The organism is Paraburkholderia adhaesiva, from assembly GCF_021390575.1.
Taxonomy (GTDB): Bacteria; Pseudomonadota; Gammaproteobacteria; order Burkholderiales; family Burkholderiaceae; genus Paraburkholderia; species Paraburkholderia adhaesiva.
The window spans coordinates 2,463,611-2,578,023 of record NZ_JAJEJQ010000001.1; the positions used below are offsets into that span (position 1 = coordinate 2,463,611).

The 114,413-nt window shown below is 64.2% G+C and carries 106 protein-coding genes and 2 tRNA genes (2 of these 108 running past the window's edge); 58 read left to right on the forward strand and 50 right to left on the reverse strand.

Annotation, left to right across the window (positions count from 1 at the left end):
* Positions 1-910, forward strand: partial view of an AI-2E family transporter gene (locus L0U80_RS11170; RefSeq protein ID WP_233864092.1) — the 3' portion only. The gene continues 122 nt to the left of window position 1, outside the view; the window shows 910 of its 1,032 coding nt (coding positions 123-1,032); its start codon lies beyond the left edge, outside the window; it ends in the stop codon at positions 908-910.
* A 108-nt stretch (positions 911-1,018) separates the two neighbouring features.
* Here the strand turns inward: L0U80_RS11170 and L0U80_RS11175 are convergent, their stop codons facing one another.
* The 9 genes from L0U80_RS11175 to L0U80_RS11215 form a co-directional block, all read right to left on the reverse strand.
* Complete coding sequence (locus tag L0U80_RS11175) at positions 1,019-1,759, reverse strand: amino acid ABC transporter ATP-binding protein (protein WP_233864093.1); 741 nt, start codon at positions 1,757-1,759, stop codon at positions 1,019-1,021.
* Complete coding sequence (locus L0U80_RS11180) at positions 1,756-2,472, reverse strand: amino acid ABC transporter permease (protein WP_233864095.1); 717 nt, start codon at positions 2,470-2,472, stop codon at positions 1,756-1,758. Before L0U80_RS11180 ends, L0U80_RS11175 begins: the two co-directional genes overlap by 4 nt.
* Positions 2,473-2,482: 10 nt before the next feature.
* Complete coding sequence (locus L0U80_RS11185; protein WP_233864096.1) at positions 2,483-3,178, reverse strand: amino acid ABC transporter permease; 696 nt, start codon at positions 3,176-3,178, stop codon at positions 2,483-2,485.
* A gap of 87 nt (positions 3,179-3,265) precedes the next feature.
* Entirely contained in the window at positions 3,266-4,114 is an 849-nt protein-coding gene (locus tag L0U80_RS11190; RefSeq protein ID WP_233864097.1) for an ABC transporter substrate-binding protein, read from the reverse strand.
* Between the two features lie 297 nt (positions 4,115-4,411).
* Complete coding sequence (pbpC, locus tag L0U80_RS11195; protein ID WP_233864098.1) at positions 4,412-6,820, reverse strand: penicillin-binding protein 1C; 2,409 nt, start codon at positions 6,818-6,820, stop codon at positions 4,412-4,414.
* A 16-nt stretch (positions 6,821-6,836) separates the two neighbouring features.
* Complete coding sequence (locus tag L0U80_RS11200) at positions 6,837-11,981, reverse strand: alpha-2-macroglobulin family protein (protein WP_267954684.1); 5,145 nt, start codon at positions 11,979-11,981, stop codon at positions 6,837-6,839.
* Positions 11,982-12,594: 613 nt separating this feature from the next.
* Positions 12,595-13,794, reverse strand: coding sequence for a GGDEF domain-containing protein (locus L0U80_RS31660; protein ID WP_233864099.1), 1,200 nt, complete (start codon positions 13,792-13,794; stop codon positions 12,595-12,597).
* A 595-nt stretch (positions 13,795-14,389) separates the two neighbouring features.
* The gene (locus L0U80_RS11210; protein ID WP_233864100.1) at positions 14,390-14,695 is read right to left on the reverse strand and encodes a HigA family addiction module antitoxin; all 306 of its coding nucleotides are present in this window, start codon (positions 14,693-14,695) and stop codon (positions 14,390-14,392) included.
* Positions 14,696-14,706: 11 nt separating this feature from the next.
* Entirely contained in the window at positions 14,707-14,985 is a 279-nt protein-coding gene (locus L0U80_RS11215) for a type II toxin-antitoxin system RelE/ParE family toxin (RefSeq protein ID WP_233864101.1), read from the reverse strand.
* Positions 14,986-15,256: 271 nt separating this feature from the next.
* Here L0U80_RS11215 and ribBA point away from each other — a divergent pair, with 271 nt between their 5' ends.
* The 4 genes from ribBA to L0U80_RS11235 all read left to right on the forward strand — a co-directional run bounded on the left by ribBA (position 15,257) and on the right by L0U80_RS11235 (position 18,752).
* Entirely contained in the window at positions 15,257-16,423 is a 1,167-nt protein-coding gene (gene ribBA, locus L0U80_RS11220) for a bifunctional 3,4-dihydroxy-2-butanone-4-phosphate synthase/GTP cyclohydrolase II (protein WP_233864103.1), read from the forward strand.
* A 70-nt stretch (positions 16,424-16,493) separates the two neighbouring features.
* On the forward strand, positions 16,494-17,012 hold the full coding sequence (gene ribH, locus L0U80_RS11225; protein ID WP_233864105.1) for a 6,7-dimethyl-8-ribityllumazine synthase: 519 nt from the start codon (positions 16,494-16,496) through the stop codon (positions 17,010-17,012).
* Positions 17,009-17,443 (forward strand): transcription antitermination factor NusB, encoded by a 435-nt coding sequence (gene nusB / locus L0U80_RS11230; protein WP_124149240.1) that lies wholly within the window; start codon positions 17,009-17,011, stop codon positions 17,441-17,443. Before ribH ends, nusB begins: the two co-directional genes overlap by 4 nt.
* Positions 17,444-17,558: 115 nt before the next feature.
* A complete protein-coding gene (locus L0U80_RS11235; RefSeq protein ID WP_233864106.1) occupies positions 17,559-18,752 on the forward strand; it encodes a pyridoxal phosphate-dependent aminotransferase in 1,194 nt (397 codons plus the stop codon).
* Between the two features lie 106 nt (positions 18,753-18,858).
* Here L0U80_RS11235 and L0U80_RS11240 read toward each other — a convergent pair whose 3' ends face one another.
* The gene (locus tag L0U80_RS11240) at positions 18,859-19,995 is read right to left on the reverse strand and encodes a transglycosylase SLT domain-containing protein (protein ID WP_233864108.1); all 1,137 of its coding nucleotides are present in this window, start codon (positions 19,993-19,995) and stop codon (positions 18,859-18,861) included.
* Positions 19,996-20,580: 585 nt separating this feature from the next.
* Here L0U80_RS11240 and L0U80_RS11245 point away from each other — a divergent pair.
* The 3 genes from L0U80_RS11245 (at position 20,581) to L0U80_RS11255 (ending at position 24,530) form a co-directional block, all read left to right on the forward strand.
* Positions 20,581-22,149 (forward strand): UbiD family decarboxylase, encoded by a 1,569-nt coding sequence (locus L0U80_RS11245; RefSeq protein ID WP_233864110.1) that lies wholly within the window; start codon positions 20,581-20,583, stop codon positions 22,147-22,149.
* Between the two features lie 111 nt (positions 22,150-22,260).
* Positions 22,261-23,733, forward strand: a complete 1,473-nt coding sequence (locus L0U80_RS11250; RefSeq protein WP_233864111.1) for an NAD-dependent succinate-semialdehyde dehydrogenase — start codon at positions 22,261-22,263, stop codon at positions 23,731-23,733.
* A 122-nt stretch (positions 23,734-23,855) separates the two neighbouring features.
* The gene (locus tag L0U80_RS11255; RefSeq protein WP_233864112.1) at positions 23,856-24,530 is read left to right on the forward strand and encodes a LysE family translocator; all 675 of its coding nucleotides are present in this window, start codon (positions 23,856-23,858) and stop codon (positions 24,528-24,530) included.
* Between the two features lie 114 nt (positions 24,531-24,644).
* Here L0U80_RS11255 and L0U80_RS11260 read toward each other — a convergent pair whose 3' ends face one another.
* Positions 24,645-24,926, reverse strand: a complete 282-nt coding sequence (locus L0U80_RS11260) for a hypothetical protein (protein ID WP_233864114.1) — start codon at positions 24,924-24,926, stop codon at positions 24,645-24,647.
* A gap of 1,321 nt (positions 24,927-26,247) precedes the next feature.
* On the opposite strand from L0U80_RS11260, the gene L0U80_RS11265 reads away from it, so the two are divergent.
* From L0U80_RS11265 to trmB, 5 genes are all read left to right on the forward strand, one after another.
* Entirely contained in the window at positions 26,248-26,568 is a 321-nt protein-coding gene (locus L0U80_RS11265) for an EthD family reductase (protein WP_233864119.1), read from the forward strand.
* Positions 26,569-26,616: 48 nt separating this feature from the next.
* Positions 26,617-27,180 carry a YggT family protein gene (locus tag L0U80_RS11270; protein WP_233864120.1) on the forward strand — a complete coding sequence of 188 codons (564 nt, stop codon included), beginning with the start codon at positions 26,617-26,619 and terminating at the stop codon, positions 27,178-27,180.
* Between the two features lie 119 nt (positions 27,181-27,299).
* Positions 27,300-27,374 (forward strand) — tRNA-Gly (locus L0U80_RS11275).
* Between the two features lie 175 nt (positions 27,375-27,549).
* Positions 27,550-27,759, forward strand: coding sequence for a hypothetical protein (locus L0U80_RS11280; protein WP_233864121.1), 210 nt, complete (start codon positions 27,550-27,552; stop codon positions 27,757-27,759).
* A 271-nt stretch (positions 27,760-28,030) separates the two neighbouring features.
* Positions 28,031-28,807 (forward strand): tRNA (guanosine(46)-N7)-methyltransferase TrmB, encoded by a 777-nt coding sequence (trmB, locus tag L0U80_RS11285; RefSeq protein ID WP_233864122.1) that lies wholly within the window; start codon positions 28,031-28,033, stop codon positions 28,805-28,807.
* A 50-nt stretch (positions 28,808-28,857) separates the two neighbouring features.
* Here the strand turns inward: trmB and L0U80_RS11290 are convergent, their stop codons facing one another.
* The 3 genes from L0U80_RS11290 to L0U80_RS11300 form a co-directional block, all read right to left on the reverse strand.
* Positions 28,858-29,706 (reverse strand): undecaprenyl-diphosphate phosphatase, encoded by an 849-nt coding sequence (locus L0U80_RS11290; protein WP_233864123.1) that lies wholly within the window; start codon positions 29,704-29,706, stop codon positions 28,858-28,860.
* Between the two features lie 90 nt (positions 29,707-29,796).
* The gene (locus tag L0U80_RS11295) at positions 29,797-30,384 is read right to left on the reverse strand and encodes a DUF1439 domain-containing protein (RefSeq protein WP_233864125.1); all 588 of its coding nucleotides are present in this window, start codon (positions 30,382-30,384) and stop codon (positions 29,797-29,799) included.
* Between the two features lie 55 nt (positions 30,385-30,439).
* Positions 30,440-30,742: a YkgJ family cysteine cluster protein gene (locus L0U80_RS11300; protein WP_233864127.1), complete on the reverse strand. Its 303-nt coding sequence runs from the start codon at positions 30,740-30,742 to the stop codon at positions 30,440-30,442.
* Between the two features lie 208 nt (positions 30,743-30,950).
* On the opposite strand from L0U80_RS11300, the gene hemN reads away from it, so the two are divergent.
* The 4 genes from hemN (at position 30,951) to L0U80_RS11320 (ending at position 33,920) form a co-directional block, all read left to right on the forward strand.
* A complete protein-coding gene (hemN, locus tag L0U80_RS11305) occupies positions 30,951-32,336 on the forward strand; it encodes an oxygen-independent coproporphyrinogen III oxidase (protein ID WP_233864129.1) in 1,386 nt (461 codons plus the stop codon).
* Positions 32,337-32,455: 119 nt separating this feature from the next.
* Positions 32,456-32,540 (forward strand) — tRNA-Leu (locus L0U80_RS11310).
* Positions 32,541-32,870: 330 nt separating this feature from the next.
* Positions 32,871-33,575: a pseudouridine synthase gene (locus L0U80_RS11315; protein ID WP_233864131.1), complete on the forward strand. Its 705-nt coding sequence runs from the start codon at positions 32,871-32,873 to the stop codon at positions 33,573-33,575.
* Positions 33,576-33,734: 159 nt separating this feature from the next.
* Positions 33,735-33,920 (forward strand): hypothetical protein, encoded by a 186-nt coding sequence (locus tag L0U80_RS11320; protein ID WP_233864133.1) that lies wholly within the window; start codon positions 33,735-33,737, stop codon positions 33,918-33,920.
* A 34-nt stretch (positions 33,921-33,954) separates the two neighbouring features.
* Here L0U80_RS11320 and L0U80_RS11325 read toward each other — a convergent pair whose 3' ends face one another.
* Positions 33,955-35,076 carry an NAD-dependent epimerase/dehydratase family protein gene (locus tag L0U80_RS11325; RefSeq protein ID WP_233864134.1) on the reverse strand — a complete coding sequence of 374 codons (1,122 nt, stop codon included), beginning with the start codon at positions 35,074-35,076 and terminating at the stop codon, positions 33,955-33,957.
* An 81-nt stretch (positions 35,077-35,157) separates the two neighbouring features.
* On the opposite strand from L0U80_RS11325, the gene L0U80_RS11330 reads away from it, so the two are divergent.
* The 3 genes from L0U80_RS11330 (at position 35,158) to L0U80_RS11340 (ending at position 38,184) form a co-directional block, all read left to right on the forward strand.
* Complete coding sequence (locus tag L0U80_RS11330; RefSeq protein ID WP_233864135.1) at positions 35,158-36,189, forward strand: CDP-6-deoxy-delta-3,4-glucoseen reductase; 1,032 nt, start codon at positions 35,158-35,160, stop codon at positions 36,187-36,189.
* Between the two features lie 314 nt (positions 36,190-36,503).
* Positions 36,504-37,688, forward strand: coding sequence for an acetylornithine transaminase (locus L0U80_RS11335; protein WP_233864136.1), 1,185 nt, complete (start codon positions 36,504-36,506; stop codon positions 37,686-37,688).
* A 19-nt stretch (positions 37,689-37,707) separates the two neighbouring features.
* Positions 37,708-38,184: a GNAT family acetyltransferase gene (locus L0U80_RS11340; RefSeq protein WP_233864141.1), complete on the forward strand. Its 477-nt coding sequence runs from the start codon at positions 37,708-37,710 to the stop codon at positions 38,182-38,184.
* A gap of 79 nt (positions 38,185-38,263) precedes the next feature.
* Here the strand turns inward: L0U80_RS11340 and L0U80_RS11345 are convergent, their stop codons facing one another.
* The 7 genes from L0U80_RS11345 to L0U80_RS11375 all read right to left on the reverse strand — a co-directional run bounded on the left by L0U80_RS11345 (position 38,264) and on the right by L0U80_RS11375 (position 44,594).
* A complete protein-coding gene (locus L0U80_RS11345; RefSeq protein ID WP_233864143.1) occupies positions 38,264-38,980 on the reverse strand; it encodes an ABC transporter ATP-binding protein in 717 nt (238 codons plus the stop codon).
* Complete coding sequence (locus tag L0U80_RS11350; protein ID WP_233864145.1) at positions 38,980-39,756, reverse strand: ABC transporter ATP-binding protein; 777 nt, start codon at positions 39,754-39,756, stop codon at positions 38,980-38,982. Before L0U80_RS11350 ends, L0U80_RS11345 begins: the two co-directional genes overlap by 1 nt.
* A 19-nt stretch (positions 39,757-39,775) precedes the next feature.
* Positions 39,776-40,945 (reverse strand): ABC transporter permease subunit, encoded by a 1,170-nt coding sequence (locus tag L0U80_RS11355; RefSeq protein WP_233864146.1) that lies wholly within the window; start codon positions 40,943-40,945, stop codon positions 39,776-39,778.
* A gap of 16 nt (positions 40,946-40,961) precedes the next feature.
* Positions 40,962-41,912 (reverse strand): branched-chain amino acid ABC transporter permease, encoded by a 951-nt coding sequence (locus L0U80_RS11360; protein ID WP_233864148.1) that lies wholly within the window; start codon positions 41,910-41,912, stop codon positions 40,962-40,964.
* A 212-nt stretch (positions 41,913-42,124) separates the two neighbouring features.
* A complete protein-coding gene (locus L0U80_RS11365; protein ID WP_233864150.1) occupies positions 42,125-42,424 on the reverse strand; it encodes a hypothetical protein in 300 nt (99 codons plus the stop codon).
* A 747-nt stretch (positions 42,425-43,171) separates the two neighbouring features.
* A complete protein-coding gene (gene ispH / locus L0U80_RS11370) occupies positions 43,172-44,134 on the reverse strand; it encodes a 4-hydroxy-3-methylbut-2-enyl diphosphate reductase (protein ID WP_233864152.1) in 963 nt (320 codons plus the stop codon).
* A gap of 4 nt (positions 44,135-44,138) precedes the next feature.
* Positions 44,139-44,594, reverse strand: a complete 456-nt coding sequence (locus L0U80_RS11375; protein ID WP_233864154.1) for an FKBP-type peptidyl-prolyl cis-trans isomerase — start codon at positions 44,592-44,594, stop codon at positions 44,139-44,141.
* A 174-nt stretch (positions 44,595-44,768) separates the two neighbouring features.
* Here L0U80_RS11375 and radC point away from each other — a divergent pair, with 174 nt between their 5' ends.
* The 4 genes from radC (at position 44,769) to nadB (ending at position 48,029) form a co-directional block, all read left to right on the forward strand.
* Positions 44,769-45,554: a RadC family protein gene (radC, locus tag L0U80_RS11380; RefSeq protein ID WP_373322143.1), complete on the forward strand. Its 786-nt coding sequence runs from the start codon at positions 44,769-44,771 to the stop codon at positions 45,552-45,554.
* A gap of 263 nt (positions 45,555-45,817) precedes the next feature.
* Positions 45,818-46,051, forward strand: a complete 234-nt coding sequence (gene rpmB / locus L0U80_RS11385; RefSeq protein ID WP_027817503.1) for a 50S ribosomal protein L28 — start codon at positions 45,818-45,820, stop codon at positions 46,049-46,051.
* 10 nt (positions 46,052-46,061) lie between these two features.
* Positions 46,062-46,229: a 50S ribosomal protein L33 gene (rpmG, locus tag L0U80_RS11390; protein ID WP_027794136.1), complete on the forward strand. Its 168-nt coding sequence runs from the start codon at positions 46,062-46,064 to the stop codon at positions 46,227-46,229.
* A gap of 198 nt (positions 46,230-46,427) precedes the next feature.
* A complete protein-coding gene (gene nadB / locus L0U80_RS11395; protein ID WP_233864158.1) occupies positions 46,428-48,029 on the forward strand; it encodes an L-aspartate oxidase in 1,602 nt (533 codons plus the stop codon).
* Positions 48,030-48,101: 72 nt separating this feature from the next.
* Here the strand turns inward: nadB and nadC are convergent, their stop codons facing one another.
* From nadC to purN, 6 genes are all read right to left on the reverse strand, one after another.
* Positions 48,102-49,001, reverse strand: coding sequence for a carboxylating nicotinate-nucleotide diphosphorylase (nadC, locus tag L0U80_RS11400; RefSeq protein WP_233864159.1), 900 nt, complete (start codon positions 48,999-49,001; stop codon positions 48,102-48,104).
* Complete coding sequence (gene nadA / locus L0U80_RS11405) at positions 49,002-50,132, reverse strand: quinolinate synthase NadA (RefSeq protein WP_233864160.1); 1,131 nt, start codon at positions 50,130-50,132, stop codon at positions 49,002-49,004.
* A gap of 236 nt (positions 50,133-50,368) precedes the next feature.
* Positions 50,369-51,565, reverse strand: a complete 1,197-nt coding sequence (locus L0U80_RS11410) for a DesA family fatty acid desaturase (protein ID WP_233864161.1) — start codon at positions 51,563-51,565, stop codon at positions 50,369-50,371.
* 186 nt (positions 51,566-51,751) lie between these two features.
* Positions 51,752-53,125 carry a mechanosensitive ion channel family protein gene (locus L0U80_RS11415; RefSeq protein ID WP_233864164.1) on the reverse strand — a complete coding sequence of 458 codons (1,374 nt, stop codon included), beginning with the start codon at positions 53,123-53,125 and terminating at the stop codon, positions 51,752-51,754.
* 69 nt (positions 53,126-53,194) lie between these two features.
* On the reverse strand, positions 53,195-54,583 hold the full coding sequence (locus tag L0U80_RS11420) for an RsmB/NOP family class I SAM-dependent RNA methyltransferase (RefSeq protein ID WP_233864166.1): 1,389 nt from the start codon (positions 54,581-54,583) through the stop codon (positions 53,195-53,197).
* Positions 54,580-55,251 (reverse strand): phosphoribosylglycinamide formyltransferase, encoded by a 672-nt coding sequence (purN, locus tag L0U80_RS11425; RefSeq protein WP_233864168.1) that lies wholly within the window; start codon positions 55,249-55,251, stop codon positions 54,580-54,582. Before purN ends, L0U80_RS11420 begins: the two co-directional genes overlap by 4 nt.
* Before the next feature lie 147 nt (positions 55,252-55,398).
* Between purN and L0U80_RS11430 the strand changes: the two genes are divergently transcribed.
* From L0U80_RS11430 to dut, 6 genes are all read left to right on the forward strand, one after another.
* Positions 55,399-56,394, forward strand: a complete 996-nt coding sequence (locus tag L0U80_RS11430) for a bifunctional riboflavin kinase/FAD synthetase (RefSeq protein ID WP_233864170.1) — start codon at positions 55,399-55,401, stop codon at positions 56,392-56,394.
* 162 nt (positions 56,395-56,556) lie between these two features.
* Positions 56,557-59,409, forward strand: a complete 2,853-nt coding sequence (gene ileS / locus L0U80_RS11435) for an isoleucine--tRNA ligase (protein WP_233864172.1) — start codon at positions 56,557-56,559, stop codon at positions 59,407-59,409.
* Positions 59,409-59,915 carry a signal peptidase II gene (gene lspA, locus L0U80_RS11440; protein WP_233864173.1) on the forward strand — a complete coding sequence of 169 codons (507 nt, stop codon included), beginning with the start codon at positions 59,409-59,411 and terminating at the stop codon, positions 59,913-59,915. Before ileS ends, lspA begins: the two co-directional genes overlap by 1 nt.
* 76 nt (positions 59,916-59,991) lie before the next feature.
* Positions 59,992-61,221, forward strand: coding sequence for a bifunctional phosphopantothenoylcysteine decarboxylase/phosphopantothenate--cysteine ligase CoaBC (gene coaBC, locus L0U80_RS11445; protein WP_267954686.1), 1,230 nt, complete (start codon positions 59,992-59,994; stop codon positions 61,219-61,221).
* Between the two features lie 67 nt (positions 61,222-61,288).
* The gene (locus tag L0U80_RS11450; RefSeq protein ID WP_233864174.1) at positions 61,289-62,293 is read left to right on the forward strand and encodes an LLM class flavin-dependent oxidoreductase; all 1,005 of its coding nucleotides are present in this window, start codon (positions 61,289-61,291) and stop codon (positions 62,291-62,293) included.
* A 35-nt stretch (positions 62,294-62,328) separates the two neighbouring features.
* A complete protein-coding gene (gene dut / locus L0U80_RS11455; protein ID WP_233864175.1) occupies positions 62,329-62,775 on the forward strand; it encodes a dUTP diphosphatase in 447 nt (148 codons plus the stop codon).
* 147 nt (positions 62,776-62,922) lie between these two features.
* Here the strand turns inward: dut and clpA are convergent, their stop codons facing one another.
* Positions 62,923-65,220, reverse strand: a complete 2,298-nt coding sequence (gene clpA, locus L0U80_RS11460; RefSeq protein WP_233864176.1) for an ATP-dependent Clp protease ATP-binding subunit ClpA — start codon at positions 65,218-65,220, stop codon at positions 62,923-62,925.
* Positions 65,217-65,531 carry an ATP-dependent Clp protease adapter ClpS gene (clpS, locus tag L0U80_RS11465; RefSeq protein WP_124149280.1) on the reverse strand — a complete coding sequence of 105 codons (315 nt, stop codon included), beginning with the start codon at positions 65,529-65,531 and terminating at the stop codon, positions 65,217-65,219. The genes clpA and clpS overlap by 4 nt, the downstream gene beginning before the upstream one ends.
* 606 nt (positions 65,532-66,137) lie before the next feature.
* On the opposite strand from clpS, the gene cspD reads away from it, so the two are divergent.
* Positions 66,138-66,344, forward strand: coding sequence for a cold shock domain-containing protein CspD (gene cspD / locus L0U80_RS11470; RefSeq protein WP_017776809.1), 207 nt, complete (start codon positions 66,138-66,140; stop codon positions 66,342-66,344).
* An 87-nt stretch (positions 66,345-66,431) separates the two neighbouring features.
* Here cspD and L0U80_RS11475 read toward each other — a convergent pair whose 3' ends face one another.
* Together L0U80_RS11475 and icd are read right to left on the reverse strand one after the other, a co-directional pair.
* Positions 66,432-68,024: a multicopper oxidase family protein gene (locus tag L0U80_RS11475; RefSeq protein ID WP_233864177.1), complete on the reverse strand. Its 1,593-nt coding sequence runs from the start codon at positions 68,022-68,024 to the stop codon at positions 66,432-66,434.
* 213 nt (positions 68,025-68,237) lie between these two features.
* Positions 68,238-69,494 carry an NADP-dependent isocitrate dehydrogenase gene (gene icd, locus L0U80_RS11480; RefSeq protein ID WP_233864178.1) on the reverse strand — a complete coding sequence of 419 codons (1,257 nt, stop codon included), beginning with the start codon at positions 69,492-69,494 and terminating at the stop codon, positions 68,238-68,240.
* Positions 69,495-69,930: 436 nt separating this feature from the next.
* Between icd and L0U80_RS11485 the strand changes: the two genes are divergently transcribed.
* The 9 genes from L0U80_RS11485 (at position 69,931) to L0U80_RS11525 (ending at position 80,948) form a co-directional block, all read left to right on the forward strand.
* Positions 69,931-70,518: a pseudouridine synthase gene (locus L0U80_RS11485; protein ID WP_233864179.1), complete on the forward strand. Its 588-nt coding sequence runs from the start codon at positions 69,931-69,933 to the stop codon at positions 70,516-70,518.
* 331 nt (positions 70,519-70,849) lie between these two features.
* On the forward strand, positions 70,850-71,044 hold the full coding sequence (locus tag L0U80_RS11490; protein WP_233864181.1) for a hypothetical protein: 195 nt from the start codon (positions 70,850-70,852) through the stop codon (positions 71,042-71,044).
* A gap of 249 nt (positions 71,045-71,293) precedes the next feature.
* Positions 71,294-71,812, forward strand: a complete 519-nt coding sequence (locus L0U80_RS11495) for a DUF192 domain-containing protein (protein WP_233864182.1) — start codon at positions 71,294-71,296, stop codon at positions 71,810-71,812.
* A gap of 378 nt (positions 71,813-72,190) precedes the next feature.
* Positions 72,191-74,296, forward strand: coding sequence for an elongation factor G (gene fusA / locus L0U80_RS11500; protein ID WP_233864185.1), 2,106 nt, complete (start codon positions 72,191-72,193; stop codon positions 74,294-74,296).
* Positions 74,297-74,457: 161 nt separating this feature from the next.
* Complete coding sequence (locus L0U80_RS11505; RefSeq protein ID WP_233864186.1) at positions 74,458-74,964, forward strand: cupin domain-containing protein; 507 nt, start codon at positions 74,458-74,460, stop codon at positions 74,962-74,964.
* 332 nt (positions 74,965-75,296) lie between these two features.
* Positions 75,297-76,949: an ABC transporter substrate-binding protein gene (locus L0U80_RS11510; RefSeq protein ID WP_233864187.1), complete on the forward strand. Its 1,653-nt coding sequence runs from the start codon at positions 75,297-75,299 to the stop codon at positions 76,947-76,949.
* A 35-nt stretch (positions 76,950-76,984) separates the two neighbouring features.
* A complete protein-coding gene (locus L0U80_RS11515) occupies positions 76,985-77,995 on the forward strand; it encodes an ABC transporter permease (protein ID WP_233864188.1) in 1,011 nt (336 codons plus the stop codon).
* Complete coding sequence (locus L0U80_RS11520) at positions 77,992-78,861, forward strand: ABC transporter permease (protein ID WP_233864189.1); 870 nt, start codon at positions 77,992-77,994, stop codon at positions 78,859-78,861. Before L0U80_RS11515 ends, L0U80_RS11520 begins: the two co-directional genes overlap by 4 nt.
* Positions 78,858-80,948: a dipeptide ABC transporter ATP-binding protein gene (locus L0U80_RS11525; protein ID WP_233864190.1), complete on the forward strand. Its 2,091-nt coding sequence runs from the start codon at positions 78,858-78,860 to the stop codon at positions 80,946-80,948. The genes L0U80_RS11520 and L0U80_RS11525 overlap by 4 nt, the downstream gene beginning before the upstream one ends.
* Before the next feature lie 123 nt (positions 80,949-81,071).
* Here the strand turns inward: L0U80_RS11525 and L0U80_RS11530 are convergent, their stop codons facing one another.
* The 3 genes from L0U80_RS11530 to L0U80_RS11540 all read right to left on the reverse strand — a co-directional run bounded on the left by L0U80_RS11530 (position 81,072) and on the right by L0U80_RS11540 (position 83,234).
* On the reverse strand, positions 81,072-81,323 hold the full coding sequence (locus L0U80_RS11530; protein ID WP_233864192.1) for a hypothetical protein: 252 nt from the start codon (positions 81,321-81,323) through the stop codon (positions 81,072-81,074).
* 337 nt (positions 81,324-81,660) lie between these two features.
* Entirely contained in the window at positions 81,661-81,930 is a 270-nt protein-coding gene (locus tag L0U80_RS11535; RefSeq protein ID WP_233864193.1) for a hypothetical protein, read from the reverse strand.
* 458 nt (positions 81,931-82,388) lie between these two features.
* Positions 82,389-83,234: an aldo/keto reductase gene (locus L0U80_RS11540; protein ID WP_233864194.1), complete on the reverse strand. Its 846-nt coding sequence runs from the start codon at positions 83,232-83,234 to the stop codon at positions 82,389-82,391.
* A 224-nt stretch (positions 83,235-83,458) separates the two neighbouring features.
* On the opposite strand from L0U80_RS11540, the gene L0U80_RS11545 reads away from it, so the two are divergent.
* The gene (locus tag L0U80_RS11545; RefSeq protein ID WP_233864195.1) at positions 83,459-84,205 is read left to right on the forward strand and encodes a GntR family transcriptional regulator; all 747 of its coding nucleotides are present in this window, start codon (positions 83,459-83,461) and stop codon (positions 84,203-84,205) included.
* Positions 84,206-84,235: 30 nt separating this feature from the next.
* Here L0U80_RS11545 and L0U80_RS11550 read toward each other — a convergent pair whose 3' ends face one another.
* Positions 84,236-85,660, reverse strand: a complete 1,425-nt coding sequence (locus L0U80_RS11550; RefSeq protein ID WP_233864196.1) for a CoA transferase — start codon at positions 85,658-85,660, stop codon at positions 84,236-84,238.
* 123 nt (positions 85,661-85,783) lie between these two features.
* Here L0U80_RS11550 and L0U80_RS11555 point away from each other — a divergent pair, with 123 nt between their 5' ends.
* Positions 85,784-87,010, forward strand: coding sequence for a citrate synthase family protein (locus L0U80_RS11555; protein WP_233864197.1), 1,227 nt, complete (start codon positions 85,784-85,786; stop codon positions 87,008-87,010).
* Between the two features lie 40 nt (positions 87,011-87,050).
* On the opposite strand, the gene L0U80_RS11560 is transcribed toward L0U80_RS11555, so the two are convergent.
* Positions 87,051-87,392 carry a DUF2917 domain-containing protein gene (locus L0U80_RS11560; RefSeq protein ID WP_233864198.1) on the reverse strand — a complete coding sequence of 114 codons (342 nt, stop codon included), beginning with the start codon at positions 87,390-87,392 and terminating at the stop codon, positions 87,051-87,053.
* A 148-nt stretch (positions 87,393-87,540) separates the two neighbouring features.
* On the opposite strand from L0U80_RS11560, the gene L0U80_RS11565 reads away from it, so the two are divergent.
* The 3 genes from L0U80_RS11565 (at position 87,541) to L0U80_RS11575 (ending at position 92,231) form a co-directional block, all read left to right on the forward strand.
* Positions 87,541-88,947, forward strand: a complete 1,407-nt coding sequence (locus tag L0U80_RS11565) for an aminotransferase-like domain-containing protein (protein WP_233864200.1) — start codon at positions 87,541-87,543, stop codon at positions 88,945-88,947.
* A gap of 208 nt (positions 88,948-89,155) precedes the next feature.
* Entirely contained in the window at positions 89,156-90,601 is a 1,446-nt protein-coding gene (mdtD, locus tag L0U80_RS11570; protein WP_233864202.1) for a multidrug transporter subunit MdtD, read from the forward strand.
* Positions 90,602-90,965: 364 nt separating this feature from the next.
* Positions 90,966-92,231 (forward strand): EAL domain-containing protein, encoded by a 1,266-nt coding sequence (locus L0U80_RS11575; protein ID WP_233864204.1) that lies wholly within the window; start codon positions 90,966-90,968, stop codon positions 92,229-92,231.
* Positions 92,232-92,271: 40 nt separating this feature from the next.
* Here the strand turns inward: L0U80_RS11575 and L0U80_RS11580 are convergent, their stop codons facing one another.
* Positions 92,272-92,883, reverse strand: coding sequence for a TetR/AcrR family transcriptional regulator (locus L0U80_RS11580; RefSeq protein WP_233864206.1), 612 nt, complete (start codon positions 92,881-92,883; stop codon positions 92,272-92,274).
* Positions 92,884-92,988: 105 nt separating this feature from the next.
* On the opposite strand from L0U80_RS11580, the gene L0U80_RS11585 reads away from it, so the two are divergent.
* Positions 92,989-93,564, forward strand: a complete 576-nt coding sequence (locus L0U80_RS11585) for an isochorismatase family protein (protein WP_233864210.1) — start codon at positions 92,989-92,991, stop codon at positions 93,562-93,564.
* A 108-nt stretch (positions 93,565-93,672) separates the two neighbouring features.
* Here the strand turns inward: L0U80_RS11585 and sodB are convergent, their stop codons facing one another.
* Both sodB and xseA read right to left on the reverse strand, forming a co-directional pair.
* Complete coding sequence (gene sodB / locus L0U80_RS11590) at positions 93,673-94,251, reverse strand: superoxide dismutase (RefSeq protein WP_233864211.1); 579 nt, start codon at positions 94,249-94,251, stop codon at positions 93,673-93,675.
* A 406-nt stretch (positions 94,252-94,657) separates the two neighbouring features.
* Positions 94,658-96,037: an exodeoxyribonuclease VII large subunit gene (xseA, locus tag L0U80_RS11595; protein ID WP_233864213.1), complete on the reverse strand. Its 1,380-nt coding sequence runs from the start codon at positions 96,035-96,037 to the stop codon at positions 94,658-94,660.
* 568 nt (positions 96,038-96,605) lie between these two features.
* Here xseA and lpxK point away from each other — a divergent pair.
* The 5 genes from lpxK (at position 96,606) to L0U80_RS11620 (ending at position 100,644) form a co-directional block, all read left to right on the forward strand.
* Positions 96,606-97,640: a tetraacyldisaccharide 4'-kinase gene (lpxK, locus tag L0U80_RS11600; protein ID WP_233864215.1), complete on the forward strand. Its 1,035-nt coding sequence runs from the start codon at positions 96,606-96,608 to the stop codon at positions 97,638-97,640.
* Positions 97,621-97,824, forward strand: a complete 204-nt coding sequence (locus tag L0U80_RS11605; RefSeq protein WP_124149327.1) for a Trm112 family protein — start codon at positions 97,621-97,623, stop codon at positions 97,822-97,824. Before lpxK ends, L0U80_RS11605 begins: the two co-directional genes overlap by 20 nt.
* A 114-nt stretch (positions 97,825-97,938) precedes the next feature.
* On the forward strand, positions 97,939-98,742 hold the full coding sequence (gene kdsB / locus L0U80_RS11610; RefSeq protein ID WP_233864217.1) for a 3-deoxy-manno-octulosonate cytidylyltransferase: 804 nt from the start codon (positions 97,939-97,941) through the stop codon (positions 98,740-98,742).
* A gap of 284 nt (positions 98,743-99,026) precedes the next feature.
* On the forward strand, positions 99,027-99,689 hold the full coding sequence (gene adk, locus L0U80_RS11615) for an adenylate kinase (protein WP_233864219.1): 663 nt from the start codon (positions 99,027-99,029) through the stop codon (positions 99,687-99,689).
* A 196-nt stretch (positions 99,690-99,885) separates the two neighbouring features.
* Positions 99,886-100,644 carry a 3-hydroxyacyl-CoA dehydrogenase gene (locus L0U80_RS11620; protein ID WP_233864220.1) on the forward strand — a complete coding sequence of 253 codons (759 nt, stop codon included), beginning with the start codon at positions 99,886-99,888 and terminating at the stop codon, positions 100,642-100,644.
* A 102-nt stretch (positions 100,645-100,746) separates the two neighbouring features.
* Here the strand turns inward: L0U80_RS11620 and L0U80_RS11625 are convergent, their stop codons facing one another.
* Entirely contained in the window at positions 100,747-101,601 is an 855-nt protein-coding gene (locus L0U80_RS11625) for a SirB1 family protein (RefSeq protein WP_233864221.1), read from the reverse strand.
* Positions 101,598-103,148 carry a murein biosynthesis integral membrane protein MurJ gene (murJ, locus tag L0U80_RS11630; RefSeq protein ID WP_233864223.1) on the reverse strand — a complete coding sequence of 517 codons (1,551 nt, stop codon included), beginning with the start codon at positions 103,146-103,148 and terminating at the stop codon, positions 101,598-101,600. The genes L0U80_RS11625 and murJ overlap by 4 nt, the downstream gene beginning before the upstream one ends.
* A 634-nt stretch (positions 103,149-103,782) precedes the next feature.
* Here murJ and rpsT point away from each other — a divergent pair.
* Positions 103,783-104,055: a 30S ribosomal protein S20 gene (gene rpsT / locus L0U80_RS11635; RefSeq protein WP_233864225.1), complete on the forward strand. Its 273-nt coding sequence runs from the start codon at positions 103,783-103,785 to the stop codon at positions 104,053-104,055.
* Positions 104,056-104,266: 211 nt separating this feature from the next.
* Here the strand turns inward: rpsT and L0U80_RS11640 are convergent, their stop codons facing one another.
* Positions 104,267-104,614 (reverse strand): DUF3579 domain-containing protein, encoded by a 348-nt coding sequence (locus L0U80_RS11640; protein WP_233864227.1) that lies wholly within the window; start codon positions 104,612-104,614, stop codon positions 104,267-104,269.
* A 573-nt stretch (positions 104,615-105,187) separates the two neighbouring features.
* On the opposite strand from L0U80_RS11640, the gene argF reads away from it, so the two are divergent.
* Positions 105,188-106,117: an ornithine carbamoyltransferase gene (gene argF, locus L0U80_RS11645; protein ID WP_233864229.1), complete on the forward strand. Its 930-nt coding sequence runs from the start codon at positions 105,188-105,190 to the stop codon at positions 106,115-106,117.
* 118 nt (positions 106,118-106,235) lie between these two features.
* Positions 106,236-107,465 carry an argininosuccinate synthase gene (locus L0U80_RS11650; protein WP_233864230.1) on the forward strand — a complete coding sequence of 410 codons (1,230 nt, stop codon included), beginning with the start codon at positions 106,236-106,238 and terminating at the stop codon, positions 107,463-107,465.
* A gap of 104 nt (positions 107,466-107,569) precedes the next feature.
* Here the strand turns inward: L0U80_RS11650 and L0U80_RS11655 are convergent, their stop codons facing one another.
* A complete protein-coding gene (locus L0U80_RS11655; RefSeq protein ID WP_233864232.1) occupies positions 107,570-108,373 on the reverse strand; it encodes an IclR family transcriptional regulator in 804 nt (267 codons plus the stop codon).
* Positions 108,374-108,471: 98 nt separating this feature from the next.
* Between L0U80_RS11655 and L0U80_RS11660 the strand changes: the two genes are divergently transcribed.
* Complete coding sequence (locus L0U80_RS11660; protein WP_233864234.1) at positions 108,472-109,662, forward strand: acyl-CoA dehydrogenase; 1,191 nt, start codon at positions 108,472-108,474, stop codon at positions 109,660-109,662.
* Between the two features lie 87 nt (positions 109,663-109,749).
* Here the strand turns inward: L0U80_RS11660 and L0U80_RS11665 are convergent, their stop codons facing one another.
* Positions 109,750-110,388, reverse strand: coding sequence for a peroxiredoxin (locus L0U80_RS11665; protein ID WP_233864236.1), 639 nt, complete (start codon positions 110,386-110,388; stop codon positions 109,750-109,752).
* A gap of 355 nt (positions 110,389-110,743) precedes the next feature.
* Between L0U80_RS11665 and L0U80_RS11670 the strand changes: the two genes are divergently transcribed.
* From L0U80_RS11670 to L0U80_RS11680, 3 genes are all read left to right on the forward strand, one after another.
* Entirely contained in the window at positions 110,744-111,046 is a 303-nt protein-coding gene (locus L0U80_RS11670; protein WP_124149339.1) for an ElaB/YgaM/YqjD family protein, read from the forward strand.
* Between the two features lie 169 nt (positions 111,047-111,215).
* On the forward strand, positions 111,216-111,602 hold the full coding sequence (locus tag L0U80_RS11675; RefSeq protein WP_233864238.1) for a phage holin family protein: 387 nt from the start codon (positions 111,216-111,218) through the stop codon (positions 111,600-111,602).
* Between the two features lie 31 nt (positions 111,603-111,633).
* Entirely contained in the window at positions 111,634-112,098 is a 465-nt protein-coding gene (locus L0U80_RS11680; RefSeq protein WP_233864240.1) for a DUF3318 domain-containing protein, read from the forward strand.
* 20 nt (positions 112,099-112,118) lie between these two features.
* Here the strand turns inward: L0U80_RS11680 and L0U80_RS11685 are convergent, their stop codons facing one another.
* From L0U80_RS11685 to L0U80_RS11705, 5 genes are all read right to left on the reverse strand, one after another.
* Entirely contained in the window at positions 112,119-112,541 is a 423-nt protein-coding gene (locus L0U80_RS11685; RefSeq protein ID WP_233864242.1) for a type IV pilin protein, read from the reverse strand.
* Positions 112,542-112,566: 25 nt separating this feature from the next.
* Positions 112,567-113,025 carry a pilus assembly PilX family protein gene (locus L0U80_RS11690; RefSeq protein WP_233865885.1) on the reverse strand — a complete coding sequence of 153 codons (459 nt, stop codon included), beginning with the start codon at positions 113,023-113,025 and terminating at the stop codon, positions 112,567-112,569.
* Between the two features lie 68 nt (positions 113,026-113,093).
* Positions 113,094-113,894, reverse strand: a complete 801-nt coding sequence (locus tag L0U80_RS11695) for a PilW family protein (protein ID WP_233864244.1) — start codon at positions 113,892-113,894, stop codon at positions 113,094-113,096.
* Positions 113,891-114,244 (reverse strand): hypothetical protein, encoded by a 354-nt coding sequence (locus L0U80_RS11700; protein WP_233864246.1) that lies wholly within the window; start codon positions 114,242-114,244, stop codon positions 113,891-113,893. The genes L0U80_RS11695 and L0U80_RS11700 overlap by 4 nt, the downstream gene beginning before the upstream one ends.
* Positions 114,245-114,300: 56 nt before the next feature.
* Positions 114,301-114,413, reverse strand: the final stretch of a protein-coding gene (locus L0U80_RS11705) for a GspH/FimT family pseudopilin (protein ID WP_233864247.1). The gene runs 424 nt beyond the window's last position; 113 of the gene's 537 nt are visible here — the last part of the coding sequence; its start codon lies beyond the right edge, outside the window — the gene reads right to left on this strand; the stop codon is at positions 114,301-114,303.

Here is a 114,413-nt window from a genome sequence, read left to right on the forward strand (position 1 = left end):
GGTCTTCGGTCTCGCCAACCTGCTGTGCCGCATTCCGTACCTCGGCAAACGTCTGCGAGCCGGTCCGCGCTACGCGATCGCGGCAACGCTGATGCTCTTCACCGTCTACCTGTCGGTCGACCTGCTGCTTTCCGACAAGGACCGGCTGATGGCGGTTGCGCCGAAGTACGAGGCGACGCTGCTCGTGCTGCTCACGAAATTCGCCGCGCTGCTGCACATCGAAACCGAAGCGAGCTGGACTGCGATCCGCCGCGATCTGCTGGGGAGTGTCGACGTGCAGGCGATTCTTACCACGATGCTGTCGTCGGTATCGTCACTGCTCGCGGCGATCATCGTCGTGCTGCTTTACACGACGTTCTTTCTCATCGAGCACGCGAAATACCGCCGCAAGCTCGTGAACTTCGCGGGAGGCTCGACGCGCATCGTCTCCGTCATCGACGAGATCAACTCGAAGATCGGCGTCTATCTCGCGATGAAGGCTCTGCTCGGCGCGATCCTCGGCATCGTGAGCTGGATCTGCATGCGCTTCATCGGACTTGAATTTGCGGAGCTGTGGGCCGTGCTGATCGGCCTGCTGAACTTCATCCCGTATGCGGGCTCGTGGATCTCGGTCGCCGTGCCGACGCTGCTCGCCGCGCTGCAGTTCGGCCAGTGGAGCGAGGCAATCGTACTGTTCATGTTGCTCACGATCGCGAATTTTGTGGTCGGCCACCTCCTCGACCCGTGGCTGATGGGCGGCTCACTGAACCTGAGCCCCGCGGTGATCCTGATCAGTCTGGCGGTGTGGTCGTCGATCTGGGGCATCGCGGGCGCCTTCCTCGCCGTGCCGATCACCGTCGGTCTGATCATTGCGTTTTCTGCGTTTGAATCCACGCGACGTTTTGCTGTGCTCCTTACCAATGACGGATGACGTCGTTCGCCCGGCTGCGGCGAGCGTCGGCTTTGGCGATACGTCACGCGCACGGCCTGCGCATCACCGTTCGTACACGAGGATGCAGCACCAGCAAAGCAGCGTGACTTAAAGCGACGCGGACGCCATACGGATATCCGAAATGAACCGCCTCGCACGTGGATGCTCAGGCCGGGCGAAAAACCGCTCCGGTGCGGCGCGCTCCAGTATTTCGCCGTGATCCATGAACAGCACCCGGTCGGTCACTTCCCGCGCGAAACCCATCTCGTGCGTCACGACCACCATCGTCATGCCGTCGCGCGCAAGACTCTTCATGACCTGCAGAACCTCGCCCACCATTTCCGGATCAAGCGCAGATGTGGGTTCGTCGAACAGCATCACGGGCGGCTGCATCGTCAGTGCACGCGCGATCGCCACGCGCTGCTGCTGGCCGCCTGACAGCTCCGACGGGAACGCGTTCGCTTTGTGTGCAAGTCCCACGCGATCGAGCAGCGCCAGCGCACGCTCGCGTGCCTCCTGCCTCGTGGCGCGTTTCAGGTGCACCGGCGCGATCGTGCAGTTTTCGAGCGCGCTCAGATGCGGGAACAGATTGAACTGCTGGAACACGAAACCGATGTGCGAGCGGAACGCGTCGATATCGAGCCCGCGGCGATGAATATCGTCGCCGTCGAGCAGGATGCGTCCCGAGTCGATCGGCTCCAGCCGGTTGAGGGTGCGGATCAGCGTCGATTTGCCCGAACCCGACGGTCCGCAGATCACCACGACCTCGCCCCTGGCGAAGGTTTCGCTGATATTGACCAGCGCGTGGTATCGACCGTACCACTTGTTGACGTTGTCGAACTGGATCATGAAGTGGCCATTGCTGTTGCGTTGTACTCGGTCTGGCGCGCAGACCGGTGCTCCAGCCAGAACGCAAACCGCGAAAGGGAAAAACACAGTACGAAGTAAGTCAAGCCGAGGATCAGATAGATGGACGTGGGATAGATGAATACCTGCGTATTGATCTGCGTGGCCACGAAGGACACTTCCGCGAGGCCAATGATGTAGCCCAGTGACGTCTCCTTGATGGTCGAGATGAACTGGTTGACCAGCGAAGGCAGCATGTGACGCAGCGCCTGCGGCAGGATCGCGAGCTGCATGGCCGCGATCCACGGCAAACCGAGCGAGCGCGCACTCTCCATCTGGCCGCGCGGCAGACCCATAATGCCGGCGCGCACGATTTCGGCCAGGTAACAGCTATCGAACAACACCAGCGCCATCAGCATCGTGGCGAACTGCCCCGTCTGGATACCCGTGACGCTCGGCAGGAAGAAGTACGCCCAGAACACCACCATGAGCAGCGGAGTACCGCGAACGACGAACACCAGCGTCGTCACTGGCCAGCGCAGCCAACGCCACGGGCTTACGCGGGCGAGTCCGAGCAGCAGGCCGAGCGGCATCGCGAGCAACAAGCCGAGCGTTGCCAGCACAAGGGTCAGTGCAAGCCCGCCCAGCGGGCCTTGCGGAAATCGGCCGACCAGAAAATAGAGCCCGTATGTCCGGATCACGTCGATGAACGTCATGTCGGAATACTTATGATGTTCGCGATGGGAAGCGGTGGTGATAACCGCTCGCGAGCGCGGAGATCAGCAGCGACACCGCCAGATAGCTCACAGTCGCAAACGTGAATGCCTCGAAGCTGCGAAACGTGGCACTTTCCACCTTGGCTGCCTGATACATGAGTTCCGCCGTACCGATGACGGTGGCGATGCTGGTGTCCTTCCAGATGTTGAGCGTCTGCGAGAGCAACGGCGGCACGGCGACACGCAGCGCCTGCGGCAGCACGACGAGACGCATCGATGCGAGCCACGGCAGGCCGAGCGCGCGCGCCGCTTCGAACTGAACGGTCGGGACAGCGCGAATGCCGCTGCGCACGTCTTCGGCGATGAATGCGGCGTAATACAGCGTGATTGCGACCACCGCTGCGATCGTCTCGACGTCGTGTGCGTAGAGCCATTGCCTCGCCGCGTCGGGAAGCAGTTCGGGGGCGCCGAAGTACCAGAACAACAGATGCGCGAGCAGTGGCACATTGCGCTGCGACTCGACGAACACGCTACCGAGGCCACGCATCGGCGCGAAAGGCGACAGACGCGCGAGTGCGATCAACGTGCCAAGCGAAAGGGCGAGGACAAACGTCGCCCCCAGCAAGGTCAGCGACAGCCGTAGACCGGCCAGCAACATCGCCTGGTAAGGGCCCGAGAGCAGGATCGACAGATCGAATGGCGGCATGGGAGAACGCAAAGCGGTAGAACGGCGGCAGCCCACCATCGAAGCGCCTGGTGGGCTGCCGCAGACGAGACAGTGCCGGTGTGCCTGTTAGCCGGTGACCTTGTCGTCGTCGATCTTGTCGGTTTCGATCCTGAAGTTGCGCGGACCGAATTTCAGCTTGCTGTCCTTGCCATACCACTTGTCGTAGAGACGATTGGCCTCGCCCGACGCTTCCAGTTCGCGGAGTTCGCCGTCGATGGCGGTCTTGAGCGCCGGCTCGCCCTTTCGGACACCCAGTGCGAGCGGCTCGACGTTCAAGTTCTGCGGCAGGATTTCATACTCGGAAGCGCGCGGGCCGAGCTTGTGGATGTCGTCGTACAGTGACGATTCGTCGTTCACGTAGGCCACGCCCTTGCCTTGCTGCAACGCCTGGAATGCCTGCTGGGTGGTTTCGAATGTGACGACCTGCGCCGTCGGCACCACGCGCAGCAGGTTAGGCACCTGCGTGCCGCCCTTGACCGTCAACACGCGCTTGCCGGCCAGATCAGGGATGCTGTGGATGCCGCTGGACTTCACAACCAGCACTTTGGATCCAGTGATGAAGTGCGTCAGCCCGAAATCGATCTGCGACTCGCGTTCCTTGTTGTGCGTGAGCGAGGCCGCCAGCACATCGACATGGCCCTGTTGCAGTTCGGGAATACGCGCGGCCACCGAGAGTTGCTTGAATACCGGCTTCACGCCGAGCTTCTTCGCCACATCTTTGGCAAGATCGATTTCGTAGCCGATATAGTCGCGCGTCTGCGGATCGATGAAGCTGTTCGGCTCATCGGTGCCGAGTACGCCGAAGACAATTTCACCCTTCTGCTTGATGTCTGCGAGCTGGTCGGCATGAGCGGCCGCGGTACCGAAAGCGACGACACCGGCGACAAGAACCTTAAGCAACGGCGGAATACGCATGTGATCTCCATTTCTCGTTAGGTGGACGGAGCCACTCTATGGTGCGGGGCACCAGAAGGGAACGAAGAAATTGGGATAAACAAATGACGCAACCTCACGCGCGAAGGCATCTGCTGAGCGGAGAGAGGATGCGATGGTATTTCCGACGGTATGCGCGCGGACCGGGGACGCCCTCGCATTGCAGCACAAGCGCTTGCAATACGACTCAACGTGTGTGCGAAAGGGCCGTTATCAGCGGCGGCGCACAGAAAACGCGTATGGGCCGCGCGAGAGCGAACTGAGCGCCCTGTCGCCCCGCTACCGAGCCTCGATCGTCACGCGATCGTATCGCCCGCTTTCATCGAACGCGGTGATCGCATATTCACCGGGCTTGGGGAACTGCACGGTCCATCCGCTCGCCGCCGCGGCACGCCCTGCAAGCGTCCCGTTCACCAGCCAGCCGACGACACCCCGCGCACCGATCACACCCATATGTACCTGTGGCGCAGCGGCGCCATACGCACTCCGCACGACCTCACCTGAACTCGCGCCAGTAATGGCGAGGCGCCCTGCGCCGCCAGCCGGCGGCGCACAGCCAGGTGCCCAGCGCGGCGGATCAAGCCGACGGCTCTGTTCATCGAGCCATGGCTCGAGCGCCACAGGCCACAATGGGCTTTCTACTTGCCGCAACGGATGATCCGTACAGTCCGACGTTGCGCGCAGTCCAGTCACGGTGTCGATGGCGTAACGCAGGATCGGCTCGCCGCCGCGAACCGGATCGGGGAAAGTGGGCGGAGCCACGCCGGCGAGCAACCATGCCCGGCGCTGCACGGCGCACAGCGCGTCGGGCTGCGCGCCAACGACATTGCCAAGCGGCCAGCAGATCTGCGCCTGAGTCACATCCGGCGGCGGTTCGCGGTGCGAGGTCACGACGGCGTCGGGCAGCGCCGAGAAGACGCTCATCATCAATGGCGTCGCGGCGTTCGCACCGAAGTAGCCGGGGTTCGGCGTCCCGTCCGGCCGCCCGATCCATACGCCCACCGTATAGCGATCCGTCACGCCTATCGACCACGCATCGCGAAAGCCAAAGCTCGTCCCCGTCTTCCACGCGATGCCACGCGACGTGCCGCGCTCTCCGATCGCGCGCCCAAGCGGGCCACCGGTCTCCAGAATATCGCGCACGATGTACGCGGCACCGGCGCTCATGATGCGGTGCTCGTCGAGCGGAGCATCAGGCGTGAGGCGCGGCGAGCCCGCCATGCCGCCACGCGCAAGCGATGCATAGGCACCCACGAGATTTTCGAGCGTCGTATCGGCGCCGCCGAGAATCACCGCGAGATTCGGCGTTGCCCCGCGCGGAAAGCGCAGTTTCAGGCCACCCTGCCTCAGCTTGCCGACGAAGCGGTCCGGGCCGTATTGATCGAGCACCTGCACCGCCGGTACGTTCAGTGAACGCGTCAGCGCTTCAGACACGCTCACTGCGCCGCTGAACGACTGCTGAAAGTTGCCTGGCTGATAGCCGCCAAACGACTGCGGCACATCATTTAGTAGCGACTCCGAATCGATTATCCCGGCGTCGAGCGCAAAGCCATAGAGAAAGGGCTTGAGCGTCGAACCCGGCGAGCGCCATGCGCGCACCATGTCGACGTGGCTCGCTCGCTCGAGATCGCTGAAGTCGGCCGAGCCGGCGTAGGCGCGAACTTCGAGCGTCGCGTTGTCGATGACGAGCGCCGCGCTCGAAGCATGACGCGGCAGCGTGCGCACACGCTCGAGTAATAGCGCTTCGACCGTCGTTTGCAGATCCGCGTCGATCGTGCTCGTCACACGCAGCTTGCCACGCGCGCCGCGTCTCAGCCGCTCCGCCAGCAGCGGTGCGAGCATGGGCTCCCGGATCGTCTGCGCATAAACTGGCTCCGTAAGGGCATCGGCAATGTCTGGCGCCGCCCAACGATCCGCCATCCGGTGCAGCACTTTGTCTCGTGCCTGTCGAGCCCGTTCTGGATAGCGGTCGGGACGCAGCAACGATGGCGCTTGCGGCAGCACCGCGAGCATCGCGGCCTCGGCGTGGCTCATATTCAAAGGCGGCTTGCCGATATAGGCACGGCTCGCCGCATCGACACCTTCGAGCACACCGCCCATCGGTGCGTAATTCAAATAGAGCGAGAGAATTTCCCGCTTCGAGAGGTGTGCCTCGAGTTGAAGCGCGCGAAGGATCTGGTTCAGCTTGCCGGCCATCGTGTGTGGCGTCGGGTCGATCATGCGTGCAACCTGCATCGTGATCGTCGAGCCGCCCGACACAATGTGACCGTGCCATATCCACTGCGCGCCAGCCCGCACCAGCGCGAACGGGTTAATACCCGGGTGCCACCAGAACGCCCGGTCCTCGTAACCGATGACCGCCTCGACGTACAGAGGTGAAACCTGGTTAAGCGCGACGGGATTGCGCCAGATATACAGCTTGTCCGGAAACGCGCGCAGCGGTGTGCCATCGCGCGCCGTGACGATCAGCGAGAACGGCGCGGAGCGCCCCGGCGTCGGCAGCGGATAGAGACGGTCGGCGGCGACCGCGACGAGGCCGACCGCCACGACAACTGATGCGCCGATCCGCAACGCGCGCGACGCACGTGCGCGGACCAGCAGACGTTGCATGCTGCGACGCAGACAGGCGCAGCGGCCCGCCCAGCGCGAGCGCACGGACGCTGCCGTGCGATCCCCATCGTTGGACACGATCCTCTGCTGACTGTCAGTTGGCCGTCGCCGACGCAGCGTGGGCTTGCTCGGCCGCCCCGGAAGATCCGACCTCATTCGCAGCGCCAGCGGTCGCAGCCGGCGCAGCAGTGTCGACGATTGTCATTTTCGTCTGCGGATCCAGCACGCCGAAGACATCCGGTCGGTACATGTCCTGCGCAAAGACCGGCGGCACCGTGTACTGCCCAGGCGTCACGACGCGCGCCCGGTAAAACAGTTCTTGATCGCCCCAGCCGAGCTTCATCGCAGCAACGAAGCGATCATCGCGGAACTCGACGTGCTGGATGCGGTTGCTCTGCATCGCCTCGTTCACGTCGGTGCCGCCCACCTTGAGACTATCGCCGTTTTCGCCCTGAACCAGATTTGCGTTCTCGATTTCGAGGCCGGCCGGTATCCGGTCGACGACGAGCGCCGAGGCCGTCACGTAGTCGTTTGCACGCACATGCAGATGGACGAGCACCGTATCGCCGACCTTTAGCGGCGCGTTGCCGAGCGGGGCGCCGTTAGCCTTCAGATACTCCCGTGACAGCGTGATTTGCGCGCTGCCACTAGCGGGCGGCTTCGGCGCTTGCACCGGGTTGCCGCTCAACGAGAGTTCCACGAACAGGTGCTGATCCGACGGATTCGTCACGGTCAGCCCCTGAGCGAACTCCGTAGCGCTGACGTCCGCGAACTGTGTCTTCGCGCTGTCGACGGTACGCGTATTACCCGCGCTGGTGATCGTCATGCTCCACGGCTTCGGCTCTTGCGCTCCCAGCGCCTGCCCAAGGCGAAACAGCGCGAGACGCTCCTGCGTGCTGAAATAGTCGCCCCCTCTCACAGCGATCGCACTCTGCACGCGACCCAGCAACATCGCCGCGTCCGGCACCTTGATGTGGTCGCGATCGAGCAGAACATACTGCATCGCCAGATCACGCACATCGCTGCCGTAGTCCCACCACCAGTAACCCGTCCGGCGCTCCATCTTGAGCCCCTGCGTGATCGCCTGCTGGCTGCGCGCAGTGTCGCCCATCAGGTTCAACGCGATGCCAAGCTCGACGAGCGAAAGTCCCGAATTCGCCTGCGCGCGCTGATCGAACAGCAAGCGCAGTGTCGCTATCGGTGCACGGCGCTCTCGGGCGAGCACATACCCGGCCTGGACGAGCCCCTCATAGGTGCGATTGTTTCGCGAGACGTCGTCGATCAGGCGGCGCAGATCGTCAGGCGTCAGGACGCGCGCGGGCAACGGTGTAATCTGCGCGCTGCCCTCCTGCAAACTGCGCAGCAGATAGTCCATCGCCTTGTTGTAGAGCGCGTCGGGCACGGTGAAGCCTTGTGCGCGCGCGTCCTGGAGAAAGCCGGTCACATAGGTGGACAGCCAGAAGTCGTCCTGCGCGCCGCCCCACAGGCTGAAACCGCCGCGAGCCGACTGATAGCCGCCCAGCTTGCCGAGCGCGAAATCGATCCGCTGTGCGCGCTCGTCGCGCGTGTAGACCTTGAGGCCGTAGCGCCGCGCCGCCGCCTCGTCGACGAAAAGCCAGGGATAGGCGCTGCTCGTTGTCTGCTCGGCACAGCCGTACGGATATTCGAGCAGCCACTTGACGGCCGCCTTTACATCGATCGGAGGCACGTTCGACCCGAACAGATGAGCCGACAGCGAGCCCGGATAGAAGCCCATGACGGCGGGATCGCGAATCGTAATCGTCGCGCCTGGATCGACCGTGTAGCGCAGTGTCTTCTGTGTCGACGGCGTAGGCGCTTCCACTTCGAGCGCGTAGTGGCGAGTGAGCGCGACGCCCGCGCCCTGCACCGACACGTCGATCGCATGCAAACCGATCTGCTCGCCGGCGTCGACGCTATAGCGCAACGTCGTTTTCTGCTGGGCGCTCAATGTCACTTCGCGCGAGCCGTTCTGCACGCTAAGGCCGCCCTTCGCCTTCACATCGACCTTGAACGTTCCGGCGCTGCCCGTGAGGTTCTGCAGGTCAAGCGCGAACGTCGAGCGGTCGTCGAAGTTCAGATAGCGCGGCATCGACAACTCGGCGATCACCGGCGCCGCCACGACCATGTCCTGACTCTGGCTGCCGAAACGGTCGGCAGTCGCAACAACAGCCGAAAGCCGCAGCGTGCCGTTGAAATCGGGCAGCGTGAGCGGAATCTCTGCTTCACCGTTCGCATCGAGCGTGACGGGACCGGTGAACAGGTCGACGAGCTTCACCTTCTTCGGCAGATCCTGGGTCGTTTTCGGCGCGGTGTCGCCACCCCACTTCAGCTTGCCCTTCTTGCCGGCCATTTTCTCGATCAGGCGACCGTAGATGTCGTGCAGGTCGGCGCCATAGGCGAGCTTGCCGAAGAACGCCTCGAACGGATCGGGAACCGGAAACTTCGTGATATTGAGAATCCCGACGTCGACGGCCGCCAGCGTCACCATCGCGTTCTGTCCTTTCGCCGCCGGCACCTTCACCTTGACCTTCACGACGGACTCGGACTTCACCTTCGCCGGCGCTTCGATCGTCATATCGAGCTTACGGTCCTGGCGCGCGAGCGGTAGCTGAATCAGGCCGAGCGCGCGCGTCGGCGTGACGAGGTCGCCTTCGTTGCCGGGACGCAGCACCATCACGTTCACGTACAGATCGTGCCGCTGCCACGCCCGGTCGACCGGAATGTCGACTGTACTGCTCGCGCCGTCGATCTTCACGCGCTTCGTCCACAGCGTGTGATCGCCGTCGACCGTAATCAGCGCCGCGCCGGCGTGCGGCGGCGTGATCGTAAGGTGCGCCGTGTCGCCGCTCTGGTACGCATCGCGGTCGAGCTTCAGCGCCACGCGGTCGGGACGCTGGCCCGCCTGTTCGTCGCTCTGGGCATCCCATCCCGCGTAGAAGCGATAGCGCTGCGTCAGACCAGTGGCCGCGTCGAACAGTTCGAGGCGGTAACGGCCATATTTGACAGGCACACGCACCTTCGCGCGGCCGCTCGCGGGCATGTCCACCACACCCGTATAGGTCAACTCGTCCGTTTCCGTAAAGCCGGAATTCCAGCCGCGCTGGTCGTCGAATCGCCAGTAGTAGTCGCGGTTCTCGCGGAACATCCTCACCTGCAAGCCTTTTGCGGCCTTCAGGTTGCCAGCCTGGTCGACACGGATCACCTCGAAATCAGCCGGCGAGTTTTCAGGCGCATAGTCGCCGGCGAAAAGGGGACGCACGCCCGTCATAACCTGTGCCGGCCAGATCGTGCGCTCGATATTGCGCACGACGGGGCGACCACCTGTTTCGAGCAAGCTCAGTGTCGCGCGCACGGTAACCGGCGAATGCGCGTTTGCGGCTGGGTCGGCGGCAATGTCGAATGAGCTCTTGCCGTCATCGTCGAGCGCCTGCTCGTCGAGTTGCTGGCGTACCTTCAGCGTGTCGTCGTTCGCGTCGCCGAACTCGAAGCCCGGATAACGCGTCTGGAGCGGATTCCGGTCGCGCGAGAATTCCGCGACGCCAAGCAGACGGTTGCCCGCAGCAGGTGCACCGTACAGGTACGTGCCGGTCACGTCGACATGGAATGCCTGTCCTGGCGCGAGCACGGCCGACGGACTCGCCAGATCGAGCTTCATTCGCTCCGGCAGAAATTCTTCCACCTTGAAGGCGACCGTCGCACCCGGCTCCTTCTCGGCCGGATCGTTGCGCAGCTCGAGCGACCAGTTACCCGTGGGCGCATCGACCGGCAGCGTGATCTTCTGCTGGTAATAGCCAGGACGTCCCGCCACCGGCTGCCAGGTAGAAACGAACTGGGTCTTGCCATCGGCGCGACGCAACGTCGCCTGCAGCGGTTGTGGCGGCACAGGTTTGCCATCGGCATCGCGTGCGAGCACCGACATCGTGAAGGTCTCGCCCGGACGGTAGAGGTCTCGGCCGCTCCACGCAAAAAGCCGCACGGGTTTGAAATCGGAACCCGTGATCTCGAACTCGCCGAGATCGAGCGCCGCTTCACGAACCGACAGCACCGACATCTGTCCGTCCTTCTGCGCGAGCACGAGCGCCGCGCCATCCGGCTGCTTCGCAAACGACGCATGGCCGTCACCATCCGTCTGGCCGCGCGCGAGAACTTTGCCCTGGTGGTCGAGCCACGTGATGTCGACGCCCGACACAGCGCCGCCATCGATCAGCGAGCTAACGAAGGCTTCGGCCGCATGGTCGAAGAGCCGCAGGTGCAGGCCGAGGTCGCTGACGTAGTAATAGGTGGTCTGGTATTCGTAGCGGAAGCGCCCTGGCTGGGACATCACGGCGACATAGATGCCCGGCTCCTTCAGCGCCTTGATCGTTTCGACGGGAAGGTACGTGACGCTGCGCTTGTCGGTCTTTTGCTCCGTCAGGAAGCGTCCCTGATAGACGCTATCGGCCATCTTGTGCAGGTGATCGAGCGACCAGAGCGACACTGCGCCGTGCAGATCCGTCTGCAGGTCCGGGTCGCCACGACGGCTGCTGTCATCGCTTTCGTCGCCGTTATCGCTGCTGTCGTCCGAGACGCCCGACGACTGATTGCGTGCGAGCATTGCGTCGACGAAGCGCGGCAACTGGTCCGGCCGCACACGCATGAACTCCACATCGACTTCCGGCACATTCACGGTGATCACCGGCAGACCGCCGCTCTCCTTCGCCGGCAGCACCATGCCGCGGCTCGCGAAGTAGAACGCCGGCGAAACGGCGGGCGTGGTGATCGAATAGCGCACTTCGCGGCCGAGCTTGCGGCCGTCCTTGCCCGTCAGCGTGTCCTGGATCTGCACGACGTACCGGGTCAGCGGCTCGACGTGCGGGAAATAGAGCATGCGTGGATTGTCACCGACAACCCACGCGCCGGACACGGGAACGCCGCCCGCAAGATCCGTCTGTTCCGCCGATGTGCTAACCTCGCTCGCCGCTGAGGCGCCCTGCGCGCTTCCGGCGTCGCTGTCGTATTCATCGCTATCGTCCGGCCGAGCCGTTATCGGTATGCCCTTCGGCGGCATCTTCATGACGCGCACGACCTTGTCATAGTCCGTGCGGGCGTCGAGCGGCTGGGAAAACGTCAGGGCAAGCGCGGGGTGTCCGTCGAGTTCGCGGTTCGCGGCATCGATCACAGTGAACGGCGTGTTGGGGTCCGGTTCTGCATCGGCTTCTTGCGAGGAACTCCCGTGCAAGTGACGCACCACTCCCCAAGTGGCCAACGTGCACGCGATCAACAGAAGAGCGACGACAAACCCACGCTTATAGCGCTTGTACATAGGACCCCGCAGCGAATTCATCGACAACGCTAACGCGCTGGCAATTTATTTAGGTGCGCGATACTAGCATTCGCAGTTATCTTGATAACTCTGACTTATACGAAATACCGCGATTCGCTGTCAGGTATAGCGATTGACTTTAGCGAGACAACCCGCCGGACATTCCATCACGTACGCACTCTTTATATTTTTATTAGGAGATGAAAATCTGTAGTCTCGAACAACCGGAACGGACGTGCCGCCGTCGGGCACATGCGTTGTGCGTCAGGCGTACGATCGCCGTATCTCTACAGGACGCACGCCTCAGTACGGCTATCAATCGTTAAGTGATCTACTCTTCTCTTGGCGGATGGACCACCTGCCGCCGTTTCACGACGAGGCCTGACAACTCCGGCTTGCAGACAGAAATTCTGACAGAATGCGGCCGTATTTCGCGTTCACGATACCGTCATCCCTACAGGAAATAGCCGTACAGCCGAATCAATATCGGGATCGGCGTCAACGCACTTAAAGCGATTGGGTGACGCATTCAACCCGGGATATCACGCGCGCCCCACGTCAGATGCACGACACGGTTGCGTCCAAGCGCTTTGGCACGGTAGAGCTGCTCATCCGCGAAAGCAACGGCATCGGCTGAAGTGGCCAGATCCGCGCACTGTACCGTCACAGCACCCAAACTAGCGGTGATGTGGCGCGCAGTCTGGGACGCCTCGTGAGGTATCTCGAGATGGGCAATACGTGTACGGATTCTCTCGGCAACGGCACACGCGCCTTCAGCCTGAATCTCAGGCAACAGGACAATAAATTCCTCGCCTCCATAACGCGCTACAAAGTCGCTCGTCGAGCGACAAGCTTCCTTCAGAACCTGAGCGATCTGCTTAAGGCACGCATCGCCTGCAATGTGGCCATACGTGTCGTTGAAAAGCTTGAAGTGGTCGACGTCGAGCAGGATTACAGAAAGCGGGGCGCCCGATCGTTTGAGGCGCGCCCACTCCGACTCCAGTATCTGGTCAAACCACAATCGATTGGCGAGTCCGGTGAGACCGTCGGTATTCGCGCGCAACGCCAGTTCGCGGGCCTTCTCTGACAGCAAGTCGACGAGAGCCTCATTTTCGAACTTCAACCGCAAAGCGCGGTGAAGTGAGCGGTTGAAATTCCGCGCGACCAGGCTGATGAGGACGAAAAAGATGAGGCTGCACACGGCAAGCACCATCTGGGTGGCCTCGCCGCTCGACGCCAGGACACCAACCATCGGCATGATGGCTGGAATGGAAAAGGCGAAAAAAGCTGGCATGAACGCACCGAGTGTGATTGCGCCACCCATCACCATCGCCTGAATTGCCGTGATAGTCAGTACGGCGCATATCACGTCGGGCGCCTTGATTAACAACAGGGCACCCACTCCCCACGCGACCCCCGACAGCCCGACGGAAAGCGCATACCAGTTTCCAGCCCTTCGCGAAAAACCATGTACCGCAACGAAACCGCGAAACCAACGGGTTAAGCAAATGCGAATCACAATCGTTGCGTAGACAACAAGAAGCCACGTGATAGCTATCGTCTGCCTGTCGCGCAAAAAGAAAGCGCCGGCAACTAGCAGGCTGCCTGCACCACTCGCAACGAGAGGAATGGCGGCATTGCCCAAGATGTGCCTGAACATCGCCCACCCAATACGCTTTTCCATATCGAAATCGGCCGCGTTATTCGATGCGATATTTTCGGATGTCACGTGAAGATCTCGAGCACTTCTGGATTACCGATTACCGCCAGCCGATGGTTTGTTATTTCCTTTGCTCCAGAAATGCCCGGCGCGCGTCTTCGTCCAACTCTTCCAGCACGGATTTATTTTTTTCGTTAATCAATTTTTCAACGCACTCGGTAATTGAGCATTCAAAATACGAGGCGAGTCGCTCTAAATTTCTCTTGGTCGAGATCAAGATCAGACATTGCAATCGCTCACGACGCCCGCCAGCTCCGAGGTGGCGCGCTCGATATCTACGTTGCCTTTCTGAATTTGAATATGACATAACCGACGTTCGTGTGTTCGACTGCCTGGCTACCCCGACTGCAGTAACCATGCTTAGTTATCGGCTCCTTCGCTGTAAAAAATAGGGGAATATTGTGTTACGCCGTAACGTTACAGCGTAGCGGCGTATTCACTTCGAGCGCAGCAGGGGGCCACCGCCGAGGCAAACGGTGCCCTCACGCAGGCGCGTTTCCAGCCGACGCACGATCCGCGGCGTACCCGGCTTCGCGTTCCTAAACGAGTTGTTCCAGCGCGATGACGTTGCACTCCGGTCTGATACGGCACCGGCGCCGTGCGCTCAGGCGTGCTCCGCCCGGACAAGCGGTTTAATACGCGCAAGCACGTCCTGCAATAGCTCACGTGCGCGCTCCGTGTCGTAATGGGCCTGCAATTCCATCCAGCTGCGCGCGTCAGTGCCGAAATAGACGGCGAAGCGAACCGCCGTGTCGGCTGTGATCGCGCGCTTGCCGAGCACGATCTCGTTGATGCGGCGCGGTGGCACGCCGATAGCCTTTGCGAGCGCGTACTGGGTGATGCCCAAGGGCTTGAGCCAGTCTTCTGACAGAATCTCGCCCGGCGTCGCAAGTGGAACTTCCCGTACCATGGTGATGCTCCCTAGTGGTAGTCGATGATGCGAACCCCCGATGCGTCGCCGTCCGCAAAATGGAAGCAGATTCGCCATTGCACGTTGATGCGCAGGCTGTACCACCCGGCGAGGTCGCCTGACAGACGCTCCAGGTGATTGCCCGGCGGCGCCCGAAGAAAGGACAACGTAACGGCGGCATGGATCTGCTGCAGCTTGCGAATCGCCACCCGTTCGATAAGGACGAATCGGGCGACCCGGTGCCCGAAAAAAAGCGCCTCGGTGTCTCGGCATGCAAACGAAGTAATCATCGTGAATAGTAACGCCTTGCGTTAATAACGTCAACCGTTACTATTGGGCCGACCGCATTTTGCGCTGCCCAGCTAGCCTTTCGGCCAACGCTTTCGCGTGGCTTTACCATCGCAGCGTGCCGAAACACGGCAAAGGCGCGACGAAAGCGCGGCGCAAGAACATGGCCACAAGACGGCCATGCGGCGGATCAAAACGGTTCCCGCCAGCATCTCCGGCGACGCGCAAGCCCGCGTGGCGTAAAATATGCGCTTTCCAGAACAGATCCCAAGAATGAGCCTCGCCACCACCCCAGAGATCATCGCCGAGCTGAAAGCCGGCCGGATGGTGATCCTCGTCGATGAAGAAGACCGGGAAAACGAGGGCGACCTCGTCATCGCTGCGGAGTTCGTTACACCCGAAGCCATCAACTTCATGGCGAAGTACGGGCGCGGCCTGATCTGCCTCACGCTCACCCAGGAGCGCTGCAAGCTGCTCAACCTGCCGCTCATGACGTATCGCAACGGCACGCAGTACGGCACCGCGTTCACGGTCAGCATCGAGGCCGCCGAAGGCGTGACGACCGGCATCTCCGCCGCCGACCGTGCGCGCACGATCCAGACAGCCGTCGCGCACGACGCGCGCGCCGAGCACATCGTCCAGCCAGGCCACGTGTTCCCGATCATGGCGCAGCCGGGCGGCGTGCTCGTGCGTGCGGGCCATACCGAGGCGGGCTGCGACTTCACGGCGCTTGCGGGCCTCACGCCGGCTGCGGTGATCTGCGAGGTCATCAAGGACGACGGCACGATGGCGCGCCTGCCCGACCTCATCGAGTTCGCGCAGCAGCACGACCTGAAGATCGGCACGATCGCCGACCTGATCCACTATCGCAGCCGCACCGAGTCGATCGTCGAGCGCGTCGCTGAACGCATCATGCATACGGCGCACGGCGACTTCCGCGCGGTCATGTACGTCGATCACCCGACCGGCACTCCACACATCGCGCTCGTGCGCGGCAAGCCCACGCCCGGGCAGGACACGCCGGTGCGCGTGCACGAGCCGCTCTCGGTGCTGGATCTGCTGGAGACCGGCGCATCCACGCACTCGTGGACGCTCGACGCCGCCATGCGTGAAATCGCGGCACGCGATCTCGGCGTGATCGTCATGCTCAATTGCGGCGAAACCAAGGAACATCTGATCGACGTCTTCAAGGCATTCGACCAGAAGGAGCGCGCAGAGGCGCTCGCGCGCCGCCCGGTCGACTTCAAGACCTATGGGGTCGGTGCCCAGATTCTGCGCGAGCTCGGAGTGGGCCGCATGCAGGTGTTGTCGAAACCGCGCCGCCTCGGCAGCATGTCGGGTTACGGGCTCGAAGTCACCGGCTTCGTGCCGATGCCCGGCAGCAGCACCGAAGCGCCCTGTCCGCCTGAAGGCGCCGATCGCAGCGCGGCGCGCGCCTGACCGGCAACCACCGGGCAACCGCCGCGCCCTCCTACTCGTCACCACGCTTAACCGAACCTACGGACACCACATGGAAATCGGACAATACCAACCGAACCTCGATGGCGACGGACTGCGCATCGGCATCGTCCAGTCGCGCTTTAACGAACCCGTCTGCAACGGCCTCGCGGACGCGTGCATCGAAGAACTCGAACGCCTCGGCGTAACGGGCGAAGATGTGCTGCTCGTCACCGTGCCCGGCGCACTGGAAATCCCGCTCGCGCTGCAAAAGCTCGCGGAAAGCGGCCAGTTCGACGCGCTGATCGCGCTCGGCGCGGTCGTGCGCGGCGAGACCTATCACTTCGAACTCGTCTCGAACGAGAGCGGCGCGGGCATCTCGCGCATCGCGCTCGACTTCGGCGTGCCGGTCGCAAACGCCGTGCTGACGACCGAAAACGACGAGCAGGCAGTCGCGCGCATGACCGAGAAGGGTCGTGACGCGGCGCGTGTCGCGGTCGAGATGGCGAACCTCACGGTCGCGCTCGAACAACTCGACGGCGGCGACGACGACGAGGACGAAGACGAGGAAGACGAAGAGGAACGCCAATGAAGAGCGCGCGTCGCCGCTCCCGCGAACTGGCCACGCAGGGGTTGTATCAGTGGCTGCTGTCGGGCGTGCCCGCCGGTGAAATCGACGCGCAGCTGCGCGGTTCGCAGGGCTATGACAAGGCCGATCACGAGCATCTGGACGCCATCCTGCACGGCGTGATCCGCGAAGCGGACACGCTGTCGGCTGCCATCGCACCGTGCCTCGACCGCCCGATCGAGCAGCTTTCACCCGTCGAGCGTGCCGTGCTGCTCGTCGCGACTTACGAGCTGACGCATCACGTCGACATCCCGTACCGCGTCGTGATCAACGAAGCGGTCGAGCTGGCGAAGACGTTCGGCGGCTCGGACGGCTACAAGTACGTCAATGGCGTGCTCGACAAGCTGTCGGTACAGTTGCGCGCCACGGAAACCCAGGCCGCACGCAGGTCGTGAAGTTGAAGGCTGCGGACCGTGCCGAGTACGCGCCGTCCGCGCCTTACCGTTGTTTGAGGGTCCGCGCCCGCGGGCCCGCCGGCACAGCCGGTGAGCAAGAACTGGAATCCCCCGCATGAATACCGTTGCCGAACCGCTCCTGCGGCTTGCCGCGCGCGTCGACGCGATCCAGCCGTTCTACGTCATGGAACTGGCGAAAGAAGCGGCGAAACTCGAACGCGCCGGACGCGACATCATCCACATGGGCATCGGCGAGCCGGACTTCACGGCCCCCGAACCCGTCGTCGAGGCGGCCGCAGCAGCGCTGCGCCGCGGCGTCACCCAGTACACGAGCGCGCTCGGCATCCACCCGCTGCGCGAGGCAATCGCCGCGCATTATCAGCACGCATATGGACTGACGATCGATCCGGCACGCGTGGTGGTCACGGCAGGCGCATCGGCGGCGCTGCTGCTCGCGTGCACGGCGCTCGTGGATCGCGACGACGAAGTGCTCATGCCCGACCCGTGCTACCCATGCAACCGCCACTTCGTGGCCGCTGCGGAAGGCAAGCCCGTACTCGTGCCGAGCGGCCCGGAAGCGCGCTTCCAGTTGACTGCCGCCGATGTCGAGCGCCTCTGGACGCCCCAGACGCGCGGCGTGTTGCTCGCGTCGCCATCGAATCCTACGGGCACCTCGATCGAACCCGACGAACTGCGTCGCATCGTGCAAACCGTACGCGCGCGAGGCGGCTTCACGATCGTCGACGAGATCTACCAGGGACTGAGCTATGACGCCCCGCCGGTCTCGGCACTGTCGTTTGGCGACGATGTCGTGACCGTCAACAGTTTCTCGAAGTACTTCAACATGACGGGCTGGCGTCTGGGATGGCTGGTGGTGCCGCCCGCACTGGTCGGCGCGTTCGAGAAGCTGGCGCAAAACCTGTTCATCTGCGCGTCGTCGCTCGCGCAATACGCGGCGCTCGCGTGCTTCGAGAAGGACACGCTGGCAATCTACGAATCGCGCCGCCTCGAATTCAAACGGCGCCGTGACTTTATTGCCCCCGCTCTCGAATCGCTGGGCTTTACCGTGCCGGTGATGCCCGACGGCGCGTTCTATGTCTATGCCGATTGCACGCACGTGGCGCACCCGGCTGCCGGCGACAGTGACGCCCTGACCCGCGCCATGCTTCACGATGCAGGTACCGTGATGGTGCCGGGCATGGATTTCGGCGTGAGCGCTCCGCACCAGTACGTGCGGCTTTCGTACGCGACCGCGTACGAGCGGCTCGAAGAAGCTGCGGATCGGTTGCGCAAGTTGTTCAACCGCTGACAGTAGCGTCGCGCGAATCGCGCGGACAAACAAAAAAGGCACCCGAGGGTGCCTTTTTTACTGGGTCCAGCAGACTCCAGGATCAGCTACGCAATCGCACCGACTGCTACGCCCCAAAATCAGACGACGAAGCGTGCTTCTGCGTAGTCGCGCTGGCGTCGTCCTGCTCCGGATCCGCCTTGACCGGTGTAACCCCCGTCTTCCCGTCGAGCGTGACTTCCACCCGCTTGTTGCCGGCTACCTTCTGCGTCGCCGGCGCGCTGACCGTCGCCGTGCCAGGTGCCTGCGGCGTGTTGATCGGCACGTTGCGGCCACGGGAGACGTCGCGAAGACGCGAGCGCTCGGCCGTCACCTTGGCGCCATAGCCACCGTCGTCCTGCGAAGTCGAACCGACGTAGAGCCGCAAACCGCCCGGAACCGATCCGCCGCGCGCGATGCAATCCTTCAGCACGAGCGCGCCGACCTTGATGTTCGCGAGCGGATCGAGCGCCGCGCTCTGTCCGCCGAAGTACTGGAACTTGTCGGAATGGACCTTCGACATAACCTGCATGAGGCCCTGCGCGCCGACGCCGCTCTCGGCGTACGGATTGAAGCCCGACTCGATTGCCATCACCGCGAGCAGCAGGAGCGGATCGAGCCCCACTTCGCGGCCGGTATCGAACGAAGCCTTCACGAGCTCGCCGACCGGGCCCTGGGCCACGTGATAGCGACGCGCGAGATAGTTCGCGACAAGCATCTGCTCACGCAGGGAAACGAACATGCGGTCGTCGCGGGCATCGGGCGTGATGCGCTGCGAAGGAATCATGCGGGCGAGCGCACCGACGCTCGGAAGCGAGTGCGGGTCGAGGCCGTTGAGCGTGACGGTATCGAGCGCGGTCATACTGACAGACGTCGGCGCGGTGCCAGCAGTGCCACTGTCAGAACTGTACGCGACCGGCAGCGACGAATTGTCGTTGGTGTTGTCGTCCGTTACCGCACCCGGCGGCGCGAACGACGGCAGCGGATTGCCTTGAAGCAGGCGCGCGGGGCCTGCCTGCACGGCCGCCGACACGAAGGGCATCAGGCGTGCAGCGAGCGTACCGCGCAAAGTCGGCTGCATCCACAGCGCAAGCGCGAGCAGAACGGCACAGCCGCCAACGATGCTGAACAGGTGTTGACTCAGGCGGGTGCCGCGCCGTAGCAGCGCACGGAGGCCCGGAGCTAAACGCTCATCGGCACGCCACCACGATAACCAGGTATTCATCGACAGATCTCCCATGTTGCATGATCCGGCGGGGGGGCACATGGCCAGCAGCCCATTGCAGGATCAAGACACCGCGCGCCCTGGCTGGTGCGGCAGCGGCATCGGGAAACGGCGCGTGCGCCGTGAATGGAACTCCTGTACTACTCGGTGCGCGCCGGGGGCGCGCGTGGAAGTTCTCACGCGAACAGCCAGCGCGAAGGCGCGCTGACGAAGACTACATATCTAGACCGGGTAAAGCCGTGCAGGGAATCGGCTCGACGGCGACGCGTTGCGTCTGAAGGACCGGGACGGTGGCTAAAAATTGCAAGTCCTGCAACCAGTGTGGCTGGATTCTAGCAGCGTTTTATAGATCGTCAATACTATAGAACGCCGAACATATAACTAAACGTAATGATGAACGGCGTTCAGCAGGAGGAGACCCGCGTGCCGAGCGCGTTTGCGGCCCATTACGCATCGTGCCCCGCAGCGTGTGCCAGCCAACACAGGTAAAATCGACAACTGCACAGCCGCCCCTGCCTGCCCTATCGCGGGCCGCGGCCCCACCATCCGCCGCCGTGCGCGGCCCCGGCCAGTCAACCGCCCCCGATGAAATACAAAGACCTGCGCGACTTCGTCGATCGACTCGAGACGCTCGGCGAATTGCGCCGCGTGCCGCAAGCCGTCTCCCCGGTACTCGAAATGACCGAACTGTGCGACCGCGTGCTCCGCGCGGGCGGCCCTGCACTGCTGTTCGAAAACCGCGCGACCCATGCGTTCCCGGTGCTCGGCAATCTCTTCGGAACGCCACGCCGCGTCGCGCTCGGCATGGGCATCGACGCGCCCGGCAGCGAGGGCGACGGCGCCGCGCTCGAATCACTGCGCGATGTCGGGCGGCTGCTTTCCACGCTCAAGGAACCCGAACCGCCGCGCGGGCTGAAGGATGCCGGCAAGCTGTTTACGCTCGCCAAGGCCGTCTGGGATATGGCGCCGAAGACGGTCAGTTCGCCCCCGTGCCAGGAGATCGTCTGGGAAGGCCAGGACGTCGACCTCGCGAAGCTCCCGATTCAGACCTGCTGGCCCGGCGATGCCGGCCCGCTCGTCACCTGGGGCCTTACGGTCACGCGCGGACCGAACAAGACCCGTCAGAACCTCGGCATCTACCGCCAGCAACTGATTGGCCGCAACAAGCTGATCATGCGCTGGCTCGCGCACCGCGGGGGCGCGCTCGACTTCCGCGAGTTCGCGCTGAAGAACCCAGGCAAACCGTACCCCGTCGCGGTGGTCCTCGGGGCCGATCCCGCGACGATCCTCGGCGCCGTGACGCCCGTGCCCGACACGCTCTCCGAATACCAGTTCGCCGGTCTCCTGCGCGGAGGACGCACCGAACTCGCGAAGTGCCTGACACCGGGCGTCGATACGCTCCAGGTGCCCGCGCGAGCCGAAATCGTGCTCGAAGGCTTCATCTATCCGCAGACCGGCGAGCCGGAAGCGGCGCCGGCAGGCGCGCCGCCGCGCCCGTCGAAAGGCGCGAGCGCAAGTTACGAGCACGCGCTCGAAGGCCCGTACGGCGACCACACCGGCTATTACAACGAACAGGAGTGGTTCCCCGTCTTCACGGTCGAGCGCATCACAATGCGCCGCGACGCGATCTACCACTCCACCTACACCGGAAAGCCGCCCGACGAGCCCGCCGTGCTCGGAGTCGCGCTCAACGAAGTATTCGTGCCACTGCTGCAAAAGCAGTTTCCCGAGATCACCGACTTCTATCTGCCGCCCGAGGGCTGCAGCTATCGCATGGCGATCGTGCAGATGAAGAAGAGCTATCCCGGGCACGCGAAACGCGTGATGTTCGGCGTCTGGAGCTTCCTGCGGCAATTCATGTATACAAAGTTCATCGTTGTGGTCGACGATGACGTGAATATCCGCGACTGGAAGGAAGTGATCTGGGCGATCACGACGCGCATCGACCCCGCGCGCGACACGGTACTCGTCGAGAACACGCCAATCGACTATCTCGACTTCGCCTCTCCGGTGGCGGGGCTCGGCTCGAAAATGGGGCTCGACGCGACCAACAAATGGCCCGGCGAGACCACGCGCGAATGGGGCCGGGCGATCGAAATGGATGCCGGCGTGAAGGCGCGCATCGACCGGCTGTACGACGAACTCGGGCTCTGAGGCGCGGCGCGTCCCGGGGCCAGGTCGAAACGCGACGCGCATTGGGCGCGGCGCGTTTCGACAGGCGATGCGGCGGCTGCCGCGTCGCCCACGCACCCTGGAGGCACGAAGATGATTTTGTCCGCAATGGAGCGTCTCACGCAGCTGAAGGACCCCGCCCTCTTCAAGACGCGCGCCTACATCGACGGTGAATGGAGCGGCAGCCCGACGGACTTCGCCGTGCTCGACCCCGCCGACAACGCCCAGATTGCACGCGTGCCCGACTTCGGCGCGGACGAAGCGCGGCGCGCGATCGCCGCCGCGAACGCGGCCCTGCCCGCGTGGCGCGCGAAAACGGGCAAGGCGCGTGCAGCCATCCTGCGCCGCTGGTTCGACCTCGTGACCGAACACGCCGACGATCTCGCCGCGATCATGACGGCGGAGCAAGGCAAGCCGCTTGCCGAAGCGCGCGGTGAAGTCACCTACGGGGCATCGTTCCTGGAATGGTTCGCCGAGGAAGCCAAGCGCGTGAACGGCGACGTCCTCGCGAGTCCGGCCGCCGATAAAAAGTTAGTCGTCCTGAAGCAACCGATCGGCGTCTGCGCGTCGATCACACCATGGAATTTCCCGATCGCGATGATCACGCGCAAGGTCGCGCCCGCGATCGCGGCAGGCTGCACGATCGTCGTGAAGCCCGCCGAGCAGACGCCGCTTTGTGCGCTCGCGCTTGCCGAACTCGCGCAGCGTGCGGGCGTGCCGCGCGGCGTGTTCAACGTCGTGACCGCCGACGCCGCGAATTCGATCGAAATCGGCAAGGTGCTCTGTGAGAGCGATCTCGTGCGCCATCTGTCGTTCACCGGATCGACGCCGGTGGGCCGCATCCTGATGCAGCAATGCGCACCGACGGTCAAGAAGATCGCACTCGAACTCGGAGGCCACGCGCCGTTCATCGTGTTCGACGATGCCGACCTCGATGCGGCCGTCGAAGGCGCGGTGATTTCGAAGTATCGCAACGCGGGCCAGACCTGCGTCTGTACGAACCGCTTCTACGTGCAGGATTCGATCTATGAGGCGTTCGTCGAAAAGCTCGCAGCGGCGACGCGCAAGATCCGCGTCGGCAATGGCTTCGAGGCGGGCGTGACGCAGGGTCCGCTGATCGACGACGCAGCAGTCGAAAAAGTCACGCAGCACATCGGCGACGCGACCGCGAAAGGCGCGACGCTCGTCACCGGCGGCAAGGTGCGCGAGGGGCGCTACGTCGAGCCGACCGTGCTCGCGAATGTCACGCGCGAGATGCTGATCGCGCGCGAAGAGACGTTCGGCCCGGTCGCCGCCGTGTTCCGGTTTAGCGACGAAGAAGAGGCGATTCAACTCGCGAACGACACCGAATTCGGTCTCGCGTCGTACTTCTACAGCCGCGACATCGGCCGCGTGTGGCGCGTCGCCGAAGCACTGGAGTACGGCATGGTCGGCATCAACACCGGGCTCATCTCCAACGAAGTCGGACCGTTCGGCGGCGTGAAGCAATCGGGGCTCGGGCGCGAAGGCTCGAAATACGGCATCGACGAATATGTCGAGCTGAAGTATCTGTGTATGGGCGTTTAGATACTGCAAATTCGCGATGGGCGCCGCCGTGACGAGGCCGCGGCGCCTGCTTCTGGTATTGTGGCGGACGCAACAAAATCCGGGCACGCCGCGCGGGCCCAAATAAACAAGAATCCGCTTCAATGCCTCACGTTTCCCTGCTTTCCGACGGTTTTTTCCTGTCGCTCTCGCTCTGTCTCGATATTGGCCTCGTCAACGTCGCGATCATCTCGCTCACGCTCTCACACGGCTTCAAGCCCGGCTTCTGGCTCGGCCTCGGCTCGTGTTTCGGCGATCTGATCTATGCCGCCCTCGCGCTCGCGGGCATGGCGGCACTGCTGCAGTTCAACGCGGTACGCTGGATCGTGTGGATCGGTGGCGCGGCCATTCTGCTGATGCTCACCTGGAAGATGGCGCGCGAAGCGCTCAATCCGGCGTCCGCGCCGCCCGTCGAGGGCACAGAGGATCCGACCTCGCCCAATCCCGATCCGTGGCGCAGCTTCGTGCGGGGGGTGCTGCTCGCGCTCTCATCGCCGAGCGCCATTCTCTGGTTTGCGGCCGTTGGCGGCGCGCTGATCGCGAAAACGGGGGCGACCACCGCAGGCGCGGCGGCTCTGTTTCTCTCGGGATTCTTTCTCGGCGGCCTGGGTTGGACGCTCTTTCTCTGCGGCCTCGCAAGCCACGGACGCAAACGCGCCGGTGCCGGCTTGCTACGCACGTGCCACGTGCTTTCGGCACTCCTGTTCGCGTACTTCTCGTATAGCGTGATCGTCCACGGCTATCGCGATCTGATCCTCCAGGGGGCGGGCGCCACCTGAAGCGCGCGGAACAACACCGTCACGCAACCCACAAAAGCAAACGGCGCAACGCGGCATAAGCCTGCATTGCGCCGTGACACTTGAGACGAGCAGGACCTGTCGCGGCCCACTCAATCAGCGGCGATACCAGCCGCGATGGTACCCGTGGTAGTACGGATGACCCCAGTACGGATGCCCCCAGTAACCGCCCACTACGACGGCAGGCGGCGGTGCATACACGACCGCAGGCGGGGCATAGACGACGGGCGGAGGCGGCGCATAGACCGGCGCATACACCGGAACCACGGGCGCAACCGGAATGCCGATACCGATGCCCACCGAAACATGCGCCTCGGCTGCGCTGACGAGCCCCACACCCAGCACAGCGGCAACGATAAACGAAACGGTCTTCTTCACTTCTCTTCTCCTGACAGCCAACAACGGCGCCAATCTATACATGGGGCACAGCCCACGGTTCAAATGTATCGAAAACGCCGTGCACTGGCGGCACCCATTTGTTGCAAATTGCAATCCCACTTTGGGCTTTGGCGACGCACGAACAAAGCAGCGCGACGCAACGTCTTTAGTAAAAGCTGACAAACGGGCTACTTCGAGGCTTGAATCGTCGTTCGCGACGACGTGCCGTAAAACTTGCTGACGAATCGGCGCGGCAAGACAAATCGCCCGGTAAAGTTTGATTACAAATTGGTTGAGGCCGGTGGCCGGAACAGCCCGTAAACGACGATGCCCGGTCAGGGACCGGGCATCAGGTCTTGACGCGTCCAGCGGCCACGAGCCGCTTTCCCGGCGTCATCCGACTTTGACGTAAGCGAACTCGCGCGTAACGCTTGGCGGCACGTAGGCACCGCTGATCTTCACTCTCGGTTTCAGGCGTTTTCTCTGATCCCACCAGCGGCGACGCTGAACTGGCGTGAGAAATCGCAGGTGTTTTCGGTATGCGAAGATGCTCATGTTGGACTCCCGAATCGGACTACCGACAGGAAACAGCGCACGACTGCAACAGCAAAACCGAAAGCATGGAGCTTATTGTGCGCAAAATTGGGGACGCCGACCGCGGTGTTGCGAGATAGCCGCAAGCACCCCCTTATTGCCCTCAAATCGCCGATTGCGACGGGCCCTGGCCATCGCGTTGCATCGCTCCTCGCGCCAACCCTGCGACATCCGCGAGTTGTCCACGCCGCGCGGATACCCGCCACGCGACACCCTGTGTCGCGCCTGTATTCGTTTTCGCACGCAGTGCGCGGTGTCCGCGCGCTTCACCTGCCTGCCAGCCGGTATAGGCCATCATGTCTTTCTGTGCCTGGCCAACCGCCGTGTCGCACCCCCGCCTTTGCCTTTGCGGCCTGACCGCGGACCTGCCATCGCGTACGCCGCAGTCCTCGCCGTGTGTCCCGATCCGTTTTAGCCGCACCGGTTGCCGCGCTTCAGTACGGCAGCAAACACTGCGCGCGTCGTCATGCTTCCTCTGCGCCATGCGCGCGCCCTTCCTTGACCGGGGGCCCGACACAGCAACACGGCGACGCGAATCAGCAGAACCACTTTAGCGGTTTGCAGGAAAAGGCGTCACGCCGGCGCCTCCATGCGGCGCACCGGCGCGACAGCCCGCTCCGAACCGCACAGCGCCGGCAAAAGCCGTGGTAATGTGGCAACGGCGCGCGCGCCGCCGGGACCACACGACGCGCGCTTCAGGATTCACGGCGAACGTCGAGAACGCACAATGATCAAAGTCAGCATCCTGTACCCCTACCGCGAAGACGGGCATTTCGACTGCGAGTACTACAGCACGCGGCACATGCCGCTCGCTGCGCACTTGTTCGGCGATTCGCTCCGCGGTTGGTCGGTCGATGTCGGCATCAATGCCGGGCCGCCGGGCACGACCCCTCCATACGTCGCCGCGGGACATTTCCTGTTCGACACGATCGACGCGTTCTACGCCGTATTCCAGCCGCATGCAAAAACGCTTCTCGACGATATTCCCAACTACACCGACGGCGGCAATGGCACGATCCTGATCAGCGAAATCAAGGTATCGGTCTGAGTCCGACAACGCTACCGCGGTACTAACCACACGAAGGAAAAGACACCGATGTTCGGCGATATCGCCCGTTTTCTGCTCAGCACGATCTTCACGCTGTATGGCGCCGCGCTACTCCTGCGCGCGTGGCTTCAGTTCGTCCGGGTGCCGGCCTACAACGCGGTGAGCCACGCGGTGCAACAAGTCACCAACTGGCTCGTGCTGCCGTTGCGGCGCATCATTCCGGGTTTTCGTGGCATCGACTGGGCGAGTATCGTGGCGGCGCTGCTTGCGGCCATCGTCTACGTGTTGCTGGCGGTCTGGCTCGCAGGCATCGATCCGTTCGGCGCGTTGCCGACGCTCGCCCTCGTCGCCGTGCTGACAGTCGTGAAGTGGGCGCTCAACCTGCTGATCTGGCTGACGATCCTGATGGCGCTGCTGTCGTGGCTCAATCCAAACTCGCCGGCCATGCCGGTGCTGTTCCAGCTGACTGCGCCGTTCCTGAATCCGCTGAGGCGCATCCTGCCCCAACTCGGCGGACTCGATCTTTCGCCCATCCTGCTGTTTGTAATCGTGCAGGTGCTGCTGATGGTGGTCACGCGCGCGGCTGTGTCGCTTACGCTTTTCGGAATCTGAGCGCGGTAAGACGCGGTGGTCTGGGCGACGCATGACCGCCGCGGCTCAATTAAACCGGTCCGTCTGACGGCACCGCCGATTGCACAAGCCGACGAAATCCGCGTAAAATGGCGCGCTCTGCGGGCGTCGTATAATGGCTATTACCCCAGCTTCCCAAGCTGGAGACGTGGGTTCGATTCCCATCGCCCGCTCCACATCGGCTTGCCAGTCTTGTGCCTGGACGTCGCACGGTCACTCCAGGTTGTCCTGATTCCCTCCCGTCGTACGCCCCAGCTCCGGCTTCTGCCGCGCACCGGCCTGCCATCATCCGCTCTTGAACGACTCGCCTTGCGCACGCCGTAGGGACCGTCAACGATGGAACATTTCTTCATGCCTCGTCGGCGCGCACTTGCGCTGATCGTGCGCGTCCGCAACGACCTGCTGGCGAAGGCCGCGGAGCGACTACCGTCGGACGCCCAGCCGCTTTACGACGACGCCGCCAAACTGGAGCGCCTGTTGCTGGACGTCCGCGCGTGCCGCATCGACGAATTCGAACTGCATCGCCCGACGAAGATCCATGTGACGATCTCCGCGTACTGAACGCCGGGGCGTCCGGGCGCCGCCGAACGGTCCGGCCCGCGCTGCTATAATGCGCGTCGTTTTCAGCGTCCAGGCGCGCTCGCAGTACGGTAATCATGCGAGACCCGCACGGCCCGATCTGCGACACATCTGCAACACGCCAGAGCGCAAGCCAGCGTCGCCAACTGAACCCGACCCCGTTTCAGGCAGACACGAACGCTACGCTCGCCGGACCCGCAGCGCCTCGCCGTCCGGCGCAGTACGCGCTGCCCTCACCCTGCCATTCTCGACAATGATTCACGATCCAAACGACGCAGCCCCGCCCGACTGCCTGCCGCCCGCCTCATCGGACGAGCCGCACGAAGCGGCCACCGACGCACCCGGGGACGCCCTGCACCTGCGCCGTATCCGCAGCTTCGTAACGCGCGCGGGCCGCGTGTCGACAGGCCAGCGCCGCGCGCTCGACGAACTCGGTCCGCGATTCGTCGTGCCGTATGCACCCGCGCAGCCCGACTGGAACACGGTCTTCGGCCGCCAGGCGCCGCGCGTGCTGGAGATAGGCTTCGGGATGGGGGCAAGCACGGCGGAAATCGCCGCATTTCGACCGAACGACGACTTTCTTGGTGTCGAGGTTCACGAACCGGGCGTCGGCGCGCTGCTCAAGCTGATCGGGGAGCACGATCTCACGAACATCCGGATCATCCAGCACGACGCGGTCGAAGTGCTCGAACAGATGATTGCGCCCGCAAGCCTCGACGGCGTCCACATCTTCTTCCCGGACCCGTGGCACAAGGCGCGCCATCACAAGCGCCGCCTGATCCAGCCGAAGTTCGTCGAACTGCTCGTATCGCGCATGAAACCGGGCGCCTACCTGCACTGCGCGACCGATTGGCAGAACTACGCGGAACAGATGCTCGAAGTGCTGGGCGCTGAACCCGCGCTCGTCAACACGGCCACCGATTACGCGCCGCGCCCCGACTACCGTCCGGTGACGAAGTTCGAGCGCCGCGGCCTGCGCCTCGGCCACGGTGTGTGGGATCTGGTGTTCCGCCGCCGCGCGCAGGACTGATATTTCTTCGCAGAATGAAAAACGGGGCGCTGAAAGCGCCCCGTTTTCTTTCAATCGCCCCACCCGAGCCCGTAGCCGTAACCGAGCACGAGAATCACGAGACCGAACGCGATCCGGTACCAGGCGAACGCCGTGAAATCATGCGAGGCGACGAAGCGCAGCAGCCAGCGCACGCAGAGGAACGCGCTCACGAACGCAGCAACGAAGCCGATTCCGAAGAGGCCGAGCCATTCGATCGATAGCGTCTGCCAGCTCTTGTGCAGTTCATAGACGGTGGCGCCGAAAATCACCGGTATCGCGAGAAAGAATGAAAACTCGGTTGCGACGCGTCGCTCGAAGCCGAACAGCATCGCGCCGATGATCGTCGAGCCCGAGCGCGACATCCCCGGAATAAGCGCGAAACATTGCGCGCAACCGACTTTGAATGCGTCGATGGGCGAGATTTCGTCGATCGAGCGCACGCGTGGAAGCGCCTGTGCTGCCGGTGCGCCGGCCCGCCGCGGACGCCCTTCCACCCACAGAATGACAAGGCCGCCCGCGACCAGTGCGAACGCCACAGGCACCGGTGCGAACAGCACCGACTTGATTGCCCGCTCGAACAACAGTCCGAGCACGACGGCCGGCACAGTCGCGACGATCACATTCAACGCGAACCGGCGAGCGTCCGGCCGTGTAGGCAGACCGGTAATCACGCTGCCGATCTTGCGGCGAAATTCCCAACAGACCGCGAGAATCGCGCCGAACTGGATCACGACAAAGAAGGTCTTCGCGAAGTCTCCCTCGAAGTCGAGCGCGCTGCCCGTTACGATCAAATGCCCGGTGCTCGAGACAGGCAGGAACTCGGTCAGCCCTTCGACGACGCCCAGTATCAAAGCCTTGCAGGTCAGCCACCAGTCCATCCGTTCTCCTTGCCGAGATTCGCGCCGGACCGGGCACCTGCCACATGACGCACGCCGGCCGACGGCTGCGCGCGGCGGCGTCTCGTCGATTCATTTCTCGACGATCTGCACGCGTATGCCGTTTGTAAGGATCGTGATTGTACCGGGTTCGTAGCTAACGCCCGCAAATTGCAGTTGCTCGGGCTTGAAGGTGTGGATGGGATAGTTGTCGAGCAGCTGCGTCGCAGCGAGCGCCGCCACTGCGCCGACCTGCTGTCCGTAAGCCGCGGCGGCGCCCTGCATGTCGACGCGGTCGACCGAGGGCGACTTCAGCACGACGGAGCGGCTCGCGCTATCCCAGGCCAGTTCGCTTGACAGCGTGAATACACCGCTGACCGGCTGACCGATAAGTGGACTCGCAAGTTGCGCGTCGAGCCGCACCGCGATGCGGTTGCGATCGGGCTCCAGCATGACGACGGGATTCGTGAGCGAAACGTCGAAGAGCTGCTGCATCTGCCGCCGGTACGGGAACTTGCGCTGGACCGCGTCCTGCACCTGCTGCTGCGAGAACGTGTAGTGATCGGGAATGAACGGAAAGATCCCCGTCGCACACGCGCCTACCGATATGGCCGTACCTGCTGCAGCACAGGCTGCGAGCAGGAAGGCGCGCCGGGAAACGCGCTTTGCGGTGTGGGTCATGCGAAATCTCCATGATGAACGGCACGCGGCCGCTTGAACGGAACGTGGAACGATGTCATACGCGGCGCAACGGTTGCGTCTCGGCTTCAAGCCGCGTGAGCCAGCGAATCGCCTCCTCGCGCGACGCGCCGCACATGTCGGCCTGCGGCTGCAGTCCGGAACAGCACGCCGGACGCAACGGCGAGCCGAAGATCGCACATTGCAGATCGTCGCCGAGTTGCACGCAGCGTACGCCCGCGGGCTTGCCGTGCGGCATGCCAGGGATCGGACTCGAAATGGACGGCGCGATACAGCACGCGCCGCAACCGGGGCGGCACGCGTGACCGGGCACGTCGAAGGGGGAACCTGCACTCACCATCTGCTTCCTGAAACTGTCGATACATTCCGCCGCCGATCGGCGGACCGAGGCATTGTGCCATCCATCAATGCGACCTTTTTACACAATCGCGCCAGGGCACGGACTCTTAAACTAGATCAACATGGCGCCAGAAAATTCGTCGCCCGATGCGCGGCACGCTCCGGCGTCGGGAACAATCTTACGGCGCGCAAACCCAAGAGAGCCCCGCATGAGCGACGCCGATCTTCTGTTCCGCCCCGACCTCCTCGCCAAATACGGCGCGAACGGTCCACGTTATACGTCCTACCCAACCGCTCTTCAGTTCCGCGATGATTTCGACCCGGCCCTCTACCGCCGCGCCGCAGCCGATCCCGGCGCCGCAGATACCGACCTCTCGCTCTACTTCCACATCCCGTTCTGCGACACCGTCTGCTTTTATTGCGGCTGCAACAAGGTAATCACGAAGAATCGCGCCCGTGCGAAACCGTACCTGAAGCAACTGCTGCGGGAACTGGAAATGCAGGCCGCCCTTTTCGACACGAAGCGCCCCGTTTCGCAACTGCACTGGGGCGGCGGCACCCCCACCTTCCTGTCGGTCGAAGAGATGAGCACGCTCATGGCCGCCACGCGCGAGCACTTCGCGCTGCGCCCGGACAGCGAAGGCGAATATTCGATCGAAATCGATCCGCGTGAAGCGTCGCCGGCGACGATCGCCCATCTTCGCGGGCTCGGCTTCAACCGCATGAGCCTCGGCGTACAGGATTTCGATCCGGTCGTGCAACAGGCGGTCAACCGTATCCAGCCGCTCGAAATGACGGTCGACTGCATGAACGCGGCGCGCGCGAACGGTTTTGAGTCAGTCAGCGTCGATCTGATCTACGGCCTGCCGCATCAGAGCGTAAAAACGTTCCGGCGCACGCTCGAAACGATCCTCCTGCTCGCACCCGACCGGCTCTCCGTGTTCGGCTACGCGCACATGCCGCATCTGTTCAAGATGCAACGGCAGATGGACGCAAGCACGCTTCCCTCGCCGGCCGAGCGGCTAGCGCTGCTGCAGCTCGTGATCGAGCAGCTCACCGATGCGGGCTACGTCTACATCGGCATGGATCACTTCGCGCTGCCCACCGACGAACTAGCGCTGGCGCAGAAGCAACGCACGCTGCATCGTAATTTCCAGGGCTACAGCACGCGCGCGGATTGCGACCTGATCGCCTTCGGGGCCTCGGCCATCGGCAAGGTCGGCGACGTCTATGCGCAGAATGCGAAAGACCTGGTGAATTACGGCGGCGCGATCGAAGAAGGGCGTCTCGCGATTGCGCGCGGCGTACAACTTTCCGCCGACGACCGCCTGCGCCGCGACATCATCACCGAACTGATGTGCAACCTCGAATTGCGCTTCGACGAATTCGAAGCAGCGTACGGCGTGCGGTTCCTGAGTGCGTTCGCCCCCGAAATGGAGCGCTTGTACGAGTTCGAGCAGGACGGCCTCGTCGCGCGCAGCACAAACCGGCTGGAAGTCCTGCCGGCCGGACGCATGTTCGTGCGTAATATCGCGATGGTTTTCGACCGGTACCTCGGTGCACAGAACACGGAGCGGTACTCCCGCACTGTTTGACCGGTTCTGCGGTGGCGGTTGCCGGGGCGGCCGAATTGCGTCATAATTTAAGGCTACTTCACCGCTAGCCCCCGTATATGGTGGCCGATCGCGAAAAGCGATAAAGCGCGGTGAAGAATGCCTCGGTGGTGAAATTGGTAGACGCGCCGGACTCAAAATCCGGTTCCGAAAGGAGTGCCGGTTCGATTCCGGCCCGAGGCACCATCAGATATCCTGGCGACGCCAAGAAAACCCCGCAAAGGCCCGTCCTGCGGGGTTTTTTGTTGCCGGCACCGGCCAGTAACATCACTTCTCCGGTCTGGTCCATCGCATGCTGTAACCTTGCGCGCGAGCTCGGCCATCATCCGCGTTGCCGCCCGTCGATTCACCGGCGCGTTGTCTTGATCAGGCGGTTCGCGGGCACAGGTCTGCGATGCTTCGCCTCGCGCTATGCCATTGGCCCGAACGACGCCGCGCGTTCAGCGACGGCAGTGCTCAAGCGCAGCGGCCTGTGCCAGTTAGAATGCAGCCGTTCGACGCCGTCCGCCGCTCCTCATGAATCTCGAAAGCATCCTCTTTTCCCAGGGCTTCGGCTCGCGCCGCCAGTGCCGCACGCTCGTCACCGACGCGCGCGTTGTCGTCGCGGGTACGCCCTGCACCGATCCGCTCGCGTCATTCGACACAGCGGGGCTCACCTTCAGCGTCGACGGCGAAACCTGGCCGTTCCACGAACGCGCGTACCTTGCGCTGAACAAGCCTGCGGGCTACGAATGCTCGCGCGATCCGCAGCATCATCTGAGCGTGTTTCATCTCCTGCCGGCGCAGTTCGCAACGCGCGGCGTGCAATGCGTCGGACGGCTCGATCAGGACACGACCGGCCTGCTGCTGCTCTCCGACGACGGCCAGTTCGTCCACGCGTTCACGTCGCCTAAACGCAAAGTCCCCAAGGTATACGTCGCAACGACCCGCCATGCACTCGACGATGCCCAGCTCGATGCGCTGCGCGCAGGCGTCCTGCTGCACGGCGAGCGCGAGCCGATCGCTGCCGTCGCCGCCAGCGCGCGCAGCGAGCGCGAGCTGGAACTCACCGTCCTCGAAGGCAAGTACCACCAGGTCAAGCGCATGGTCGCCGCCGTCGGCAATCGTGTGGAGGCGCTTCATCGCGAGCGGATCGGGGGCCTCTCGCTGCCTGCGGAACTGGCGCCGGGCGCGTGGATTTGGCTCGATGCAGCCAGAATCAACGCGCTGCGCAACGGCTGATCGGCGTAGCGCGGCATCGCACCCTGCCGCGCCAGTGTGCGGTACCGCGCCGATGCGCCCATGTCGCCTCGTATTACGCCGCGCTGCAGCATGCCCTTCCCGACCTTGCGCCCTATACTCGTTTAAACAATGATTACAAGCAATGCAAGGAGGGACGGCATGATCATCGGCGGATTCGCAATCTCAGCCGTGTTGATGGCGTTCGTGGGTCTCGGGGCCATTCTGATTGGCACCATGCTGGTATCGATGCACTTGCGGCATCAATACCAGCCGAACCTGATCGGCGCCCTCATCGGTGCCCTGTGCTGCTTCCTCCTGCTCGAGGCGCTGCCGGCCATCACGTGAACGGCACGCTTGCGCCATGCCGCCCCGCCCGCGCTCAAGGGCGAGGCGGCAGCGTGCGCAGGAAGTCGTCGACATCCGGATAGCGCAGCCGTATCCCCAATTCCCTCTTGAGCCGGTCATTCGTGAGCCGGCGCGACTCCCGCATGAACGACAGCAGCACCGGATCGAGCTGACGCTCGGCCTCGGCGCGGCTCACGCGCGGCGCGCGCGCGACGCCGAAGGCGTCGGCGACGCGGTCGAACCAGGCCCCCATCTTGAGTTCGCTGTCGTCGGATGCGTGGATGACGCGGCCCGGACGCCCGTGTGTCGCGAGGCGCACCATGATCGCGGCAAGGTCGTCGGCGTGAATGTGGTTCGTGTAGACGTCGTCGTGCTCGACGAGCGCGGGCGTGCCCTTCGCGAGCCGCGCGAGCGGCAGGCGGTCGGCCGCGTAAATGCCCGGAATTCGCGCGATCTTTGTCACGAGCGAGCCTCGCGTGGTCGCGCGACGCAGGACCCGCTCGGCCGCCACGCGGCGCTTCGCGCGCGCGTTGGCGGGCCGCACGGGGCGCGTTTCGTCGATGAGCGCCCCTCCGCAATCGCCATAAACGCCAGTCGTGCTCGCGTAGACGACCGTCAACCGGCCAGGATACGCGCGCCGGGGCCCGGCAGTACGCTCGGGTACAATAGAAGGCGTTTTGCGGCGTGCCGGCAGGGGCGTCGCGCGCGGGCCAAAGGCCGGTCGCAGAGGGCCTGATAGGGCTTTCGGGCGCGTGTCGTGCGTGGGCGCCGACATCCGCAAGCGCGGGCTCAACGCAATATTCGCACGCAGCGCGCGCCGTCCTCCACCGGCCGGACGCGCGGCAACGCGACGGCGTGCCGTCAGCTTGGCGATCAACCTGCGCGTCCGCGTATCTTCATCGCCCGATTTCTGGGGCGGCGCGAGATGCAGGACCACCGACGCGAGTCCCGCGAGACGCGTAAGATCCGCGGGCACGTCGAGGTCGCCGATCATTGGTATCGTGCCCGCCTCGCGCAGCGTGGCGACGCGCGCCGGTTGGCTCGTTAGCGCGAATACGCGCGCGCGGGAACGCAAAAGCGCGGCACAGCGCAAGCCGATGTCGCCGCAACCGACGATCAAAACGCGCGCACGGCGCAAGGTTCGTGTCGCAATCATGGTGGACCCATTTTAAGCCGTCGGCGCTCATCACAGGCGTCGTTACGGATTACCGATTACGGACTCACACTTCACTCGAATATGGCTTTTAACGTAACGCTCAAGCAAAGCGGCCGGCAATTCCAGGTCGAGCCGGACGAACCCATCCTCAACGCCGCGCTGCGCCAGGGCATTGGCCTGCCCTACGGCTGCAAGAACGGCGCATGTGGATCGTGCAAGGGCAGCGTCGTCAGCGGCGAAGTCGAGCAGCACGCGCACGCGGCATCGGCACTCGCGAACGATGAGAAGACGCGCGGCATGGCCCTCTTCTGCTGTGCGAGCGCGCAGTCGGACCTCGAAATCGATATCCGCGAAGTGGCGGGCGTCGGCGACGTGCAGGTGCGCAAACTGCCCACGCGCGTCGCCTCGATCGCTCGCGCGGCCGACGATGTCATCGTCGTGAAGCTGCAATTGCCCGCGAACGAGCGCCTGCAATACCTCGCGGGCCAGTACCTCGAATTCATCCTCAAGGACGGCACGCGCCGCAGCTACTCGATGGCGACCGCGCCGCACGAGGAAGGTCCGCTCGAACTGCACATCCGTCACATGCCGGGCGGCAAGTTCACCGACCACGTCTTCACGCAGATGAAGGAGCGCGACATCCTGCGCTTCGAGGCGCCGCTCGGCACGTTCTTCCTGCGCGAGGATTCGGACAAGCCGATCGTGCTGCTCGCCTCGGGCACCGGCTTCGCGCCGATCAAGGCGATCGTCGAGCATGCGGTCCACAAGAAGCTGAACCGCCCGATGACGCTCTACTGGGGCGCGCGCCAGAAGAAGGACCTGTACCTGATGGATCTCGCCGAACAATGGGCTTCGGCGATCCCGAACTTCCGCTTCGTGCCCGTGCTCTCCGAACCCGCAGCCGGCGACAACTGGACTGGCCGCACGGGCTTCGTGCACCGCGCCGTGATCGAAGATCTGCCGGACCTTTCGGGTTATCAGGTGTACGCATGTGGCGCCCCGGTGATGGTGGAATCGGCGCAGCGCGACTTCTCGCAGCACCACGGCCTGCCCGAAGGCGAGTTCTACGCGGATGCGTTCACGAGCGCAGCAGACCTCGCGAATCCGGTCTGATTCGGATTTTCCGGGCATTTCCGGCACACCGCGCAAGGCGGCCGTCATGAAAAATTCTTCGGCCGTCTGCGAATTGCCGGTTTACAGCGCGGTTCGGCTTATCGTATTCTTGCGCCCATGAACCGCATCCTGTCCGCTCTCCGACGTCGCCGCTTGCCCGAATAGGGCCTGGCTTCGTTGGCGGACGCGCGTCTGACACCCACGCGCATGGAGTTCGAGTCACGAAAGCCACGGCCAGCCGTGGCTTTTTGTATTTCCGGCCGCCTCATTGCGGCACCTTTCTTTTTTCAGTCCTGAGCGCGGAGCCCGTTGCCATGAATTTTTCCGAGTACCCGACCGATTCGCTGATGTACATCACCAACCGGCCCGATGTCGTTTTCACGCATGGCAAGGGTTCGTGGATCTACGACAACGAAGGCAAGCGCTACCTCGATTTCATCCAGGGCTGGGCCGTCAACAGCCTCGGCCACTGCAACGAAGGCATGATCGAGGCGCTCGAAAAGCAGGCGCGCCTGCTGATCAATCCGTCGCCGGCGTTCTATAACGAGCCGATGGCGAAGCTCGCAGGCCTCCTCACCGAACACAGCTGCTTCGACAAGGTGTTCTTCGCCAACAGCGGCGCGGAAGCCAACGAAGGCGCGATCAAGCTCGCGCGCAAGTGGGGCAAGAAACATCGCGACGGCGCTTACGAGGTCATCACGTTCGATCACAGCTTCCACGGCCGTACGATCGCGACGATGTCGGCAAGCGGCAAACCCGGCTGGGACACGATCTACGCGCCGCAGGTGCCCGGCTTCCCGAAGGCGGATCTGAACGACATCGCATCGATCGAAAAGCTCATCTCGGGCAAGACCGTCGCCGTGATGCTCGAGCCGATCCAGGGCGAAGGCGGCGTGATTCCCGCGACGCGCGAATTCATGCAGCAGTTGCGTGCGCTCACGAAGAAGCACGGCATCCTCCTGATCGTCGACGAAGTGCAAAGCGGCTGTGGCCGTGCGGGCACCCTGTTCGCGTATGAACTCTCGGGCATCGAGCCGGACATCATGACGCTCGGCAAGGGCATCGGCGGCGGCGTGCCGCTCGCGGCGCTGCTCGCGAAGCAGGACGTCTGCGTATTCGAAGCCGGCGATCAGGGCGGCACCTACAACGGCAACCCGCTGATGACTGCCGTTGGCTATTCGGTGATCTCGCAACTGGTTGCGCCCGGCTTCCTCGAAGGCGTGCGCGCTCGCGGCGAGTATCTGCGCGAGAAACTGCTCGAGCTTTCTGCGGAACGCGGCTTCGAAGGCGAGCGTGGCGAAGGTCTCTTGCGCGCGCTGCTGCTTGGCAAGGACATCGGTCCGCAGATCGTCGAAAAAGCGCGCCTCCTGCAACCGGACGGCCTGCTGCTCAACGCCGCGCGCCCGAACCTGCTGCGCTTCATGCCCGCGCTCAACGTGACGAACAATGAGATCGACCAGATGATGGCGATGCTGCGCACGATCCTGGACTCGCTGTAACCGCACGAAGCCGCGAACGATGACCGTCACGATCCGCCCTTTCGCGCAAGCCGATACCGACGCCGTGATCGCGCTCTGGCTGCAGGCGTTTCCCGAGTATCAGGACACGAGCCGGCCGCACCGCGATCCGCGTCTGTCGATCGCGAACAAGCTTGGCACACAGCCGGAGCTGTTCTTCGTCGCCACGCGCAGCCAGCGCGACGAGGGCGACGAGGACAGCGCGCTCGTCGGCACGGTGATGGCGGGCTACGACGGTCATCGCGGCTGGCTCTACTCGCTTGCCGTCGATCCGCTTGCGCGGCGACTCGGTATCGGCACGCTGCTCGTGCGACACGCCGAAGCCGCGCTGGCCATACGCGGCTGTCCGAAGCTCAATCTGCAGGTGTTGCATGACAAGCCCGACGTGCTCGCGTTCTACGAGTCGCTTGGCTATCGCGCCGATGCTGTGGTGAGCCTCGGTAAGCGGCTCACGCCGCCGACACTCGCTAACGCGTAGCGCAAACCACGCACATATGAAAAAAGCCGCATGGGCACCTGGCCCATGCGGCTTTATGTTTGCAGCGTAGAACGATGCCTTATTCGCCGAGGTAAGCGGCACGCACCTTCGGATCGTCGAGCATCTTCTTCGCGTCGCCTTCCATCGTGACGACACCCGAGTCCATCACGTAACCGCGGTTCGCAGCCTGCAGCGCGAGACGCGCGTTCTGTTCGACGAGCAGCACCGTGATGCCCTCTTTCGAGATCTCACGCACGACTTCGAAGATCTTTTCGACCATGATCGGCGAAAGACCCATCGACGGCTCATCGAGCAGCAGAAGCTTCGGCTTGCTGATGATCGCACGCGCCATCGCCAGCATCTGCTGTTCGCCGCCCGAGAGCGTGCCCGCGAGCTGCGCCGCACGTTCCTTCAGGCGCGGGAAGAAGCCGAACATGCGATCGACGTCCTTCTTGATGCCCTCAGCGTCGTTGCGCAGGTACGCGCCCATCTGCATGTTCTCGACGATCGACATGCGCGCGAAAATGCCACGACCCTCCGGCACCATCGCGAGCCCGCGCTTGAGCAGTTCGTGCGCCGGCACGCCCTTGATCGACTTGCCGTTGTATTCGATGTCACCGGCGCTATAGGGCTTGAGGCCCGTAATCGCCTTCATCGTCGTGGTCTTGCCTGCGCCGTTCGCGCCGATCAGCGTGACGAGTTCGCCCTCCTTCACTTCGAGGTCGACACCCTTCACGGCCTGAATGCCGCCGTAATTGACCTGCAGGCCCTTGATCTTGAGAATTGCGTTCGCCATCAGTGCACTCCTGCGCCCAGATATGCCTCGATCACCTTCGGATCCTTCTGCACGTCATGCGGAAGACCTTCGGCGATCACCTTGCCATAGTCGAGCACTGTCATACGGTTGCACAGGCCCATCACCAGTTTCACGTCGTGTTCGATCAGCAGGATCGTCTTGCCGTCCGCGCGGATCTTGTCGAGCAGGCGCGTGAGTTCGACCTTCTCGGTTGCGTTCATGCCGGCCGCCGGCTCGTCGAGCGCGAGCAGCTTCGGATCCGTCGCCAGCGCGCGTGCGATCTCCAGACGGCGCTGGTGACCATACGAAAGGTTGCGCGACGTGTAGTCGGCGTACTGCGAAATGCCCACGTATTCGAGCAGTTCCAGCGCGCGCTCCTTGATCTCGCGCTCTTCCTGACGCTCCGAAGGCGTCTGGAACACGGCGCCAAGCAGCCCGTGCTTCGTGCGCACGTGGCGGCCCACCATCACGTTCTCAAGCGCGGTCATGCCGCCGAAGAGACGGATGTTCTGGAAGGTACGCGCGATACCCGCCTTCGCCACCTGATAAACAGCGGTCGGCGTGTACGACTCGCCGTCGAGCTTGAAGTCGCCCGAATCCGGCGTGTAGAGGCCGGTAATCACGTTGAAGAACGTCGTCTTGCCGGCGCCGTTCGGGCCGATCAGGCCGTAGATCGTGCCTTCCTCGATCTGCAGGCCAACGTCCGAAAGCGCCTGCAGGCCGCCGAAGCGCTTGTTCACGCCCTTCACGGACAGGCGGATGGGTTTGTTGCTCATATGGTTTTCTCCCTGTCCGTTATGCGCGCACCGGCTTCTTGCCCGCGCGCTTCGCGATCTTCGCAATGCGGTCCTCATGTTTCGGCGCAGGCCACAGGCCCTCCGAGCGATACAGCATGATGACGACCATCGCGAGGCCGTAGAGCAGCTGGCGGATCACTTCGGTATCGACGATCTCGTGGCCGAAGATCGCGTGCTGCAGCGGCCCCATCGTCGAACGCAGGAATTCCGGGAACACGGCGAGCAAAACAGCACCGAGGATCACGCCCGGAATGTGGCCCATACCGCCCAGCACGACGCACGCCAGCACCACGACCGATTCCCAGAACGTGAACGATTCCGGCGACACGAAGCCCTGGAACGCACCGAACATCGCGCCCGACAGGCCGCCGAACGACGCGCCCATCGCGAATGCCAGCAGCTTGACGTTACGCGTGTTGATGCCCATGGCCTTCGCGGCGATTTCGTCTTCACGGATCGCGGCCCATGCACGGCCGATACGCGAGTGCTGCAGCCGCGTACACACCCAGATCACGAGCAGTGCGCAGAGCACGAACACGAAGTAGTACGTATACACGGACGTGAACTGGAAACCGAACACCGATATCGGCGCCGCGAGGCTGACGCCGCCTACCTGAAGCGGTGCGACGCCGGTGATGCCCTGCGGCCCGTTCGTGATGTTCAGCGGACGGTCGAGGTTGTTCATGAAGATACGAACGATTTCCCCGAAACCGAGCGTCACGATCGCGAGATAGTCGCCGCGCAGACGCAGAGTCGGCGCACCGAGCAGCACACCCGCGCCGGCGGCAAGCGCCATCGCGACCGGAATCACGATCCAGTACGGCGTATGCATGCCGCCCGGGAACATGGCCGCGATCCACTCGAACTGGTTCGCAAGGTGCGGCGACGTCAGCAACGCGGCCGTGTAAGCGCCGACGGCGTAGAACGCGATGTAGCCGAGGTCGAGCAGACCCGCGAAGCCCACCACCACGTTCAGGCCGAGCGCAAGCATCACATAGAGCATCGCGAAGTCGAGCACGCGCACCCAGTAGTTGCCGCCTGTGGCGCCCACCACGAACGGCAAGGCGACGACGAAGATCGCGGTGACGATGCCCACCGTGAGGGTCTTCGTCATGTTCTTCTCGGGGATGAGCGTCGTCGACGGCTCGATCGGTTGAATTGAAGTCATTTTGCTCTACTCCCTCTTATGCGCGGTCGGCGACACGTTCACCCAGCAGCCCCGACGGACGGAACACGAGCACGACGATCAGAACGATGAACGCGAATACGTCCTGATAGTTACTGCCGAACACGCCACCGGTCAGACCGCCGATATAGCCTGCGCCGAGCTGCTCGATGAGACCGAGCAGCACACCGCCAACCATCGCGCCCCCGAGATTGCCGATACCGCCCAGCACCGCAGCAGTGAACGCCTTCATGCCGGGAATGAAACCCATGTAGAAGTGCGCGTTGCCATATTCCGAAGCGATCATCACGCCGGCCAGCGCGGCCAGCGCCGAGCCGATCATGAACGTGGCCGAAATCACGAAGTTCGGATTCACGCCCATCAGGCTCGCGACGTTCGGGTTCTCGGCGACGGCGCGCATCGCGCGGCCGAGCCGGGTCTTGTGAACGAGGAGAAGGAGTCCGGCCATCACGAGGAACGCGACGACGATGATGACGATCTCAGTGGGCGAGATCACGGCGCCGACACCTGTCTCACTCGGCTTGATCACGTTGATCGGATCGGTGGAGATCAGCTGCGGGAAGGCCAGCGGATTGCGGCCCCAGATGATCATGGCGAGCGTCTGCAGCAGGATCGACACACCGATCGCAGTGATCAGCGGCGCGAGACGCGGCGCGCGGCGCAACGGCCTATAGGCAACCTTCTCGATCGTGTACCCGACGACCGAACAGACCGCCGCGGCGATGACCAGCGCTATCGCCAGCGTGGGAATACTCCCGAGACCCGGGAAATGGTTCTGCAACACCGTGATGGCGGACAGCGCGACCATGGCGCCGACCATCAGGACGTCACCGTGCGCGAAGTTGATGATGCCCAGAATCCCGTACACCATGGTGTAGCCCAGTGCGATGATGGCGTAGACGCTGCCAAGCACCAGCCCATTCAGGACCTGCTGGATGAAGATATCCATTTATTGCTCCTTAGCCCGTGCGACCGGATTCGCGCTGTTCATCGGCCGGTGGGCGATGGTTCACGAAAACCGCAACGACACTCTCGGGTACTGAAGTAAAAGACCGGTTACGGTTAGTCACATCCGGCTCGCATCGCCGCTGTGTTGCAGCAGCACACTCCCCGGAAGTGGATGCAAAAACGGCACCGTCGGATGTTTCGGTGCCGTCAGGTTCAACTACCTGTCACCTTCGTGGCGACGCCATGGCGAACAGCCTGCTGGTCGCTCATGGTTGCGTCGTACGTCGTGACTCCCTTTTTCGGGCCATCTTCGCTGCCCGCGCCGTCCGAAAACGCCGCATTGCTGCGCGCGGCTTCGGCGGAACCTGCAGACGTTCCCCACGCCCGCGCCGCGCCATCATCGCCGATGGCAACGGCGCGCACTCTGCGATCCGTCACGAAAATGGCGCTCGCCGGGGTGCGTGCAGCAGCAAGTTGCATGCCATTCGTCATGTCAACTGGAACAACGATCATGCCGCCCCCGTTCGCGGCACGCGCCAGAATGTGACGCGGCCAGCCGGTTTCGCCGTCATGTCCGGAACGCGCATCGGACCCTGCCGGGCATGCTGACCTCATAGATGCAGCGTCCCTACCCGTCCTGGCACTGTCGCCGCACCGCGAATTACGCGGCGCAACCGCAGTTGCCGAAGACGCGGAATAAGCAAACTCGACTTGCATCAATCAGGTCTCCTGCGCCTTCCGAATTCCACGCCAAAAGGCTGCCAAACCTTCAGGACGCGCGCATTGTAACTCCAATTATGCGACCGGCAATATTGTTGAACCGGCAGGGTTTTCCTGCATTGCAACCGTATTTCGAGATACACGAGTGCAGCTGGTTGCACCTATGGTTGCTCCTTTTTCTGCACATCAGTTGCGCTATATCTGCTGTCGCCCACATCAAGTGTTGCAAACGGCAACCGGAGGGCCTTGTCAGAAGGTCTTCTGTGCCACAACGTGGGACACGAGTAAGCGTCCGGTTGCTACGCACCACATCGATGCAAATTGGATTTTATGCGGCGACGGGGGTGCATAAAAAATGGGGTCATATTTTAAATTTTTCCCGTCATCGCGCCTGAAAAGGAGAGAAAAGCCGACACGCCGCTGCGGTTACCCCGATTCGACACGCGATAGATCCCCATTTAATGCCGGACCCGATCCATGGATCGGGTGGCAAAAAAAAGCGCGCCGGTGGCGCGCTTTGTCCTTTCGAGTCGGGATGCCTCAGGCCGACATGCCCAGCCCTCGCGGCAACGGAAACGCGATGTTTTCCTCGATTCCGTCCAGCGCACGCACGTTGCGCACACCCAATTCGTGCAGACGCCGGATGATCTCCTGCGCAAGCGCCTCTGGCGCCGACGCACCGGCCGTCAGACCGATACGGCGCTTGCCCACCAGCCACTGCGGGTCGATCTGAGCGGGCGCATCCACCATATAGGCGGGAATACCGCGCTTCTCGGCGACTTCGCGTAGCCGGTTCGAGTTCGAGCTGTTCGGGCTGCCGACCACGATCACCACATCGCACTGGGGCGCCATGAACTTCACTGCGTCCTGGCGATTTTGCGTCGCATAGCAGATGTCCTGCTTCTTCGGCTCGCGAATTTCAGGAAAGCGCGCCTTGAGCGCTTCGATGATTTCGGCCGCGTCGTCGACCGAGAGCGTGGTCTGCGTGACGAACGCGACGCGCGCCGGGTCGCGCAACTGCAGCGCCTCGACGTCGGCGGCATCCTCGACGAGATACATGCCCTCCGCCGCCTGGCCCATCGTGCCCTCGACTTCCGGGTGTCCCTTGTGGCCGATCATCACGATGTCGAGGCCCTCGTCGCGCATCTTCGCGACCTCGACGTGCACCTTGGTCACGAGCGGGCAGGTCGCGTCATAGACGCGCAGCCCTCGCGACTCGGCATCCATGCGCACCGCTTTCGATACGCCGTGCGCACTGAAAATGACCGTGCTGCCGGACGGCACTTCATCGAGCTGCTCGATGAAGATCGCCCCTTTCTTGCGCAGATCATCGACAACGTACGCGTTGTGAACGATCTCGTGGCGCACATAGATAGGTGCGCCGTGCAACTGGATCGCACGCTCGACGATCTCGATGGCGCGGTCAACGCCGGCACAGAAACCGCGCGGCTGCGCGAGCAGGATTTCTGCGTCGGCGCTAAGGGACGTGTCCGTGTAACTCATGGGCTTACAGGATTCCGATGATTTTCACTTCGAACGCAACCGCCTGGCCTGCGAGCGGGTGGTTGAAATCGAACAGTGCAGAGGTCTCGTTGACCTCCTTGAGCACGCCGGCATAGCGGCCGCCGTCGGGTGCATTGAATTCAATCAGGTCGCCGGGGTTGAATTCGTCACCCACCATGCCGTTCTCGCGCAGCGTTGCAAGCGAGACGCGCTGGACCAGGTCTGGATTGCGTTGACCGAACGCCACGCCCTGCTCTAGCTGAAAGGTCGAGTGGTGCCCCACCTTCAGGCCCAGCAAAATATCTTCCAGCGGCGGCGAAAGCTGCCCGGCGCCGAGCATCAGCGTGGCCGGCCGCTCGGAAAACGTGTTGACGAGTTCCGTGCCATCGGCAAGCGCGAGCCGATAGTGCAACGTTACGTGGGAGTCGGGTTTCACCTCGGAGATATCGATGATGCTCATGCGGTACTCATTTTCATCTGGTCGCGCCCCAAGGCGCACGCGCCATGAGGCGCCAGCCCGGCTGCGGTGACGCAGCCGCAAAGTCACTATTGTAAGCCACATATCCGGGGCGGTTGGGACGTGTGTACGAACGGCCGCAGCACGGCCGCCGCACCGCGCGTTCCGGGCCGCTCCATGGAGGTCACGATGCTGGAAGCAGCCTGCGCGAAGCCAGACTGGCGAGGCGCGGAAATCCTGAACGGTACCGTTCCCGCCATACCCGCAGCGAGACGCCCACGAACCAGCGCCGTGGACGCTGCGGCACGTTACCGCGGTATGCCGCGGGAACGGCTGCGCGCGTTCGGACCAGGTGCACTCTCCAACATTGAGTTGCTCGCCTTGCTGCTCGGTTCCGGCTTGCCGGGTCATGATGTCTTCGACGTCGCACGCTCGCTGCTTGAGCATTTTGGTTCGTTGCGCGTGATGCTCAACGCGCAACGCGAGGAATTCGATGGGCTGCGCGGCATCGGCGACGCGAAAGGCGCCAAGCTGCTCGCGGTGTTCGAACTGGCCCGGCGCGCACTGGCCGAGCAACTGGACGACAAACCTCTCGTGGACACGCCCGGCGCCGTAGAAGACTATCTGCGCCTGCAGATCGGCGCCCGCCCCTACGAAGTGTTCGTCTGCCTCTATCTGGACATACGCCATCGCCTGATCCGCGCCGAAGAAAGCTCCCGCGGCTCGCTCACGCGCATGGTGGTGTATCCTCGCGAAATCGTGCGGCGCGCTCTGATGCTCAACGCCGCGAGCCTGATCGTCGCGCACAACCACCCTTCCGGGGCGGTGCACCCGAGCGCGAGCGACCAGCGCCTCACGCGGGTTCTGCGCGAAACGCTCACGCTCGTCGAAGTCCAGTTGATCGATCATCTCGTGATCGGCGCGCGCGATACCTACTCGTTTGCCCGCAACGGCTGGAACTGACAGGCATCCGCAGGGCGCAGTACAGCCGCAGTACCACTTCACCGATGCGCAAAATGAGTTTGATTTTCCTGCTCTTTTTCTGCTAGAATTACGGTTTGCCTATTTCCACCCCTGTTTCCGAAGCCCTTCAAGGCGTTCCAGGTGGGAAAATGTGCCGGGTTCGAGGTTGTCTCTCATCCATACGTGAGTTTCTCTTGCCCGTCATGTCTTGCCTGGGAAACTTCGATGGCCCTCGAACTCAGAATTACCGTAGGAGTGCTCTCATGGCACGAGTATGCCAAGTGACTGGGAAAGCGCCGATGAGCGGCAACAACGTTTCCCACGCTAACAACAAGACCAAGCGTCGTTTTCTCCCGAACCTGCAGAACCGCCGTTTCTGGGTTGAAAGCGAAAACCGTTGGGTGCGTCTGCGCATCTCCAACGCAGGCCTGCGCCTGATCGACAAGAACGGTATCGACTCCGTGCTCGCAGACCTGCGCGCACGCGGCGAAATCTAAGGAGTAAATCATGGCCAAGGGCGTCCGCGACAAGATCAAGCTGGAATCGACTGCAGGTACGGGTCACTTCTACACGACCACGAAGAACAAGCGCAACATGCCGGAAAAGATGTCGATCAAGAAGTTCGACCCGGTTGTGCGCAAGCACGTCGAGTACAAGGAAACCAAGATCAAGTAACTTGATCTGCTTCCGAGCCTGACGAAGACCGAAAACCCCGCATTCGTGCGGGGTTTTTCTTTTTTCGCGGCCGGCAAGACACCTTTGCCCATCTGGACTTTCATGCTGCTTTTCCTTCGGTCACCGTTCGGAGTATGCTTCCCGCTTCGTCGGCCGCACCGCGCGCCGCAGTAGAACAAGAGATGGAGAAGCAGGACCATGAATTTTGATGTTGCGATCGTCGGTAGCGGGCTCGCTGGCTTGAGCGTCGCGCTGAACCTCGCCGACACGCGGCGCGTCGTCGTGATCGCGAAGCGCGCTGCATCCGAAGGTGCGAGCGATCGCGCGCAAGGCGGCATCGCCGCTGTGCTCGATTCGGCCGACAGCGTGGAGAACCATGTCGGCGACACGCTCGTCGCTGGCGGCGGTCTGTGCGACGAAGGCGCAACGCGCTTTATCGTCGAGCATGGCCGCGCGGCCATCGAGTGGCTGATCCAGCAGGACGTGCCGTTCACGAAGGACGCCGCCGCCGAACTGGGCTTTCACCTGACGCGCGAAGGCGGCCACAGCCATCGCCGCATCATCCACGCCGCAGACGCGACGGGTCATGCCGTGTTGCAGACGCTCATCGAGCGCGCACGGGCGCACCCGAACATCACGATGCTCGAGGACTATCAGGCGATCGACGTCATCACGTCCGACCGCCTCGGCTTGCCCGGGCGCCGCTGTCACGGCCTTTACGCGCTCGATCTGCAGAACGATCGCACCGTGACGATCCAGGCGCCGCACACCGTCCTCGCGACGGGCGGCGCCGGCAAGGTCTATCTCTACACGACGAATCCCGACACCGCGACCGGCGACGGCATCGCCATGGCCTGGCGCGCTGGTTGCCGCGTGGCGAACATGGAATTCATCCAGTTCCACCCCACGTGTCTTTTCCACCCGCACGCGAAGTCGTTCCTGATCTCCGAAGCCGTACGCGGCGAAGGCGGCGTGCTGCGCCTGCCCGACGGCACCCGCTTCATGCCCGCGCACGACCCGCGCGCCGAACTCGCGCCGCGCGATATCGTTGCGCGCGCGATCGACTTCGAAATCAAGAAGCACGGCATCGACTGCGTGCATCTCGACATCAGCCACCAGCCCCCGGCTTTCCTGGAAGAACACTTTCCGACGATCCTCGCGCGCTGCCGCGAGTTCGGCATCGACATCACGAAGGAACCGATTCCCGTCGTGCCGGCCGCGCACTACACCTGCGGCGGTGTCGTGACCGACCTCGCGGGACGCACCGATCTCGCGGGCCTCTACGCGGTCGGCGAAACGTCGTACACAGGGCTGCACGGCGCGAACCGGCTCGCGAGCAATTCGCTGCTCGAGTGTCTCGTGATTGGCCGCTCGGCGGCAGACGCGATCGAGGCAGAAGGCTTCGGCGCTTCCGCACACGCGCCGCTGCCCGACTGGGACGAGAGCCGCGTGTCGGACTCCGACGAAGAAGTCGTCGTGGCCCACAACTGGGACGAGCTGCGCCGCCTGATGTGGAACTACGTCGGCATCGTGCGCACGGACAAGCGGCTCGAGCGCGCCCAGCACCGCATCGCCCTCTTGCGCGACGAAATTCTCGAGTACTACGCGAATTTCCGTGTGACGCGCGATCTGCTGGAACTGCGCAATCTCGTGGAAGTCGCATCGCTGATCGTTGAAAGCGCGCGCTCGCGACGCGAGAGTCGCGGGCTTCACTACAGCCGTGACTGGCCGAATACGCTGCCGAAAGCCCTGCCGAGCGTTCTCTCGCCCGAGCACGTGCGCAACCGCACGGTCAACTGAGCGCGTTAGCGCCGCAAAAGCAAAGGGCCGCCTCGCAAGAGGCGGCCCTTTTTGCATTCCAGTCGCGTACGCTCAGACGATCCGCATTGAAAAGTCGGTGGCGCGCACGTCCTTCGTCAGTGCACCGATTGAAATGCGGTCGACGCCCGTTTCGGCGATCGCGCGCACGGTGTCGAAATTCACGCCGCCCGAGCCTTCCAGCACCGCGCGGCCGGCCGTGAGCCGCACCGCTTCGCGCATCGTGTCGATCGCCAAGTTGTCGAGCAGGATCGACTTTGCGCCGTGTGCGAGCGCTTCATCGAGTTCAGCGAGCGTCTCCACTTCGATCTGGATCGGCACGCCTGCGTTCAGTGCGAGCGCGGCATCCATCGCGGCGCGCACGCCACCTGCGGCAGCGATGTGGTTTTCCTTGATGAGGATCCCGTCATAAAGCGCGAGCCGCTGGTTCGCACCGCCGCCCACGCGTACCGCGTACTTCTGCGCGAGACGCAGGCCTGGCAGCGTCTTGCGCGTGTCGACGATGCGTGCCTGCGTGTGCGCGATCGCGTCCACATAGCGGCGCGTCGCGCTCGCCACACCCGAAAGCATCTGCAGGAAGTTCATGGCGCTGCGCTCGGCGGTGAGCAACGCACGCGCCGGGCCGCGCAGCGAGCAGACCGTCGAGTCGACGCTCATGCGATCACCTTCGCGATAGTGCCAGCGCACTTCGATGCGCGGATCGACGCCGCGCACCACGCCGTCGAACCACAGCACGCCGCACAGCACCGCTTCCTCGCGCACGATGATGCGCGCGTCACGCATTTCGTCGGCGGGGACCAGGCGGCCCGTTTCATCGCCGGTGCCAATATCTTCCGCCAGCGCCTCGGCCACGTTGCGCGCTATCGCGGCATCGAGCGCTGCACCGTACTGCGCACGTACCTCGGCCAGCAACGGCGACGCCGCCTCAACGCCGATCAGCTCCATCGCACCCATTTACGCCGCCCCCACATTTGAGAAAAGTGCGCCATCGCGCGCGAGGTCACCGCTCGCCTGCACGCGGCGCTTGTGCTCGGCCGCGAACGCGAGCATGCGGTCGATCGGCAAGCGTGCGCGCTCGCCCAACGCGGCATCGACGAAGATCTCGTTGTGGCCACGCTCGAGCACGTCCGCGAGATTTTCGAGGCCGTTCATCGCCATCCACGGGCAGTGCGCGCAGCTCTTGCAGGTGGCGCTGTTGCCGGCCGTGGGGGCCTCGATGAAGGTCTTGCCCGGAGCGGCGAGGCGCATCTTGTGCAGAATGCCGAGGTCGGTCGCGACGATGAAACGCGTGGCATCGAGCTTCACGGCCGCGTCGATCAGCTGCGTGGTCGAGCCGACTACGTCGGCCAGCGCGACGACGCCCGCCGGCGACTCGGGATGCACGAGCACCTTCGCGTCCGGATACTCGGCGCGCAGCAAATCGAGTTCAATGCCCTTGAACTCGTCGTGCACGAGGCACGAACCCTGCCACATCAGCATGTCGGCGCCGGTTTTCTCCTGGATATAGCCGCCGAGATGACGGTCCGGTGCCCAAAGGATCTTCTCGCCCTTCGCGTGCAGGTGCGCGACGATCTCGAGACCGATCGACGAGGTCACCATCCAGTCGGCGCGCGCCTTCACTGCGGCGCTCGTGTTCGCATAGACGACGACGGTGCGGTCCGGATGCTCGTCGCAGAACGCGGAAAATTCGTCGATGGGGCAGCCGAGGTCGAGCGAGCAAGTCGCGTCCAAATCCGGCATCAGGATGCGCTTATTCGGACTCAGGATCTTCGCGGTCTCGCCCATGAAGCGCACGCCCGCCACGACGAGCGTCTGCGCGTCGTGATCGCGGCCAAAGCGCGCCATTTCGAGCGAATCGGCAACGCAACCGCCGGTTTCGTCCGCCAGCTCCTGCAATTCAGGATCGACGTAATAGTGCGCGACGAGCACCGCCTTCTCTCGCTTGAGTAGCGCGCGGATGCGCTCTTTCAATGCAACGCGCTGTGCCGCGGACGGCGCATCGGGCACGCGTGCCCAAGCCTGTCCGACGCTGCAGACGGTGCCCTGCGGGCGGTCATATTCGACCTTCCTGATCACCTGATTCATGATGTCCTCTGTCGACCCTGGATAGCGCTTTAGCTGTCGGCCGGAACTCAGTGCTTTGGCACTGACTCCGCGCCCATGCAGAGCGCTTCCTCTGGTCCCATGCAAGTTCGTTGCTGCCTGCCGCCTGGCCGCAGAAAACCCCTGCAAACAGCGCAGGTTTTCGCGGCCCCAAAAGAAAAACCCCGCCAGCGCGGGGTTTTGTGACGTACCTGAATTCTAATTGATTTTCTAACGTCTCATGCGTAGCGGCGAAGGCGCGAAGCAAATTCCTGGAGCGCCTGGATACCGCTTTGCTCGGCACGATGACACCAATCCTGCAGCTGCGTGAGTAGTTGTTCGCGCGAGGCGCTCGAACGCTCCCAGATCGCCGCGAGCTCGTTACGCAGTTCGATGAACGTGCGCAGCTTCTGGCTGTTCGCGAAAATCTGCGGAAGCTGGCGCTTCTGCGGCTCGTCCAGGTTCGCTTCATCCTTGTCGAACCACTTGCGCGCGCCGCGCATCAACTGGTACTTCTCGCGCGCGCCGGCTTCCTTCAGGTGCGCGAGCTCCTGGCGATACGCCTGCTTCACGGCCTTGGCGTAACGCGCCATCACTTCGTAGCGATTCGACAGCACGGCCTGCAGCGTTTCCTGGTCGAGCACGAGCTTGCCCTGAGTGAGACGCGGCGACGGCGCGACCTTCTTGACCTTGGCCAGCCCGACGGATTGCATCATCCGGATATACATCCAGCCAATGTCGAACTCGTACCACTTGTTCGAGAATTTCGCGGAAGTCGCGAACGTGTGGTGGTTATTGTGCATTTCCTCGCCACCGATGATGATGCCGATCGGGAACAGGTTCGTGCTGGCGTCCGCGTAATTGAAGTTGCGATAACCCCAGAAGTGGCCAATACCGTTGACGACGCCTGCCGCCCAGAACGGAATCCACGCCATCTGAATGGCCCACACGGTCAGCCCGACCGCGCCGAAGAGCGCGACGTCGATCACCATCATCATGCTCACGCCGAGGACCGAATACTTCTTGTAGACGTTGCGCTCCATCCAGTCATCGGGCGTGCCGTGGCCGTAGCGGCGCATCGTCTCTTCGTTCTTCGCTTCCGCGCGATACAGTTCCGCACCCTGGAGCAGCACCTTCCAGATGCCGCGCGTCTGCGGGCTGTGCGGATCTTCTTCGGTTTCGCACTTCGCGTGGTGCTTGCGATGGATCGAGGCCCACTGGCCCGTGAGCATGCCGGTGGTCATCCACAGCCAGAAACGGAAGAAGTGGCTCGCGATGGGATGCAGGTCGAGCGCACGGTGCGCCTGGCAACGGTGCAGGTACACGGTCACGCCGACGATCGTGATGTGCGTGACGACGGCGACGAATAGCAGGATCTGCCACCACGAGAAATGCAACAGCCCGTGGGCCAGGAAATCGAGCAGGGAATTCAACAAGGTCTATACCCGTGGAACGAGGGAATTCGGCAACTTCGGTTTTGCAAGGTCGCCGGAGTCAGGAAAATGAAAGCGTTGGAAACGCCTGGACGGCATTCTACTAGAACCGCTCCAAGTGTTTGTAACAAATAGGAATTCTTTTCTATCCGCCCGCGCTCGTCAACGCAGGAATACGCGGATGCGGCGCTATGCTACACCGTTTTTCTGCGCCATTTTGTCGCATGCGGGCGGCTGCGTTTGCGCGTCCGGTTCCGGTGCACGAGGCGCCTCTTCCCCGCCGACGATCCGGACCTCGCGCTGCGGAAACGGAATCGAAATACCGTGTTCCTTGAAGAGACGCCAGATATTGACGTTCACGGCCGAACGCACGCCCGCCGTGCCCTTGGCGGCATCGGCAATCCAGTAACCCAGTTCGAGGTCGATGCCGTCTGCGCCGAACCCCACGAGATACGGGGTCGGAGCCGGATCGACCAGCACACGGTCCACGCCCACGGCCGCGCTGGCGAGCAGCGGCATCGCGAAATCGAGGTCCGTGTCGTAGGCGACCTGTACCGCCGCCTTCGCGTAGCCGCGCGTCAGGAATGACGACTGGTTCTGCACGACGTCGGTGATGAGCTTTTCGTTCGGAATCAGCGTCTCCACGCCGTCGAGGCCCCGCACCACCGTGTAGCGCGTGCGGATCTGCGTGACCTTGCCTGCGAGACTGCCCACGTTGATCGTGTCGCCAAGACGCAGCGAGCGGTCGATCAGGATGATGAAGCCCGACACGTAGTTGCTCGCGATCTTCTGCAGCCCGAAGCCGAGGCCGACGCCGAGCGCGCCGCCGAACACGCCCAGCACCGTGATGTCGATGCCGACAATCGAGAGGCTGAGCAGTACCGCAGCGAACATCAGCAGCGCGCGCCCGACGCGCGCGAGCACGACGCGCACGTTGGCGTCGAGGGTGGTGGCGCGCATGAGGCGGTCTTCGAGCGCCGAGCCCGCCCAGATCGCCACGACCATCGTTACGCCGACCCACAGCACGCCGCTTTCGAGAGAAAGCAGGGTGACGTGCGCGGTGCCGATACGAAAGCGCACGCTCGCCATCCAGTCGAGCACATCGTCCTGGATGCCGAGCACGGTCAGCACCATGGCGACCCAGACGACCAGCGAGACGACCTTTTCGACGATGGACAGCAGCGCGTGCGTTTCACCCTTGCTGCCGAACGCCCGTCGCGCCAGGAAGAACACGATGTAGATGAGCCCGATGCCGAGCAGCGGCACAAGCGCGAGATTGAGGAGCGACGTGTGGATGAAGTTGCTCGCGATCGCGCCTGCGATCCAGACGCAGCCCGCGCCGATGAGCGGAAACAGGGCCTTGCTGAGACTCTCCGCGCCGAAGGGCAGCGTGCCGTAGCGCTTCTGGCGCCGCCTTTCGAGGGCACGCCGCGTGACGCGCGCGAGCACAAAGGCCACGACGAGCGCGACGACCAGCACGCCCGCCTGCCAGAGCATGACTGGCTGGCCGAAGTCGCGGAATACGCCGCCCAGCATGTGGGACAGCAAACGGTTCTCGATCATGATGCGTGTTCGCGCGCGGCCGGGCGGGCCGCGCGTTCGTACTTGTGACTAACCACTACCGGGGCGCTCTTAGTCGAGCGCCGAGTCCGGCGCGGAGACGACGTCGCTCGCCCGTGCGATCGCCTCGGTCGCCTCGCTCACCACCGCCGATTCCTCCGGCGTGGTTTCGGCCTGCGCCGTCTTCGTCTTCGGCTTTGCTTCGCCGCGACGCTCCAGCACGGCAGCAAAGAAGCCGTCGGTGGCATGGCGGTGCGGCCAGAGCTTGAGGTACTCGCCCGTGTCGAGGCCGATGCGCTGCTCGGCGAGCACGTCGCGCGCGCTCACCAGGACGAACTCCGGATGCGCTTCGAGGAACTGCTTAACGACTGCCTCGTTCTCGGCTTCGAGGATGCTGCACGTCGCGTAGACGAGGCGGCCACCACGCTTGAGCAAACGCGCGGCGCTCGTGAGGATCGACAACTGCTTCGGCGCGAGTTCGGCGACCGACTCGGGCGTCTGCCGCCACTTGAGGTCGGGATTGCGGCGCAGCGTGCCGAGGCCCGAGCACGGCGCATCGACCAGCACGCGGTCGATCTTGCCGACGAGCCGCTTGATCTTCGAATCGTGCTCGCTGTCGATCAGCACCGGATTGACGTTGGAGAGCCCGCTGCGCGCAAGGCGCGGCTTCAGCTTCGCAAGCCGGCGATCCGAGACGTCGAACGCGTAGAGACGCCCCGACGAGCGCATCATCGCGCCGAGCGCGAGCGTCTTGCCGCCCGCGCCCGCGCAAAAATCAACGACCATCTCGCCACGGCGCGGCGCGACGAGCGAACACAGAAGCTGGCTGCCCTCGTCCTGCACTTCGAACCAGCCGTTCTTGAATGCATCGAGTTTCGCGAGGGCCGGCTTGGTCGCCACGCGCACGCCGAACGGCGCGAACGGCGTCTCACCGGCATCGATGCCGGCATCGGCGAGCGCGCGCAGCAGTTCGTCGCGGCTCGCCTTGATGGGGTTCGCGCGCAGATCGAGCGGCGCCGGGTAGTTCAGCGCGGCAGCCAGTTGCGCGAGTTCGGCGGCATCGAACCGCGTCTCGAGCGCCCGCACGATCCACTCGGGCAAGTTCAGTTGCACGCGCTGCGGCAGGCTCGCCGGATCGACCTTCGATACGTGTTCGAGCCAGTTCGCCTCGGCGTCCGAGACGAACGGGCGCACAGCCGATCGGCCTGCCGTCGCCATCAGGCCGAGCAGGGCCAGGCGCCGCGTCGGGCTGCCCGTGCCGCTCTCGGCCAGATGCGCGAACTCCATGCGGCGGCGCAGCACGGCGAACACCGCTTCGGCGATCACGCCGCGCTCGCCGTGGCCGAGCTTCGGATGCTCGCGGAAAAACCGGCTCGTGACGGCGTCGGCGGGGCCGGTGAACTTGAGGACGTCGGCGAGCAACGTTTCGGTTTGTCCGATCAGAAATCCATGCAGCCTCATGCGCCCTCCCCGGCGATTTGTGCGTTCGTGTTGGTGTCGTCAAGGAAGAGCCATTGCGGCTCGGGCGGCGTGAGCGTCACGCGTCCGTCGTCGAGCGCAAGGCGCCCTTCGACGAACCAGCGCACCGCGCGCGGGTAAATCAGATGCTCGGTCTTGAGGATGCGCGCGGCGAGCGCCGCCGCGTCGTCGCCCGCGCAGACCGGCACGGCCGACTGCAGGACGATCGGCCCATGATCGAGCGTCGGCGTGACGAAATGGACCGTCGCGCCATGCACGCGACAGCCCGCGTCGAGGGCCTGCTGATGCGTCTTGAGACCAGGAAAGCTCGGCAGCAGCGACGGATGGATGTTCAGCATCCGACCCGAATAATGCGCGACAAACCCGTCGGTCAGCACGCGCATGAAGCCGGCGAGCACGACGAGGTCTGGCTGATAGCCGTCGATGACTTGTGCGAGCGCCGCGTCGAACGCAGCGCGATCCGAATACTGGCGATGATCGACCACCGCCGTGGCAATGCCGTGCGAAGCCGCGAACGCAAGGCCCGTGGCGTCAGGGCGGTTGGCAATCACGGCGGCGATGCGCGCCGGCCACGCTTCGTGCGCACAGGCGCGCACGATGGCTTCCATGTTGCTGCCCCGTCCAGAAATCAGGATGACGAGATTTTTCATCCGCGGATTTTATCATTGAGGGCGGCCTCCGACGCCCGTACCGGGGCGGCTGACCGCCCGAGCGTTTATAATCTTCTGTTTCGTCGCGGCCCGCTCGCCGCACGTGACAACGTCACACCAGCCACATTAACGGTCCGTTCCGCAATCGTGAGAGTCTTCCGCGGTCTTCCCAACGCCGAAAGCCGCGCGCCCTGCGCGCTCACCATCGGCAACTTCGACGGTGTCCACCGCGGACATCAGGCGTTGCTCGCGCGCGTGCGCGCGGCAGCCGACGCTCGCGGCCTGCCCGTCTGTGTGATGACCTTCGAGCCTCACCCCCGCGAGTTCTTCAATCCTGCCGGCGCGCCGCCGCGCATCGCGATGCTGCGCGACAAGCTGGAAGCGCTCCGCGATAACGGCGTGGACCGCGTCGTCGTCGAGCACTTCAACCATACGTTCGCGAGCCAGTCGCCGGATGCGTTCGTCGAGCGCGTCCTCGTCGGCGGCCTCCATGCCCGCTGGATGTTGATCGGAGACGACTTCCGCTACGGCGCCAAACGCGCCGGCGATTTCGAGTCACTCAAGATCGCGGGCCGTCAGTACGGCTTCGAAGTCGAGCAGATGGCGACCGTGGCCGACCCGTCAGGTGCGCGCATCTCCAGCTCGGGCGTGCGCGCACAGCTTGCAGCGGGCGACCTCGACGCGGCGCGCGCCGCACTCGGCCGCGGCTACGCGATCAGCGGGCACGTCGTGCACGGCCTGAAACTCGGCCGCGACCTCGGTTTCCCGACGATGAACTTTCCGATCGGCCACAAGCGGCCGGCGGCGAAGGGCGTTTTCGTCGTGCAGGTGCATGGCATCGCCGAGAAGCCGCTGCCGGGCGTCGCGAGCCTCGGCGTGCGCCCCACGGTCGACGACTCGGGCCGTGTGCTGCTCGAAGTCCATTTGCTCGACTGGCACGGCAGCGCCTATGGCAAGCTCGTGCGCGTCGAATTCCTGAAGAAGCTGCGCGACGAGGAAAAGTTCGTCGACCTCGAAACGCTGACCTCAGCGATTGCCCGCGATGTGGTCAACGCCCGCGCGTGGTTCGCCGCCGCCGGCGCCGATGCCGCGGGCACCCGTTCCACCGGTTTTGCGACCTCGGCCACCGACCGAATTAGGTGACCGGCTGCCCGTGCGCGCGTAATCAATGCGCCGCCCGGGTCCCCCGCCGCGGCGCACCGCTCGCAATGACGCGAGCAGCGCACGAGGCGACTGAGGCGGCAGTTATGCGGCGAAGCCGCTCGCGCCGACCCGAGTATCCCCAGAATTCACCGTGATCTCACCATGAGCGACAAAAAAGCATCCTCCGGCAAGCCCGCGCAGAAGTCCGAATCGAAGTACCCCGTCAACCTGCTGGACACTCCGTTCCCGATGCGCGGCGATCTGCCGAAGCGCGAGCCGCAGTGGGTCAAGGAATGGCAGGACGGCAAGATCTACGAAAAGATCCGCGCAGCCTCGAAGGGCCGCAAGAAGTTCATCCTGCACGATGGCCCGCCGTATGCGAACGGCGACATCCACCTCGGCCACGCGGTGAACAAGATTCTCAAGGACATGATCGTCAAGGCGCGCAACCTCGCGGGCTACGACGCGGTCTACGTGCCGGGCTGGGATTGCCACGGCATGCCGATCGAAATCCAGATCGAAAAGCAGTTCGGCAAATCGCTGCCCGCCCAGGAAGTCATGCAGAAGGCGCGCGAGTACGCCACCGGCCAGATCGAGACGCAGAAGGCCGGTTTCCGCCGTCTGGGCGTGCTTGGCGACTGGGACAACCCGTACAAGACCATGAACTTCGCGAACGAAGCCGGCGAAATCCGCGCGCTCGCGAAGATCATCGAGAAGGGCTACGTGTTCCGCGGCCTGAAGCCCGTGAACTGGTGTTTCGACTGCGGCTCGGCGCTCGCTGAAGCCGAAGTCGAGTACAAGGACAAGACCGATCCGACCATCGACGTCGAGTTCCCATTCGCGCAGCCCGCCGAGACGGCAGCCGCGTTCGGCCTCGCGGCGCTGCCGCGTCAGGAAGGCGGCATCGTGATCTGGACCACGACGCCGTGGACGATTCCCGCCAACCAGGCGCTCAACGTCCATCCGGAAGTGGTCTACGCGCTCGTCGACACGCAGCGCGGCCTGCTGATCCTGGCTGAAGAGCGCGTTGAAGCGTGCATGAAGGACTTCGACCTCGAAGGCCGCGTGATCGCCACGACGCCGGGCGCAAAGCTCGCGAACCTGCGTTTCCATCACCCGCTCGCGTCCGCGCATCCGGGCTACAAGCGCACATCGCCGATCTATCTCGGCGACTACGTCACGACCGACACCGGCACGGGCATCGTGCACTCGGCGCCCGCCTACGGCGTCGAAGACTTCATCTCGTGCAAGGCCCACAACATGGCCGACTCGGACATCATCAGTCCGGTGATGGGCGACGGCCGCTACATCGAATCGCTGCCGCTGTTCGGCGGCCTCACGATCTGGGCGGCGAACCCGAAGATCGTCGACGCGCTCGACGCCGCCGGCACGCTCCTGCGCAGCGAGAAGTACGTTCACAGCTACATGCACTGCTGGCGCCACAAGACGCCGATCATCTACCGCGCCACGTCGCAGTGGTTCGCGGGCATGGACGTGAAGCCGAAGGACGGCGGCAAGACGCTGCGCGAGACGGCGCTCGAAGGCATCGAGGCGACGGCGTTCTATCCGTCGTGGGGCAAGCAGCGCCTCTACGCGATGATCGCGAACCGTCCGGACTGGACGCTCTCGCGCCAGCGCCAATGGGGCGTGCCGATGGCGTTCTTCGTCCACAAGGAAACGGGCGAGCTGCATCCGCGTACGCTGGAGCTGCTTGAAGAAGTCGCGAAGCGCGTCGAAAAGGAAGGCATCGAGGCGTGGCAGACGCTCGATCCGCGCGAGCTGATCGGCGACGACGCCAACCTGTACGAGAAGAACCGCGACACGCTCGACGTGTGGTTCGACTCGGGCACGACGCACTGGCACGTGCTGCGCGGCTCGCACAAGGATCAGCTTCAGTTCCCGGCCGACCTCTATCTGGAAGGTTCGGACCAGCATCGCGGCTGGTTCCACTCGTCGCTGCTGACTGCGTCGATGCTCGATGGCCGCCCGCCCTACGACGCCCTGCTCACGCACGGCTTCACCGTCGACGGCGAAGGCCGCAAGATGTCGAAGTCGCTCGGCAACGGCATCGATCCGCATGAAGTGGCGAACCGCCTCGGCGCGGAAATCATCCGCCTGTGGATCGCCTCCACCGACTACTCGGGCGAACTCGCGATCTCCGAGGAAATCCTGAAGCGCGTGACGGAAGGCTATCGGCGCATCCGCAACACGCTGCGCTTCCTGCTGTCGAACCTCTCCGACTTCGACTTCGACAAGCACGCGCTGCCCGCAGCCGAGTGGCTCGAAATCGATCGCTACGCCGTCGCGCTCACGCACACGCTGCAAAACGATGTGCTCGCGCACTACGACCGCTACGAGTTCCACCCGGTCGTCGCAAAGCTGCAGACGTTCTGCTCGGAAGATCTCGGCGGTTTCTACCTCGACGTGCTGAAGGACCGCCTCTACACGAGCGCGCCCGATTCGAAGGCCCGTCGCGGAGCGCAGACCGCGCTCTTCCACATCACGCACAGCCTGCTGCGCATCCTCGCGCCGTTCCTGTCGTTCACGGCCGAAGAAGCGTGGAAGGTGTTCCAGCCGCAAACCGAAACAATTTTCACCGAGACGTTCCATGCGTTCCCGGACATCGCGCAAGCCGAAGAGCTGATTGCGAAGTGGACGCTTCTGCGCGACGTGCGCGGCAACGTGACGAAGGCGCTCGAAGAGGCGCGTGTGGCGAACCAGATTGGCTCGTCGCTGCAGGCAGAAGTGCGCATCCTCGCGAGCGGCGCGCGTTACGACGCGCTCACCTCGCTCGGCGACGACCTCAAGTTCGTGCTGATCACGTCGGCGGCGGAAGTCGTCAAGGTGGAGAGCGAAGCGGATGAGGCCGTCGAGGTCGTCACCTCGAAGTACCTCAAGTGCGAGCGCTGCTGGAACTACCGCGAAGACGTCGGCGCGAACACCGAGCATGCGGGGCTGTGCGGCCGCTGCTTCGCAAATCTGTTCGGTAACGGTGAGACGCGGAGCGCGGCATAATGGCCAAGACCCTGCCGAAGCAGTCCCAGGCCGGCGGCACGCTCGCTCCGTGGCTGGGCGTCGCGTTGATCGTGATCCTCGTCGACCAGCTCACGAAGATCGCCATTACGAGCGTGTTCCGCTACGGCGAAGGCCGCGCGGTCACGTCGTTCCTCAACCTCGTGCTCGTGTACAACCGGGGCGCCGCGTTCAGCTTCCTCGCCACAGCGGGCGGCTGGCAGCGCTGGGCGTTCACGGCGCTCGGCATCGTGGCGGCACTCGTGATCTGCTATCTGCTCAAGCGGCACGCCGGGCAGCGCATGTTCTGCACGGCGCTCGCGCTGATTCTTGGCGGCGCACTCGGCAACGTGATCGACCGGCTGATGTACGGCCACGTGATCGACTTTCTAGACTTCCACGTGGGCGGGTGGCACTGGCCGGCGTTCAACGTCGCGGACAGCGCGATTACGATCGGCGCCGTACTGCTGGTGTTCGACGAACTGCGCCGCGTGCGGCGCGGACGTTGAAAACGCCGGTCGGTGCGATGCATGGGGCTCGGGTAAGCGCTAAAGCGCTAACTCGGGTCGACACAGGAGACGCGATTTGAACACAGCAGCTGCCACCCCGGGCGAACTCGCCGGCAAGCACCTCGTGATCGGCATGACGGGCGGCATCGCCTGCTACAAGATCGCCGAACTCACGCGCCTGTTGACGAAGGCCGGCGCAACCGTGCAGGTCGTGATGACCGAAGCGGCGACACAGTTCATCACGCCCGTCACGATGCAGGCGCTCTCGGGCCGCCCGGTTTTCACGAGCCAGTGGGATGGTCGTGTGCCGAACAACATGGCGCACATCGACCTCTCACGCGAAGCGGACGCGATCGTGATCGCCCCCGCCTCGACCGACTTCCTGGCGAAGCTCGCGAACGGCTTCGCCGACGATCTCCTCTCCACGCTCTGCATCGCGCGCGACTGTCCACTGCTCGTCGTCCCCGCGATGAACCGGCAGATGTGGAACAACCCGGCCACGCAGCGCAACGTCGCGCAACTGCGCGCAGATGGCATTGAAACGCTCGGCCCCGATTCGGGCCCGCAGGCGTGCGGCGAAATCGGTGACGGCCGCATGCTGGAACCCGAGGCCGTGTATGAAGCGATCGTCGCATTCTTCGCGCCGAAGGTGCTCGCGCACCGCCGCGTGCTGATCACCGCCGGACCGACCTTCGAGCCGATCGACCCGGTGCGCGGCATCACGAACCGTTCGAGCGGCAAGATGGGCTTCGCGCTCGCACGCGCGGCGCAGCAGGCGGGCGCCGACGTGCATCTCGTCGCGGGCCCGGTCGCGCTCGCGACGCCGTGGGGCGTCTATCGCGAAGACGTGCAGACTGCGCGCCAGATGTACGACGCGGTCATGCGCGCCGTGCCCGATTACGACGTGTTCATCGGCGTGGCGGCGGTGGCCGACTGGCGCGTCGATCACGTCGCGACGCACAAGATCAAGAAGACGGCGGACCGCCAGGTGCCCGATTTCACGTTTGTCGAGAACCCGGACATCCTCGCGTCCGTGGCGGCGCTGCCGAATCCGCCGTATTGCGTCGGATTCGCAGCGGAAAGCGGCAACCTCGACGTGCTCGGCGAGGAAAAACGCGTGCGCAAAAACGTGCCGCTCCTGATCGGTAATCTCGGACCGCAGACCTTTGGTCTGGACGACAATGAAGTCATCCTCTTCGAGGCGCCCGGTCGCACGAAGCTGCCGCGAGCGGCCAAGCAGGCGCTCGCGCAGACGCTGATCGCCGAAATCGCCCGGCGCCTGCCCGACGAGAGCATCATTTCGTGATACGCGCGCCGCGCCTTCGGTCAGCGAGGCGTGAGCGGCGCGTATCGCGAACGAAGCAAGGTATGTCATGACGCTCCTTTCCGTACTCGACCAGTCGCCCGTCATCGCCGGGCATACGGCGGGCGATGCCATCGCCGCGACCGTCGAACTGGCGCAGCTCGCCGACGACCTCGGCTACACGCGCTACTGGTGCGCCGAGCACCACGGCCTGCAAGGCGTATGCAATCCCAGTCCCGAAATCATGCTCGCGCGACTCGGCAGCGTGACGAAGCGCATTCGCATCGGTTCGGGCGGCGTGATGCTTCCCTACTACAGCCCGTTCAAGGTCGCCGAGCAGTTCATGATGCTCGAGGCGCTGTTTCCGAACCGCATCGATCTCGGTGTCGGCCGCGCACCCGGCGGCGACATGCGCACGGCACAGGCCGTCGCGTCCGGCCAGTACAACCGGGGCGAAGTGTTCGCGCAGCAGGTGCAGGACCTCGTCGGGCTGATGGACGGCACACTGCCGGCGGACAACGTCGCGAGCGGCGTGGTCCTGCAACCGCAGATCGAGACGCGGCCGCAGTTGTGGGTGCTCGGATCGAGCGACTTCGGCGGCGCACTCGCCTCGCAACTCGGGCTGCGCTTCTCGTTCGCCCACTTCATCAACGCGCACTTCGGGCATCTCGTGGCGAACGCGTATCGCGAGCACTTCCAGGCGGGCCACGAAGCGACGCCGTATCTCGCCTGCGCGGTGTTCGTGATCTGCGCCGACACGGAACAGGAAGCCGCCGACCTCGAAAAAGCCGTCGATCTGCGCCGCGTGCAGATGGCTCTCGGCCTGAACGCGCCGGTTCCGAGCGTCGAACAAGGCCTCGCGCAGGAATACGGCGAGCGCGAGCAACTCGTGATCGACCGTGAGAAGCCGCGGAGTATCATCGGCACGCCCGAAAGCGTCGTGGAGCGCATGCACGCGGTGCAGGAGCGCTTCGCCGCCGACGAACTTATTGTGCTCACCGTCGCCGGCAGCTACGCGGCACGGCTGCGCTCCTACGAACTGCTGGCGCAAGCCTTCCAGCTATCCCGCTCCTGATCCACCGGACGCCAATCCAACTCACATTTTCATTCATGCAAATCGACATCAAGATCCTGAACGAACGCATGCGCGACCAGTTGCCCCACTACGCGACGCCGGGCAGCGCGGGCCTCGACCTGCGCGCATGTATCGATGCACCGCTCACGCTCGAACCGGGCGAAACGAAGCTCGTGCCGACGGGCCTCGCGATCCACGTCGCCGATCCGGGCTATGCGGCGCTGATCCTGCCGCGATCGGGGCTCGGCCACAAGCACGGCATCGTGCTCGGCAACCTGGTTGGCCTGATCGATTCGGATTACCAGGGTGAACTGATGATCTCGACGTGGAACCGTGGTCACACGACGTTCACGCTCAATCCGCTGGAGCGCCTCGCGCAGCTCGTGATCGTGCCGGTCGTGCAGGCGCAGTTCAATATCGTCGACGACTTCGCGGCGAGCGAGCGCGGCGCGGGTGGTTTCGGCAGCACTGGCAAGCACTGATCGTCGCCACAAACGAATAAAGCACGCCAAGGCGTGCTTTTTTGTGTCTTCACTGACGTCACGAGCATCGGCCGCACGAATAACAAACGGCGCGGACCGTGAGATCCGCGCCGTTTCTATTCGACAGCCTAAGCGCCGACGAACTGCTTATTCCACTTCAGCCGCTTCCGGGCTCGGATTGCGCGGTGCCGGATGCTCGTCGAACGTGAGCTTGACCTTGTCATCTGCATCGACATCCACGGTCACACGACCACCGTTCACGAGCTTGCCGAACAACAGTTCATCAGCGAGCGCACGGCGGATCGTGTCCTGAATCAGGCGTTGCATCGGCCGCGCGCCCATGAGCGGGTCGAAGCCGTGCTTCGCGAGATGCTTGCGCAATGCGTCGGTGAAGAGCGCATCGACCTTCTTCTCGTGCAACTGGTCTTCGAGCTGCATGAGGAACTTGTCGACCACGCGCATGATGATTTCCTCATCGAGCCCGCGGAAGCTGATCGTCGCATCGAGCCGGTTGCGGAACTCGGGCGTGAACATGCGCTTGATGTCGGCCATTTCGTCGCCCTGTTCGTGGCGGCTGGTGAAACCGATCGTCGACTTGTTCATCGTCTCGGCGCCCGCATTCGTCGTCATGATGATGATGACGTTGCGGAAATCCGCCTTGCGGCCGTTGTTGTCGGTCAGCGTGCCATGGTCCATCACCTGCAGCAGCACGTTGAAAATGTCCGGGTGCGCCTTCTCGATTTCGTCGAGCAGCAGCACGCAGTGCGGCTTCTTCGTGACGGCCTCGGTGAGGAGCCCGCCCTGGTCGAATCCGACGTAGCCCGGCGGCGCGCCGATCAGACGACTCACCGCGTGACGCTCCATGTACTCGGACATGTCGAAGCGGGTCAGCTCGATGCCGAGCGTGAACGCGAGCTGCCGCGCCACTTCGGTCTTGCCGACGCCAGTCGGACCCGAGAAGAGGAACGAGCCAATCGGCTTATCGGTCTTGCCGAGGCCGGCGCGCGCCATCTTGATCGAAGCCGCGAGTGCGTCGATGGCCGGATCCTGGCCGAACACAACCGCCTTCAGATCGCGGTCGAGCGTCTGGAGCTTGCTGCGATCGTCCTGCGACACGCTTTGCGCCGGCACACGCGCGATCTTCGAGATGATCTCTTCGATTTCGCTCTTGCCGATGGTCTTCTTCTGCTTCGACTTCGGCAGAATGCGCTGCGCTGCGCCCGCTTCGTCGATCACGTCGATCGCCTTGTCGGGCAGATGACGGTCCGTGATGAAACGCGCCGACAACTCGGCCGCCGCATTGAGCGCACCCGACGAATACTTCACGCCATGGTGCTCTTCGAAACGCGACTTCAGCCCGCGCAGGATCGCGACGGTCTGCTCGACGGTCGGCTCGACCACGTCGATCTTCTGGAAGCGCCGCGACAGCGCCGCATCCTTTTCGAAGATGCCGCGATACTCGGTGAACGTCGTGGCGCCGATGCACTTGAGCGTGCCCGACGAAAGCGCAGGCTTCAGCAGGTTGGACGCATCGAGCGTGCCGCCCGAAGCGGCGCCCGCGCCAATCAGCGTGTGAATTTCGTCGATGAACAGGATCGCGTGCGGCCGCTCCTTGAGCTCCTTGAGCACCGTCTTCAGACGCTGTTCGAAGTCGCCGCGATACTTGGTGCCTGCGAGCAGCGCACCCATGTCGAGCGAATAGACCTGCGCGTCCGCCAGAATGTCCGGCACTTCGCCGCGCGTGATGCGCCAGGCGAGCCCTTCCGCGATCGCGGTTTTGCCCACGCCCGCTTCACCCACGAGCAGCGGATTGTTCTTGCGGCGGCGGCACAGTACCTGCACGACGCGCTCGACTTCCAGCTCGCGCCCGATCAACGGATCGATGCGGCCGTCCTTCGCCATCTGGTTCAGGTTCTGCGTGAACTGCGCGAGCGGTGTTTCCTTCTGGCCCGCAGCGTCCTCGGCTTCGGCGTTCGCATCGGTCGCCTTGGCAGCGTCGCCGCTGCTCGTCTTCGCGATACCGTGCGAAATGAAGTTCACGACATCGAGACGCGTGACACCCTGCTGCTGCAGGTAGTACACCGCGTGCGAATCCTTCTCGCCGAAAATCGCGACGAGAACATTCGCACCCGTGACTTCCTTCTTGCCGTTCGAGGTGGACTGGACGTGCATGATCGCGCGCTGAATCACGCGCTGAAACCCAAGTGTGGGCTGCGTATCGACGTCGTCCGTGCCGGGAACCGTAGGCGTGTTGTCGTGAATGAAGTTGCGCAGGTTCTGGCGCAGGTCTTCGATATTCGCGGCACACGCGCGCAGCACTTCTGCCGCTGTTGGGTTATCCAACAACGCCAGAAGGAGATGCTCGACCGTAATGAACTCATGCCGTGCCTGACGTGCTTCCATGAACGCCATGTGCAGGCTGACTTCCAGTTCCTGGGCAATCATGCTTCCTCCATCACACACTGCAGCGGATGACCGGCTTGCCGTGCGTGGGTAACAACTTGCTCAACTTTGGTCGACGCAATGTCCCGCGTATAGACCCCACAAACTCCCCTGCCTTCACGATGCACCTTCAACATGATCTGTGTTGCGGACTCGTGATCCTTATTGAAATATTCCTGCACGATCATCACGACGAATTCCATCGGCGTGTAGTCGTCATTCATCAGCACGACCTTGTACATGGAGGGCGGTTTGACCTTTTGCTCCTGCCGCTCCAGTACGGTTGAATCCTGCTTGTCCGGGATAATCGCCATACACCCATTCTAAACAACTCGGACAGGCCCGCAATCCTGCCGATACCCGACCGGCCGGTCGGTGAACTCGCAGCACGTATACGGTGCGCAGCGCCCCCTCCCCATCCAGCCACTACCGGCTGCGGGGCCGGTCTCATCCACTTCTCGCGTATTCGTCATGCACCCGCTGAGTGCATCCGATGCGCCCCTTTCCTGTCTCTTGGGCCTTTCGCGACATCGGGCGAATCGAGTATCGCACAACCTACGCCGTGCCGTAGACACCGTCCGTCGGAGGCCGCACGGATCGTGGGGATTTCCGCACTGCAACGAAACCTATGTGCGTCGATTATGCGACTTTTCAAGACGCCCCGCTCCACCCGTGCCGCGGCGAGGAAAAGCAGGAAAAACCCTGGAAATGCTGTCTTTACAACGCGTCACAGTGCATCTCAAAATATTCTTGACAGCCGAATAAAGAGCCTCAACAATCAAGCTGGCACTTTTTTCAGCCGTTTCAAATTCGAAAAAATGCCGTTGGTGAGCTTGTGAGGAGGGGACGATCGCAATGGGGCGATCGTTTAGCTTTTCGAACTGCTCGTGGTAGTGACATGAGTTACAGGGGAAGTAGGTATGGCAACCGGTACGGTCAAGTGGTTCAACGACGCGAAGGGCTTCGGCTTCATTACGCCTGACGAAGGTGGCGAGGATCTGTTCGCCCACTTCTCGGCCATCCAGATGAATGGCTTCAAGACCCTCAAAGAAGGTCAGAAGGTAAGTTTCGAAGTCGTGCAAGGCCCGAAGGGCAAACAGGCATCGAACATTCAGGCAGCCGCCTGATCCGTTCGGTACCCAGACCCTGGAAACCCGGCTTCGGCCGGGTTTCTCTTTTTTTGTGACACATTTTTGTCACGCGCTGCGGCACAACTAGACGACGCGCAACGTGCCCATCATGCCGAGATCCTCATGTTCGAGGATGTGGCAATGGAACATGCGATCGCCCGCGTCGCGCTGGACGGTTGCGATCCGGACAGTTTCGCCGGGCTCCACATTCACGGTGTCACGCCACGCCAGATAAGGCTCCGCGACGCGCACCCCGCCCCGCTCCCGCTCCAGCACCTGAAACTGCGTTCCGTGAAGATGGAACGGATGATCCATATCCGTGCGGTTTTCGATCGACCAGTGCTCGACTTCGCCACGACGGCTCGTGAGCGTCACGCGCCCGGGTTCGTACACGGCGCCGTTCACCATGAACTGCATGCCGCGCGGCATGCGTAGCGACGAAGCATCCGGCTGGTGCATCGCGTGCATGTCCATCGCCTCGCTGAACACGACCGACTGCTGGCCGCGCGCGGGCCCGAGCGTTGCGATATCGCGCAGATGCGCTGGCAACGACGTTGCCGCCGCAGCAGACGACGGCACAAAACGCACGTCGGCCAGCACACGGGCTGGCTCGGCCGGCAGGCTGCCGTGCGACATCGCCATCTTGCGGCGATCGTAGCGGGCGGCGATGAGCTTCGCGCGGGACGGCGCCGACCCCGCACGCACGATCAGCTCGGCGCGCTCGCCTGGCGCGAGCAGCAGCGACGTCAAACCGTCGCGCGGCGCAGCGAGCAGCCCGCCGTCGCTGCCGATGTGTGCGAACGGGCGGCCATCATCGAACGCAAGCAACAGATAGCGCGCGCTACAGCCGTTCCACACGCGCCAGCGTTCGTCGCTTGCGACATCGATCGCCGGGCGCAGCGCGCCGTTCACGAGCACGAACTGGCCTTCCCGCCCGTTCATCCAGTCCATCATCCCGTTCGCCGGGATCGTGCCATCGGCGGAAATCTTCAGGTCTGTGACAAACAGATTACGCTCGGGCCACCGTGCGAACGGATCGTCCGCCGCACGCACGACGATCGGCCCCGCCAGTCCGCGAAATACCTGCTCCGACGTCAGCATGTGCGGGTGCGGGTGATACCAGTACGTCCCCGCGCTTCCCGCAGGCAGCGTGAACCGGTAGACGCGCTGCGCGCCCGGCGCGATCGGGTGCGCGGGATTGCCGTCCTGTTCGGGCGGCACCGGCAAGCCGTGCCAGTGGATCGTGGTTGGCTGGGGCAAGCGGTTCGCGAAACGGATCTCAACCGTGTCGCCTTCGCGTACATCGATCAGCGGGCCGACTGCCGGACCGGCCGTGTCGCCGGACGCTGCGTTGTATTGCCAGAAAACCGTATCCGGCTGACCCGCGAGCATGGCCCGCGCGACCGGCTGGGCGACAAGCGTCGCCTGGAAATGGCCCGGTTCGCTGCTTTCGTTTGCAAGCATGCGCAGCGTGGCGAGCGGCGCGCCCGAGGGCAAGGCGTCGGCAGCCGCCAGCGGTACGTGAGACGCTAACATGCCGCCCGGCATGGCCATGTCGTCCCCCATGCGGGGCATAGCGTGTATGGTGGCGCTCGCGTCCTGCGCGATCGCGCTGCGCGCGAAAATCGACGCGGCAACGCCACCGAGCGTTCCGAACACAAAAGCTCTACGTTTCATCGATGGATTCATGGCGGCGAGTGATGGCAAAAAGATGGATAGTCTTGCGGATCATAGTGCACGACAAGATTGGTGAAGGAGTAACGGCACCGAGATAGTTCGGATCACTTATCAAATAGATCCGGCGAGTAATCGTCCGGCGCAATGAAAAACCCCGGCGGCCCGAGGGCCAGCCGGGGTTCTCATACCCGCGCCGCAAGGCGCCGGCTTCGCTCACATATTCTCGATCATCACCTGGCCGAACGCCGAACACGAAACCTGCGTCGCGCCTTCCATCAGCCGCGCGAAGTCGTACGTCACGCGTTTTTGCTGAATCGACTTCTCCATCGACTCGATGATGAGATCGGCAGCCTCGGTCCAGCCGAGGTGGCGCAGCATCATCTCCGCGGAAAGAATCTCCGAGCCAGGATTCACGTAGTCCTTGCCCGCGTACTTCGGTGCGGTGCCGTGCGTCGCCTCGAACATCGCCACCGAATCGGACAGGTTCGCACCGGGCGCAATGCCGATACCGCCGACCTGCGCTGCCAGCGCGTCCGAAATGTAATCGCCGTTCAGGTTCAGCGTGGCGATCACGTCGTACTCAGCGGGGCGCAGCAGGATCTGCTGGAGGAACGCGTCGGCGATCACGTCCTTCACGACGACGTCGCCACCGGTCTTCGGATTCTTGACCTTCATCCACGGACCGTCGTCGATCAGTTCCGCACCGAACTCACGTTGCGCGAGTGCATAGCCGTAGTCGCGGAACGCTCCTTCGGTGTACTTCATGATGTTGCCCTTGTGGACGAGCGTCACCGAGCGGCGTTCGTTATCGATCGCGTACTGGATCGCCTTGCGGACGAGCCGTTCCGTGCCCTCGCGCGAGACCGGCTTGATGCCAAGGCCCGACGAGTCCGGAAAGCGGATCTTCGACACGCCCATCTCCTCGCGCAGGAACCGGATGACCTTCTTCGCGCCTTCCGATTCGGCCGGCCATTCGATGCCGGCGTAGATGTCCTCCGAATTCTCGCGGAAGATCACCATGTTGACCTTCTCGGGCGCGCGTACCGGCGACGGCACGCCCTTGAAGTACTGCACCGGGCGCAGGCAGACGTAGAGGTCGAGTTGCTGGCGCAGCGCCACGTTGAGCGAGCGGATGCCGCCGCCGACCGGCGTCGTGAGCGGCCCCTTGATCGACACGACGTATTCCTTCACGACTTCCAGCGTCTCGTCGGGCAGCCACACGTCGGGCCCATAGACGCGCGTGGCCTTCTCGCCCGCGTAGATCTCCATCCAGTGGAGCTTGCGCTTGCCGCCGTATGCTTTCGCCACCGCAGCGTCGACCACCTTGAGCATCACCGGCGTGATGTCGACGCCGGTGCCGTCACCCTCGATATACGGGATGATCGGCTGGTCGGGGACGTTGAGCGAGAAATCCGCGTTGACGGTGATCTTCTCACCGCTCGTCGGAACCTGGATGTGCTGATACGGCATGATCGACTCCAGTTAGGGGCCTGGTTAGTGGTATCGGGTAGCTCGCGGCGCAACGGCATTCAACACTCGAAGCGCCTGCGCGAGACACACGCGGCCTCGCGGCATCCGGTGCGCTCGATGCTCGCGGCAGGGCCAGCCGCACAATGACGCTGCGAGTCCGCCCGTTCGCGTAACGGTCTGGCAGTCATTCTAGCCCACGCCCCGCAACGAGGCATCGTTCCTCCGGATCGTGCAAGCGACGACGCATCGCGAGTTGCCCAGCGCCAGCGCCCGGCACCGTTCACGCCCGCGTTATGTGCAACGCGCATATCGATGGCCGAGCTGGTCGCATCGAGCAGCCTTCATCTCGTGGATGGGTCGCATAATCCGATACACAGTTTTTTGCATTAACATCGCGCCGCGCCACAATAGAAACTCCCTCGCCCGCTCGCCTCTTATGCGTTTGATCGCCCTCAACAAGCCCTTCGGCACGATTTGCCAGTTTTCGCCGCACGAAACGCGCCCTTCTCTTGCCAACTGGGTCAAGACGCCGGGCGTGTATCCAGCGGGACGCCTCGACGCGGACAGCGAGGGCCTGCTGCTGCTCACCGACGATGGTGCGCTCCAGGCTCGCATTGCCGAGCCGCGTCGCAAGCTCGTGAAGCGCTACTGGGCGCAAGTCGAAGGCGAACCGGGAACCGAGGCGCTTGCCGCCCTCGAGCGTGGCGTCGATCTCGGCGACTTTGTGACGCAGCCGTGTCGGGCGTCGGTCATCGCATCACCCGATCACCTGTGGCCACGCGACCCGCCTATCCGCTTTCGTGCATCGATTCCCACCACATGGGTCGAACTCGCGATCAGCGAGGGCAAGAACCGGCAGGTTCGACGCATGACGGCTGCCGTCGGGTTTCCGACGCTGCGGCTCGTGCGCGTTGCGATCGGCTCGCTCGATATTTTTTCGCTCGGGATTGCGCCCGGAGAAAGCGTCGACGTACCGACCGACGCGCCGTGGCAACGAGCAAAGCACACGCCATCATCCCGATAGTCGTTGCGCCAGCACTTTTTGACTGGCATCAACCTGGCCTTCTATGCCGACGCGGTCGAAAGGAAATGAAAACATCGCGTCAACCGGGTCGCGATGCGATGCGTTAAACGACCCAGATGCCGCTGAAGCTATCCGGCATTCAGCCTTCAGGTACTTTTGCCCGGCGTGCGCAAGCCGTCCTGGTGAGGTCCCGACCGCTGGCAGACGCGTTCGCGAATTTCTCCGAAATTGTCGATCGAGACTGTCAACCGAAAGGTGGATGGCACGTTTACCGACCTGACTCCAAAAACCGAGTCACTTGGTTAATTAACTCAAGCTGAGGATTCACAACATGAACAAACTGATCGCCGCTCTGGTCGCTGGCCTCTTCGCAACGGCTGCATTCGCACAAGCTTCGGCTCCGGAAGCTGCTCCGGCTGCTGCCGCTGCTGCTTCGGCACCGAAGGCTGCTCACAAGAAGGCGCACAAGAAGTCGGCGCACAAGAAGGCTGCTAAGGCTGAAGCCGCATCGGCAGCTTCGGAGTAAGCTAGTTGTAAGGCGCATCGACGATCGGCATTCGTTGCCGGTCTGCATCGCGTTGAAAGGCAGATCGTCGCAAGGCGCTCTGCCTTTTGTTTTTTGGCGCGTTTTCCTGACGCGTGTTTTTGACGCTTTTTCATGCATTTTTTTCGCGCTGCGCTTTGCGTGTCACAGTTTGTATTTGACGCGCTTTGACCCACTCCGACGTACTCGCGTAACATGCGCGGGTTATAAGCTCAACCCAGGAGTCCTGTCGTGCGATTTTCCTTGCGCCCGCTTCTCGCGCGCTGCGCGTTCGCCGTTACCGTTTCGCTCGCCGCCGTCGCGGCCCTGACGTTCACGACGCTCGCCACGACCGGCGTCGCCCACGCCCAGCAGATGCCTCCCGGCGCGAAGCAGCCCAGCGAGTTTCCGCGCGTGAAGCTGACCGCCGGCATGTTCGTGATCGACGCTGCCGTCGCCGCCACCGATCCGGACCGCGAGCAAGGCCTCATGTATCGCACGCAACTCGGGCCGAACGAAGGCATGCTGTTCGTGTTCGGCGAAAACGCCGTCCATTGCTTCTGGATGAAAAACACGCTGATCCCGCTGTCGATTGCGTTCATTCGCGCAGACGGCACGATCACCGACATCGACGAGATGCAGGCCGAAACGACCAACAACCACTGCCCGCGCAATAACGGCGTCTTCGCGCTCGAAATGCCAAAAGGCTGGTTCTCGTCGAAGGGCGTCAAGCCCGGCATGAAGATCCAGGGTCTCCCGCAGCTCCAGTGACCGGGTGACGCGCGGCGCCGCCCGCGCTCACGTCCGCCGGTCGCGGACGCCACTCCACAACGGACTGCACCGCCCGCACGTTCACCGCGTGCCCCCCCGCCTGCGCCAGCTTGCTCCGGATAAGCCGGCCCCGCTTCCAGCGGCGCCGGCTTTTGCGCATTCACAGTGCATACCGCCTCGCCTCCCCGCCGTTGAGCCTGCCTGAACAGTAGCGCTCCGCCGATCTGACTCACATCCTGCAAAAGGGCGTAACAAGCGCTATCCTGATAACCCAGCACGCGCGATGCATCGGGCACCGCGCGTCGCGCCAGACCGCGCGCAGGCCGCGCCGCGCGCCGTCCGGCACCATCCACGGCGCGTATTCCAAGGAGATTCACCGTGCCTCGCAAGACTCCCATCGAGCGCTATCGCAACATCGGGATCAGCGCTCACATCGATGCCGGCAAAACCACCACGACAGAACGCATCCTGTTCTACACCGGCGTGAATCACAAGCTTGGCGAGGTTCACGACGGCGCGGCGACCATGGACTGGATGGAGCAGGAACAGGAACGCGGGATCACGATCACGTCGGCCGCGACGACCGCGTTCTGGAAAGGCATGGCCGGCAATTATCCCGAACACCGCATCAACATCATCGACACCCCGGGACACGTCGACTTCACGATCGAAGTCGAGCGGTCCATGCGCGTGCTCGACGGCGCGTGCATGGTGTACGACTCCGTGGGCGGCGTGCAGCCGCAGTCGGAAACCGTGTGGCGTCAGGCGAACAAGTACAAGGTGCCACGCATCGCGTTCGTCAACAAGATGGACCGTGTCGGCGCGGACTTCTTCCGCGTGCAGCGGCAGATCGGCGAGCGCCTCAAGGGCGTGGCCGTGCCCATCCAGATTCCGGTCGGCGCCGAGGACCACTTCCAGGGCGTGGTCGATCTCGTGAAGATGAAGGCGATCGTCTGGGACGACGAGAGCCAGGGCGTGAAGTTCGAGTACGAGGACATTCCGGCCGAATTGGCCGGACTCGCGAAGGAGTGGCGCGAAAAGATGGTCGAGGCCGCTGCCGAGGCCGACGAGGTGCTGCTCGAAAAGTACCTCGATGACCACGAGAGCCTGACCGAAGAGGAGATCAAGGGCGCATTGCGCCGCCGCACGATTGCAGGCGAGATCGTGCCGATGCTCTGCGGCAGCGCGTTCAAGAACAAGGGCGTGCAGGCAATGCTCGACGCCGTGATCGACTATCTGCCCTCGCCGGTCGACGTGCCCGCGATTCTCGGCCACGACCTCCACGACAAGGAAATCGAGCGCCATCCGAACGACGACGAGCCATTCTCGGCGCTCGCGTTCAAGATCATGACCGATCCGTTCGTGGGTCAATTGATCTTCTTCCGTGTCTATTCCGGCGTGGTCGAATCGGGCGACACCGTGCTGAACGCCACGAAGGACAAGAAGGAGCGTCTCGGACGCATCCTGCAGATGCACGCGAACGAGCGCAAGGAAATCAAGGAAGTGCGCGCGGGCGACATCGCCGCGGCGGTCGGCCTGAAGGAAGCGACGACGGGCGACACGCTCTGCGATCCGGCACACGCGATCGTGCTCGAAAAGATGATCTTCCCCGAGCCCGTGATCTCGCAGGCCGTCGAGCCGAAGACCAAGGCCGACCAGGAAAAGATGGGCATCGCGTTGAACCGTCTCGCGCAGGAAGACCCGTCGTTCCGCGTGCAGACCGACGAAGAATCGGGACAGACGATCATCTCCGGCATGGGCGAGCTGCACCTCGAAATTCTCGTCGATCGCATGAAGCGCGAGTTCGGCGTGGAGGCGACGGTCGGCAAGCCGCAGGTCGCGTATCGCGAGACCGTGCGCAACAAGGTCGAAGACGTGGAAGGCAAGTTCGTCAAGCAGTCGGGCGGGCGCGGCCAGTACGGTCACGCCGTCATCACGCTCGAACCGCAGGTGCAAGGCAAGGGCTATGAGTTCGTCGACGCCATCAAGGGTGGCGTGATTCCGCGCGAATACATCCCGGCCGTCGACAAGGGCATTCAGGAAACGCTGAAGGCAGGCGTGCTCGCTGGCTATCCTGTCGTCGATACCAAGGTCACGCTCACGTTCGGCTCGTATCACGACGTCGACTCGAACGAAAACGCCTTCCGCATGGCCGGTTCGATGGCCTTCAAGGAAGCGATGCGGCGCGCGAAGCCTGTGCTGCTCGAACCGATGATGGCCGTCGAAGTGGAAACGCCCGAGGAGTTCATGGGCAATGTGATGGGCGATCTGTCGAGCCGGCGCGGCATCGTGCAGGGCATGGAGGACATCGCGGGCGGCGGCGGCAAGATCGTGCGCGCCGAGGTGCCGCTTTCGGAAATGTTCGGCTACTCGACGTCGTTGCGTTCGCTCACGCAGGGCCGCGCGACCTACACGATGGAGTTCAAGCACTACGCGGAAACGCCGCAGAACGTCGCCGAAGCGGTCATCAACGCGAAGAAGTAACAAGCGCTGCGATACCCGGAGCCCGTCCCGTCGCCGGGACGGGCTTTTTCGTTGGCGGACGTGTTGGCCAGCGCCGCACGGCAATGCGCTTTTGCCGTACTTTCGACCATGTACAGCGCGCCTTCGCAGCAACGACGCGCCGCCAGAAAGGAGAGACGACGATGGGCCACGATCATGACCACAACCACGACGCCCCGGCTGCGCCGGTCGATTGGCGCGAGCACGGCGTCAAGGTGATCCGCGGCGATCAGCTCGACACCAACACCCCGCAGACGCCCGGCATGAACCGCGCCGCGGCGATCAACGCCGCCCGCGTGGGTGCGCAGAAGATCTGGGCAGGCACCGTGACGATTCATCCGAACGCGAAGACGGGCGCGCATCATCACGGCGCGCTCGAAAGCGTGATCTACGTGGTGCGCGGCCACGCCCGCATGCGTTGGGGCGAGCACCTCGAATTCACCGCTGAGGCCGGGCCCGGCGATTTCATCTTCGTGCCGCCGTATGTGCCGCATCAGGAGATCAACGCGAGCACCGACGATCCGCTCGAATGCGTGCTCGTGCGCAGCGACAACGAGGCGGTTGTCGTGAACCTGAACATCGACGCCGTCGAAGCGCCGGAAACCGTCTACTGGGTCGATCCGATCCATCGTCATCCGCACGATCATTGACTTGCCGACCGTGATGCCCGTCCACGGGCTTCGTTCGCGCCTCTTCGGCCGTTACCCGGTACTGATCCCCGCGAACGTAGCCGCGCGGGTGGGCACGCTCATCGCGCTCCGTCCTCAATCGATGCTGCCCAGCACCGCGCTTCGAGGCATCGCCCGCACAAAGCCATCCCCGCTCATCGCAAACCAGACTATCGGAACCTTCGCACGCCCTCGCCGCTGGATCGCTTAAACTGGACCGGTATTCGTCGCTAGCTGCACCGCATGCCGCCGTCGCGATTCTCCCCTCGGGATGGGTCGCGCCCACTCACGGAACTGCACGGAATCGCGCACCGATGAAACGACCGCCGTCCTCTGCCGGGCCTTTCGAACTGCTGCGCCGCAACGCCGGCGACTACGGCAATCACGCCATCGACGAATATCTGGCCGGCCGCCTCACCCGCCGCGAACTACTGCGTTGCGCGGGTGTGCTCGGCCTCACGCTCACCGCCAGCGGGCTTTTGGCGCCGCGCTTCGCGCGGGCGCAGCAGCCAACGAACCAGACGATCCGCGTCGCGCACCTGATGCCTGCTGGCGCCGTCGATCCGCTGACGCTGACCGACGCAGGCGGCCTGTGCCTCCTGAACCAGACCGGCGAGTTCCTGGCCGACGATGACGCCAGCGGCCGCCTCGCCCCCGCGCTCGCGCTCTCGTGGCAACCGAACGACAAGGTGGACGTGTGGACCTTCAAGCTGCGCCCGAACGTGCAATTCCACGACGGCCGGCCATTCGGTGCGAAGGACGTGGCGGCGACGTTCGACCGCCTCGCCGATCCGGCGAGCGGTTCGGCCGCGCTGTCCGTGCTGAAGGGCGTGCTGTCGAAAGGCGGCACGAAGGTCATCGACGATCACACCGTAGCGTTCCATCTCGACGCACCCAACGGCAACTTCCCGTACTACGTTTCATCCGACAACTACAACGCCGTGATGTTGCCCGCGAACTATGCCGGCAACTACGAGAAAAGCTTCATCGGCACAGGACAGTTCAAGCTCGAAAGCTTCCAGCCGCGACAGGGCGCAACATTCGTTCGCAATCCGGATTACTGGGGCAACAAGGCGCTGCCCGCACGCGTTCAATTCGCGTTCTACGCCGACGAAGCGGCGCAGATCCTCGCACTGCAGGGACGCCAGGCGGATGTGATGGGCACGTTCACCGTGCAGGGCGGCATCGGCATTCTGAACAATCCCGACTTCAAGGTGATCGGCGTGCGCTCCAGCGCGCATCGCCAGATTCACATGCGCAACGACGCGCCCGCATTCAAGGACAAACGCGTGCGCCAGGCGCTGGCGCTGGCGCTCGATCGCGACGTGATGGTGCGCGGGCTCTTCAAGGGCCGCGCCGTGGTCGGCAACGACAGCCCGTTCGCGCCGGTCTTTCCGTCGAGCCCGACCAGCGTGCCGCAGCGAAAGGCCGATATCGCGAAGGCACGCCAGTTGCTCGCGCAAGCCGGTGTGGCGAATGGCTTCGACGTTACCCTCACCACAGAAAAGTACATGGAGATTCCCGATCTGGCCGTGGTCGTGCAGAACGCCGCGAAAGCGATCGGTGTGCGCATCGCGCTCAAGGTCGAAAGCCAGGGGCAGTACTACGGCGCCGGCACGTACGGCAAATCGGACTGGCTCGACTCGCCGCTCGGCATCACCGATTACGGGCATCGCGGCGTGCCGAACGCGTTCCTCAACGCGCCGCTCACGAGTGGCGGCACGTGGAATGCTGCCCATTTCGGCAACGCGCAGTACGACAAGCTGGTGGCGCAGTTCGTCGCGACGCTCGACGTGGCCGCGCAAAAGCAGATCGCCGCGCAGATCGCCACGCTGTTGCTCGACGAGACGCCCGTCATCATCCCGTACTTCTACGACCAGCTAATCGCGCAACGGACCGCCCTGCAGGGCGTGCGCTTCACGGCGCTCGCGCAGCTCTACTTCGACCGCGCCACGCTCGCCGCCTGATTCGCGGGCCACGGCGCGCACGCAACTGGAGTCCGATGGCTACACCGCTGACGAGTCCGCCGCAACGCACTGACGCCGCGCGAACCGCGCCTGCGCTTCGCTTCATCGCGCACCGTGCGGCGTGGGCGCTTTCTACGTTGTGGCTGCTGTCGATTCTCGCGTTCGCGGGCGGACAACTGCTGCCTGGCGACATTGGCCGTGCGGTGCTCGGGCCACTCGCCGATGCGCGCGCCGTTGCCGCGCTCAATCATCAGCTCGGCGCCGACCGCCCGGCATTCGAGCAATACGTCACGTGGATTTCGCGCGTACTGCGCGGCGACTTCGGCACGTCGTGGAGCTATCGCGAGAGCGTCGCGCCGTTCGTGGGCGCGGCGCTGATCAAGTCCGCGATACTGGGCCTGCTCGCGTTCGTGGTGGTCGTGCCGGCGGGCGTCGGCGCAGGCGTGTGGGCCGCGCTGCACGCGGGCCGCCCGCTCGACCGCGCGATCAGCACCGTCGGCCTGTGTGCAAGCGCGGTGCCCGAGTTTGTCTCCTCGATCGCGCTGATTCTCGTCTTCGGCGTGTGGCTGCGCTGGCTGCCGATCGAGGCCGTCGCGCCGCCCGGCGCCGGCGCCGCCGAACAGTTGCGTCATCTGGTACTGCCGGTACTGCCGCTCGTCTTCGTGTTCTTCGGCTACCTCGCCCGCATGGCACGCGCTGGCATGCTTGGCGCGCTCGATGCCGACTACACCCGCACCGCGATTCTCAAGGGCCTGCCACGGCGTGTCGTGATCGTGCGGCACGTGCTGCGCAATGCGCTCCTGCCCACGGTGACGGTCGCGGCGACGCAGCTCGGCTATCTGATCGGCGGACTCGTCGTCGTGGAGACGCTGTTCCGCTATCCCGGCATCGGCTCGCTGATCTATAACGCGGCGAAAGTAAAAGACTTCCCGATGCTCGAAGCCGGCGTGCTCGCGATCGGCGCGGTGTACACGCTCGCCAATCTCGCCGCCGATCTGCTGCACGTGCTGCTCGATCCGCGGCTACGCACAAGGGCCGGCCCATGAGCGACAGCGCCGCCACGCCAGTCACTGCGTCGCCCGACGCAGCACGCTTTCACGTGCTGCGCGAGCTGCTGCGCTCGCCTGCGTTTCTTGTGGGCGCGGCAGTCCTGCTCTGGTGGATCGTCTGTGCGCTCGCGGGACACGCGTTCGCCCCGGTCGACCCTTTTGCAACCGACCCGCTCAGCTCGCTGATGCCGCCCGACCGCACCCACTGGTGCGGCACCGATCAACTCGGTCGCGATGTGTGCTCGCGCGTGATCGTGGGCGCCCGCGACATCCTCACCATCGCGCCGCTTGCCACGCTCACCGGCACACTCGTGGGCACCGCGCTCGGCCTCGTTACGGGCTACTTCGAGGGCTTTGCAGGCAGCCTCGTCGCGCGCACGCTCGATGCGGTGCTCGCGCTGCCACTGGTGATCGTCGCGCTCGTGGTGCTTGCGGCGGTGGGAGCGTCGAATCTCGCCGTCGTGCTCGTGATCGGCATCACGTTCGCGCCGCTGATCGCCCGCACGGTGCGCGCGGCCGTGCTCGCGGAACGCCATCTGGACTACGTCGCCGCGGCCCAGTTGCGCGGCGAACGCGCACCGTATGTGATGTTCGCCGAGATCCTGCCGAACGTCTGGCCGCCCATCGTCGTCGAAGCAACCGTGCGGCTCGGCTATGCCATCTTCGCGGTGGCGACGCTCTCGTTCCTCGGATTCGGCATCCAGCCGCCCTCGGCGGACTGGGGGCTCGCGCTCGCCGAATCGTATGCGCTGCTCGCGGGCGGCGCGTGGTGGACCGTCGCGTTCGATGCACTCGCGATCGCTTCGCTCGTCGTCGCCGTGAACCTGATCGCCGACGCCCTGCGCGAGGCACTCGAATCATGAGCGGCCAACGCGCAGCGCCAACCCGGTCGATAGCGACCTTCGGTGCCCCGCGCGGCGGCGACGAAGATGCGCTTGCGCTAGTCGGCCTCACCGTCGCCTATCGCGTGAAGGGGCGCGAGCGCGAAGTGCTCACGGATGTCTCGTTGCGCATCCGGCGCGGCGAGTCGTATGGACTCGTCGGCGAATCGGGCTGCGGCAAGTCGACGGTCGCGCTCGCGGCGCTGCGCTTTCTCGCGCGCAATGGCCGCGTGAAAGCCGGACGTATCGCGATCGCCGGAAAGGACGTGCTCGCGCTCGATGCCGACGGCTTGCGCGCGCTGCGCGCGAACACGGTGTCGATGGTCTATCAGGACCCGGCGGGCGCGCTCAATCCGTCGCTCACCATCGCGCGCCAGTTGACCGAGGCATTCGAAGCAGCGGGCGTGAGCGCAGGCGACGCCCTAGCATGCGCGCCCGACATGCTGAGGCGCGTACGCATCGCCGATCCCGCGCGTGTGATGGCGAGCTACCCGCACGAGCTTTCGGGCGGCATGCAGCAGCGCGTCGTGATTGCGATGGCGCTCGCATCGAACCCCGCGCTCCTGATCCTCGACGAGCCGACGACCGGACTCGACGCGACCGTCGAAGCCGAAGTGCTCGCGCTCATTGCGCAACTGCGCGCGGAATTCGGTATGGCGGTGCTGTTCATCAGCCACGACCTCGCCGTGATCCGGCAGATGTGCGATCGCATCGGCGTGCTGTATGCGGGACGTCTTGTCGAAGAAGGCGCGACGCGCGATGTGTTCGCGCGAGCACGTCATCCCTATACGGTGGGGCTGCTGCGCTGCCTGCCCGCGCAAGGACGCAGCAAGGCGGCGGGACCGCTCGACACGGTTCCCGGCGAACTGCCAGCGCCGGGAACCATCGCGCGCGGCTGCGTGTTTGCGCCGCGCTGCCGGCTCGCCGATGCGCGCTGCCGTGAGGACGCGCCGCCGCCGCATCGTATGGAGGCGCCGTACGGCGAGCGGATGGCGCGCTGCCACTACCACGAAAGCGCCTTCGAGCTGCCGTCCGCCGGACCCGCCGAGCCCACGGACATGAGCGCCCACGCGGCTACGACGCAAAGCGATCGCCCGGTCGTGCTTCGCGCCATCGACGTATCGCGCACGTTCGGACGCGGCGCGCAGGCCGTGCGCGCGCTCGACGGCGTCTCGATCGAACTGCACGCGGGCGAGACGCTAGGACTCGTCGGCGAATCGGGTAGCGGCAAGACAACGCTCGCGAAACTGCTGCTCGGGCTGCACGCACCCGACGCGGGCGGCCGCGTCGAACTGGACGGCGAGCCGCTGCCCGCGCGCGTTGCGCGGCGCAGCGCGAAACAGCGGGAAGCGCTGCGACTCGTGTTCCAGAATCCCGACCTGTCGCTCAACCGTGCGCTGCCCGTGAAGCGTCTGATCGGGCGCTCGCTCGCGCGTACCGTTGCCGCGCGCGAGAACGAGCCTGTGGGGCTGAATGCACGGCTCGAAGCGTTACTCGACGCCGTGCGCGTGCCCACGCGCTATCTGGCCGCGCGCGCGCGTCAGCTCTCGGGCGGCCTCAAACAACGCGTCGCGATTGCACAGGCGTTCGCGGGGGAACCGCGCATCGTCATCTGCGACGAACCCACTTCGGCGCTCGACGTCTCCGTGCAGGCGGCAATCCTGAATCTGCTCGCGCGGCTGCAGCGCGAGCGTGGCGTGAGCTATCTGTTCATCTCGCACGACCTCGACGTCGTGCGCTATCTCGCCGATCGCGTGATGGTGCTCTACGCAGGCCAGGTCGTTGAAACCGGCCCCGCCGATGCGCTCTTCGGCGGCCCATGCCATCCGTACACTGAAACGCTGCTCGCCGCGCAAATGTCACAGGCAAGCGAAACGAACGGCGCTCGCACATCGACTGCGGGGTGCGTCTTCTGCGCACGCTGCCCGCGCCGCATCGGCGCGGTCTGTGATGAACAGGCGCCGCCCTTCTCCAGCGCGGGCGACGGTCATCTCATACGCTGCCATATTCCTGTGGACGAGCTACGCGGGTTGCAGGAAGCGGCAAAATCGGCGCGAGCAAACGTCTGAGGTTCGCGTGTCGCGCGGGGCGACCTACGGGGCTGCAACACAAACCGATAACGATGCCTCCTCGCGTTTCATCATCGAAACGTTTTCGTCCCTTTCCCCCTCGCCGGCGTGGCGTCGAGATTGTCAGGTCCCGCTGCCGCGCCGTTCTTCGTCCGATGGCACGGAACTCGCTAAATCACGGTCAGGCATCCGGTCGCTGCCTTCATGCGTGACTTCGCGGGTAGTCATGCAAGGCCAGCGGATGACCGGCCGCACGATGCACTCGCTTTCTGCCGGACCATCTGAGCGGGTTCCGACAATCAGCAAGTAGTCCTGCGCGTCCCGGTCGCCCGACGATTCGTCGCCGGATGCCTTGCAGTCCATCGACGTCGTCACGAACGTCGTGACGACGCGACGTGGCGAGTAACTACGGGGACGGGCGGCGTGCATGAACTAAAGCATGTCGCCCGAAAAAAAGCGCGGAAGGGGCAACGGCGCAACGACGCCGTTGCCTCCGGGGAAAAGCAATGAAAAATACGTCTTTCAATCAGTACTACTGTGGATTTGCCAGAGACGTAGCTGTGTGTGCGGTCGGTATGGGCATGATGTTGACCGCCATCGCGGCCTGAGCTGCGCATGGCGGTGCCGTCGATGCGAACACTACGCTACAGATTGCGCAGGCAGACGCGGAAGTCGGCGACGCCAACCAGGCTTTCGCCCCTGAAGACGTCGCTCACGACGCCGCCATCGTGTTTTCGCTGAAGACCTGTGTCGGCAACGCAGGGGACTGTGGCTCCGGACCCGGCGGGGGCGCCTCTGGTACGGCCAGCGCTGGCACGAGCGGTAGTTCCGGCACGAGCGCCACGTCGGGGACGAACGGAACCGCAAGCTCGGCGCACGGGCCGTCCAGTGCTGCGGCTAATTCAGGCTCGCACGGTTCCGGTCCCGGAGGATCGGGCGGCGCGTCGAGCGGGTCCAGCGGTTCAAGCGGGGGCGGTTCCAATGGGGGTGGTAGTTCCAGCAGCGGAGGTGGTTCAAATGGCAGCGGCTCGAATGGTGGTGGCTCCAGCGGCGATGGCTCGAGTGGCTGCGGTTGCGGAAGTGGCCACGGAGGGCCGTCCGGTGGACCGACGGGAGGTCCCTCTGGCGGATTCGGTGGAGGTTTCGGTGGCGGATTCGGCAAAGGTGGACCAGCTGGCGGCCCGGGCGGCGGGTTCGGCAGCGGCCACGGTGGCGGCCATGGCGGCAACGGACATTAGCCTCCCCCGGCGGGGCGGGCGCGCCGCCGAAGCCACTCCGACCTGGCGCGATGGCCGCTCGCGTCAGGCGAGGCGTCGGCGGCGGCATCCCGGTCCCCCGGCCGGGGGCCGCCGCCGGGCTCCGGATGCCGGCTTTCCCTGCTGCATCTTTGCGTCGCGCATTCGTCTTTGAATCGATCGGGCCGCGCGGCGCGCTCGCACGTCAGAGCATTTCGAGCGGCTGCTTTCTGCGTGGCGGCTTGAAGTGAGCGTCGAGCGCGGCGAGGTCCTCCGCACTCAACTCGATATCGAGCGCCGCGCGGTTCTCGCGCACATGCTCGATGCGCGACGCCTTCGGGATCGCGCACACGCCCGGCTGGTTGAGCACCCACGCCATCGCGACCTGATAGACCGAAACACCGCGCGCACGAGCGATATCGTCGAGCGGCGAGTGCTTCGGCAGCCGTGCGTGATCGATCGGGCTATAGGCCATAATCGGCATGTGATGCTGTTTGCACCACGGCAGCAGGTCAAACTCGGGCCCGCGCCGCGCGACGTTGTAGAGGATCTGGTTCGTCGCGCATCCCTTGCCCCACCGCACGGCGAAGAGTTCTTCCATGTCGTCGACGTCGAACTTGCTCACGCCCCAGTGACGGATTTTGCCCGCGCGCACGAGCGCCTCGAAGCCCGCCACCGTCTCGTCGAGCGGCACGCTCCCGCGCCAGTGCAGCAGGTAGAGATCGATCCGGTCCGTGCCGAGACGCTTCAGGCTCGCCTCGCAGGCTCTTCGCACGCCGCTCTCGCTCGCGTTGTGCGGATACACCTTGCTCACAAGAAACACATCGTCGCGCAAGCCGCGCAGCGCTTCGCCGACGAGCTGCTCGGTAGCCCCTTCGCCGTACATTTCGGCGGTGTCGATGAGCGTCATGCCAAGCGCAATACCCTCGCGCAGTGCGGCAATTTCGTCGGCGCGGCGCGCGGCGCGCTCGCCCATCTCCCACGTTCCCTGTCCGAGCTTCGGAATGCGCTCGCCGCCCGGCAGCGCGACATGGGGAAGTCCGATCGTCATGGTGGCTGGCTCCTTGTGCCGTGCGAAACGCGAATACCGCGTTCGACGCCAATCAACGTCGCTGGAAATCAGCGACGGTCACGAAACAGGCAGTGTATCGCCTCGTGTGTTTCGGGAGCATGTGTGCAAACCATGTCAAAACTGCGTTCAACCGTGCACCGCTCATTAGCGCTTTTGCACACGTGTGTCATAGAATTGCCGTTCGCCTTTCATGCCCGCTTCCCATGAACGCACCCACGGAAGACCGCTGGCGCGACCTGCGCCCGGACCCGGAAAACGACACGCCACTCTATCTGCAACTCGCGCGCAAGCTGAGCGGCGCAATCCACGAGAATCGCTGGAACGCAGGCGAGGCACTGCCTTCGGAGCGCGTGCTCGCCGACGCACTCGGCGTCTCGCGCATCACCGCGCGCAAGGCGATCGCGCTGCTCGTCGAACAGGGTTTGATCCGCCGCACGCAGGGCGCGGGCAGCTTCATCACGCCGCGCTACGAAGACCCGCTCTCGCGTCTGACGAGCTTCAGCGAGATGCTGCGCCAGCGCGGCTTCACGCCCAGTTCGCGCTGGATTTCGCGCGAGATCCAGCCCGCGAGCCGAGACGAGGTGATTCAGCTCGGCCTTTCGCCCTCGGCCGCGGTGACGCGGCTCAAGCGTCTGCGGCTCGCGGACGGCATCGTGATGGCCGTCGAAAACTCGACATTCCCCGCTGCGCTGATTCCCGACCCGGAGGCGATCGGCGATTCGCTCTACAGCTTCCTCGAACAGCGCGGACTCGCGATTCAGCGCGCGCTGCAGCACTTTCGCGCCGTGAACGCGAGCGAGGAGATAGCGCGGCAGATGAACATCGCGCCGAACGAAGCGCTGCTCCTGATCACGCGCGTGGGCTACACCGCCGACCAGCGCCCCATCGAACTCACCGACACTTACTGCCGCAACGACTACTACGACTTCGTCGCGGAATTGCGCAAGTGACACGCTAGCGGCTCTGGCGGCTCGAACGCGTCAAGCAGCCCACACGGGTGCGTCGGTGCCGATGGGTACGCTCGGGCGCGCAAAGTACGCGGGCGTGAGGTCGAGTTGCTCGGCGGGGGCCGCGACGCGAACGAGCCCGAACGGCGAATCCATCATTTCGAGGCAATCGGCTACGTCCTCGGCGCGTTGATCGGGTACGCGCTGGCCGCTCTCCACCATCCCCATCGACCGCAGCCAGCGGCCGGTCTGTGCAAGCGAAAGCCGAACCTGCCAACTGCCGCCCTCCTGCGCACGACGCGCGAGCGCCACCATCGCGCCAAACGCGGCCAGATAGCCTGTGGCGTGATCGAGTGCCTGGCACGGTAGCGGGCGCGGCGCTTCGAACGGCGCATCGGACGCCGCCACGCCGCTGCCGCGCGCGGCCTCCACGCTCTCGTCCCAAACGATGCCGCTCGCCGATTGCACGAGACTGTCGAAGCCGCGCCGCTCGCGCCAGGGGCCGCGATGCCCATACGCGCTGACCGACACGCACACGATGCCGGGCCGCAGCCGTGCGAGAGCCTCAGGCGAGAAGCCACGCGACGCGAGCGCGCCAGGGCGGTACGACTGCAGGAAAATATCGGCACCCAGCGCGAGCGAGCGCAGCGTTTCGCACGCGGCGCTCTCGCGTAGATCGAGCGTCGCCGAACGCTTGCCGCGGCCGTTGTCGATCACGGCCGGCGCGATATTCGGCAGGTGCGGGCCGTTCACGAGCAGCACGTCGGCGCCATGCGATGCGAGCGTGCGTCCGGCGACCGGCCCCGCGATGATGCGCGTGAGGTCCAGCACACGCACGCCCTCTAGCGGTCGCGTCGCACGCCCGGCAGGCAGTTCTACCGGCGCATCGCCGATGCGTTCGATCTCGAAGAGCGGCAGGCTCGCGATCGCCTTCGCCTGCTCAAGCACGGCCCACTCTTGCGGCGAGCGCACGAGCGCCGCGCAGAGGCCCGCTTGCGCGAGCGTCTCGTCGAGCGCCGCGCCGTCCCAGCCGCGGATCGCAGCGGCGACGGCCTCGCGCTCGCCCGAGCAACCCAGCACGCGCAGGATCCCGTCGAGGTGATGCGGGAAGTTCGCGTGCAGCTGGATCCAGCGGCCATCGCGCGTGGCGAAATGACCCGTCACCGGGTGGCGAAGCTCGATTGGCGCGCCACCTTCCACGCTCAGGTAGCGCTCGCTGCGAAACGCCGTGAGCGCTCGGCGCACGTCGATCGAAACGCGCTGCGTCAGTCCACTGCGAAGGCGGTGGAATTGCGCCGCTGCAAGCCCCGCCGCGCCGATGCTCGCGACCGCCAGCGAACCAACGCGAAACACCGACGGCAAAGCGGGATCGTCGCCTTCGACGCGGAGCATGTCGAGCGCGCTGGGATCGCAGCCGGCCAGCATCCAGAGGTGTTCGAGCGCGTCACGCGGTGTCATGTCGCCGGTCCTTCGAAGTTGAAGAAAGTGCTGACGAGTCTAGATTTGACACGCACGGACGATCAATCTTGATTAATATAATCAATATAGATTGATTTCTCCGGTTTCACGACACCAGCCACCATGTCCAGCTATATGACCGCGGCCGAGGCCGCCGAAACGCTCGGGATCAGCCGCGCCACGCTCTACGCCTATGTGAGCCGCGGACTCCTCTCGTCGACGCCTGCAACCGTTGGCCGTCACAACCATTACGCCGCCGCAGACGTGCGCCGCCTCGCGCGACGCAAGGCCGACGGCAAGCGCGCGGGCAAGGTTGCACAGAAGGTGCTGGACTGGGGTGTGCCGGTGCTCGAATCGTCGATCACGCTGATCGCCGACGGCAAGCTCTACTACCGCGGCCACGATGCGATCGACCTGGCGCGCCACGCGTCGCTCGAAGAGGTCGCGGCGTTGCTCTGGGAATGCGCGCCGCGCCGCATCCTGGAGGCGCCGCCCGCGCCGATCACGGGCGCGCAATGGTCCGCGTGGCTCAAGATCTGGGGCGAGCACACGCCGCTCGAACGCGCGCTCGTGCTGCTGCCGGCCGCCGCCGCGCAGATGCCACGCGTCTGGGCCCAGGGCCGCGACGCGCAGATCGATACGGGCTCGATGTTGATGCGCCTGCTCGCGGCGGCACTGATTTCGGCGGCGCCGTCGAACGAACCGCTGCACCGGCAGCTCGCCCACGCGTGGGGACTGCGCTCGCGCGCGCACGCCGACTTACTGCGCGCGGCACTGGTGCTTTGTGCGGACCACGAATTGAATGCCTCGACGTTCACGGTGCGCTGCATCACCTCCACCGGCACGCACCTGTTCGGCGCAGCGGCGGGCGGTCTCGCGGCGCTGTCGGGGCCGCGCCACGGCGGCGAAACGATGCGCGTGGCCGCCTTCTTCGACGAAGCGGCGCGCGCGAGCGACCTGCACCGCTATCTCGCGGATCGCCTTGTGCCCGACGAACGCGGCGTCCCTGCGCCGCTTTCGGGCTTCGGCCATCCGCTCTACCCGAACGGCGATCCGCGTGCGCGGCTCTTGCTCGACCAGCTGGCGCAGCGCGCGCCAGCTCGCTCGACGATGAGCGAGATCGACGCACTCGCGCAAGCGGTGGCAGAAACGACGGGCGCGCGCCCAACCGTGGATTTCGCGCTCGCGGCCATCGAGCGCGTGCTGGAATTGCCGCGCGGAGCGGCGTTCACGCTGTTCGCCGCGGGCCGAGTGACGGGCTGGATCGCGCACGCATTGGAGCAGACCGCCGACGGACGCCTGATCCGCCCACGCGCGCGCTACGTGGGAGAGCCCGGCGGCACGCCTTGAGCGCTGGCGCGCTACGCAGCACCACCCGGGCGCCCCACGCTCAACTCACCGAGCGCGTGCGCCAACCGCCGCGCAGCGCCCAGTCGCGCAACGTTCCCGCCAGCGTAAGCGCCACGCGGCGAACCTCGTCCACGCGCAAAGACGCCGACGCCCCACCCAACGCCATGACGAAGCGAGCCCCCGAGCGTCCTGCGCTGATGCGCGCCGAAGTTCCCCCGCCCAGCGTCAGCGATTCGCCGTCGCGCAGCCAGTAGTCGCCCGCATCGCCGTCGATCGTCAGCCAGAGTTCACCCTCGCTCACGCGCAGTTGCATCGGCTGCGTCAACTGCCAGGTCTGAGCAGGTTCGTCGTACTCCATTTCGAAAATTCGGATTTCGCGCATCGCCGTTCTCCTTGAACGCCCTTCCCGGTTGAAGCATTATTGCGATCAGCGCCACCGAAACCCATGCACAGTTCCGAACAGTTCACCCGGAACTGTGCAGCCAAAAAACCGGACAGTTCCCTAATTCCTGCAACGTCGCGAGGCCCGCATGAAACTCGAACTCGACCGCGCGAGCAGCGTCCCGCTCACCGACCAGATCGTCACCGGCGTGCAGGCCTGGATCGGCTCGCGCTCGGCGCATCCAGGCGCCCGGCTGCCGTCGATCCGCCAGTTCGCCGCCGACTACCGCATCAGCCGCTTCCCGGTGATCGAGGCCTACGACCGGCTCGTCTCGCTTGGCTATCTCGACTCGCGGCACGGCTCGGGCTTCTACGTGAGCGAGCACGCACGCGCGGGCATGTCCGGCATGGGCACCTGCGACCTGTCGAACGCCGCTGACGAATCCGACCTCGTGCTGAGCGCACTCAACCGCCCCGGCGAAGCACTGCAGATCGGCAGCGGCTCGATCCCTCAGGGGTGGCGCGACATCGACGCCATCGGCCAGGCGATCCGCCACGTTTCACGTACCGATCCGTCGAGCCTCGTCGACTACGGCACGCCGCTCGGCGATGCCACGTTGCGCGAGCATCTGCGCAACCGGCTCGCGCCGCTCGGCATCGTCGCCGATACGCAGCAGATTCTCATCACCGAGGGCGCGAGCGAGGGCCTCGACCTCTTGATGCGCTACATGCTCAAGCCCGGCGACACGGTCTTCGTCGAAGATCCCGGCTACTACAACCTCTACGGACTGCTGAAGCTGCACGGTGTGCGGCTCGTCGGCATCCGGCGCACGGCGGGCGGGCCTGATATCGAACATCTGCACGAGATGCTCGCGCAGCACCGGCCGCGCGCAATGTTCGTCAACACGGTGTTCCACAATCCGACCGGCACGACGATCGCGCCACCTGTCGCGTTCCGCCTGCTGCAACTCGCGCGCGAGCACCGCTTCACGATCGTCGAGGACGATATCTTCGCCGACTGCCAGAGCACCCCGACCGACCGGCTCGCCGCACTCGACCAGTTCGAGCATGTCGTGTACGTGTCGGGGCTTTCGAAGACACTGTCGTCGTCGCTGCGGGTGGGCTACGTCGTGGCCAATCCCGCGCTCATAAGCGATCTCGCGTCGGTCAAGGCGCTCACGACCATCAGCGGATCGCGCTTCACGCAGGCCGTGGCGGCGACACTGCTCGAGCGCGGCGCGTACCGCAAGTATCTCGAGCGGCTCAGGCGGCGCATGTCGGAAGCGCTCGGCAGCGCCACGCGCACGCTCGAAGATCACGGCTGGGAACTGTTCGCGCGACCCGAGGGCGGCAAGTTCGTGTGGGCGCGCGTCCCGCACGTGGACGATTCGGCGCGACTCGTGGCGTGTGGCGAGCCGTTGGACGTGATGGTGTCGCCGGGCAACCACTTCCGGCCCCACGGCGAGACGAGTCCGTGGATTCGCATCAACGCGGCGTACGCGCTCGATCCGCGCGCGCAGGACTTCTTCGCTGCGGCGGCGAAGCTCGATGCCTGAACGGCAGTCGCCGCACGACGCAAACGAGGCGATCGACGCGACCGCCTCGCGCGCCGCGCCCCAACCGCCGTCACCGCCCTCCACATCGGCATAGCCCGGGCCAACGTCACTGCCGTTAGTTGCGCCTGCACGCACCGCCGCGCGGCCCCGCCGTTTTCCCTACAATGGCGGCTGCCAGCCACCCGCCGGCGCATCCCAGCCATTGCCCATGTCCGTCCCCAGTCCGTCGCCCGCGTCCAAGCCATCTGCCCGTTCGTTGTCGGTCATGCTGTGGCTCGTCGCCATCGGCTTCTTCATGCAGACGCTCGACGCGACCATCGTCAACACGGCGCTGCCCGCCATGGCGGCAAGCCTCGGCGAGCGGGCGCTCGCCATGCAGTCGGTCGTGATCGCCTATTCGCTGACGATGGCCGTGATGATCCCGGTCTCCGGCTGGCTCGCCGACAAGCTCGGCACACGCCGCGTTTTCTTCGGCGCGATTCTCGTGTTCACGATCGGATCGATCCTCTGCGCGAGCGCACACACGCTCGACGAACTGGTGCTCTCGCGCATCGCACAGGGTGTGGGCGGCGCGATGCTGCTGCCGGTCGGCCGGCTCGCCGTGCTGCGCACGTTTCCCGCCGAACGCTATTTGCCCGCGCTTTCGTTTGTCGCGATACCGGGGCTGATCGGCCCGTTGATCGGCCCGACACTCGGCGGCTGGCTCGTACAGATCGCCTCATGGCACTGGATCTTTCTGATCAACGTGCCGGTGGGCATCGTCGGTTGTGTCGCGACATTCATCTTCATGCCCGACAGCCGCAACCCCGACACGGCCCGCTTCGATCTGCCTGGCTACCTGCTACTCGTCATCGGCATGGTGACGCTCACCTTCGCACTCGACGGCCGCACCGAACTCGGCATCCAGCACGCCGCCGTGCTCGTGCTGCTGATCCTCTCGCTCGCTGCATTCGTCGCCTACGGTCTGCACGCGGTCCGCACGCCGCGCCCGATCTTCTCGCTCGACCTCTTCAAGATCGACACGTTCAGCGTGGGCCTGCTAGGCAACCTGTTCGCGCGAATCGGCAGCGGGGCGATGCCGTATCTGATTCCGCTCCTGCTGCAAGTGGCGCTCGGCTACACGCCGTTCCAGGCGGGCCTCATGATGCTGCCGACCGCCGCCGCCGGCATGTTCTCGAAGCGGCTCGTCACGCGCCTTATCCTGCGCTACGGCTACCGGCGCGTGCTTGTCACGAACACGGTGCTCGTCGGCATTGCGATGGCAAGCTTCGCGTTCTCAACGACCGAAGAACCGCTATGGCTGCGCCTCGTGCAACTGGCGCTCTTCGGCGGCGTGAACTCGATGCAGTTCACCGCCATGAACACGCTCACGCTCAAGGACCTCGGCACCGGTGGCGCGAGCAGCGGCAACAGCCTGTTCTCACTCGTGCAGATGCTCTCGATGAGCCTCGGCGTGACCGTCGCGGGCGCACTGCTCACCACGTTTGCCGGATTCATCGGCCATCACGTCACGGGTTCGGCTGTGATTCCCGCCTTCCACGCGACGTTCATCTGCGTGGGGATCATCACGGCGGCATCGTCGTGGATCTTCGCCCAGCTTTCCTCTGATCTGCACCGCACCGCGAAGCGGACCGATCCGTCCGAACGGACTTAGCGGCGCGACGGCGGGCAAGCGCCGCCCGATCGCGACGCCGGCGCGCGCTTCCACCTCGCCAGATCGCCCGCGCTTCACCCGCCCATTTGTGCCCCGCCGCACCGGGGCAGTGCATGCCGCGACCGCGCGGTGCGCGCGCAGTCGCCGGTCGAACTGAATTCGCATGGCGCGGCCACCCGAGCGCGATGCGCACAGCTCTGCATTTCTCCCGGCATCCGAGGCAGCGCCCCGAGTCTGCGGCGTCTGCGCGTCCCGGCCCCTGCCCTCGTGCGGTGACTCGCATACTTTTTGCTGGGCTATGCTTATCCTATAAACTTGATGTTGCGGCGCGGTGTGCGCCGCGCTCCCCATCGATACGACCGGCATGATCGACCTCGAACCCCCAGGTTTCCAGTCGCGCCCCATCGCGGGCGTTGAAGGCGCCCGACGCACCGTGCTGTACGGCGGTTACACCGTCTTCAGCGTGTTCCAGCCGGTGTTCTCGGTCGCGCACCGCCGTGCGATCGGATATCACGCGTCGCTGCGCGCCCACGACGAGCACGGCCAGCAAGTGCCGTCGCAGGAGGTGTTTTCGCAGGCGGCGCGCCGCGGCGATCTGCTGGAACTCGGCCGACTTGCCGAATCGCTGCACCTCGGCAACTTCAACGCGTTCGATTCGCATGACGAGTGGCTCTTCCTGAGCCTGCACCCCGCCGCGCTCATGGACACGAGCTACGGCGACGCCCTGCTTGCCGGCATCAAGGCGCTCGGGCTGCAGCCGCAGCGCGTGGTGCTCGAAGTGTCGGAGCAGGCGGGCGGCGAAAATCTGCGATTCGCGGAAATCATCGACGGACTGCGCAAAAGCGGCTTCGTCATCGCGCTGGACGGCTTCGGCGCGAAGCACTCAAACATCGACCGCGTGTGGCAAGTGCGTCCCGACATCGTCACGCTCGACCGCAGTCTGCTCGCGCAGGCGAGCCGCCACGCTCACATCGAGCGCGTGCTGCCGGGACTCGTTTCGATGCTGCACGAGTCCGGTCAACTCGTGCTGGTGGGCGGCCTCGCGACCGAACGCGACGCGCTCATCGCCCTCGAGAGCAATGCCGATTTCGTGCAGGGTACGTACTTCGCGGGACCCGGCATCGAGCCGGTGCCCCCCGCCAGGGCGGCGAAGCTGATGGACGATCTTTCAGCGCGACTGCGCGACTGCGTGAATGCGCGCGAGATCTCGCAGGTGGCGCGGCTCGCGCCGTACGTGAGCGCAATCGAAACGGCGGCAGCGCAACTGGCCGTTGGCACGTCCATGGCCGATGCGACGTCGCCGCTGCTCGGCCTGAACGAGACGGCGCGCTGCTTCCTGCTCGACGCGTCCGGACGCCAGATCGGCGACAACGTGGTGCCCGAAGGCCGTACGACGCAGCGCGCGAAACGCTTCCGTCCGCTCCTGCATTCCGAGGGCGCGAGCTGGGAGCGCCGGCCCTATTTCATCGGCGCAATACGCACTCCGGGCGAGGTTCACCTCACGCCGCCCTATCTGTCGATCAATGAGGCGCACCTGTGCGTGACCGCGTCGATCGCCGCGCAGACGCCACACGGCCTGCAGGTGCTGTGTGTCGATATCAACTGGGAAGTGACCGCGAAGCGCGGCTGACGCGCGCGCGGCGCCCACCGCGCCCACACTGCCTGCAATTTCAGGCAAGCCGCACGGCAAGCCATGTCGAGAGCACGCCCTTGTACTCGGCGACGAGCAGCTTGCGCTCTTTGGGCTTCGCCGCCGCGTACAGCGGATTGAGGCTCTTGATGACCTGCAGCATCACTTCCGCGATGCGATAGGCCTCGTCGGCAGCGAGCGCTGCGTTGTAGCGCCTGAAGAGCGCGGCGAAGCGCTCGCGCAACCGGTTGCGCGCGGCAGCGTCGCGATGGAATCCAAGCGGCACAGAAAGCAGCGGCAAATAGGCCGGATAGTCGGCCATCAATTCGACCATCAGATCGAATAGCCGCTCCACCAGTTCAGCAAACGGTAATTCGCCAACCGTGGCGTCCGTGCCGCCTTTACCGTTTGCCTCGCCCGCTTCGATCATCGCGCTCCAGCGCGCGTCAATCTCGTCGCCATAGCGCTTGCGCAGCGCGAACGCGAGCGCCTCCTTGTTCGGAAAGTACTGATACGCCGCGCCGATCGACACGCCGGCCTGCTGCGCGATCTGCGTCATCGTCGCGCCGTCGAAGCCGCGCTCGGCAATGGCGTCGCCCGCCGCGAGGAGCAGCGCCTCGACCGTGCGCGCCGCGCGTTCCTGACGCGGCACGCGCCGCGATGCTGGACAATCCCCTCGTGCGCCTGCGCCCATATCTGATAGCCCCCTCACATTCCTGTATGATTATATGAGTCCATCCTCACATATTGGTGACTCATGACGCAAGCTCTTTCCCTCGATCCGCGCAAAACGGCGCTTGTGATGATCGATCTGCAACACGGCATCGTGGGCCGCTCGGTCGCGCCGCACAGTGGCGCCGAAGTCGTCGCGCGCGCGAAACAACTGGCCGACACGATGCGCGCGAAAGGCGCGGCGATCGTGTGGGTGCGCGTGCTGCTCAACGAGCTGCGCCCGGCCCCGGCCGATATCTCCATGCACGCGCCCGGCACGCCACCCGCCCCGGCGGAAGCCTCGGAACTCGTGCCCGGGACCGGCGCCCAGCCGGGCGATGTGATCGTCTCGAAGCGCCAGTGGGGCGCGTTCTACGGCACCGACCTCGAACAGCAACTGCGCCGTCGCGGCATCGAGACAATCGTGCTGGGCGGCATCGCGACGAACTTCGGCGTCGAATCGACGGCGCGCGCCGCCTTCGACCAGGGCTTTAACCTTGTGTTCGTCGAAGACGCCACGTCGGGTCTGAATGGCGAAATGCACAGCTTCAACTTCGAGAACTTGTTCCCGTACATGGGCCACGTACGTTCGGTGCAGCAAGTGATCGACGCGCTGGCATAAACGCCAACGCGCATAAAAAAAGCCCTCGACGTTGAAAATCGAGGGCTTTTTTGTTTGTGCCGCCCGAGGCGGCACACTACGCGGCACAGTCGTGCTGAGCGCTAGCGCTTAAGCGAAGTTCTTCGCTGCGAAGTCCCAGTTCACGATGTTCCAGAACGCTTCGACGAACTTCGGACGTGCGTTGCGGTAGTCGATGTAGTAAGCGTGTTCCCAAACGTCGATTGTGATCAGCGGCTTTGCGTCGGTCGTGAGCGGCGTGGCGGCGTTGCTGGTCGACACGATATCGAGCGAGCCGTCCGCCTTCTTCACGAGCCACGTCCAGCCCGAGCCGAAGTTGCCGACTGCTGCCTTCGAGAACGCTTCCTTGAACGCGTCGAACGAGCCCCACTTCGCGTTGATCGCGTCGCCGAACGCGCCGGCCGGTGCACCGCCACCTTGCGGCGACAGGCTGTTCCAGAAGAACGTGTGATTCCAGATCTGGGCTGCGTTGTTGAACACGCCGCCCGACGACTTCTTGATGATTTCTTCGAGCGAGAGCTTTTCGAACTCGGTGCCCGGGACGAGGTTGTTCAGGTTCGTGACGTAAGCCTGGTGGTGCTTGCCGTAGTGGAACTCGAGCGTTTCTTCCGACATGTGCGGAACGAGAGCGTTCTTCGCGAACGGCAGCGGCGGGAGCGTAAATGACATGATTCTGTTCCTTCGTCGTGTTATGGGGAGTTAGTTCTGCGTGACAACCGGTATAGAGCGTTCGATTGTAGGCGACTTGGAATAACCCCGCAAACTAGCGGACTTTATGCCGGATGTCCGCTGTGCAGGGGTTCCGTGTGGATTCCGGAGCGCTTGCGCACAACAGGTACCCCAGGTTGGTCAGCACTGCACTGTAACGCCGATTGCACGCTTCGACACTCGCGCTGCCATGTTTGCGCAGCATGACCGATGCCGTGAAAGCGGCGTGCTTACCACAGCATCCAATCGACGAATCGACGCGCGAACGCCGTGCCTGGTCCCGCAGATCCGCGCGTCACTGTGCCTGCAAAAGACCTTCAACAGCTTGCAACCAGGTTGACGCAATGCGCCTTCGCCGCGAATGGCGTCAGAAGCCGTCAGCGAGGCGGGGCTGTACGTCCGAAAGCGCGATATCCGCGCTGCCCTGCGCGAGATGCACGGTGAGTCGCTTGCCGGGTTTCAGCGTCGCAGGCGATCGCACTGCCGCACCGCTTTGCGCATCGAGCAGCGCAGCGTAGCCGCGCTCGAACGTGCGCTGCGGACTGAGCACTTCGAGCCGCGCCATCAGTCCCGAGACCCGTGCCGACTCACGTTCGCGCTGCCTCGCGAACGCAGTGTCGAGCCGACGGCCGAGCGCCTCGATCGTGGCGGACTGCGCCGCCGTATCGGGGCGCGTGCGTTGCCAGCGCATCTGCAGAACGTTGAAGCGCGCGCGGGCGTCGGCCGTCGAGCGCGAAGACGCCGACGCAAGCCGGATCGCCAGTTGCCGCAAATGCGTGCTCTGCTGCGCAAGCCGCTGCGCTGGTGAAACGAGGCGTCGCGCGAGCCAGTCGAGTTGCTGCGCACGCCGCTCCATCTGCCGGATGAAGCCGCGCGCGAGCGCCGCGTGGTGCTGATCGAGTTCGCGCACCAGCGTCGCGTGCTGCGGACTGACGAGTTCGGCGGCGCCCGTCGGCGTCGGCGCACGCATGTCGGCGGCAAAATCGGCGATGGTGAAATCGGTTTCGTGGCCCACGCCGCTGACGACGGGAATCGCGCTCGCTGCGATCGCGCGCGCGAGCGTCTCGTCGTTGAACGACCAGAGATCCTCGATCGATCCGCCACCGCGGCACAGCACCAGCACATCCACCTCGGCACGCGCGTTCGCTGTCTCGAGCATCGCCGTGAGCTTCTCCGCCGACCCCGCACCCTGCACGGGCGCCGGATAGACGATCACGCGCACGTGCGGCGCACGGCGGCACAGCGTCGTGAGCACGTCGCGCAGCGCAGCGGCCTGCATCGATGTGATCACGCCGATGGCGCGAGGGTGCATCGGCAGTGGGCGCTTGCGCGCGGGATCGAAGAGGCCTTCGGCCTCCAGTTGCGCCTTCAGCCGCAGAAACGCTTCATACAGCCGCCCCTGCCCGGTGCGCCGGACAGCTTCGACGTTAAGTTGAAGTTCGCCACGCGGCTCGTACATCGTGACGAGCGCGCGCACCTCGATACGGTCGCCCTCGCGCGGGGTAAATTCGGCGTACTGAGCGCGGCCGCGGAACATCACGCAGCGGATCTGCGCGGCGGCGTCCTTGATCGAGAAGTACCAATGGCCGCTCGCGGCTCGCGTGAAGTTCGACACCTCCCCCGAGATCCACGCGAGCGGGAACGAACGTTCGAGCATCGACGCAATCGCGCGGTTGAGCGCGGACACCGGCACGACAACGTCGCCGCCGGAAGCGAAGGGGGAAGCGGAAAATCGATCGGAATTCATGCAGAGCGTGTGTAAAACCAGGCCGGACAGACGATAGACCGATCGGCGTGGCTGCGTCCAGCACAAACTGTTCGCTCAGGCAAGCACAGCTAAGTGTCCACATCGTCTGAGTCAATTGACGGGACGGGGCAGGAAGCCCCGGAAACGTCGAGAATTCGTTGCAACACATTGATTTTATTGATACTTTTTTATACACCCTTACTATTCCCACCGATAGAATGCAGCGCGAATGGGGCTCCCAGCCTTCCGGGCAGGCATTTACCCACAAAGTTATCCACAGGCCATCGCGCACCTGATCTCGCGCGAGGCCAGTCGCACTAACCAGCGAGGTGGCTTGCCGCGCGACTGGCACACGCGATAGAGTGCCGGGTTCACGGTGGCCGGTGAACTCGCAGCGGCCGCCGGCCAGACCTTACGGCAGCGAATCGGTGATATTGCTGCGGTATTGCGCGCCACCGCCCCTGCCCGCTCACGATCCGGAGAACCGCCCGATGCCAGCCCTGCCCGTCCTGCTAGCACGCGCGACGCCCGCACAAGGCGCCTCGCGCACGCACCGGTCCGCGCGCCGATGAGTGGCCTCGCCTCGCGCATCGAAAGCCGGCTCGCGCACGAGTGGCAGCGGCGCGGCCCGCTCGCCTGGGCGCTCACGCCGCTCGCGGCCGTATTCGCCGCCGTATGCGGCGCGCGTCGCGCCGCATACGCGCGCGGCTGGCTCAAGACGGTGCGCGTGAACGTGCCGGTCGTCGTCGTCGGGAACGTAACGGTGGGCGGCACCGGCAAGACGCCCACGGTGATCGCGCTAGTCGAAGGGCTGCGCGCAGCCGGCTTCACGCCGGGCGTGGTTTCGCGCGGCTATGGTGCGAAAGTCGAACGGCCCACGCCGGTCACGTCGGCCACACCCGCGCGCCTCGCCGGCGACGAACCGCTGCTCATCGCCCGCCGCACCGGCGCGCCTGTGTGGGTTTCGCCCGATCGCGTCGCTGCCGCCGAAGCGTTGTGCGCGGCGCACAGCGACGTCGACGTGATCGTCAGCGATGACGGACTCCAGCACTACCGCCTTGTGCGCGACGTCGAACTCGTTGTCTTCGATCACCGGCTTGGCGGCAATGGATTCCTGCTGCCCGCCGGGCCGCTGCGCGAACCGCTCTCGCGCCGCCGCGACGCGACGCTGATCAACAATCCGTTCGAGCGCAGGCTGCCGCCCTGGCCCAATACGTTCGCGTTGAAGCTCGAACCCGGCGACGCCTGGCATCTGGCCAATCCTGGCCTGCGCCGTCCGCTCGCGCAGTTCGCAACCGAGCCGGGCCAGCGTGCGCAACGCCTCGTGGCGGCAGCCGGCATCGGCTCACCGGAACGCTTTTTCGCGACGCTGCGCGGCGCCGGACTCGCGCCCCAAACCCTGCCGCTGCCTGATCACTACGCATTCACGACGAGCCCGTTCGCCGACATCAAGGCGGACGCGATCCTGGTCACCGAGAAGGATGCAGTAAAATTGGGGACCTTGAACGATGCGCGCATCTGGGTCGTCCCCGTGGAAGCCGCGCTCGATCACCGCCTTATTACTTTGGTTGTGGAGAAACTCCGTGGACGCCCGTCTGCTTGAAATCCTGGTCTGCCCGATCTGCAAGGGCCCGCTTAGCTATGACCGCGCCGCGCAGGAGCTGATCTGTCACGCCGACAAACTCGCTTACCCGATCCGCGACGGCATCCCCGTAATGCTCGTGGACGAGGCGCGACAGACCGTCGAAGGTACGCCGGTCGATCCGGCTGGCCCCAGCGCAGCCTGAGTCCCGGCGGCCTGTGCCGCTGCGGGCCGCCCGTCGGCCGCCCGGCGCCTGGGTGCAACACGTCGTAGCTCACGCGCGCTGCGCTTTCGTTTTTCGCCTTCCCCCGAACTGGTCATGACCGCACCTGTGCAACCTTTCATCGCCGTCGTTCCGGCGCGTCTCGCGTCCACGCGGCTGCCGAACAAACCGCTCGCCGACATCGGCGGCAAGCCGATGGTGGTTCGCGTTGCCGAGCGCGCACGTGCCTCGGGCGCACAACAGGTTCTGATCGCCTCCGACGCACAGAGCGTGCTCGATGCAGCGCGCGAACACGGCTTCGAGGCGGTGCTCACGCGCGCCGACCATCCGTCCGGCACCGACCGCCTCGCCGAAGTTGCGGCGAAGTACGGCTTCAGCGACGACACGATCGTCGTCAACGTGCAGGGCGACGAACCGTTGATCGATCCGGCACTCGTGTGCGACGTTGCGTCGCACCTTGCTGCGCACCCCGAATGCGCGATCGCGACGGCGGCGCATCCGATCACGGCACCGGAAGAAATTTTCAGCCCGAACGTGGTGAAGGTCGTCCTCGACGCGCGCGGCGTGGCGCTCTACTTTTCGCGCGCGCCGATTCCGTGGGCGCGCGACGCATGGCTGCCGCACTGGTCGCCTGAACGCCTCAATCTGGCTGCGATGCCAGCCCCGCCCGCTCCCGCGACCGTTTATCGTCACATCGGGCTGTACGCGTATCGCGCGAAATTCCTGCGCAGCTATCCGTCGCTCGAACAGTCGCCAATCGAAGCGGTCGAGGCTCTCGAACAACTGCGCGCGATGTGGCATGGCGAGCGCATTGCCGTGCTGGTAACGGCAACGGCGCCCGCGCCGGGCGTCGATACGCCGGCGGATCTGGCGCGCGTCCAGGCGCTATTCCGTCCTTAATTCCGGCCGTGGGGCCAAAATCCCATGGCATAATCAATTGATTGCGCGGGCCGTCTGAAGCCTTTGCGCGTCGGGGTTCTCCCCACTTTTCGCCGATTTCGCCCTGCTGCGCCAACCGCGACCCAAACCGCGGATGCTGCTGCGCGGGACGTGTCGCCACCGCGTCGGCCTGGCCGTTAGCGGTGTTCCAGGCGAACGGGAAAGAAGACGCACGACGCCACCGATGTTGCCCACACAGGGCACGCCGCGCCGCAAAAAATTCACACAGATTGGAGATTGATCACATGCGTTTGATCCTGTTGGGCGCACCCGGCGCTGGCAAGGGAACCCAGGCAAACTTCATCAAGGAGAAGTTCGGCATTCCGCAAATCTCGACCGGCGACATGCTTCGCGCGGCCGTGAAGGCCGGCACGCCGCTCGGCATCGAAGCCAAGCGCTTCATGGACGCGGGCGAGCTCGTGACCGACGAGCTGATCATCAACCTCGTGAAGGAACGCCTGCAGGAACCGGACTGCAAGAACGGTTACCTGTTCGACGGCTTCCCGCGCACGCTGCCGCAAGCCGAAGCCATGAAGCAGGCTGGTGTCGCGATCGACTACGTGCTGGAAATCGACGTGCCGTTCGACGAAATCATCACGCGCATGAGCGGCCGCCGCACGCACCCGGCATCGGGCCGCACCTACCACGTCAAGTTCAATCCGCCGAAAGAGGCAATGAAGGACGACGTGACGGGCGAACCGCTCGTCCAGCGCGAAGACGACAAGGAAGAGACCGTGCGCCGGCGCCTCGACGTCTACGTCGCACAAACGCGTCCGCTCGTCGACTACTACGGCGACTGGGCAAAGCGCGGTGAAGAGAATGGCCTGAAGGCGCCGCAGTACCGCGCGATCTCGGGTCTCGGCACCGTCGACGAAATCCGCACGCGCGTGTTCGACGCACTCAAGTAAGCCGCTATCTCACGCCGGTCAGCCCGGGGAAAACCGGCCTGGTCGGTTTCCCCAGAGAAGCTTTAGCCGGTCTTGCTCGGATTTGCTGGTTTGCCTGCGGGCCGGCCGGCGTCGCGCCACAAGCGCGATGCCGGGCGGCCCGTTTTACGTGCGCACCGCCCGCACGACGACCATAACGAATGGATGGAGGAGAAACATGCAGATCCGTGACAATGTCTTTCTTATCACCGGCGGCGCGTCGGGCCTCGGTGCGGCCACCGCGCGCCTCGTCGCGGCCGAAGGCGGCAAGCCCGTCATCGCCGACCTGAACGAAGAAGCCGGTCAGGCACTCGCGAAGGAACTGGGCGGCGTGTTCGTGAAGTGCAATGTCGCCAGCGAGGACGATGGCGCGCAAGCAGTTGCAGCAGCGACGGCGCTCGGCACCCTGCGCGGCCTCGTCAACTGCGCCGGCATCGCCCCGGCCGTGAAGACCATCGGCAAGGACGGCCCGCATCCGCTCGCCGTATTCTCCAAGACCATTTCGGTCAACCTGATCGGCACGTTCAACATGATCCGCCTCGCGGCCGCTGCGATCGCCCAAAGCGCGCCCGCGGAAGGCGGTGAGCGCGGTGTGATCGTCAATACGGCGTCGGTTGCGGCCTACGATGGCCAGATCGGCCAGGCGGCCTATGCTGCGTCGAAGGGCGGCGTCGTGGGCATGACCCTGCCGATCGCGCGCGATCTATCGAGAAGCGGCATCCGCGTGATGACGATCGCGCCTGGCATCTTCGAAACCCCGATGCTGCTCGGCATGCCCCAGGAAGTGCAGGACGCCCTCGGTGCGATGGTGCCGTTCCCGTCGCGCCTCGGCAAACCCGCCGAGTACGCGATGCTCGTGAAGCAGATCGTCGAGAATCCGATGCTCAACGGCGAAGTGATCCGGCTCGACGGCGCGATCCGCATGCAGCCGAAGTGATGGCACGGCCTGCTGCCGCGTGACGGTGGCTGTCCACGTGAAAAAGCCCGCGACACGTCGCGGGCTTTTTTTCATCAACGCATTGTGATGCGCAGCGTCGCGTCAGCCCTGCTCGTTGTCGAGCGTGCGCTGCCGCAACTCCTGCAGTTGCGATTCGACGACTTCGGCGTCATCCGCGTCGGGGCGCTCGTCGAGATACTGTTCGAGATCTTCAAGCGCCGGGCGCAGGTAGTCGAGCCGTGCGTAGGCGAAGCCGCGATCGCGCACTTCCTCGACGCTGTACGGCAGGAGAATCACGAGCCGCTGCTGGATGGCGAGCAGGCGCTGCCAGCGCTCCGTCTGCACGTAGATCGACTTCAGGTTGCGCAGCATGCGCGCGACGATCTCGCGGCGCGTCGCCGGTTCGAGCAGCAAGCGCAGCGCACGCGCAACCGAATCACCCGCCTTCGCCACATAAGGCTCGAGCATCTCCACCATGTCCGATTCGGAAAGCGTGCGGCCCGTTGTGGGGTCGAGCATCGCGTCGCCGTCTGGCAGCGACGCGCGCAGCAGAAAATGTCCCGGAAACGCCACGCCCTGCACCGGCAAACCGAGTTGCCCCGCGATCTCCAGGTAGATCACCGCAAGCGAAATCGGAATGCCGCGCCGGCGCTTGAGGACGGCGTTCAAATAGCTGTTGTCGGGGTCGTAGTAGTCGTTGAGGTTCGCGGCGAACCCGAACTCGCGGAAGAAGCAACGGGTCAGGATCGCGATCTGCTCGCGCACGTCCGAACCCTCGGGGATGCGACGGCGCACGCGCAGGGCCAGTTCGTCGATTTCGGCGAGCGTACCTTGCAGATCGAGGTCGGGGTACGCGTCCTGCGCTATCGCGAGGGCAGCTTCCGTGAGCGGGAGGCTGTCGTCCTCGGCAACGAGGGCGCTGAAATAATCGAGCACCCGCGTGGTATTCGTGTTCACTTCGCCCGCCTTCTGAAGTACGCGTATTTGAAACCCATGAGCCAGAGCATACCGAAATATAGCGCCGCGAACAGCACGAGGCAGGCGCCGAGCAGCGCAATACGCGCGAACGGCTGGTGACGCAGGCCGATCCAGTCGTAGTTGATCGAGCACCAGTGCATGGCACCCGCCAGCACGAGGCATGCCCCGAACAACTGCACGAAGAACATCGCCCAACCCGACGACGGCATGTAGATTCCGCGCCGACGCAGGCCGATGAAAAGCAGCAGCGCGTTCATGCACGCGCCGAGCCCGACCGAAAGGGTAAGACCCGCGTGCGAGAAAATCGGCACGAAGATGTAGTTGCTGACCTGTGTGGCGATGAGCACGGCCACACCGATCTTCACGGGCGTCTTGATGTCCTGGCGCGCATAGAATCCGGGCGCGAGGATCTTGATGAGAATGAGACCGACCAGCCCGACGCCGTAAGCGGCAAGCGCACGTCCCACCATCACGACCGAGTTCGCGTCGAATTTGCCGTAGTGGAAAAGCGTCGCGGTAAGCGGCTCGGCGAAGAAAAAGAGCGCGATCGCCGAGGGCGCCGCCAGCAGGAACGTCACACGCAGCCCCCAGTCGAGCAGCGCTGAGTATTCGTGCGTATCGGCATCGACGTGAGCCTTCGAAAGGCTCGGCAGCAGGATGGTACCGAGCGCAACGCCGAGCAGCGCGGTCGGAAATTCCATGAGCCGGTCGGCGAAGTTGATCCACGAAACGGCACCCGCGCCGAGGCGCGATGCGATGTTGGTATTGATGATGAGGCTGATCTGCGCGACGGAGACGGCGAACATCGCGGGCACCATCTTCGCGAGCACGCGCTTCACGCCGCGGTGCGCGAGCGCCTTGAGCGGGTGCCAGCCGATGCGCGGTGTCATGTCGATGCGCTTGAGGCCCGGCAGTTGCACGAGGAACTGGAGCACGCCGCCGACGATCACGGCCCACGCGAGCGCATACACGGGTTGCTTCATGTGCGGCGCGAAGGCCACGGCCGCAACAATGAACGAGACGTTGAGCAGGACCGGTGCGAACGCCGGCAGCGAGAATTGCCGGTACGTGTTCAGCACGCCGGACGCGAGCGACGTCAGCGAAATGAACACGATATAAGGGAACATGATGCGCGTCATCGTGACGGCGAGCGGGAACGCCTCGCCGTGGCCCTTCAGGCCCGACGCGACTACCGTCACGACGAACGTTGCCCCGATGATGCCGAGCACCGAGAGAACGGCGAGCGCCCAAGCAAGCACCGTCGACATCGCATCGACGAGATCGCGCGTCGCGTCGTGGCCTTTCTGGTTCTTGAACTCGGCGAGGATCGGTACGAAGGCCTGCGAAAATGCGCCTTCGGCCGAAATCCGGCGCAACAGGTTCGGGATGCGGAACGCGACGTAGAAGGCGTCGGTGAACTGGCTCGCGCCGAACGCACGCGCGATCAGCGTTTCACGGGCCAGCCCGGTCACGCGCGACAGCAGCGTGAAGCCGCTGACGGTCAGCAAGGCTCGGAATAGATTCATGGGGCGCTTATTATACGGGTGGTGCGTGACCCACCGTTGCTTCGGATCGGTAACAGTTTGTCGGACGAATCGGCAATTCTGACCACGCGCATGGGACGGCGTTTGATCGCGCGTAGTCCCGGGAGTGATTTGATCGTGCCCCGCTTTCCTTGCTCAGGTGGCCGCCAGCAACACGCCTGCATGCACGGTGCGCAACGCACCAGGCGTTTCCCCCATCCGTGCCGCCGATCTGTTGCCCATGCGTCGCCCGCCCGCTTCTGGTTGCCACCTCGCTGATTTCGTTGCTATAATCGCGAGTTTCGAGGCTCACTTCGCCTTTGAAGGCAACGCGGTATCGAATAAGGCCTTCGGGCGTGGCCCCATCCTCATGTAGTCTCATGGACGGGCGCCCTCATCCGCAAAGTCGCCGCAAAGGCAGCCGCCGTGTCCGAGGATAACCACAAGGCACAGCCGGTCGAACAAGTTTTGCGCTTCCGGACAGTTGTGATGAAGTCGTAGCAGTAGGGACGACAGAGACACGACCAAAGCGCGACAAACGCTTTCCGGGAGCTCGGATCAAGGCAAGCAGCGCCACCCACGTTGACAGATCGTCAGCGGGCTGGCTCTAGAAACAGGATCAGGATAAGGAACCGTAATGGCTAACTCCGCACAAGCACGCAAGCGCGCCCGTCAGGCCGCGAAGGCAAACTCGCACAACTCGGCGCTGCGCTCGAAGTTCCGCACCGCCATCAAGGCTGTTCGCAAGGCTATCGACGCCGGCGACAAGGCTGCGGCCGCTGAAATCTTCAAGGCCTCGGCAAAGACGCTCGACATCATCGCCGACAAGAAGATCGTTCACAAGAACAAAGCTGCTCGTCAGAAGAGCCGCCTCTCTGCCGCCCTCAAGGCGCTGCAGGTCGCGCAGTAAATTCCGGTTGGCCCGCTTCGGCGGGCCGCCTCCTGTTTCCGCTGCGCCTCATGAGAACCCGCTTCGGCGGGTTTTTTTGTTGCTGCTCGTTTCCGCAGGTTGTTGCTGGTTGTTTGTTGTTGTTGCGCGCGAAACCGTCACGCGCAGGCGCAAAAAAACCCGCCGTAGCGGGTCATTCTGGCAGGCCAGGGGGCAGTGACGCGCTATGCGCTTAACCGCCACTCCCCTTGCGCGCCGCATGCTCGGGCGGGAGTTCGCACGCCTCGGTCACGACAAGGTCATTGTCCTTCGCGAAGTTCAGCACGAAGTTGAACGCCATCGGCTCCACCTCTTTGAGGCGGGAGTCGAGCACCACGCATTTGAGATCGCCGATCATCGTCGGCCGGACATACAGCGAGTAACGCAGGTAGGCGTTCGGCCCGCGTGCATTCATCGCAGCCTTGGGTCCGAAATTCGCCATCACGCCCGCCAGGCGCTCGGACCAGTCGCTGGGACGAAATTTCTTCCCGCTCGTGGTGATGCCTTGAATGAAGTATTCGGTTGGGGCTTCGTCGGCCATGTACTGTACCTGTGTGACTGCACGCTGCGCTGCAGCACGAAACGGCGGCACGCTCGCGCCGTCTTTGCCATCTCGTGCGTTACCCCGGCGGGACACGGGTTGCCGGCCATTGGCCTTGCGACCTCGCGCGCGATTACAGTCCAATGGACAGGGCGCGGCCGCCTGCACACGAGGACTGGCGCCGCACCGCAAATCGAGATCGGGTTTGCAGCGCACTGCCAGCCAACGTACGGGCCGCTGCCGCGAGCCGCTTTTTATATCCGCCGGGCTCGCTGTCGTGCCTGAAAGAAAACTCGTCGATTATAGCGTACCTGGGGTTTTTCCGCACCGCACACAAGGCTTACCGGACGAGGCGGACGAACCCCCGGGCGGACCCCGGAGACACCGCGAGCGCACCGTCGCCCCGACGCGATCCATGCTCTCCGGTTGCGCAACGAGAGCATCGCCCACCGTTCGGGCGACTCGTCAAAACGCGCAAAATCCTTTATGCTCCATTGACTTACCACCAACCGCAGCGGCGTCGCCGGCCTGATCCTGCAGTTCTGAGGCCGGATCCGGCGCCGTTTTCGTTTCATGACCTCCCGGACCATACGCCATTACCTGCAGTTCAAGGATTTCTCTCTTGACGAATATGAATATGTGCTCGAGCGTGCCCGCATCCTCAAGCGCAAATTCAAAAGCTACGAGACGTACCATCCGCTGCACGACCGCACGCTCGCGATGATCTTCGAGAAGAACTCGACGCGCACGCGCCTGTCGTTCGAAGCCGGCATCTTCCAGCTCGGCGGGCACGCTGTGTTCATGAGCACGCGCGACACGCAGCTCGGCCGCGGCGAGCCCATCGAGGACGCGGCGCAGGTCATTTCGCGCATGGTCGACATCATCATGATCCGGACGTTCGGTCAGGACATCCTCACGCGTTTCGCAGAAAATTCGCGCGTACCGGTCATCAACGGTCTCACGAACGAGTATCACCCCTGCCAGGTGCTGGCCGACATCTTCACGTACTACGAGCACCGCGGGCCGATTCGCGGCAAGACCGTCGCCTGGATCGGCGACGCGAACAACATGCTCTACACGTGGATCGAAGCAGCGCAGATTCTCGGCTTCAAGCTGCGCGTCTCGACGCCACAGGGCTATCAGATCGATCCGGCACTTGTCGCGCCTGAGAGCCAGCCGTTCTTCCAGGTTTTCGACGATCCGAACGAGGCCTGCGACGGTGCCGATCTCGTCACGACGGACGTCTGGACCAGCATGGGCTTCGAGGCTGAGAACGAAGCCCGCAAAAAGGCGTTCGCGGACTGGTGCGTCGACGCCGAGATGATGGCGCGCGGCAAGCCCGACGCGCTCTTCATGCACTGCCTACCCGCGCACCGCGGCGAGGAAGTGACCGCAGAAGTGATCGACGGGCCGCAGAGCGTGGTCTGGGACGAGGCGGAAAACCGCTTGCACGTCCAGAAAGCGCTGATGGAATTCCTGCTGCTCGGCCGCCTGAACCACTGATCCGACGCGTGGCACGCCGCCGCGAAAACGCGGCGCGCCACACGTTTGGTGTCAAAATATTGTTTTTCGCGCGTCGGGGCCGCTCGCGCGCACCGATTTCACCTGTTACGGATTCACCATGAGCGATATCAAAAAAGTCGTGCTCGCCTACTCCGGCGGCCTCGACACCTCCGTCATCCTGAAGTGGCTGCAGGACAACTACGACGCTGAAGTCGTCACCTTCACCGCCGACATCGGCCAGGGTGAAGAACTCGAACCGGCCCGCAAGAAAGCGGAACTGCTCGGCATCAAGCCGGAAAACATCTTCATCGACGACCTGCGCGAAGAATTCGTCCGCGATTTCGTGTTCCCGATGTTCCGCGCCAACGCGCTGTACGAAGGCGAATACCTGCTTGGCACGTCGATCGCACGTCCGCTGATCGCCAAGCGCCAGATCGAAATCGCACGCGCGACCGGCGCCCAAGCCGTTTCGCACGGCGCGACCGGCAAGGGCAACGACCAGGTACGCTTCGAACTCGGCTACTACGCGCTCGAGCCGGGCATCAAGGTGATCGCCCCGTGGCGCGAATGGGATCTGCTGTCGCGCGAAAAGCTGCTCGCCTATGCTGAAGCGGCCGGCATTCCGATCGACATGAAGCACCGCCAGGGCGGCGCGCCCTACTCGATGGACGCGAACCTGCTGCATATCTCGTTCGAAGGTCGCCACCTCGAAGACCCGAAGGCTGAAGCCGAGGAAGATATGTGGCGCTGGACGGTGTCGCCGGAACAGGCGCCCGATGCGGCCGAATTTGTCGACATCGAGTACGAACACGGCGACCCGGTCGCGATCAACGGCAAGCGCGTCACGCCGGCTGAAGCCCTGACCGAACTGAACCGCCTCGGCAGCAAGCACGGCATCGGCCGTCTGGACCTGGTCGAAAACCGCTACGTCGGCATGAAGTCGCGCGGCTGCTATGAAACGCCGGGCGGCACGATCATGCTCAAGGCGCACCGCGGCATCGAGTCGATCACGCTCGATCGCGAAGTCGCTCACCTGAAGGACGACCTGCTCGCCCGCTACGCCTCGCTGGTCTACAACGGCTACTGGTGGAGCCCTGAGCGCAAGGCAATCCAGGTGCTCATCGACCACACGCAGCAGAACGTCAACGGCTGGGTGCGCGTGAAGCTGTACAAGGGCAGCGTCTCGGTCGTCTCGCGCGACTCGAAGGACACGCTGTTCGACAAGACCATCGCGACCTTCGACGACGACGGCGGCGCCTACAATCAGGCCGACGCCGGCGGCTTCATCAAGCTCAACGCACTGCGTATGCGTATTGCCGAAAACGCGCGCCGTCAGCGCGGAAAGTAAGCGACATCCTGCACGCAGGCTGCAAAAAAGCCGGGACGCGTAATAGCGTCCCGGCTTTTTTTCATCTCGCCACTGCCGCAACACCCAGGCTGCGCGCAGTCCGGTCAGACTGTCTCCCCCAACCGCCGCGCGAGCGACTTGAGCAGCGGTGCGACGCGCTGGCGAAACACGTCCGGTCCCATCGACGATGCCGGCCCACTACAGCTCAACACAAGCCAGCGGCGCTCGCGCGGCTCGCGAAACGGCACCGCTACCGCGTTGACGTCGTCGTGCCAGTCGCGAAACGAGTAGCAGCAGCCCTCTTTCCCGAACGTCTCGATCTCGCGTTTCGTGGCCGCTACCAGTGCAGGGCCATCCTCGCCCGCCGCCTTTTCCAGTTCGGCCATCAGCGCCATACGGGCATCCAGTGGCAGGACTGCAAGGTATGCGCGCCCCATCGAGCTCGTGAGCATCGAAAGCCTTGAGCCCGATGCAAGACCGAGCGTGAGTGCCGTTTCGCTGCGGATCGTCTCCAGATAGACCATGCCGAGGCCGTCGCGGCAACCGAGCGACACCGCCGCCCCTACTTCGCGCGCGAACGCTCGCAGATGCGGCCGCGCGAGTTCGAGGATATCGGTACCGGACAGCATCGTGAAACCAAGCGAGAGCACGCCCGCATCGAGCGCGTATTTTCCGAGCGATTCGTCGAAGCGCAGGTAACCGAGCACCGTCAACGTGTAGGCGAGCCGGTTCACGGTCGCCTTTGGCAGTCCGGTGCGCTCGACGAAATCGCGGTTACCGAGCAGCGTCTCACCGGGGCGAAACGCACGCAGTAGTTCGAGGCCACGCGCGAGCGCGACCACGAACTTGCGCTCGTCGATCGCACCATCGGGCTGCGGCGCATATAAGGGCAATCCAGATACAGACATAGGCGGGCGAGTGGTACACTGGAGTCAACTTGCAAAACATTGTTCCGCATAGCGGAACTTCCGTCAAGTACCAGATTTGCCATTCGAGGAGAGACGTCATGGCCCAACACGCCCAGTTCCATTGGGAAGATCCGCTGCTGCTCGACCAGCAGCTCACCGAAGAAGAACGCATGGTGCGCGACGCCGCCGCCGCTTATGCGCAGGACAAGCTCGCACCGCGCGTGCTGGAAGCGTTCCGCCATGAAAAGACCGATGCGTCGATCTTCCGCGAAATGGGCGAAGTGGGCCTGCTCGGCCCGACGATTCCCGAAGAGTACGGCGGCCCCGGCCTGAACTACGTGAGCTACGGCCTGATCGCGCGCGAAGTCGAGCGCGTCGACTCGGGCTATCGCTCGATGATGTCGGTGCAGTCGTCGCTCGTGATGGTGCCGATCTATGAATTCGGTTCGGAAGCGCAGAAGCAGAAGTACCTGCCGAAGCTCGCGAGCGGCGAGTGGATCGGCTGCTTCGGCCTCACCGAGCCGAACCACGGCTCCGACCCGGGCAGCATGGTCACGCGCGCGAAGAAGGTGAACGGCGGCTACTCGCTCTCGGGCGCGAAGATGTGGATCACGAATTCGCCGATCGCCGATGTGTTCGTCGTCTGGGCCAAACTCGAAGAGGACGGCAAGGACGATATCCGCGGCTTCATCCTCGAGAAGGGCTGGAAGGGTCTGTCGGCACCGGCGATCCACGGCAAGGTGGGTCTGCGCGCGTCGATCACCGGCGAAATCGTGCTCGACGAAGTGTTCGTCCCCGAAGAGAACATCATGCCTTCCGTGAAGGGCCTGCGTGGTCCGTTCACGTGCCTGAACTCGGCGCGCTACGGCATCGCCTGGGGTGCACTCGGCGCGGCTGAATCGTGCTGGCACACCGCGCGCCAGTACGTGCTGGACCGCAAGCAGTTCGGCCGCCCGCTCGCCGCGAACCAGTTGATCCAGAAAAAGCTCGCCGACATGCAGACGGAAATCACGCTCGCCCTGCAAGGGTGCCTGCGCCTTGGCCGCATGAAGGACGAAGGCACGGCCGCCGTCGAGATCACGTCGATCATGAAGCGTAACTCGTGCGGCAAGTCACTCGATATCGCCCGTCTCGCACGTGACATGCTGGGCGGTAACGGGATCTCCGATGAATTCGGCGTCGCGCGTCACCTCGTGAACCTCGAAGTGGTCAACACCTACGAGGGCACGCACGACATCCACGCGCTGATCCTCGGCCGCGCACAGACGGGCATTCAGGCGTTCTTCTGATCACTGACCGTCTGGATCTGCAGTATTGCAAAAGCGCCGCACATCGTGCGGCGCTTTTTGTTTGGGCAACCCGGGCGGACTGACGCCTTACTTGTTCGGCTGCGGCGTGAGGCGCAGATACGGACGCAGCGCCTTGTATCCCTTCGGAAATCTTTCGCGGATGAGCGCTTCATCCTTCAACGACGGCACGATTACGACATCGTCACCCTGCTTCCAGTTGGCAGGCGTCGCAACCTGATGGCTATCGGTGAGTTGCAGGGAGTCGATCACGCGCAGCACTTCGTCGAAGTTGCGGCCCGTGCTGGCCGGATAGGTGATGATGAGCCGCACCTTCTTCTTCGGGTCGATCACGAAGAGTGAGCGCACTGTGAGCGTCTCATTGGCGTTCGGGTGGATCATGTCGTAAAGCGACGACACCTTCCGGTCGCCATCCGCCAGAATCGGAAAGCCGACGCTCGCGGCCTGCGTCTCGTTGATGTCCTTGATCCACTCGTTGTGCGATTCGGCCGTATCGACCGAAAGCGCGATCGTCCGGACGTTACGCTTCTCGAATTCGTCTTTCAGCTTCGCGGTCAAGCCGAGTTCGGTCGTGCAAACGGGCGTGAAATCCGCGGGATGCGAGAACAGCACGCCCCAACTGTTTCCGAGCCATTCGTGGAACCTGATGGGGCCGATGCTCGAATCCTGTTCGAAGTCGGGTGCGGGATCGCCAAGACGTAGACTCATGTTCAATGTCCTTGAATGGATGGAAGACTGGCGCGCAGTAACGCTGCCAGCCCACGGAAAAGTAAGCGAACTTTGAAAAAAGAATACGGGAAACCTGGCGTGGAACAAACGAACATCGGTTCACACCGTTATGTGTTTTTGTAATTTTGGGCGCGATGACGGAAACTTTACGGGACAGATCAACTCCATTCGATGGGGCAGCGAATTGTCATGCGATACGCATCGCGATGAACTACGGCAAGACGGCGCACAAGCAACCCGCGCTTTGCAGGCGATGAATGCGGTGCGCAGCGCTTGCCAGCACCCGTTTCTTTGTTACGATTCACGCGTGACGTGATACGAAGGGAGCCAGTCAATGTCAGAAGTCAACAAGGAGAGGCTGATGTCCGATATCAAAACCGTCCTCTCGGACGCGGAGGATCTGCTCAAGCAGGCTGCGAGCGCCACCGGCGAGCGTGCGTCCGAACTGCGCGAAACGGCGCTCTCGCGCCTGAAGCAGGCGAAGGAAAAGGCGGCGGACGTTCAGGTCGTTGTCGTCGAGAAGGGCAAGAAAGCGGCCCGTGCCACCGACGACTACGTCCATGAGCATCCATGGACGTCGATCGGTATCGCCGCGGGTGTTGGCGTGCTGATCGGCCTCCTGATCAACCGCAAGTAACTGCATCGCGGGGCGCCCGGCGTGCGTGTGGGCGCGACCGGTCGCATGAATGTGGCCGGCCGCGCGGCACTAGCGCGCCCGTGCGCCCCAGGTCCGTCAGGGTCTGTAACCGGTGTGCCTTGCCGGACAGCAGTCCTTGACGCATCCGCATGCGCAATCCGCTCTCGCCATGACGACAGATACCCAATCGCCACGCCCCGAACATGGAGCACTGCGCCGCCTGCTCAGCTCCGCGTTCGCGATGCTGCAGACCAGGCTGGAACTGGTCAGCATCGAGCTAGCCGAAGAGAAAGACCGCCTGTTCGGAGTGCTGTTTCTCGGCCTTGCGGCGATGATGCTCTTGTCGATGGCCCTGATCACGCTGACTGCGCTGATCGCGATCGCCTTCTGGGACACATGGCGCTGGCAGGCGCTCGCCGTTATCACGATCGTCTATGCGCTCGCCGCGCTGTTGTGCGCGCTGAAGGCGCGCAGTGGACTGCGCGACGCTCCGCTGGTGTTCCACGCGACGCTGGAGGAGTTCGAGAAGGATCGCGAGATCTTTCGCAAGCCCTAGTCCCGGAACCGCTTGTTGCCCATCCGACAATATGAGCCGACCCCGACCGGATACCGCCTTCCGCCCCGCCCGCCCGCGCTCCCGCGAGCTTTCGACACCGCAACTGCGCGCGCTGCGTAAGGAGTTGCTGATCGTGCGGGCTGGTGTGGAGCGTGCCGAGATAGCCACTACGATTATCGAGTTGCGCACGAGCGTCGCGCGTTTTAACTGGCTGCGCTTTCTGGTACCGGGCCGTGGCCGCTCGCACAGCCGAGGCCTTGGCGCCGGACTCGGCAATCTCCTCACGCAATATCCGCTTCTGAGTTCGCTTGTCTCCCTGGTCCTCACGAAGCCGCTGCGCGGCCGCGTCTTCTCTGCGGCACGCCCGATCATCAAGTGGGGTGCCGTCGCATTCGCCGCGTGGAAAGTCTGGCGCACGTGGCAACAAACGCAAAGCCAGGACAGCCAGGCCGCGGGCAGCGAATCGACCGAAACGGCGGACGATCAGGGCTACTGAAATACCCTCCACCGTTCTGTTCAGCGACCGCGCCAACAGTCGCCCGGCGAATCCGCGGACGCATGGGTTGTCAAATTGCCTCGCTTTCCCGTGGCATCCAGTGTGAAAGTGCCGCACGCATCGTCTTGCATCGGACCTGACTCCACGGGTGACGCGGTTACCGCATACCCGCCATTCGATTCATCCGCGGGCAAGAGTCTGAGCCGATAGACCGCCGTGCCCGTCGGCGGCGCCTGGTCCATGCCGGACGGCAGCGACGTGGCCGCGGGCTTCTGCATATCGACGAACTGCGCCGCCCGATAGAGCGCTGTCATGGCGTCGATGCGATGACCCCGCGCGATCTGGCTACGGTAGGCCGGTACCGCAAAAGCCGCGACGATCGCCACGGCCGCCAGCGTCATGGCGAGTTCCAGTAGGGTGAACGCAGAGACTCTGACTCTCATCGCTGTCCTTTTGCGCCAACGTTGTTCAGAACGGGCGCGCGACGACGCGCCGCCAGTGTTTTTCGACGCGCGAGCCAACGAACACGACCTGGGCCTGTAGCCAGCTCTGCGTGTCGTCGTCCGCTCCGAAGCCGCGTGCCGTAACGACAAACGCGCGTGCATCAGGACGACTGTCGATACGCCATGCTTCGACCAGGCACTGCGGCGGCCTGACCGAGCCGAACCACCCGGCAACGGGCGCGACGGCTTGTGCTTCAAAGGCGTCTTTGCGCCGCCAGCCATCGGGTTCGCCGGGCTGCTCCGGTAACGATGGCGCGACCATCGAACCATCAGCGAGTGCCCGACTGCAAAGCGAAAGCGCCCCGTCTGCGGCGTGGAAGGACACGAGGTGATCGGCGATGAAGCTCGCATTGCGAGCTTCCAGCAGCCACGCCTCGAACCATGCCGCCGACGTAACCAGCATCATCGACGCCATCACTAGCACGACCGGCAACGCGACGCCTCGCGGCGCCGAAGATCCGCGGCGACGACGACTGCGACCACGCACGCCACTCAAGATGGCTCACCTTGCTGATTACGCAGCGTGATGTGCCGCCAGAACGTCTGCCGCATGCGCCCATCGGTTGCGGACTTCGACGCGCCATCGCAATCGACATAGCTCACGCGACGAGGAAACGGCGCACCGCGCACCTGGACACACAGATCTACGGCGACCACCGACGACCACTGATCGCCCGCCAGCGACGAGGCGTCCACGGGTTGCGTGGCGTTCGTCGGCCAGTAGCGCAGGCGCAATAGTTCGACGCCCTCCACGAGCGGTTGCGCGGTACCGACGTTGCCCGAGCCTTCGCAATACAGTTCTGGCTCGCCGGTCGAACTGCTCGCTTTGGCGTGGTAGCGGTTGACCACGTTGACACCCGTTGCACCGACCGCCTGACCGAGGCAATCGGTAACGAGGCCAGCACTCGACGGCCAGGTCGAGACGGTGTCACCGATGTAGCGAACGGCGATGCCGTCTGACCCGCCCGATAACAATTTGCAGGTGAGACTGGCGTCCGCGCCAGTCGGACGGCCCCCCGAGCAACCGAAGACCGCGGAGCCGGAGAGACTTTGCGGCTCGTCAGCCGGGGAGAATCCAGCGAGCTGGATCTGCTCTCCCACCAACGTCAGCGCATTCATGCCCGCCTCGTGAATTCGTGCGGCGTCGGTTGCAAGACGGAACGCTTGAAGCTGCGAACGGTATGCGGCCACCGCTCCCGCCGTCACGACGAGGCCAAGGGCCACCGCGATCACCAGCTCGAGCAGTGTATGGCCGGTGCCGATCTTCAAGCGAATGGCGCGGCTGAGTTTCATCGAGCGAACGCCAGTGCGAAGCAATCTCGTCCGGAAGCGAGAGGCGCACCATTACAGGTCGATGGCGGCACGACGACGCCCGACGCGATCGCGAAGCCGGAAAACGCCCACGTTACCGTCGCATTCGACACACCGGACTCCAAATTCGAGACTCCTGCAAGACCGTCCGGAACTATCGTGACGACACGCGCCTTCCATACGGCGAGCCCGGCGCCGGACAAGCTCGCAGCCTCCGCAATTGCATCGGCGGCAAATGCTGCCCGTTCACGTGCAGCTACCGCCTGCGCGTTGCGGCCGAGCGCGAGTTGCGTACTCATCAACCCGAGCGTGCAAATTGCCATGATGGACATCGCCAGCGCCACCTCAAGCAACGTCGAGCCACAGGCGTGGGAGCATCCTCGCAGACTCACGATGACGCCTTGCATGCACCGTCGCTAATACGCGCCCGACCGCCGGCCGCAATGCGGATACACCGGCGCCAGGCCGCCCCGCTCGTAGCGGCGCTCACGATGCGCGGCG

Bases quoted from the DNA above. Each gene is read 5' to 3' on its own strand.
- L0U80_RS11175 (WP_233864093.1), bottom strand. From the start codon at position 1,759: ATGATCCAGTTCGACAACGTCAACAAGTGGTACGGTCGATACCACGCG.
- L0U80_RS11180 (WP_233864095.1), bottom strand. From the start codon at position 2,472: ATGACGTTCATCGACGTGATCCGGACATACGGGCTCTATTTTCTGGTC.
- L0U80_RS11185 (WP_233864096.1), bottom strand. From the start codon at position 3,178: ATGCCGCCATTCGATCTGTCGATCCTGCTCTCGGGCCCTTACCAGGCG.
- L0U80_RS11190 (WP_233864097.1), bottom strand. From the start codon at position 4,114: ATGCGTATTCCGCCGTTGCTTAAGGTTCTTGTCGCCGGTGTCGTCGCT.
- L0U80_RS11210 (WP_233864100.1), bottom strand. From the start codon at position 14,695: ATGGTACGGGAAGTTCCACTTGCGACGCCGGGCGAGATTCTGTCAGAA.
- L0U80_RS11215 (WP_233864101.1), bottom strand. From the start codon at position 14,985: ATGATTACTTCGTTTGCATGCCGAGACACCGAGGCGCTTTTTTTCGGG.
- ribBA (WP_233864103.1), top strand. From the start codon at position 15,257: ATGAGCCTCGCCACCACCCCAGAGATCATCGCCGAGCTGAAAGCCGGC.
- ribH (WP_233864105.1), top strand. From the start codon at position 16,494: ATGGAAATCGGACAATACCAACCGAACCTCGATGGCGACGGACTGCGC.
- nusB (WP_124149240.1), top strand. From the start codon at position 17,009: ATGAAGAGCGCGCGTCGCCGCTCCCGCGAACTGGCCACGCAGGGGTTG.
- L0U80_RS11235 (WP_233864106.1), top strand. From the start codon at position 17,559: ATGAATACCGTTGCCGAACCGCTCCTGCGGCTTGCCGCGCGCGTCGAC.
- L0U80_RS11240 (WP_233864108.1), bottom strand. From the start codon at position 19,995: ATGAATACCTGGTTATCGTGGTGGCGTGCCGATGAGCGTTTAGCTCCG.
- L0U80_RS11245 (WP_233864110.1), top strand. From the start codon at position 20,581: ATGAAATACAAAGACCTGCGCGACTTCGTCGATCGACTCGAGACGCTC.
- L0U80_RS11250 (WP_233864111.1), top strand. From the start codon at position 22,261: ATGATTTTGTCCGCAATGGAGCGTCTCACGCAGCTGAAGGACCCCGCC.
- L0U80_RS11255 (WP_233864112.1), top strand. From the start codon at position 23,856: ATGCCTCACGTTTCCCTGCTTTCCGACGGTTTTTTCCTGTCGCTCTCG.
- L0U80_RS11265 (WP_233864119.1), top strand. From the start codon at position 26,248: ATGATCAAAGTCAGCATCCTGTACCCCTACCGCGAAGACGGGCATTTC.
- L0U80_RS11270 (WP_233864120.1), top strand. From the start codon at position 26,617: ATGTTCGGCGATATCGCCCGTTTTCTGCTCAGCACGATCTTCACGCTG.
- L0U80_RS11280 (WP_233864121.1), top strand. From the start codon at position 27,550: ATGCCTCGTCGGCGCGCACTTGCGCTGATCGTGCGCGTCCGCAACGAC.
- trmB (WP_233864122.1), top strand. From the start codon at position 28,031: ATGATTCACGATCCAAACGACGCAGCCCCGCCCGACTGCCTGCCGCCC.
- L0U80_RS11290 (WP_233864123.1), bottom strand. From the start codon at position 29,706: ATGGACTGGTGGCTGACCTGCAAGGCTTTGATACTGGGCGTCGTCGAA.
- L0U80_RS11295 (WP_233864125.1), bottom strand. From the start codon at position 30,384: ATGACCCACACCGCAAAGCGCGTTTCCCGGCGCGCCTTCCTGCTCGCA.
- L0U80_RS11300 (WP_233864127.1), bottom strand. From the start codon at position 30,742: ATGGTGAGTGCAGGTTCCCCCTTCGACGTGCCCGGTCACGCGTGCCGC.
- hemN (WP_233864129.1), top strand. From the start codon at position 30,951: ATGAGCGACGCCGATCTTCTGTTCCGCCCCGACCTCCTCGCCAAATAC.
- L0U80_RS11315 (WP_233864131.1), top strand. From the start codon at position 32,871: ATGAATCTCGAAAGCATCCTCTTTTCCCAGGGCTTCGGCTCGCGCCGC.
- L0U80_RS11320 (WP_233864133.1), top strand. From the start codon at position 33,735: ATGATCATCGGCGGATTCGCAATCTCAGCCGTGTTGATGGCGTTCGTG.
- L0U80_RS11325 (WP_233864134.1), bottom strand. From the start codon at position 35,076: ATGATTGCGACACGAACCTTGCGCCGTGCGCGCGTTTTGATCGTCGGT.
- L0U80_RS11330 (WP_233864135.1), top strand. From the start codon at position 35,158: ATGGCTTTTAACGTAACGCTCAAGCAAAGCGGCCGGCAATTCCAGGTC.
- L0U80_RS11335 (WP_233864136.1), top strand. From the start codon at position 36,504: ATGAATTTTTCCGAGTACCCGACCGATTCGCTGATGTACATCACCAAC.
- L0U80_RS11340 (WP_233864141.1), top strand. From the start codon at position 37,708: ATGACCGTCACGATCCGCCCTTTCGCGCAAGCCGATACCGACGCCGTG.
- L0U80_RS11345 (WP_233864143.1), bottom strand. From the start codon at position 38,980: ATGGCGAACGCAATTCTCAAGATCAAGGGCCTGCAGGTCAATTACGGC.
- L0U80_RS11350 (WP_233864145.1), bottom strand. From the start codon at position 39,756: ATGAGCAACAAACCCATCCGCCTGTCCGTGAAGGGCGTGAACAAGCGC.
- L0U80_RS11355 (WP_233864146.1), bottom strand. From the start codon at position 40,945: ATGACTTCAATTCAACCGATCGAGCCGTCGACGACGCTCATCCCCGAG.
- L0U80_RS11360 (WP_233864148.1), bottom strand. From the start codon at position 41,912: ATGGATATCTTCATCCAGCAGGTCCTGAATGGGCTGGTGCTTGGCAGC.
- L0U80_RS11365 (WP_233864150.1), bottom strand. From the start codon at position 42,424: ATGATCGTTGTTCCAGTTGACATGACGAATGGCATGCAACTTGCTGCT.
- ispH (WP_233864152.1), bottom strand. From the start codon at position 44,134: ATGAGTTACACGGACACGTCCCTTAGCGCCGACGCAGAAATCCTGCTC.
- L0U80_RS11375 (WP_233864154.1), bottom strand. From the start codon at position 44,594: ATGAGCATCATCGATATCTCCGAGGTGAAACCCGACTCCCACGTAACG.
- radC (WP_373322143.1), top strand. From the start codon at position 44,769: ATGGAGGTCACGATGCTGGAAGCAGCCTGCGCGAAGCCAGACTGGCGA.
- rpmB (WP_027817503.1), top strand. From the start codon at position 45,818: ATGGCACGAGTATGCCAAGTGACTGGGAAAGCGCCGATGAGCGGCAAC.
- rpmG (WP_027794136.1), top strand. From the start codon at position 46,062: ATGGCCAAGGGCGTCCGCGACAAGATCAAGCTGGAATCGACTGCAGGT.
- nadB (WP_233864158.1), top strand. From the start codon at position 46,428: ATGAATTTTGATGTTGCGATCGTCGGTAGCGGGCTCGCTGGCTTGAGC.
- nadC (WP_233864159.1), bottom strand. From the start codon at position 49,001: ATGGGTGCGATGGAGCTGATCGGCGTTGAGGCGGCGTCGCCGTTGCTG.
- nadA (WP_233864160.1), bottom strand. From the start codon at position 50,132: ATGAATCAGGTGATCAGGAAGGTCGAATATGACCGCCCGCAGGGCACC.
- L0U80_RS11415 (WP_233864164.1), bottom strand. From the start codon at position 53,125: ATGATCGAGAACCGTTTGCTGTCCCACATGCTGGGCGGCGTATTCCGC.
- L0U80_RS11420 (WP_233864166.1), bottom strand. From the start codon at position 54,583: ATGAGGCTGCATGGATTTCTGATCGGACAAACCGAAACGTTGCTCGCC.
- purN (WP_233864168.1), bottom strand. From the start codon at position 55,251: ATGAAAAATCTCGTCATCCTGATTTCTGGACGGGGCAGCAACATGGAA.
- ileS (WP_233864172.1), top strand. From the start codon at position 56,557: ATGAGCGACAAAAAAGCATCCTCCGGCAAGCCCGCGCAGAAGTCCGAA.
- lspA (WP_233864173.1), top strand. From the start codon at position 59,409: ATGGCCAAGACCCTGCCGAAGCAGTCCCAGGCCGGCGGCACGCTCGCT.
- L0U80_RS11450 (WP_233864174.1), top strand. From the start codon at position 61,289: ATGACGCTCCTTTCCGTACTCGACCAGTCGCCCGTCATCGCCGGGCAT.
- dut (WP_233864175.1), top strand. From the start codon at position 62,329: ATGCAAATCGACATCAAGATCCTGAACGAACGCATGCGCGACCAGTTG.
- clpA (WP_233864176.1), bottom strand. From the start codon at position 65,220: ATGATTGCCCAGGAACTGGAAGTCAGCCTGCACATGGCGTTCATGGAA.
- clpS (WP_124149280.1), bottom strand. From the start codon at position 65,531: ATGGCGATTATCCCGGACAAGCAGGATTCAACCGTACTGGAGCGGCAG.
- cspD (WP_017776809.1), top strand. From the start codon at position 66,138: ATGGCAACCGGTACGGTCAAGTGGTTCAACGACGCGAAGGGCTTCGGC.
- L0U80_RS11475 (WP_233864177.1), bottom strand. From the start codon at position 68,024: ATGAAACGTAGAGCTTTTGTGTTCGGAACGCTCGGTGGCGTTGCCGCG.
- icd (WP_233864178.1), bottom strand. From the start codon at position 69,494: ATGCCGTATCAGCACATCCAGGTTCCGACGAGCGGTGAGAAGATCACC.
- L0U80_RS11485 (WP_233864179.1), top strand. From the start codon at position 69,931: ATGCGTTTGATCGCCCTCAACAAGCCCTTCGGCACGATTTGCCAGTTT.
- L0U80_RS11490 (WP_233864181.1), top strand. From the start codon at position 70,850: ATGAACAAACTGATCGCCGCTCTGGTCGCTGGCCTCTTCGCAACGGCT.
- L0U80_RS11505 (WP_233864186.1), top strand. From the start codon at position 74,458: ATGGGCCACGATCATGACCACAACCACGACGCCCCGGCTGCGCCGGTC.
- L0U80_RS11510 (WP_233864187.1), top strand. From the start codon at position 75,297: ATGAAACGACCGCCGTCCTCTGCCGGGCCTTTCGAACTGCTGCGCCGC.
- L0U80_RS11515 (WP_233864188.1), top strand. From the start codon at position 76,985: ATGGCTACACCGCTGACGAGTCCGCCGCAACGCACTGACGCCGCGCGA.
- L0U80_RS11520 (WP_233864189.1), top strand. From the start codon at position 77,992: ATGAGCGACAGCGCCGCCACGCCAGTCACTGCGTCGCCCGACGCAGCA.
- L0U80_RS11525 (WP_233864190.1), top strand. From the start codon at position 78,858: ATGAGCGGCCAACGCGCAGCGCCAACCCGGTCGATAGCGACCTTCGGT.
- L0U80_RS11540 (WP_233864194.1), bottom strand. From the start codon at position 83,234: ATGACGATCGGACTTCCCCATGTCGCGCTGCCGGGCGGCGAGCGCATT.
- L0U80_RS11545 (WP_233864195.1), top strand. From the start codon at position 83,459: ATGAACGCACCCACGGAAGACCGCTGGCGCGACCTGCGCCCGGACCCG.
- L0U80_RS11550 (WP_233864196.1), bottom strand. From the start codon at position 85,660: ATGACACCGCGTGACGCGCTCGAACACCTCTGGATGCTGGCCGGCTGC.
- L0U80_RS11555 (WP_233864197.1), top strand. From the start codon at position 85,784: ATGTCCAGCTATATGACCGCGGCCGAGGCCGCCGAAACGCTCGGGATC.
- L0U80_RS11560 (WP_233864198.1), bottom strand. From the start codon at position 87,392: ATGCGCGAAATCCGAATTTTCGAAATGGAGTACGACGAACCTGCTCAG.
- L0U80_RS11565 (WP_233864200.1), top strand. From the start codon at position 87,541: ATGAAACTCGAACTCGACCGCGCGAGCAGCGTCCCGCTCACCGACCAG.
- mdtD (WP_233864202.1), top strand. From the start codon at position 89,156: ATGTCCGTCCCCAGTCCGTCGCCCGCGTCCAAGCCATCTGCCCGTTCG.
- L0U80_RS11575 (WP_233864204.1), top strand. From the start codon at position 90,966: ATGATCGACCTCGAACCCCCAGGTTTCCAGTCGCGCCCCATCGCGGGC.
- L0U80_RS11585 (WP_233864210.1), top strand. From the start codon at position 92,989: ATGACGCAAGCTCTTTCCCTCGATCCGCGCAAAACGGCGCTTGTGATG.
- sodB (WP_233864211.1), bottom strand. From the start codon at position 94,251: ATGTCATTTACGCTCCCGCCGCTGCCGTTCGCGAAGAACGCTCTCGTT.
- xseA (WP_233864213.1), bottom strand. From the start codon at position 96,037: ATGAATTCCGATCGATTTTCCGCTTCCCCCTTCGCTTCCGGCGGCGAC.
- lpxK (WP_233864215.1), top strand. From the start codon at position 96,606: ATGAGTGGCCTCGCCTCGCGCATCGAAAGCCGGCTCGCGCACGAGTGG.
- kdsB (WP_233864217.1), top strand. From the start codon at position 97,939: ATGACCGCACCTGTGCAACCTTTCATCGCCGTCGTTCCGGCGCGTCTC.
- adk (WP_233864219.1), top strand. From the start codon at position 99,027: ATGCGTTTGATCCTGTTGGGCGCACCCGGCGCTGGCAAGGGAACCCAG.
- L0U80_RS11620 (WP_233864220.1), top strand. From the start codon at position 99,886: ATGCAGATCCGTGACAATGTCTTTCTTATCACCGGCGGCGCGTCGGGC.
- murJ (WP_233864223.1), bottom strand. From the start codon at position 103,148: ATGAATCTATTCCGAGCCTTGCTGACCGTCAGCGGCTTCACGCTGCTG.
- rpsT (WP_233864225.1), top strand. From the start codon at position 103,783: ATGGCTAACTCCGCACAAGCACGCAAGCGCGCCCGTCAGGCCGCGAAG.
- L0U80_RS11640 (WP_233864227.1), bottom strand. From the start codon at position 104,614: ATGGCCGACGAAGCCCCAACCGAATACTTCATTCAAGGCATCACCACG.
- argF (WP_233864229.1), top strand. From the start codon at position 105,188: ATGACCTCCCGGACCATACGCCATTACCTGCAGTTCAAGGATTTCTCT.
- L0U80_RS11650 (WP_233864230.1), top strand. From the start codon at position 106,236: ATGAGCGATATCAAAAAAGTCGTGCTCGCCTACTCCGGCGGCCTCGAC.
- L0U80_RS11655 (WP_233864232.1), bottom strand. From the start codon at position 108,373: ATGTCTGTATCTGGATTGCCCTTATATGCGCCGCAGCCCGATGGTGCG.
- L0U80_RS11660 (WP_233864234.1), top strand. From the start codon at position 108,472: ATGGCCCAACACGCCCAGTTCCATTGGGAAGATCCGCTGCTGCTCGAC.
- L0U80_RS11665 (WP_233864236.1), bottom strand. From the start codon at position 110,388: ATGAGTCTACGTCTTGGCGATCCCGCACCCGACTTCGAACAGGATTCG.
- L0U80_RS11670 (WP_124149339.1), top strand. From the start codon at position 110,744: ATGTCAGAAGTCAACAAGGAGAGGCTGATGTCCGATATCAAAACCGTC.
- L0U80_RS11675 (WP_233864238.1), top strand. From the start codon at position 111,216: ATGACGACAGATACCCAATCGCCACGCCCCGAACATGGAGCACTGCGC.
- L0U80_RS11680 (WP_233864240.1), top strand. From the start codon at position 111,634: ATGAGCCGACCCCGACCGGATACCGCCTTCCGCCCCGCCCGCCCGCGC.
- L0U80_RS11685 (WP_233864242.1), bottom strand. From the start codon at position 112,541: ATGAGAGTCAGAGTCTCTGCGTTCACCCTACTGGAACTCGCCATGACG.
- L0U80_RS11695 (WP_233864244.1), bottom strand. From the start codon at position 113,894: ATGAAACTCAGCCGCGCCATTCGCTTGAAGATCGGCACCGGCCATACA.
- L0U80_RS11700 (WP_233864246.1), bottom strand. From the start codon at position 114,244: ATGTCCATCATGGCAATTTGCACGCTCGGGTTGATGAGTACGCAACTC.